Below are 87,829 nucleotides of genomic sequence, written 5' to 3' on the forward strand. Positions count from 1 at the left end.
CCGCTCACCGGCGGCAGGATGGCCACGCGGCCATCCTCCGGCAGCACATCGTGATCGCGCAGCACGCGCTGCTGGTCGGCGAAGGCCGAATAGTCCAGCAGGCCAGCACGGAAACCGGGCCAACGCACCGGCAGCAGCTCGCGCAGCGCCTGGCGCAGGTCGGCCACGGTCGCACCCGACACCTCCAGCGTGATCTCCCGACGCTCATCCAGATCGGAGAACGCACCGAACAACTGCAACGTCACCTGTTTCATTCCCACTCCCTGCCCGTCAGCTGCACCGGGTCGGCGTGGCCCCAGCCCTGTACGCGCACCGCGCTGCCGGCCGGAACCAGATCGCCCTCGTCCTCCAGTACCACCCAGGCGTTGGCCTGCACCATGGACATCAGACGGAACGATTCCTGTCCGGACAGCACCCGCGCACTCAGCTGGCCCTGCTCGTCCAGCTCCACCCGCGCACGGGCGTGGACGCGCAGGCCGGGCGGCTTGCGTACCATCGCCTGCAGGGGAAGCCGCAGCACCGGTTCCTGCGCCAACCCCAGCAGCCGGCGCAGTACAGGCTCGACAAAGAACCGCTGCCCCACTGCCGCCGACACCGGGTTGCCCGGCAGGCCGAAATACAGCGCACCGTCGGGCAGTACCGCAAACAGCAGCGGCTTTCCCGGACGGATCGCCACTTTGTGGAACACGATTCGCGCCCCGCGCGCGCGCAGTGCGTCGGGCACGAAGTCGTAACGGCCCGCAGAGACCGCACCGGTACTGACCAGTACCCGCGCACCGGCCGCCAGTGCCTGGTCCAGCGCTGCATCGAACGCGGCCACATCATCACCGACGGTGCCCTGCCACACCACCTCAGCTCCGGCCGCGTGCAGCCGCCCGACCAGGTAGGGGCGGTTGCTGTCACGGATCTGCCCGGACTCCAGCGCCTGCGTCGCCTCGCTCACCAGCTCCTTGCCGGTGGCAATCACCGCCACCGCCGGTCGCGACATCACCACCACCTCCCCAACGCCAAGGGCGTGCAGCAGGGTCCGTGCGTTGATATCCACCCTCTGTCCCGCCCGCAGCACGCATTCGCCTTCGGCTACGTCCTCGCCCCGCAGGCGTACGTTCTGGCCCGGCCTGACCACGCTCTTCAGCGCGATCCGGGTCGGACGGCCCGCTTCGCTGGCGAGGATCTGCACGTTCTCGATCGGTACCACCGTGTCCAGGCCGCCCGGCATGCGCGCGCCGGTCATGATCTCCCAGGCGCCCTCGCCGCCTTCGGCATCGCCATCACCCGCCGCCTGCCAGCCCTGCACCGTGAATTCGGTACCCGACTCGAACGCCACCCCGTTGGCGCGCAGCGCAAAACCGTCCATTGCCGAATTGTCGAACGGCGGCAATGCCTGCGCGCTGTGGATGTCACTGGCCAGGGTGCGGCCTGCGGCCTCCTGCAGGGGCAGACGCTCGGCGGGAAGCGGCGTGGCCGCCTCCAGCAGGTGCTGCAGTGCTTCACTGTAGAGAATCACGCGTGGTCACCACCGTCGACCATCGCCAGGGCGTGGCCCAGCACCGGCGCCAGGATGTCCAGGCACTGCGCTGCCGCCTTCGGGCTGCCGGGCAGCGCGAACACCAGCATGCTGCCCAGTTGCACCACCTCGGCGCGGCTCAGCCAGGCCATCGGCGTGTGCTGCGCGCTCAGCGCCCGGACCATCTGCGCCAGCCCATGCACCGGCCGCGCGTTCAACGAACGCAGCGCCTCCGGGGTGAGGTCACGCGGGCCCAGACCGGTACCGCCAGTGCACAGGCACAGGCGCACGCCATCGGCGGCCAATGCCTGAAGGCGATCCGCCAACGGCTCGATGCCATCGGGCAGCACGTCGGCAGCCACCACCTCGCCGCCCAGCCTGTTCAGGCCGGCCACCAGGGTCGGGCCAGAAACATCCTCATAAGTACCTGCGCTGGCACGGTCGCTCAGGGTGATCACCGCGCAGGCCGCGCCTTCCAGGCCCTTCGGCGCACGCGGTCTGAAGCGCGCGCGCTCGGCATCATCCATGCCATCAGGATGCAGCCACAGGCCGCGCTTGCCACCTTCCTTGAACAGCAGGCGGATACCTTCGATGCGCAGCGCCGGTTCCACCGGCTTGCTCAGGTCGTACAGGGTCAGCAGCGCCGCGTTGACGCCGGCCAGCGCTTCCATTTCCACACCGGTACGCGCCTCGCTGGCACACTCGCACCAGACCCGGATGGCGTGCCGTTCCGGCACCGGCGCGCAGAACACCTGCACCAGCTCCAGCGGCAGCGGATGGCACAGTGGCATCAGCATCGACGCCATCTTCGCCCCCTGCAGGCCGGCGATCTCGGCCATGACCAGCGCATCGCCCTTCGGCAGGCGACGCTCGACGATCAACGGGTACGCCAGCGGACCAGCATGCAGCTCGCCCACCGCCACCGCCCGCCGGCGACTGATGCGCTTGTTGCGGACATCGGCCATATGGAATGCCGCGTTCAGTTCCCCACTCATCGTGCTGCTCATCCTCCGATGGAAGCCAGGTGCGGGGTCAGCCCGGTCCGGCCCTGGTGCAGGCCATGCCCGGCCGCTTTCAGGCCAAGCTGGGTGGTGATGCGCGCCAGCAGCGCGTCATGGTCGTCATCGTGCTGCAGCAGCGCGCGCAGCGGCACGCCGAAGTCGCCGAACAGGCACAGCCGCAGGTCTCCCCTGGCTGTTACCCGCAACCGGTTGCAGCCCTTGCAGAAATCGCGCGAGTACGGCGCGATGGTGCCGATGCTGCCACGATGGTCCGGATGGCCGAACTCGCGCGCCGGGCCGGCATCGGCCGCCCGTGCACGCTCGCGCCAGCCGGCAGCCAGCAACTGCTCGATCACCCCGTCGGCACGCAGGTGATGCTGCTGGAAATAGGCTTCGTTGTCGCCGGTCCGCATCAGTTCGATGAAGCGCACGCTGAAGGGACGGTCGCGCAGGTACGCCATCCACTGCGGCAGCTCATCGTCGTTGAGGCCGCGCAGCAGCACCGCGTTGAGCTTGATCGACGGCAGCCCCAGCGCCTGCGCCAGGGCCAGGCCCTGCTCGATCTCCGGCAGGCGGTCATGCCCGGTGATCGCGGCAAAACGTTCGCGCCGCAGACTGTCCATGCTCACGTTCAGCGCCGTCAGGCCGGCGCGGTGCCAACCCGGCAGGCGACGCGGCAACTGCGTGCCGTTGGTGGTGATGGCCACTTTGCCGATACCCGTCACCGCCGCCACGGCCGCGATGATGTCATCAAGATCCTTGCGCAGGCTGGGCTCGCCACCGGTCAGCCGGATCTTGCTCATGCCCAGCGCCGCGAAGGCGCGGACCAGGCGTCTGATCTCCTCGACCTGCAGGAAGCGCGGGCGGCCATCGGCCTGATACCCCTCCGGCAGGCAATAGCCACAACGGAAGTTGCAGGCTTCGGTCAACGACAGGCGCAGGTACGGAAAGCTGCGTCCGAAACCGTCGGTGAGTTGGCTCATGGCTGGTCCACCTTCTTGCTCCACCGTCCTGCCTGTCGGCGCATCACAGCATGCGGCCTGCGCTGCCACGGGAGTGTGACTGGGCCCATCATGAACGATTTCCGGCAGCGGATGCACGCTGCCGGGCAACAGGAAGAGCCGCAGCCAGTGTCCGGATGGATGCGCGCCAGGCTGACCGCGCCGCCCACCGGGCCGGCGGTGGAGCGTCTACCTGCGGGCAGATCGTGCGCGCTTGCCGCCGTTGTGCTGCGCAGCCGCGCGGCTCTGTGCGAACTCGGGGAAGGTCTGCTCGATCGGGTCCACGTCCGGCAGGATGTAGAACACCCCGCCCCGCTCGAAGGTGGAACGGATGATGCGTTCGTAGAACTCCGGCGAGACGTTGATGCAGCCGTGGGTGACGCGGTTGTCGTCCGGCGACGGCGATGCCAGGCGCTCGACACGCCTCTCTGATGGAACGCCGGTTGCGGTCGGATGGATGGAGACTGCTGACTCGTAGTCCACCCACAGCACCCGCCCTGCATCGATCGAAGGGCCGTAGCCGCCCACGAAGCGACCTGCAGGCGTGGTGCGGTCCCGTCCCGGAATGGCACGCAGGGCGAGACCCGCAACGCCGGGCGCGGTGTGGTCGCCGGTCGCTGAACCGAACAATGCAGGGGCCGCGCCGCGCAGCCGGCCGTCGCCACCGAACACCAGGATCTGCGCGGCAGCCTTGTCCATGACTGCGAACGGATAGCCCTGGCTGTCCTTGGACGCCACGACCCAGCCCGCCAGTTCGATCACGGTTTCGGAGACATCCTGGCCGGGTGGCAGTTCATCAACGGCGGCCGACGGCGGCGCGACGGCATCTTCCGCATTGACGACACCAACCACCAGGAACGCCAACGCCACTGCCAGGGCAGCGCGATGGGCACGGCGCGCAAGGGAGGAGTGGGTATGGATGGGAGCATTCCTCGAAAGCTGTATTACGGGAGGACACCAGTGGCCGCTGCGGCCACTGGGCCCCTGACTCGGATGTGCAGGCTACAGGTGGTCAGCCGCGCGGGGTGCGGCGAGGTGCCCGTTCAAGCTGCTGGACGCGGCCTTCGATCTGATCCAGACGCTGGTTGGCCTGCTGCGCCGACTGATTGGCCGACTCGGCGCTCTGCGCCGCACCCTGCACCTTCACATCAAGCTGGTCGAGCCGCGAGTTGATCGTTGCGAAATCGTCCTTGTAGGTGGCGCAGGCCCCAAGGCCTACGGTGGCGACAATCGCCACACCGAGCGTACGTGCCATCATCAGGTGCTGCTTGGTAAGAATCATTCCACTCCCTCCTTCGTCTGGGGTGTCTGGAATATAGCGGCGTTTCGGCCCACTCTCCGATTGGCTTTCAGCTGCAGGTGGAAGACGTGGATGCGGTGTGAAGACACCGTCTCAACCACGTCGCCAAGCCAATCCGGTAGCAATCGCCAAGGATGCCGCGATCACCAGCGAGGCCACCACGAAGGCGGTGCGCACCTCCGCGGGCGTTGCCGTGTCAGGCGCGACGGCGAAGAACACACCGCCCACCAACGCCACCGACAGCGCCGCACTGATCTGCAGTGTCGCACTCACGATGCCTGCGGCCAGCCCGGCGTGGCGGGCATCCACATGGTCCACGCTCTGCTTCACCAGCGCCGGAAGCGCAATGCCCTGTCCTGCGCCGATCAGAAACAGCGGAAGCGGCAGCCACGACGGCATGTCCAGCAGCGCGAGCGTTGCGACCGCCAGCAGGCCCGCAACCTCCATCACCATCCCATGCGATGCACCCTGTGCGGCCAGCCGCCGGAACGCCGAACCACACAGCGGCCCGAGAAGGAAACCCAGCCCCAACGGCAGGATCGCCAACCCCGCCGACGCGCTGCTGCGCCCCAGCGCGGACTGCTGATACACCGCGAAGACGAGAAAGAACGCAGCCAGCGCGTAGAAGAAGAATGTCGCTGACAGACTGCGCCTCAACCCGCGTATCTGCAGCAGCGATGGCAATACCAGCGGCATCTGCCCACGCCCCACGCATCGCTGCTCATGCCTCCAGAACAACAGCAGCAGGGGGCCGCTTGCCAGCAGCAGTCCTACGCACCACCACGGCCACTGGCGCTGGCGGCCCTCGATGATCGGTACCACCAGCGCCAGCAACGACGCCGCCAGCGCCACCGCTCCGACAGCGTCCAGCCGTGCTCCCTGGCGGGCGTGCGACTCACGCAGCAGCACGAATGCAGCCGGCACCGCGGCTGCGATGATGGGAAGATTGATGAGGAACACGCTCCTCCACCCTGTCCCCCACAGATCGGCTGTCACAAGCACCCCTCCCAGCAGCTGCCCGCCCACCGATGCGAGGCCGAAGGTGGCGCCATACAGGCCAAGCGCACGGCGCTTCTCGCTGTCCGGAAACAGGGCGTGGATCGATGCCAATGACTGCGGGGCCATCAGCGCGGCCGACATCCCCTGCAGCAGCCGTCCGGCCACCAGCACTTCAGCCGCAGGCGCCAGGCCGCACAGCGCCGATGCCAGGCCAAACCCCAGCATGCCTGCGATGAACACCCGTTTCCTGCCGTAGATGTCGCCCAGCCGGCCTCCCAGGATCAGGGTCACCGCGTAGGCCGTGGCGTAGACCGAGATGACCAGCTGCGAGACATCCGGGGGCGCGTGCAGATCGACACGGATGGCCGGCAACGCGACATTGACGATGAAGAAGTCGAGCGGCGGCAGCAGCGTGCCTGTCAGCAGTACAGCCAATGCCATCCAACGGCGCGGATCGGGCGACATGGGGCCCGCAGCGTCAGCCGGTAGATTCATGTCGTCCCCCCACTCAGCGCATGCCGCCAGAGGCAAGCAGGGTGTCGCCGCTCATCCATCGCGCATCATCGGAGGCGAGAAACGCAACGATCGGCGCCACGTCCAGTACCTGGCCTGTCCGGCCCAGTGGTGTCTGCGCCAGATTCCAGGCCTGGAACCCGGAATCGACGACACCCGCAGCATGTGTGCCCTCGGTCTCGATCAGGCCGGGATTGACCGCATTGACACGGATACCGCGCGGACCAAGCTCCCTGGACAGCACGCCGGTGATGGCGTCCATCGCGCCCTTCGAACCGGTGTAGATGGCGCTGTCCACCGGCAGGATGCGGGTCACGAATGAACTGATGTTGATGATGCTTGCACCGGGCCGCAGATGGGGAACGGTGGCGGCAGTGACCAGCAGCGGGCCCAGCACATTGATGTCGAACTGGTGGCGATAGAGCGCCTCGGTGGTGTCCTCGATCTTCGCGAACCGGTACACGCCCGAGTTGTTCACCACCACATCCAGCCTGCCGAACGCATCCAGGGCCGTGGCCACCATTGCATCGACCTCGCGCGCGTCACGCACGTCGGCGCGCACCGCCAGCGCCCGACCACCGGCGGCTTCGATATCGGCAACGACCTGTTCGGCGCCCTCCCGGCTCGAGGCGTAGTTGACGACGACGCTGGCGCCGTCGGCCGCCAGGCGGCGGGCAACCGCAGCGCCAATGCCCTTCGAAGCGCCGGTGACCAGCGCGACCTTGTCCTTCAGCGTGTTCATATCAAGCGGATCCAGTTCCAGGGGGAGGCGGTCAGTGCGACCGGGGCCCATGCTGAACCTTTCAAACTTGTATGTGGACTGACACTGATGCACATTTGCCGTACATTTTTGAACGAGCACGATCATGGAGTGGGGTGATGTCCGTGTCTTCCTGGCGATCGTGCGGGGCGGATCACTGGGTGAGGCGGCGCGGCGCCTTGGTGTCAGCCATCCCACGGTAGGCCGCCGGTTGAAGGCCCTTGAACAGCACGCCCGGCAGCCCCTGCTGCGGCGGACGCGGGACGGGCTGGTCACGACCGATGCCGGTGATGCAGTGCTGGCCTTGGCCGAAGCCATGGAGAACTCCGCCCTGGCCATGGAGCGCCGCCTGGAAGGCAGCCCGGGCCGGCTGGAAGGCATTCTGCGCATTTCGAGCGCGGACTGGTTTGCCTGCCACGTGCTGACGCCCGTGCTCGCCGAACTGGTACGCCGGCATCCGGCGGTGGTTCCGGAACTGATCGCCAGCTATCGACTGCTTGACCTGTCGCGCCGCGATGCCGACGTCGCGTTCCGCATCGTGCCGTTCAGTGAGCCGGACATCGTCCAGCGCCTCGTGATGACCCTGCCCTACGGCCTGTATGGTTCGGTCTCGACCATCGCCCGGCTGCAGGACGACCCCGATTCGGTCGGACTCGTCCTGATGAACACCGCGCAGTCGCACTTCCCCGACGTGGAATGGTTGCTGCAGCGGTTTCCGCGTTCGCCGCGCGCATTCACCAGTACCAGTCGCAGTGTCCAGGCGCAGATGTGCCTGCACGGTACCGGTATCGCCGTGCTGCCCCGTGCGTTGGGTGACGCGATAGCCGGACTGCAGCGCATCGAATCACACGGGACGCCTCCTTCGCGGGGCATCTGGGTGGGCTATCACCAGGATCTGCGCCACATGGACCGTCTGCGTGCCCTGCTGGACATCCTCGATTCGACGCTGCCGCCAACAGGCGCCGCCCCCTCGGCAGGGAAACGGACAGCATGATTCCGTTCACGGGCGTTGGCCTATGGTCCACCTCACCAGGCCGGCAGGACCGGCCACTGACAGGAGGATGCCATGAGGACCCGACACGTCGTACCTGCTCTGATGGTGGCACTGCTCGCCGTCGCACCGGCCTGGGCGGATCCGCCGCACCACGCCCGCGGAAACGGTCCCCCACCGCACGCAGGCGGGCCGCACAATCGCGACGCACCGCCGCCAGGATGGCAGAAGAAGGCATGGCGGCGCGGCGATCATCTGCCGTGGGCGGAAGTGGATCGTCGCTACTGGGTGGATGACTACGCACGCTACAGGCTGCGTGATCCCGGCCGCGGCCAGCGCTGGGTCCGCCAGAGCGACACCGAGTATCTGCTTGTTGAAATCGCCACCGGCGTGATCGTCGACGCGCTGCGTCGGTGAACGCAGCCCTGGCTGACCCGTCGGGCGCAGACGCGCGATGGGTCAGCCCTTCCTGCGCTGCCTGCCGCTGCTGCGTCCAGCGGTGGGCGCTGAAGGGCTAGTTCGGCAGCGCGCGCGCGTTTCCGTTTGGCCGCAGATGGAGCTGCCCGGTTCTGGTATCCAGCAGGATGTTGAAGTTGCGCAGTGCTTCACTGCCCAGCGTGCCGTCGGCATTGGATCCATCCTCATCGATGGTGAACGACACCTTGGGCTGTTCCAGTCGCAGCCCGCGCACATCGGCCGATGCGATCCGTGCATCGACGGCCCGGATCTTCCTGCCCGCCGAGCCGCTGAACTGTGAGGTACCGATCGTGCGGGTGAACACCTCCTGCAGTCGGTGGCGCGAGCTGTACGCATGGCCCAGATCGATGGCGCCGTTGCTGCCGGTGTCCACGAACAGCCAGGCCGCAAGTGTCGAGCCACCCTCACGCAGAAGCACTTCGATGGCGGGCGTATTGTCGATCCAGCGGACGTTCGCGCGGGTGTATCCGTGCAGATCCGGCAACCGGTCGTGCACGCGCAGCAGCTTGCGGTCGTAGTCGATCTCGATGATGCGCCCCGCGAAGAATGTCCAGCCAAGCACGGCGTCGAACGGACGCTTGCCGTAGTCGATCACGGCCGCCCCCATCGTCCGGCGCATGTCTCCCACGACGACCGTGTTGTGGGTACTGTAGTCCACGAAACTCACGCCATCGGAGCCGGTGTTCTCGGAGCGGTCATCGACCTGCATCGACGCGGCCTTGCGGGTGGCAACCGTGACTGCCAGTCCGTCAGCGCCGGTGTCGACAAGAAAGCGCAGCGGTCCTGACTGGTTGATCCGCCCTTCCACATAGATCCGGTGATCCTTGTCCTGCTCGAAAGGAAGGGTGATCGTCCCGGCCGCGGCGCAGGGCTGCGGAAGAACAAGCAGCCCCGCAACCAGGGCGACGTACCACGAGCGTATGGACTGGCGCATTGATGGCTTCCAGTGGAGGCAACGGCAGATTGCCGCCTGCCTTGGATGCGGCAGGGGTGCAGAAGGTTTAGACGCCCGCCGCGCTGCCCTCGATGATTCCGGACCGAAGCAAACGGGCGCCCGGCGCCTCCGGCCCCGTGTTGCCATCCGGCGCTGACCTCGGCGACCGCAGCATGCACGGGCCGTTGACGTCGCAATGCCAGACTGCTGGAGCGCGCTCCACCGTGGAGCGCCGTTGGTCGTGCGATCTTGGGGGGATCGGCAATGCCCTACTTCACTGATTCGACCGAGGTGGCCGTCGAGGGTATCGGCGCGGCGCGGCGCATCGGTTGGATGCGGTTCGTCGGCAGCAGCCTGGCGGCCCTCCCTCTGGCCTCCATCCTGCTCGAACGCCAGGATGGCGTGTGGCCATGGACGCTGCTGCTGCTCAACGCGCTGGCATGGCCGACGATCGCTCTGGTCCTCACCCGGCGTTCCCCCGAGCCGGCCGCCACCCAGTTCCGCTGCATGGTGCTCGATTCCTTCCTTGGCGGCGCGTGGATCGCGTTCATCGCCCTCAGCATCGTGCCCAGCGCGCTGTTCACCGCTCTGCTGGTGGCCGACAAGATCGCAGCAGGGGGAGTGCGGCTGGCGCTGCGGGCGACGCTGGCGCTGGTGCTGGGTTTTGGACTCGTCTGGTTCGCGCTGGGCTTCCCCTACCAGCCGACCACCTCGCAACGCAGCATCATGCTGAGCATGCCGTTCCTGTTCGTGTACGGCATCGGCCTCAGCATCCTGAGCTGGCAACTCGCGCGCCGGGTCAAATCACAGAACCGGCAGCTGCGGCGGCTGAGCCGGATGGATCCGCTGGTGGAGCTGGCCAACCGGGGCTTCCTGATCCACCGTGCCCAGCAGGCGCTGGACAAATCGCAGCGCCACGGTGGCATGGCGTGCCTGTTGATGCTGGATGTGGATGACTTCAAGCGCATCAACGACTCGCAGGGGCATCGCGCCGGCGATCAGGTCCTGCGGAATATCGCCACGACACTGCGCGAATTCGCCAGCCCGGCCGATACGGCTGCACGGCTCGGGGGGGATGAGTTCGTCGTGCTGCTGCGCGACTGCGCCGCGTCAGACGCCATGCAGATGGCGGCACGCATCCGGCAACGCCTGCACGAGAACGCACGCCGGACAGGACCGGCGAGCGATTTCAGTGTCAGCATGGGAGTCGCTGCGAGCCCGCGACACGGCAGTGTCGAGGACTGGCTGGCACTGGCCGACCGAGCCCTCTACCACGCCAAGCGGCAAGGCAAGGACACCGCCAGTTTCGCCGAGTAATGGCCGCGTAGCAGCGTCATCCCGGTCGGTCGCGGTCCCGATCCGGATCAGTGCGCCAGGGCGAAATCCAGGCCCGCACAGACCGCCGCGACCTGCGCGTCGTTGCACTCCTGCGGGTGGGTACGCGGACTGTCCGGGTAGACCTCCGTGGTGGTGGCAAAACGCGCATCGGTGAATCCGGCGCAGGCCCCGATCGAGCGCGATTCACCCCATACCACGCCCGGTGACTGCAACGGCAGGCCGACCAGGTTGCCTTCGGCATCGGCCGGGGCGATATGGGTGATCGGCGCCACGGCAGCGATCAGCGCCCGCTGGAATGCCGGTTGCGGGTCTTCGCTGTTGCCGATCACGTAGAAGCCATCGGGAATGGTGTCCCGCTCGAAGGGCTTGCCATCACGGGCGCAACGGGCCGGGTCGAACTCGTGCAGGTCGCTGTCGGTGGTTTCGTGCAGGTCCAGGTGCACCCGGATGTCGGCCTTGCGCCCGGCCACCCAGCGCATCAGCGAGGCGGCTTCCTCGATCAGGCCGCCGTCGCGGAAGCTGCGGTTCGGGTCCAGGGCAGCGGGGTTCCAGCGCTGGATGCGCTCATAGCCCCACGGACTCACGCAGGGGGCCACGATCAGGTTCAGACGCCCCAGGTAGCGCTCGGCCTGCTGCTCCAGGAACTGCAGGGCACCGTGTACGCCGCTGGTCTCATAACCATGCACGCCGCCGGTAACCAGCGCCGTCGGCAGTGCCGGGTTCCAGTCGTGGTTGACCACGGCGAACAGGGGATAGTGGTCCGGCGCGTAATCGAGCTGCCCGTACTGGATCACGTCGAAACGCTCGTCCAGGCGTTCCAGCGCCGCCACCACATCGTCATGGTAGCTGCGCTGGCGTTGCTGGCGGGCCCGCCACTGCGCGCGTTCCGGATCGCCCCAGGGCTGTCCGGGGGTGCCGATCGGGTAGAACTGCGCAACAGTCATGGGTGCTCCAGAGGTCGAACGTGGTGAGTGCAGCCGGTCATTCTAAGCCTTGTGGCGCCTGCGGGCCCGCCCACCCGTCCCGCCCTTCATCCAGCCAGGCTCATCTGGCTGTAAAATCAACGGTTTTTGGCCCCTCACCCCTTGATGGCGAACGCAGCGCAGACGGTCCTGGGTGGACCGGATTTCCTTCGCCTGCTCGCCCGTCTCAGCGACGGCGCGATGCCGGCCACCAGTCCCGTCCTGACCGATCGCCTCGGTCAGTGGGTGGACTGGAGCCGTGCTGTCGCGCTGTCGACGGCACTGGGCGGACGCGTGCCTGCAGCGGCGGACGCGGGCGAGGCGATGGACGACCTGCTGGCCGACTGCGAGCAGGCCCATGCCAGCCTGCTGGCGTCGATTCGTGACGATGCCGAAGCCGAGCGCCTGCTCGATCTGGCCGAGGCGGCCGCCACACCCACCTTTGCCTCGTTGCGGCAGCGCTACCGGGTACTGCAGCAGGCCATCCAGACCGCGACCGGGCGCCTGCGCGGACGCCTCCGTGACCAGTTGCTGCGGGCCTCGCCCGATTTGGCGCGGCTGGCCGAGATCGACGCCGTGATGGAGCAGACCCTCAGCCCGCGCGAGCACAGCCTGCTGGCCATCGCCCCGGCAGTGCTGGGCACCCGCTTCGACCGCGTGCATGGCCAGCCTGGCTGGCGCACCGCATTCCGCCATGACATGCGCTCGCTGCTGCTTGCCGAGCTGCAGCTGCGCTTCCACCCGATCGAGGGGCTGCTGGCAGCCCTGCGCTCCCACTGACCCGGAACACCATGTCCAGAACTGCTTTCCCTGTCGTTGTCTTCCTTGTCGGCCTGCTGGCCGTGTGCTGGATCGGCATCGGCTACGTTTCGGTGCACCCGTTGGGTGCAGCGGTCGCGGCGGTCATTGCCGCCTGCTACATCGCCGGTGGTGTGGAGCTGTACCGCTATCGCCAGGCCAGCGCGGGCCTGCGCGATGCCCTGGGCGATCTGTCCGCCGCCGAGGAGCGCCTGGCACCCTGGCTGGAGCGCGTGCCGGCAAGCCTGCGCAATGCCGTGCGCCTGCGCGTGGAAGGTGAGCGCACCGCCCTGCCCGGCCCGGTCCTGACACCGTATCTGGTCGGCCTGCTGGTGCTGCTGGGCATGCTCGGCACCCTGCTGGGCATGATGGACACCCTGCGCGGCACCGGCCTCGCCCTGCAGAGCGCCACCGACATGGCCGCCATCCGCGGCTCGCTGGCATCCCCGGTACAGGGCCTGGCCGTCGCCTTCGGTACGTCGATTGCCGGTGTCGCCAGTTCGGCCATGCTGGGGCTGCTTTCGGCCCTGTTGCGCCGGGATCGCCTGCAGGCCGTGCAGCAGCTCGACCGTGCCATCTCCGGCCCGCTGCACCCGTATTCGCAGGCGTGGCAACGCGCCGAATCCCTGCGACTGCTGCAGGCGCAGTCCGCAGCGCTGCCGGCCCTGGTCGACCGCCTGCAGGCGATGACCGGTGCCTTCGAGCAGCACAGCCTGGCGGCCAACGAACGGCTGCTGGCCGGCCAGGCCGAGTTCCTCAGCCAGAGCCAGGCGCTGCAGGAGCGCCTGGCGGCCTCCCTCCAGCAATCGCTGCGCGAAGGCGCCGAGGCCAGCGCAGCGGCCATCGGCGGTGCCCTGCAGCCGATGGCGGAAACCACGCTGGCTGGCCTGGCCAGCCACGGCCAGGCCCTGCATGCGCGCGTTGAACAGGCGGTGCAGCAGCAGCTGGCCGGGCTGGCGGACGGCTTCGAGCGCAGCCGCGTATCGACTGAAGCCAGCTGGACGCGGGTGATGGCCGAACAGGCCCAGGCACAGCAGGCGCTGGTGTCCGACCTGCGTCAGCATCTGCAGGCCTTCAGCGATGCCCAGGGTGCACACGGCGAAGCAGTGGTGGCACGCATCGGCGAACGGCTGCAGGCGGATGCCGACCGCCAGACCGACGCGTGGCGCACTGCGGCCGACCAGCAGCATGCCCTCAACACCACGCTGGTCGAGCGCCAGCAGCAGGCACTGGAGGCGGTGAGTCAGCATCTGGACGAACGGGCCCAGTCGCTGCTTCACGCGCTTGAAGAACGTCATGCAGCCAGCCAGTCGCTGCTGCAGGACCACGAGCAGCAGCGCCAGGCGCGCTGGGAGGCCGCCAGCACCCATCTGCAACAGGCCCACGCCGCGCTGCAGGCACAACTGCAGGCCGGTGACGAACAGCGCCTGCAACGCTGGAGCGACGCGCTGCACACCCTGTCGAACGATCTGGCCGAACGCCTGCACGCCAATGGAGAACGCCTGGCTGCGCAGCAGCAGCAGATCTGCGACACGCTGGCGGAGACCGCGCAGCAGATCGGCGAGAACGGCCGTGCCCAGGCCAGCGCCACGCTCGCGGAAGTCTCGACCCTGCTGCAGACGGCTGCCGCCGCACCGAAGGCCGCTGCCGACGTCATCAACGAGCTGCGCAGCACGCTCTCCGAGAGTCTGGTGCGCGACAACGCGATGCTGGAGGAGCGCGGCCGCCTGCTGGCGACGGTGCAGACCCTGCTGGATGCGATCAACCATGCCTCGCATGAACAACGCAGCGCGGTCGATGCACTGGTGGGCGGCTCGGCGGAACTGCTGGAGCGCGTCGGCAACCGCTTCACCGACCACATCGCGGCCGAAACCGGCAAGCTCGACGGCATCGCCGCACTGCTCGATGGCAGCGCCACTGAAGTCGGCCACCTTGCCGGCGCCTTCGGCGACGCCGTGGCCCAGTTCGGCGCCGCATCGGCCGAGCTGTCGGGCCGGCTGGAACAGATCGGTGGCGCGCTGGATGCCTCGCTGGCCCGGAGCGACGAGCAGCTGGCCTATTACGTGGCGCAGGCGCGCGAGGTGGTCGACCTGAGCCTGCTGTCGCAGAAGCAGGTGATGGAGGAGCTGCAACAGTTGGCCGCGCGCCGCGGTAAGGCCGGCACCGCATGAGCGACGAGCTGGAGGTCGACGGCGGTTCGCACGCGCCGATCTGGGCGGCATTCGGCGACCTGATGTCGGTGCTGCTCGGCGCGTTCGTGCTGATCCTGGTCGGCGTGGTAGCGGTCCAGCTGGAACTCTCGCAGCGGCTGGAGGATGAAGTCAGGCAGCGCCAGGCCGAAGCCAAGCGCCTGCAGACGCTGGAGCAGGCACTGGCCGGCCCGCTGGCGGCGGGCCGGGTGACGCTGGTCGATGGCCGCATCGGCATCAGCGGCAGTGTGCTGTTCGCCCTCAATTCAGACCAGCTGCAGCCGGAGGGCCAGGAGCTGCTGCGCAGCCTGGCCGCACCGCTGGCTGCCTACCTGGGCAGCCGCGAAGAGATCCTGATGGTCAGCGGCTTCACCGATGATGCGCCGGTGCGCGAAGGCAACCGTCGTTTCGCCGACAACTGGGAACTGTCCGCGCAGCGTTCGCTGACGGTGACCCGTACCCTGATCGCGGATGGCGTACCGGCCGATGCGGTGTTCGCCGCCGCCTTCGGCAGCGAGCAGCCGGTCAGCTCCAATGCCAGCGAAGATGGCCGCGCGCGCAACCGCCGCGTGGAGATCGCGCCGATTCCCAGGCCCAGGGCACCGGATGGCAGATAAGCTGCCAGCGCTGGAGGGGCTGCGTGCACTGGTGCGCGATCTCGATGCGGGGTCGCGCTCGCTGGCGGACTACCCGCAGGTGCCGATGCTGCAGCAGGTGCAGCACGAGTGGTCGGAGCTGCGCAGTGAACTGCAGGTGCGCCGTTCGCTGCGCACCGAGGCCCCTGCCGACGGCGGCCCGCTGAACTCCGCGGTACTGGTGCAGCGCATGCTCGATTCGATGCAGGCCGCCAGCCCCGGCTATCTGCGCCACTTCATCGATTACGTCGATACCCTGTCGTGGTTGCAGGCGCTGCAGGACGGTGCGGCCAGCGGCGGTGATGCGGCGAAACCGAAGCGCGCGCGCAAGCCCCGCAACCCCGGTTGAGGCCCGGCCCTGCATCAGGGGGTCAGCCGCGCAGCGTGGCGCCGCCGTCGACGTACAGGTCACTCATCGCCACATGCCCGGCCTGCTCGGACAGCAGGAACATCACCGACTGGGCAACGTCCTCCGGCGTAGCCAGCTTGCGCAGGGGAATGCCGGCCTTGTAGGTGTCGAGGTTGCCGGCAATCACCCGCTCGGCACCGTACGCGTCTTCCCACATGCCGGTCTGCATGGCGGTCAGCGTCGAACCGGGTGCGACGATGTTGCAGCGGATGCCCAGTGGCGCCAGCTCCAGGCCCAGGCAACGGGTGAACATGGTCGCTGCCGCCTTCGAGGCAGCGTAGGCCGCCATGCCGTGACGCGGCACGCCTGCGGCGTTCGAGCTGACGGTGACGATGGCGCCCTGTCTGCGCGGTGACATCACCCGCGCCAGTGCGCGGCCGAGATGGAACACACCGTCAGCGTTGACCGAGAAAACACGGCGCCAATCGGCATCACAGGTATCCGTCACCGCGCCGGCCTGCAGCACGCCGGCCACACTGGCCGCCAGGGCGATCGGTCCGATCTTCGCCTCTACCTGGTCGATGAGTGCATCGACCGCTGCGCTGTCGCTGACATCCAGCGCACAGGCATGGACGCGCTCGCCCACGATCGCGGGCGACTCGCGGTCGGTGGCCACCACCTGGCAGCCGGCGGCGACCAGCAGCTTCACCAGCGCGGTGCCGATCCCCCCGGCTGCGCCGGTCACCAGCGCCACGCGACCCTCAAAACCGGTCAACTGCATGTTGCGATCTCCTGTTGTTCATCCCGATGCCGCAGTCGCGCCGACAGCCATGGCGCGAGTTGCGCCACCGCATCACGGCCGGTCAGTTCGGCATGCAGGAACGGCAGTTCCAGCGCCTGCACCGTGCGCGCGTGCGCCTTCCACAGCGCCGACTGCAGCTGTGGTCGTGCCTGGTGGTCCCGCCCTGCGCGCACATGCACCAGGGTGCCGTCGAATGGCCGGTGGTGGTGCTCGCGGATCAGGCGGTTGGTTCCGGTGACCGCGCGCACCACGCCGTCCAGCACCACGTCGGGCAGGCTGCCCAGCGCACTGCCACCTCGACGCAGGAAGGCCAGGATGCGCTCGCGGCTGTCCAGCTCCGGGTGAGCGTCGGGATCGTGGCCGGCGATGGCCAGCAACGCCCGCAGTGCGGCGATCGGATCCGGCTCCGGCTCGGCCCGCCAGCATTCACTGGGATAGGCGTCGAGCAGGACCAGCTCGCCGACCTTGCGACCGATCTCGTGCAGGCGCACGGCCATCGCCTGGGCGATGATCCCCCCCACCGACCAGCCGAGCAGGTGCACCGGCCCGCGCGGCTGCAGGGTCACTACACGCTGCACGTACTCGTTGGCCATCGCCTCGATGCTGGCCGGCAGCGGCTGCGCGGCGTCCAGCGCCGGCGACTGCAGCCCGTACACGGCCCGCGCCGGTTGCAGCGCACGCGCCAGCGCGCGGTAATTCCAGGCGATGCCGCCTGCCGGGTGCAGCACGAACAGCGGCGAGGGTTCAGTCCCATCGGTCGTGGCCAACGCGATGACCGGGCCCAAGGCATGATCGGCCAGCATCGGGGGTTCGGCGATACGCCGGGCCAGCGCCGCCACCGTCGGCTCCGCGAACAGAACGCCGAGGCCCAGCTCGCAGCGCCAGCGCTGTTCGATGGCCAGCAGCAGGTGCACGGCCGAAAGCGAGTCGCCCCCAAGGCTGAAGAAGTCCGCATCCACCGCAACTGCCTGCTCACGGCCCAGTGCCTGTGCGAACAAGGCGGCCAGCGCATGTTCCAGTGGCGTGCGCGGTGCGACACCGGTCATCCCGACCTGCGGCGGTTTCGGAAGCGCGCTGCGATCCAGCTTTCCGTTGGTGGTCACCGGCCAGTGATCGACCCCGACGAACGCCGACGGCACCATGTAGTCCGGCACGCGCGCCGCCAGGTGCGCGCGCAGGGCAGCGGCGTCGGCCATTGCCACCGGCACATAGGCGACCAGCCGTGGGTCACCGGGAAGGTCGTGGCGCAGCAGCACTTCCACGCGCTCCATGCCGGGCAGTTCCCGCAGCGCCGCCTCGATCTCCCCCAGCTCGATGCGCAGACCGCGCAGCTTCACCTGATGGTCGCTGCGGCCCAGATACTCGACCGCTCCGTCGCTGCGCCAGCGCGCGACATCCCCGGTGCGGTAGATGCGCTCGCCCGCCAGGAAGGGATCGGCCAGGAAACGCCCGGCGGTGAGATCGTCGCGGCCCAGGTAGCCCCGTGCCAGCTGCACGCCGCCCAGGTAGAGCTCGCCCGGCACGCCCACCGGCAAGGGCCGCATGCGTGCATCGAGCACATACAGGCGGGTGTTCCAGACCGGGAAGCCGATCGGCACCGGCAGTGAGCGATCGCCTGCCGGGGCCGGCCAGTAACTGACGTCCACCGCGGCTTCGGTAGGCCCGTACAGGTTGTGCAGCTGCGCGTCGATGCGGGCATGGAAGCGGTCGCGCAGCGAGGGGTCGAGCGCTTCGCCGCTGGTGAACACCCGGCGCAGCTGCAGGCCCTGCGAGGCCGGCGCCGCGAGGAAGGCGTCCAGCATCGACGGGACGAAGTGGGCGGTGGTGATGCCCTGCGCGCGGATCAGCCGGGCCAGCTCGGTGGGATCACGATGCGCATCCGGACCGGCGAGAACCAGCGTGGCGCCGCACAGCAGCGGCAGGAAGAACTCCCAGACCGACACGTCGAACGTGGCGGGCGTCTTCTGCAGCACGCGGTCGTCGGGGCCGAAGCCGTAGTGCTCGCGCATCCACAGCAGGCGGTTGACGATGGCGCGATGCTCGATGACCACGCCCTTGGGTTCGCCGGTCGAGCCTGAGGTGTAGATCACATAGGCTGCATCATCCGGCGCCGGGTCCGGCCAGGGCGCGGCAGACCCCTGTGCCATCCATTGATCGGGCGGCAGCACCGGCACGCCTGCGGCCCGGTGCGCCATCGTGCTGTCGGCCAGCACGCAGGCCGGACGCGCCGAGCGCAGGATGCGCGCCAGGCGCTCGTCGGGATGTGCAGGATCCAGCGGAAGATAGGCGGCGCCGGCACGCAGCACGGCCACCAGGGCGATGACCAGCTCCATCGAACGCGGCAGCGCGACCGCCACCACACTGCCCGGCCCCACCCCCAGCGCGCGCAGCTGTGCCGCCAGTGCGAAGCTGCGTGCCTCCAGCGCGGCATGCTCAAGCGTGGCGTCGCCGCAGACCAGCGCCGTTGCCTGAGGGTCGCGATCCATGCCCTGCTGCAACAGTTCCACCAGTGTGGTTTCAGGCAATGGATGGGTGGTCGCGTTGAAGCGGTGAACCACCTGCGTGACCTCTGCCGCGGTGGCCAGTGGCACGCTGGCAATGTCGTCGGCATCCAGCGCCGCCGACACGAAATGCAGCAGCCGTTGCGCATGCGCCTGCACGTCGGCGTCGCTGTACAGGGCGGGGTTCGCCTCGATCTCCAGATCCAGCAGCGCCTGGCCATCACCGCGGAAGCCCAGCACCAGATCCTCCACCGGCCCGGTGCACAGCACCTGCAGCGTGGCCTGCACGCCGGGCAGCGCCAGCGGCCTGTAGAACGGCTGTATGTTCACCAGCGGGCCATGCAGGCGCTGCTGCGCACCGACCAGGCCCAGATCGCGCCGCAGCTGTTCGCCGCGATACCGGCCATGCCTGCGGCTCTGGCTCAACTGCCGGCCGATGCCACGGGTGTAGCTTTCGACACTGCCCTCGGCAGCGGCCACGCGCAGCGGCAGCACGTTCATCACCATCGCGGGCACGCGCGCCGACGCGTTTCCCAGGCGCCCCATGTAGGGCACCCCCAGCACCACTTCCTCGGCCGCACTCATCCGCCGCAGGTACTCGGCCGCAAGTGCGGCCAGCACATCCGGCCACGGCTGCAGCCAGCGCACCGATGCCTGCAGCAGCTCTTCACGGAAGGTGGCATCCAGCGGCTGCACCCAGCGCAGCGCGTCATCACTGGCGGCGGCGATGCCGGCCAGACCAGCGGCGGCCGGCGCGTCCCGCAGGTGGTCGCGCCACCAGGCACCGGCCATCTCGCGACGCGGATCGATGCGGTATGCCGCATCGTCGGCCAGTACACCGGCCAGGGGCGGCAGCGCATCGCCGCCGCGCCCGGCGTACAGCGCGCAGACACGATCGCTGAACAGTGCCATGCCATAGCCATCAGCGGCGAGATGATGAACGCGCAGGTACCAGACCCAGCGCTGGCCTCCCAGTGCGTAGAGCACCTGCTGGCTGATCCGGTCGCGGGTGGGATCGACCGGGCTCAGCCGGTCGGCCCGCATCGCGGCGTTGGCGTCGGCCACCGGATCGGCAGCGCTGGAAAGATCATGGACTGCCAGCAGCGGTACATGCGCCGGCTCATGCCATTGCAGCGGCTGGCCATCACTGCCTTCCGTGAATCGCAGTGCGAGCCCCTGCGCCTCTGCCGCCGCCTGGTTGGCGGCGGCCGTGAAGGCCGCCACGTCCAGCGCGCCGTCGATCCATACGGCATGGGCCGTGTTGAATGCAGGGTTGTCGGGAGCCAGGCGCTGGGCATACCACAGCCCCGCCTGGGCCTCGGTCAATGTCACCGGTGAGGCTGGCGCTGCACCGTTCATGCGCCTTGTGCGGCCTGCAGCCGTTGCACCACCTGCCACCACTGGCGCAGCGTGGTGTGCTCGGCCAGCTGCGAGAACTCCAGCGGAAGGCCGGTGTTGCTCCACGCAAGAACGAGGCCGAGCATGCGCATCGAATCCAGGTCGAGATCGATCAGGTTGTCGTCATCGCCGATGTCGGCCGGCTCGCATTCAAGCACGCGCGCCACGTCCGCGCGCATCCGTTCCAGGTCAAGCACATCGCCCGTCCTATCCATCACAGTGTCTCCAGCAGCTGGCCGGTGGTCATCGGTACGCCACAGGTCCGTGCGATCCAGTGCAGCGCCTGCTCATGATCGGCGCGCGAGAAGTCGGCGACCGCATCAGCGGCGATGAATGCCTCGATATCACGCTGGAAGGCTTCGACCACGGTCGCGGTGCAGCCGATATGCGCATACACACCGGTCACCAGCAGCTGGTCGCGCCCGCGCGCGCGCATCAGCGTCTCCAGGTTGCTGCGCTGGAACGCGCTGTAGCGATGCTTGACCAGTACGTGCTCGCCCGGCTGCGGGGCCAGCGCGGTGATGATCGGCTCATGTTCCTCACTCCGGCGCATGCCGGGCCCCCACAGGTCGGCCTGCAGGCCGCGGTCGCGCCGGTCCTGATCGCCATGCTGGGCGGTATAGAACACCGGAATTCCCTGCGCCCGGCAATGCGCCAGCAGGCGCGCGACGTTGTCCACGGCGGGGCGCAGCGGCTCGCTGTCCGCGTCGAACGCTGCCAGGAAGTAGCGTTGCATGTCGTGCACCAGCAACGCGATCCGCTCGCGCTGCGGGTGCCAGGGGCCGCGCGGCTGTGGTAACTCGCTGGCGGTCGGCAGGGAATATGAAGCAATGCGGGGCAGCGCCATCAGCGCGTTCCTCCTGTCTGTTGCAGATGACGCGCACGCAGCTGCGCACGCAGTTCGCGGCGGCTGATCTTGCCGACCGCTGTTGTATCGAAGCTGTCCACGAACACCACCTGGTCCGGCACCTTGAACGCCGCCAGCCCGCGCCCGCGCATCCAGGCCTTCAGTGCCGGCGCCGTGATCGGCTCGCCCTGGCGGATGACGAAGGCACAGCTGCGCTCGCCCAGGTACTCATCGGGAATGGACACCACCGCCGCATCGAACACACCCGGATGGGCCAGCAGATGGTCTTCGATCTCCTCGGCGGAGATCTTCTCGCCGGCACGGTTGATGTGGTCCCCGGCACGCCCCTGCACCACCAGATATCCCCCGGGCAGCTGCTGCACGCGGTCGCCGGTGCGGTAGAAGCCGTCGTCGGTGAACGAGCGCGCGTTGGCCGCGGCATCGTTGTGGTACCCACGGATGGTGTACGGGCCGCGGGTCAACAGATGTCCGATCTCGCCCTCGGCAACCGGCTGGTCGTGGTCGTCGACCACACGGACCTCGTCGTCAGGGCTGATCGGACGTCCCTGGCAGGCCACCACCAGTTCCTCGGGATCGTCGAGGCGGGTGTAGTTCACCAGGCCTTCGGCCATGCCGAACACCTGCTGCAGCGTGCAGCCCAGGCCATCGATGACGCGCCGCGCGGCCTCCGGCACCAGTTTTGCGCCGCCCACCTGCAGCACCCGCAGGCTGGACAGATCGTGCTTCGTCGATGCCGCTGCCTGCGCCCACAGCAGGGCCAGCGGCGGCACCAGCCCACAGCAGGTCACCTTCTCGCGTGCAATCAGCGGGAACGCGACATCCGGGCCCGGCCCCGGACTGAGCACCACGCGGGCACCGGCATACAGCGCACCGAAGAAGCCCGGCGAGCTCATCGGAAAATTATGCGCGGCCGGCAATGCGACCAGATACACGCTGTCGCGGTCGATCCCGCAGATCGCGTTGCTGGCACGGAACGAATAGATGTAGTCGTCGTGCGTGCGCGGAATCAGCTTGGACAGGCCGGTGCTGCCACCTGACAGCTGCAGGAACGCCACCGACTGCGGATCCGGGTCGGCCGGCAGCTGGCTGCGGTCGCCCTGCAGGTTCGCCAGCGCGACGAACTCCTCCGCATCGCCGTCGATCACCACGTGGCGCAGGGCCGGCACCTCCGCCTGCAGTGCCCGTGCCAGCCCGCGATGATCGAAACCCTCGTGCACATCGGCGGTGACAAAGGCACTGGCCTCGGCCTTCGTGGCGAAGTGCACCAGCTCGGTGATGCGGTGCGCGGGCAACGCGTACACCGGTACCAGGCCGGCGCGGAACAGGCCGCAGACGGTGGCGATGAAGCCGGCGCTGTTGCCCAGCTGCACCAGCACCCGTTCACCGGGCTGCAGGCCCAGCGCCAGCAGGCCGCTGCCGATGCGCCCGGCCTCGTGCCACAGCTGCGCATAGCTCAGTCGGACATCACCTGCCACCACCGCGATGTCATCGGCGTAGCGTTCGGCGCGCTCGCGCAGGAAGGCCGGGAAGGTCTCCCCGCGCCAATGCCCCATCCGGCGATAGTGGGCGACCCGGTCTTCGGGCCATACCTGCTGCAATGGCAGGCGGGAAGGAGATGGGCTCATGCGAGGGGCTCGGTCGGGGGCGCGGGCTCACTGACGCCCAACGCGTTCAACAGGGCAGCAAACTTCGCTGCGGTTTCGGCCACTTCGGCCTGCGGCTGCGACCCGGCGACGATGCCGGCGCCCGCATACAGGCGCAGCTGCGTGCCCTGCAGTCGTGCGCAGCGGATGGCGACGTACCAGTCGCCGTCGCCCTGCGCGTCCAGCCACCCCACGGCACCGGCGTAGAAGCCGCGTGGAACCGGCTCCAGTTCGCGGATGCGCTGCAGCGCCGCCTGCTGCGGCGTGCCGCATACGGCGGGCGTGGGATGCAGCTGCGCCAGCAGGGCGGCGGCCGGCACCCGTGGATCCTTCAACGTGGCATGGATGCGGGTTCCCAGGTGCCACATGGTGGCCGTGGCATGCAGCACCGGCCGCGCCTGCGCATCGATATGGCTGCAATAGGGAGAGAGGCCATCAACGATGGCCTCGACCACATGACGGTGCTCGTCGTGATCCTTGGCCGACGCCAGCAGGGTCTGCGCGGCACGCTCGTCCTGCAACGGATCCGCACTGCGCCGGGCTGAGCCGGCCAGCGGGTGCGACAGCACCTGCGCGCCGCGCTTGCGCAGCAGCAGCTCGGGCGTCGCCCCGACCAGCCATGCCGGGGCCTGGCCCAGCTCCACCGGCAGTGGCACCGCGTAGGTCGCCACCGACGGATCGGCTCCCAGTCTCGCCAGCAGCACGTCGGGCGTCAGGGCGTGGCGTGTGTGTGCCAACAGGCTGCGCGCCAGTACCACCTTGTGCAGGTCCTGTCGGGGATCACGCAAGGCCTGCACTGCCCTATCCACCGCTGCGGCGTAGTCGTCCGCCGAAGGTTCGGCCTGCACGACCCCCTCCAGCGCAGGCGCAGCCTGCGGCTGCACCGGCAACGCAGGCAGCACGCGTTCGGGCTGGTACAGCGCATCGTCGGCACGTGGTTCGAACGGAATCGCTCCGACCAGCAGGCCCGGCCCGCCCCGCTGCTGCGCGAAGAACGCAGCCACGCGCCCGGCCAGCGTCACCAGCGGACCGGACGCAAGCGCCGCACGACAGCCACGCGCATGCACATGCTGCCCTGCATGCTGCAGCAGGAACAGCGTGGGGTCATCCGCAGCCGGCAACGGCAACGGCGCCGTCTCCTGCCATGCATCGTCCCTGAGCGAATCGTTCATGTCGCCTCCTTCATCCGGTGCGTTGCCGCCAGCACGCACAGCAACAGCAGCAGCACACCCACCAGCAGATACGGCAGGCTCGGCCCGCCCCGATACAACAGCGTGCCGAGCATCGGCCCGACCACCATGCCCAGCCCCTGTGCCGCAGCGACCGTTCCGGCGGCGGCACCCTGTTCGTGTGCCTGCACCGCATCGGCGGCCAGCGCCTGGAACGACGGGAACACGAAGCCCATGCCGAATGCCGCCAGCGCATAGGCCGCCGGCAGCTGCCAGGACTGCTGCACGGCGGCTACCGAGGCGAAGCCGATACCGGCGATCAATGCACCCAGCACGATCCAGCGCCGCGGTGGCACCTCCAGCTTCATCACCAGTGCCTGCGCCAGGATCAGCCCGACGCCCACAGCGGTCAGTGCGATGCCGGCCATGCGCGCGCCTTCAGCCGCTGCCAGGCCGAGGCGATCGATCGCGAAGAAGCCGACCGTCACCTGCGCGATGGTCACCGACACCATTGCTAGGAACGCGGCCAGCTGGGGCAGCCGAAGGCGCCGGTCCAGACGGCGCAGGGGCGTCCGTCGTGCTGACGATGCCGCCGCTGCCGGCGCTGTCGAAGGCAGACGCCACGCCAGCAGTGCCAGCGCCAGCAGCGGCAACAGCGCGGCCACATACAGCGCCAGCGAAAGATGCGTGTAGGCCAGCCAGCCTGCTGCCGCTGGGCCCAGCACCATCCCCAGTGCATTGGCACTGCCAAGACGGGCGAGAAACTGCGTGCGCTGGCCGGCCGGCGCCTGGTCGGCGATCAAGGCTGCGGCCGTCGGTGGCACCGCGGCATAGAACAGCCCGATCAGCCCGCGCGCGCCCACCAGCACCAGCACCGACACAACCACCGGCGGCGTGACCTGCAGGGCCACATCGATGAACATGGCGAGCGCGAGGTAGACGCCGGTGTACGCGCCCATCGCCAGCAGCAGCACGCGCTTGCGACCGATGCGGTCGCTGAGTTGGCCCCAGCGGCGAGCCGCCAGCATCCACAGCACGCCGGCGGCCGTCACCGACAGGCCCGCGTGCCATTCGGACAGGCCCAGCAGCCGGACCACCGGGCCGATCACGGCGACGAAAGACATCATGGCCATGGTGCCGATCAGGGCCGCCAACACCAGGGCCGGCAAACCGGGAACGACGGGACGTGCGTGCATGGAACACCAGCCGTGACAGGGAAGGACGGCAGAACGCCAGCACGACGCTCCGCCCGATGCCGCCACGTCACGCAGCGGCATCACCCTTAAATGATAACGGCTCGTATTTGCATTTGATACCCATTCAATTGAATGGACCCGCAACAGCCGTGTCAGCGCGTCACACGCGGCGACAGCAGGCCGCGACGGCGGAACCACCACTCCAGCGGCAGCGTGACCAGCGGCGGGACAGCAGCAAGCAGGGCCAGCGCGCTGGCCCACCATGGCCAGCGCAGGCGCACTGCGGAGAACAGGGTCACGGCCACGTACACCAGGAACGCCACGCCATGCAGCGGCCCGAACACCTTGACCAGGGCGACGTTGGCCTGCGGGCCGTACTTCAGCCACATGCCCACCAGCAGGCCGGCCCAGGTGATGGCCTCGATGAAGGCAACCACGGCGAACAGCCGTCCGACGGGGTGCATGGGATTGCCTGGGGTCACATCGGGCTCCTGCAGGGACAGAAGATGCGAATGATACGCAGATGCGAACGTTCAGGACACCGCCCACACGTCGGTAGCGCCGGGCCATGCCCGGCGGGCGCAGCACAGCTACCGGGGGATATGCGGCAGCACCCGCTCCCCGATCTCGCGCAGCACGGCCTCCACCGGCCGGCCGTTGTCGACCAGATTGAACATCACATGCGCCACGCCCTGCGCATGCACGCGCAGCAGATAGTCACGCAGGCCATCGCGGCCGACCTTCAGGCCAAGCGGCAACGGCTCGGCGGGTGCCTGCGGGTCCGCCTGCAGGTCCAGCAGCATCGACTGCACGAACGGTCTGCCCGCCGCGCCCTGTTGCGCCAACGCCTGCTGCCACAGACCGATGCGTCCCTCCTGGGCAGCCTCCTCGCGGTGATAGGTGGCCCATCCTTCAGACTCACGGGCGATCCACTGCAGGCTCTGCCTGGCGGTACCCACCACCAGCATCGGAATGCGCGCGGCCGGCGCAGGCAGCACGTCGAAGCCTCCGGTCACCTGCAGCACGGCGGCCCGCTCGTGTGCCTGCGGCGACAGCGCCGCCCGCAGCAACGACCAGCGCTCACGGAACGTCGCGGCCCTGCCCTCCAGATCCTCGCCGAACGCGGCGAATTCCTCCGGGCGATCACCCGAACCCAGGCCCAGCACGAAACGCCCGCCGCTGATGCGGTCCAGGCTCAAGGCCGACTTCGCCACCTGCAGCGGCTGGCGCAATGGCAGCACGATGGCCGCACTGCCAACCACGATGCGCTCTGTCGCGGCGGCCAGCATGCCCAGCCACAGGAAGGGATCATCCAGCGCGCTCGCGGTCGCCTCCGGTCCCTGCGGCACCATCAAGGGCACGTCGCGCGTCCACAGCGCGGCAAAGCCGAGGTCATCGGCCAACCGGGCGATACGCCGCGCCTCATGCGGATCGGCCAACCCGTGCGCCGCCACCGGCGTCATCAGTCCCAGGCTCAGGCCCTGTTCTGCAAACAGCGCAGCGTAGGCAGAATTGAAATCGCTCATGCTGTCAGCTTAGCGTGGAGCCCTGCCGCAGGTGCGTGCCAAGCCGGTGGGTTCAATGGGGTGCTGTATCGGCAGAGGGTGCGGGCGGCGGACGTCATGCCCTGCAGCGCACCCTTCATGAGCAAACTGAATCAGCAGCCTCTGCCGTCATTCCTACAATGGCCTGTCACCCTGCCCTTCGAGATGCTGCCGATGCGCGTTGCGCTTTCCGTGTTGCTGCTGGCTTCGGCGCTGAGCGCCTGCACCCCGGCCCCGGTTTCCACCGCCAACTCCGCCGAGGCCCCCGCACCGGCGTCCGCCATCGCCTGGCGCCAGGGCGACGTCGACGACGCCTTCGCCGAAGCCGCCGACAGCGGCAAGCCGGTGCTGCTGTACTGGGGTGCGGTCTGGTGCCCACCGTGCAACCAGCTCAAGGCGGGTCTGTTCAAGGACCCGGCCTTCATCGCGCTGACCAGCAAATTCGTTCCCGTCTACCTGGATGGCGACGAGGAAGGTGCGCAGGCCTGGGGCGAGCGCTTCGGCGTGCGCGGCTATCCGACCCTGATCGTGATGGACCCACAACGCAACGAAATCACCCGCGTGGCCGGCGGCAACGATGCCGCCGAACTGACCCGGGCACTGACCGTGGCCGCAGGCCGCCGCAGTGCCGTTGCCGCCACCCTGGCCACCGCATTGACGACGCCGGAGCAACTGGCCGCCGAAGACTGGCAGGTGTTGGGCGACTACGGTTGGGAAGTCGACGCCAACCGCCTGGCCGGCGAACGCAACAGCCAGGACGTGCTGCGCCAGCTGTCCAAGGCCGCACCGGAGGCCGCGCTGCAGCGCCGTTTCGCTCTGCTTGCCTTGGCGACAGCCGAAAAGCCCGATGCCTCGCCCACCGAAGTGCGCGAGCTGCTGCAGGCTGTTCTGGCGCACCCCGCGGAGGTGCGACGCAACCGCGAGCTGCTGGGCTATGCGGGCGTACAGCTGGTCAAGCAGGCCAGTACCGGGCCGGCCACCAGCAACACCCTGGGGCAGCAGCTGCTGGTCGCACTGGAGCGCGCAGACGCCGAGCGTGGCGACCGCGCCGACGACGCGTTGTCGCGTGCGCTGACCGAAGTGTCGCTGGCCCGCCAGCAACAGCCCAAGGGCGCACTGCCCGCTACTCTGGTTGATCGGGTCAAGCAGCGCGTGGCCGCCGCCGATGCCGCCGCCACCGATGCGCATGCACGCCAGGCCACGATCAGCAGCGCGGTCTACGCACTGCGCCAGGTCGGCGACGACGCCGGCGCGGAGTCGCTGCTGCTGGCCGAGCTGAAGCGCAGCGAGCAGCCGTACTACTACATGCCTGAGCTGGCCGAACTGGCCGAGCAGCGCGGCGACACTGCCGGTGCGCTGGAGTGGCTGAAACGGGCCTACGATGGTGCGCAAGGCCCGGCGACCCGCGTGCAGTGGGGTGTGCTGTATGTGGAAGGCCTGCTGAAGCTGGCGCCGGACGATGCACCGCGCATCGAGCAGGCGACCGCCTCGTTGATCGCCGAACTGGAGGCACAGCCGTCGGGCTACCACCAGCGCACCCGCCAGCGCTTCGAACGCCTGGCCGGGCAGCTGAAGGCATGGAGTGGCAAGCACCAGGGCGCGCAGACGCTGGCGCGGCTGCAGCAGCGGATGCAGCAGGCGTGCGGCAATCAGGTGGATGGGGCGTGCAGGGGTTGGCTGGGTTGAGTGGATGAAGGAGCAGGCGGGTTGACCTCAACCATTGTTGAGGTGCGATAACAGTCTCCCCACGGCCAGCCCGCTGGCCATCGCTACGGAGACTGCTTCAATGTCGTACTCGCTTCCCCCGCTCCCCTATGCCTACGATGCCCTCGAACCGCATTTCGATGCGCGGACGATGGAGATCCACCACAGCAGGCACCACCAGACCTACGTCAACAACCTCAATGCCGCGGTCGAGCAGGCCGGCCTCGCCGAACAGCCGGTCGAGGCGCTGATCGCCAGCCTCGATGCCGTGCCGGAGGCCCAGCGCAGCGCAGTCCGGAACAACGGTGGCGGCCACGCCAACCACAGCCTGTTCTGGACCGTGCTCAGCGCACGCGGCGGCACGCCCGATGAGGTGCTGGCGGCGGCCATCGACCGTGACCTCGGCGGCTTCGATGCCTTCAAGGATGCCTTCAGCAAGGCGGCGCTGACCCGCTTCGGCAGCGGCTGGGCCTGGCTGACCAGTGATCGCGATGGCCGCCTGCGGGTTGAAAGCAGCGCCAACCAGGACAGCCCGCTGATGGGCGCGGCGGCCGGCCTGTCCGGCAACACGCCGATCCTCGGCCTGGATGTGTGGGAGCACGCGTACTACCTGCATTACCAGAACCGCCGTCCGGACTACATCGGGGCGTTCTTCAACATCATCGACTGGGCCGAAGTCGGTCGCCGCTACCGCCAGGCGGGCGGCGCATGAGCGCCTGCACTCCCCATTACGCCGGGCCGTGGGCAGGGGTCTTCCCCGCCCCGGCTCCGGTACCCTCGGTCAGTCTGCCGCCGCGTGCATTGCGGCGGCTGCTCGGCCACTTCCCTACCGGCGTGGCCATCGTCTGCACCCGCGACGCACGGGGCACACCGCTGGGCCTGACCATCAATTCCTTCGTGCCGGTGTCGCTGCAGCCGCCGCTGGTACTGTGGAACCTGGCCCTGCACGCACAGAGCCTGCAGGCCTTCCAGCGCGCCACGCGCTTCGCGATCAGCGTGCTGGGCGCGGACCAGGAAGCACTGGCGCGCACGTTCGCCGATCCCCAGGTGCGCAATCGTTTCGACGGCGTACCCCTGCTTCCAGACGAAGACGACGCGCCGCCGCGCATCGCCGGCGCGGTCGCGCACCTGACCTGCACCCGTCATGCGCAATGGCCTGTGGGTGATCACCTGCTGCTGGCCGGCCGCATCATCGAGATCAATGAGACCGGCGGTGCGCCGCTGATGTTCCACCGTGGCCGCTTCCTGCCGGGGCCGCTGGACACCCTGCGGGAGGTACAGACATGACCATCGAGGCACTGGAGGACCTGCTCGCCAACGGCCACGACAGCGCGCTGCTGCGCTTCGGGCTGGGCAAGGGTTGGCTCGACGCCGGCGATCCGGCGCGCGCGGCGACCCATCTGGGCCGCTGCGTGGCACTTGATCCGCATTACTCGGCGGCGTGGAAACTGCTGGGCAAGGCCTGGCTGGCGGGTGGCCAGCCGCAGGCGGCGCGCGAGGCATGGCAACGCGGCCTCAGCGTGGCCAGCCACCAGGGCGATGAGCAGGCTCGGAAGGAAATGCAGGTGTTTCTGCGCCGGCTGCAGCGCGAACAGCCGGCGCCGCAGGAGAGCGCGGGCTGAGCCGGCCGCACAGGCCGGCCGCATCGATCAGCCCGCGTTGGCCGGTGCCGGCGCCGTCATGATGTCCGGCATCGGCAGGCGGCGCGGCTTGCTCGGGAAGGCATGCCGCAGGATGCGCCACACCACCTGGCCGAACTGCCGTGGCAGCGAACCGTTGTTGTAGTGCTGACCGTAGCGAAGGCAGATCTCCTTCACTTCCTTGGCGATGGCCGCATAGCGGTTGGCCGGCAGATCCGGATAGAAGTGGTGTTCGATCTGGTGGCTGAGGTTGCCCGACAGCACGTTGATCAGGAAACCACCGCTGATGTTCGACGAGCCACGCAGCTGGCGCAGGTACCAGTGGCCACGCGATTCGTTGCGCAGGCACTCCTTGGGGAACGTCTCCGATTCAGCGGTGAAGTGGCCGCAGAAGATGATCACGTAGGTCCAGATGTTGCGCAGGCCGTTGGCGACCAGGTTGCCCAGCATCACGGTCAGGAAGAACGGGCCGGCCAGCAGCGGGAACAGCACGTAATCCTTCAGCACCTGGCGCAGCATCTTGCGCGCCACCGGACGGGTCTGCAGCCACATCGCGCGGCTGCTGATGCGGCCCTTCAGCCAGCGCCCCAGGCGCAGGTCCTGGGCGGCCACGCCCCACTGGAACAGCAGCGCGAAGATCGGTGCGATGATCGGCTGCAGCAGATAGAACGGCTTCCAGCGCTGTTCCGGGAAGATGCGCAGCAGGCCGTAGCCGATGTCATCGTCCATGCCACGCACGTTGGTATAGGTGTGGTGGCGGAAATTGTGGGTCTTGCGCCAGTTGTCGGCGGTGGCAACGATGTCCCACTCGTAGGTGTTGCCGTTCAACTTCGGGTCGCCGGTCCAGTCGAACTGGCCGTGCATCACGTTGTGGCCCAGCTCCATGTTCTCCAGGATCTTCGACAGCGCCAGCATGAGCGTGCCGGCGATGGCGGCCGGCCACAGCAGCGGTGCCCACAGCAGCGGCGAGAACGCCGCCAGGAACAGCAGGCTGCGGCCGCCGACGCCGAACCAGCGCACGGCCGCGGCCACGCGCCGGATATAGCGCGTATCGGACGCGCCGAGACTGCCGATCACACGGTCGCGGATCGCGTCGAGCTCCTGGCCGAAGGCGTTCATTTCGGCAGGACTCAGGGCACGGTCGGTAGCGCGGGTCATGGCAACGGTTCCTCAGAGATCCAGGGTCAGGTCGGTGGTCGGCGCACTCACGCAGATCCGCACGGGCTGTGCCGCTTCGGAATGCGTATCGCCGGTGCGCAGATGGCGGGTACCGCCACTGACGCGTTCACAGCTACAGCTGTTGCAGATGCCCATGCGGCAGCCGTGCCGGGGCTTGATGCCCTGCGCTTCCAGGCTCTCCAGCAGGGAGCGGCCGCGCGGCACGCGCAGCTGGCGCCCACTGCGTGCCAGGGTCAGCGACACCTCGCCTTCGCCGTCGGCATCCAGCAGCGGCGCGGGCGGCGTGAAGGCTTCCGCCTGGAAACCGGCCACCTGATGCGCAAGGCGGCGGCGCGCGGCGGCAACGAAGCCGTCCGGGCCACAGGCCAGTACATGGCGCTGTGCCAGCGGCGTGTCATCGCCGGGAATCTGCAGGGCGTGGGTATCGATGCGCGCGGCCGGCACCTCGCCCTCGCGGGTGGTCAGCAGGTGCACGCGCAGGCCCGGCGTCGCTGTCGCCAGCGTATGCAGTTCGTCACGGAACTGGATGGCGGCCGCTGTGCGTTCCCAGTAGAACAGGTCCACCGGCGCGCCCAGCGGTCGCTGGCAGGCCTCGCGCAGCAGGCTGCGCATCGGCGTGATGCCGCTGCCCGCCGCCAGCAGCAACACCGGCGCGGCGGCCGGCATATGGAAGTCACCGAAGGCGGCATCGATGCGGAACAGGTCACCGGGCCGCGCCTGGTTCACCAGGTGCTGGCTGACCCGCCCCCCTTCCACGGCCTTGACGGTAATGGCCAGTTCGCGGCCACTCAGCGGGGTCGGGCTGTAGCTGCGCTGCCATACCCGCCCCTCAAGCTCGACGCCGAGGGTGACGTGCTGGCCGGCGCGCATGCCGGCCCAGTGCCGGTTGCAGCGCAGGACCAGGGTGGCCGCGCCCTCGCCCGCTGGTTCGCGTCGGACCAGGCGTGCCAAGGGCTCGCGCAGCGTCCACAACGGATTGATCTGGCCGGCCCAGAAATCGAACAGCGTGGGCGACAGCCAGCGGTGCAGGGAAAACGGGGACGGACGGACGACAGCGCTCATGGCAGCCACTATACGGGCGCACATACACCTGTGTATACACGTGTATATTGAACCGGATTGGGTATGATTCAGCCTTGCCCCACCGGAGCCCTCATGGCCGCTGCCACCGTCCTGTCGATACCCGAAGATGCGCAGAGCCCGGCCCGCCGTACGGTGAGCCGCGAAGACCTGCTGGCCGCAGCCCTGAAGCTGATCGGCCCGCACCGCAGCCTCTCCACCCTCAGCCTGCGCGAGGTCGCGCGTGAGGCAGGCATCGCGCCGAACAGCTTCTACCGGCAGTTCCGCGACATGGACGAACTGGCCGTGGCCCTCATTGATGTGGCCGGCCGCTCGCTGCGCACCATCATTGGCGAGGCGCGGCAGCGCGCGACCTCCTCCGCCACCAGCGTGGTGCGGGTCTCGGTGGAGACCTTCATGGAGCAGCTGCGCGCGGACGACAAGCTGCTGCACGTCCTGCTGCGCGAAGGCGCGGTCGGCTCGGATGACTTCAAGCACGCCGTCGAGCGCGAGCTGCATTACTTCGAGGAAGAGCTGCAGCACGACCTGGTGCGCCTGGCGGCCCTCGACGGCGCGGTGCTGCATGCACCGGAACTGGTGGCCAAGGCGATCACCCGCCTGGTGTTCGCGATGGGCGCCACCGCGATGGACCTGCCGCCGGAGAAGGATCCGGAACTGGTCGAACAGATCTCCACGATGATCCGCATGATCATCGTCGGTGCCCGCACCCCGGCCGCCTTCCGCCGCGGCTGATCGCTCGGGTGGCCCTGCGCCACCGCGCTGCGATGCTGCGTCGCAGCATGCCTGCCGATGCCGCCGGGGCGATTGCGTGACTCACATCACGATTTAGATCGGTGAAAGTGTTCTCGCATGAGCCTGACGGGCGCTTCATGCCGTTTTCACTTCGCGAGGACTATCCAGCACCCACGAATTCCGCAGCTGAATAGGCCAATGCGGGCTGCAGCTGGATGGAAAACGTTGCAGGTGTTTCAGACGAATTGCATGGCTCTTCGGGCCGTCGCCCCGCAGAGTGCCGCCTCCGGCCTGTGGGGACGGGCCCATCCAACGTTCTGGAGAGAAACCATGTACACGATGAGATCCGCTTCACGCGCCCTGCCCGCGCAGGTCGCTCCGCTTGCGCTGGCCCTGGCGGCCTGCGTCGGCGTGCCGCAGACAGGTCATGCCCAGTCAGTTTCTGTCCCGGCCGGCACCACGCTGACGGTGGATCCCGGAAGCCCCTATGAGGGGCGTGATTTTTCCGTCCAGGGAACATTGAACCTCAATGGCGTCAGTGTGGGTCGCGTGGGTGCCAGCGAGGGGGGCGTCGTCAATGCGACGGACACGACCATTACCAGCAATGCGTCGGGAGCGGGAGCATCGATGACCAACTCGCAGGGCCGCTTCCTCAGGTCGGAGATCGTCAACACGAATGCCAGCGGCTTCGGCTTTTCAACCGGCGCGCTGGTTACCGCCACCCCGCAGCCTCTCAGCCTCGCCCAGTTCATCGACAGCAAGGTGTCGGGTGCCGCCATTGGCGCTCAGGCCAGTGGGGGCGGCACCATCGTTGCCGAGCGCTCGACCTTCTCCGGAGCCATCGGCATGCGCAGCCTGGCCGGCTCGATCGAGCTGCGTGATGGCTCCGCCGCCATCGGCAGCGACATCGGCCTGCTACTGGGAAATTCCAGAGTGAACCAACCCCCCTATGCGGACCCTGCGGACTGGCATGTACTGGTGGATGGATCACGCGTGGAGGGCACCACCGGTCCCGCCGTCAAGGTGAGAATGGAGCTTGGCCGTGCTCCCGATCTGGCACGCCTCACCGTCCAGAACGGCGCAACGCTCATCGGTGGCAACGGCAATCTGGTTGACGTCGATCCCGACATGGCACTGGACTTCACGGCTCGCACGTCCACCCTCAACGGCAACTTCGTCATCGCCGATACCGCCAGCACGACCCTGCGCTTCCTCGATGGGCTGGTGCTGACCGGACAGATCACCGGCCCGGCCGAGGTGATCGTCGACCAGGGCGGACGCTGGACGCTGTCCGGCGACAGCAGCACCGGCAACCTCACCCTCGGCGCGGACAGCCACATCCTGCTCGGCGCGGAGGGTCAGGCGGCGTATCCGCAGTTGACCGTCAATGGCGATTACACCGGCAACGGCGGCACCCTGCATTTCAACACCGTGCTGGCCGGCGACGCCGCCGCCAGTTCGCGCCTGCATGTGACCGGCGCCACCAGCGGCGCCACCAACGTCATTGTCAACAACGTCGCGGGCGCCGGCGCGCAGACGGTCGACGGCATCCTGCTGGTCCAGGTCGATGGCGCCAGCAACGGCAGCTTCGCGCTGCAGGGCCGCGCCATCGGCGGCATGTACGAGTATTTCCTGCACAAAGGCTCGGCCACGACGGCCAACGGCAACTGGTACCTGACCTCGGCCTACACGGGCAATCCGTGCGATATCAATCCTTCCCTGCCGGAGTGCGATCCGGAGGATCCGGTGATTCCTCCTCCCGATCCTGACCCCGATCCCGAACCCGTGCTGCGCCCGGAGCCCGGTGCCTATCTGGCCAACCAGATCGCGGCCGAGCAGATGTTCCAGGTACGTCGTCACGATCGCGGCGAGCCCGGCTTCGACCGCGCGCGCCCGGGAACCTGGGTGCGTGGTGGCCGCGATCAGATCCAGGCCAGCATTGCCGGCCAGGTCGATGCCCGCACGCATCTCAACGTCCTGCAGCTGGGCAGCGATCTGTGGCGCTGGAGCGACGGGCGCGGCCAGGTGGGCGTGATGCTCGGCACCGGCGACGCCACCACCCGCGCAGTCTCCATGCTGTCCGGCTATGGCACCCGCGGCAGGATCAAGGGCAAATCGGCAGGCGTGTACCTGGGCTGGGTGCAGGATGCACAGAGCAGCGGCGGCCTGTACGTGGACGGCTGGGTGCAGGCTGCCCGCTTCGACAATGATGTGCAGGGCGAGGGCATTGCGGCGGAAACCTACGATGCGGACGTCCGCAGCGCGTCGCTGGAGCTCGGCTACGCCTGGGCGATCCGCACCCGCGAGGCCAGCACTCTGTACCTGCAGCCGCAGGCACAGCTGACCTGGACCGACTACGACAGTGACAGCCTGGTTGAGGACAACGGAACGCGGGTCGAGGATGGCCGCAGCATCGGGCTGAACAGCCGGCTGGGTGTGCGTCTGTTTGGACAGAGCACCCTGCGCGGCAATCGCGTACAACCCTTCCTGGCGGTCAACTGGCTGCGCGGCCAGCGAGATCCCTCGATGCGCTTCAACGAAGAGCTGTTGAGCGCGAAGACGCCCGACAGCCGCTACGAAATGCAGGCGGGCGCGCAGCTGCAGCTGGGGCAACGCTGGAGTGCCTGGGGCGACCTGCGCGTGCAGCGCGGCGACAGCGGCTATCGCAACCACGGTGCACAGGTCGGCCTGCGCGCCGCCTGGTAACACCCGGCGTCCCGCCCGGAACCCGCGCCTGAACACCCCTGCCGGATATGACATCCGGCAGGGGTGACGTCGTCTATTGTAATGTTATAACACAGTCGTTCCTGATGAGGCGCCCTGTGCCGTGCCCATGAAAGCAGCGTCGCGCTTGATATAGCAATTGCTATATCTATGAGCATTTGCTTTCATGTGCACCCGCCAGGTCGCCCTCGCCGCTCTCTTCCCCAAGGACGACGCCTCCATGCCCCACGCCGTGCCGCCGTGCCACCTTCCGCTGGCCACCGCCATCTTCTTTGCCCTGTCGACCCCGGTACTAGCCGGCACGCCCTCGCCCACGCAGCTGGACCGGGTGCAGGTCAAGGTCAGTACCGCCACGCGCAGCGAGCGCCTGCTTGCCGATGTGCCGATCCGTACCGAAGTGCTGCGCAGGGAGGACATCGCGCTGCGTGCGGCCACCGATTTCTCCCGTGCGGTCGAACTGATCAATGGCCTGCGCGTGGAAAGCAACTGCCAGAACTGCAACACCAGCGAAGTGCAGCTGCTGGGCCTGCCGGGTGCCTACAACCAGCTGCTGTTCGACGGCATCCCGCTGCTGTCCACGCTGGGCAGCGTCTACGGCCTGGAGCAGATTCCCGCCGGCTTCGTCGATCGCATCGAAGTGGTCAAGGGCGGTGGCTCGGCGCTGTATGGACCCGGCGCGGTGGCCGGCGTGATCAACCTGGTTCCGCCGCTGCCCTCGCGCAGTGGTGGCCATGTGCAGGCCGGCGTGGATGTGCTGCGTGGCACGCCGCAGAAGAATGCAGATGTCCGGCTGGATCTGGTTGCCGCGCAGGTCGATGCCGGGCTGTCGGTGATCGCCCAGCGCAACTGGAACAGGGGCATCGACTACAACGGTGATGACTACACCGAGATCACGCGCAAGGATCTCAAGGTCGGTGGACTGCAGGCGTGGTATGCGCCCACACCGGGAACACGGCTGCGCGTGGACGTGCAGGTCACCGATGAAAGCCGGCGCGGCGGCAACCGCCTTGACCAGCCGGAGTATCTGGCCAACATCGCAGAATCGCTCGACACCACGTACCGGCGTGGCAGCGTGTCCTGGGACCAGGAAGTAAGCCCGGACATCGACTTCCGCCTCGCCTATGCCTTCGCCGACATCGATCGCGACAGCTTCTATGGCGGTCTCGGCGATGTGGTCACCGACCCGTCGGCAGCCGGATACGATCCCTCCGAGCTGGACCCCACCGTGGCCGGCAGCGCCGCCTCGCGCTCCTGGCGGCAATACGGACGCACGCACAATCCGCTGCATTACCTCGACAGCCAGTTGAACTGGCGGCTGGGCGCGCATGCCCTGGCGTTCGGCGTGCAGTACAAGCACGAGCGCCTGCGCGACGACAACCGGACCGGTGACGGCCAGCGCCTGGCCGTGCTGGAGGACGCCAGCTTCCACAACCTGGGCGCCTTCGTGCAGGACGAATGGAGCCTGCGCGAGGACATCGACCTGGTGATCGGCGCGCGCGTGGACAAGAGTTCCGAACTGGACAACGCGGTGCTCTCACCGCGTGTCGCCTTGGCCTGGCAGGCCACGGAGAACGTGAAGTGGCGGGCGGGCATTGCCAGCGGATTCCGCGCACCGGAAATCTTCGTCGAGGATGTGCATGTGGACACGCTCGGTGGCGAGCAGGTGCGCGTGCGCAATGCCGAGGGCCTGAGGGAGGAACGTGCGCTGACCACCCTGCTCGGCTTCGACTGGCGTTCGGATCCGGCCGAGCCGGTGTGGACGTGGGACGCCACCGCCTCCTACGCGCGCATCCGTGACACCTTTGCGCTGGGCGAGATCCTGCGCGGCGCCGACGGCCAGCTCGGCCAGCTGCGCTACAACGCCTCGGGCTCGGACGTACTGGGCATGGAAGCCAATCTGGGCTGGCAACCCTCGCCGCAATGGCGTCTTACCGCGGGCGCATCGTGGTACCGCTCGCGCTTCCGCGAACCCCAGCGCATCTTCGATGACACCGGCGAGGGCGGCGACACCGTGATCAACAGCCGCGACTACCTCAAGACCCCTCGCTGGACCGGGCTGGCCCAGCTCGGCTGGTTGCCTTCGGAACCGTGGGAGACCTTCATCGCGCTGCGCCACACCGGTTCAATGCCGGTGCTGAACAACCGGCTGGGTGAACTGCACCGCACCCGTGCCTTCTGGGTGACCGACCTGGGTGCCCGCTGGCATCGCCACCTGGGGGTGGGCGCCGAACAGGAGGTGTCCGTGGCAGCCGGAGTCAAGAACGTGTTCGATCAGCGGCAGAAGGATCTTGAAGCCGGCGCGCTGCGCGACAGCGACTACGTCTACGGGCCCCGCTTCGCGCGCTCGTGGTATGTCAGCCTGCGCTATGCGTTCTGAAGCACTGCGCGTTCTGCTGTGCGCCGGCAGCGCGCTGCTGGCCGCGCCGGTCGCGGCAGAGAATCTGCACGCGCAGGTCTCGGCGTCGCTGATGCGACCAGAGGCGCGATCGCTGCGCCCGATGCAGTGGTCGCCGCCGCCGCGATTGATCGCGCTGTACTTCGGTGCGGACTGGTGCGCGCCCTGCCATGCCTTCGTGCCGACCCTGCGCAGCGTGCGTGACGCACTGCGCGAGGCCGGTGCGGACACCGAGGTGGTGTACGTCAGCCAGGATGAGAGCGAGGCCGCGCTGCGCCGCTACATGCGCCGCCAGGACATGCCGTGGCCGGTACTGGACCCGCGCAGGGCCGCGCGCATGCCGGTGCTGCAGGCCCTGGCCGGCCCCGCGCCGCCCAATCTGGTGCTGATCGACGCGGAAGGTCGCGTGCTGGCGAAGGGGTGGCATGGGCGGCGCTATGAGGGTCTACAGCCTGTGCTGAAGCTGTGGCAGGCAGGGGCATGCGCACAGGAACAGGCGCGCTGCCCGCCGCTTGAGTGATCTGCGGCTCCTTCCACGGCCGCCGGGCATGGCCCGGCGCTACCCCTCCTTCCCAGCGCATGCAGCCGCCGGGCATGGCCCGGCGCTACCGCCACCCAGATCGCGGGCACCGGCCCTACCCGCCCTCGGCCTTGCGCACGAATGCTTCGAACAGCGCCAGCGTCTGCTCGCTGACATGATGCTCGATGCCTTCGGCATCGCGCCGGGCGGTATCTGCATCCACGCCCAACGCCAACAGGAAGCGCTCCACCGTCTGGTGCCGCTGGCGACTGGCATGGGCCAGCGCCTCGCCCTCGGCGGTCAGGAAGACACCACGATAGGGCCGCTGCACGACCCAGCCGTCGCGGGCCAGCCGCCGCAGCATCTTCGCCACCGTCGGCTGCGCCACCCCCAGGCGGGTGGCGATGTCGACCTGGCGGGCCTCGCCGCCATCGGCCAGCAGGTCCGAGATCAGCTCGACATAGTCCTCCACCAGTTCCATCCGGTGCGCCTCGCGCACCTGCCGGAAGCTCTCGACCTGGCGCTCGGCCTCGATCAAGGGGGGATTCTTTGGCGATGTCGAATCGTCGCTCTTGCTCACGCGTGCGCCTGTCCTGCCGAAGTCGTCCGGGAATGAACCTGAATTCTGGACCAGTGACGCGATAAAGACGATTGTTTCACATTGCTATTGGATATAGCAGTAGCTATATTAAGCGCATGAACACCCTGGCGCCCGATGACCCTTCGGCCCCTGCCCCGGCCAGCCTGGGTGCGCTCAATGCCTCGGTGGCGGTACCCGACAAGGGCCACTGGTGGTTCCGCCTGCTGGCGTTCCTCGGCCCGGGCTACATGATCTCGGTCGGCTACATGGACCCTGGCAACTGGGCCACCGACCTGGCCGGCGGCTCACGCTTCGGCTACCTGCTGCTGTCGGTCATCCTCGTGTCCAATCTGATGGCGGTGATCCTGCAGGCGCTCTCGGCGCGGCTGGGTATCGCCACCGGGCTGGACCTGGCCCAGGCCTGTCGCGCGCGCTACCCGAAGCCGGTCAATCTGGCCCTGTGGGCGCTGTGCGAGGCAGCCATCATCGCCTGCGACCTGGCCGAGGTGATCGGCACCGCCATCGCACTGAAGCTGCTGTTCGACCTGCCGCTGCTGTGGGGCGCAGTGATCACCGCGCTGGACACGCTGCTGGTGCTGCTGCTGATGAACCGCGGCTTCCGCGCGCTGGAGGCCTTCGTCATCGCGCTGCTGATGGTGATCTTCGCCTGCTTCGTGGTCCAGATCGCGATGGCCGCGCCGCCTGTCATGGCGGTGCTTGGCGGCTTCATTCCACGCGCACAGGTGGTCACCGATCCGCACGCCCTGTACATCGCGATCGGCATCATCGGCGCCACGGTCATGCCGCACAACCTGTACCTCCACTCGTCCATCGTGCAGACCCGAGCGTACCCGCGTACCGACGAGGGTCGCCGCAGCGCGCTGCGCTGGGCGGTGACCGACAGCACGCTGGCCCTGACGCTGGCACTGTTCATCAATGCCAGCATCCTGATCCTGGCCGCAGCCGTGTTCCATGCCAACGGTCGCTTCGACGTGGAAGACATCGAGCAGGCGCATCAGCTGCTGGCACCGATGCTGGGCGTGGGCGCCGCGGCGACGCTGTTCGCGGTGGCACTGCTGGCATCGGGCCTGAATTCCACGGTGACCGCGACGCTGGCCGGGCAGATCGTGATGGAGGGCTTCCTGCGCCTTCGCCTGCCGCCCTGGCTGCGGCGGCTGCTGACCCGGGCGCTGGCGATCATTCCGGTGGTGGTGGTGATCGTGCTGTTCGGCGACCAGGGCGCGGTGAAGCTGCTGGTGCTGAGCCAGGTGGTGCTGTCGATGCAGCTGCCGTTCGCGATCATTCCCCTGGTGCGGATCGTGACCGACAAGGTGACCATGGGCGCACTGGTGGCACCGCGGTGGCTGGGTACGATCGCCTGGTTGATCGCGCTGGTGATCGTGGCACTGAATGTGAAGCTGCTGGTCGACACCTTCGCCGTCGCCTGACGGCCGAGGGCCGCCACCGGGCCATGCTCGACGCAAGCGTGCAGCGCTGTCCAGCGTGGCCCCGCTCTACAGATGCAGGGCGATGGCGGCTTCGATCTGCTGTGGCGACTGGAATCCGGCCAGGCGGATGCGTTCGTTGCCGTCACGGAACAGCGCAAGCGTTGGTGTCTGGCGCAGCCCCAGCTCCCTGAAGAAGGTTTCACCCAGCACTTCCAGCTGCACCCGCAGCAGGGTCATGCCCTGCCCCGCGCCGCTGCTGGCGACACGCTGCAGGGACATCTCCAGCATCCGGCAGCCCGGGCACTGGTCCTTGTGGAAATCCACCAGGACCCGGGGATGTTCGGCCAACAGCTGCTGGAGCTGCTCAGGCGTGGTGGCGTCGATGATCTGCATCGGTGGTACTCCGGTAATGGGCCAGGACTGCGTCGGTCCAGGCGTCGATGGCGGCGGCGTGGCGCTCGCCGTGCGGCATCTGTTCAATCTCCAGCGGCGGGTAGCCGCTGTGGAAGTAGCGGATCAGGCGGTGCACGGCGCCGCAGTAGTACTCCTGGCCCCACTGTGTCTCGCCGGTGCCGAACACCGCCACCTGTCGCGGCCACTGACCCTGCCCGGCAATGCCGGCCACCCACTCCTTCATCTCCGCCGGTGTGCGCCCGGCGTTGTCGGTCCAGCTGCCCAGCAGCACGAGGTCGGCTTCATCGGCCGCCAGCGGAGCCGGCTGGCGCAGGTCGTCGGCCTCCTGCCAATGCACCGCGTGACCCGCCGCGCGACACCGCTCGGCGATCTGCCGTCCCAGCTCCCGGGTATTGCCACTGAGCGAGGCGACCACGATCAGGATGCCCAGCGCCGGCCCCCGCTCAGAGATCGTCGAAGCCGTTGTCGACGTTGGTCTTCTTGTAACTTGCATTGCGCATCTCGAAGAAGTCGGTCTTGGTTTCGGTGAAGTTGTCGGCGTAGGCCTTGATCCACGGCATCACATTGTCGGTCGTATCGCTGTACAGCCGCTCGATACCCAGCATGCCGGCCATCTTGTTGGCGCGGTACTTCACGTAGCGCACCATCTCGTCCACATCGATGCCGTCGATACCATCCAGCACTTCCGACGACCATTGCGTCTCCAGCGTGATGGCATGCTCGAAGGCGCTGTGTACGTAAGCCGTCAGCTCGTTGGTCTGCAGTTCCGGATTCTCGCCGACGATGGCCCGGATCACCTCGCTGATGAACTTGGTATGGGCCAGCTCGTCGCGGTTGATGAAGCTGATGATCTTGCCGGTGCCGGTCATGCGGTTCTGCCGCACCAGGTTGTAGAAGTAGGCGAAGCCGGAATAGAAGTTGATGCCCTCCAGGATCGACGACTGGATCAGCGACTTCAGCAGCGTCTCGGCGGTCTTGTCGCGCATGAAGTCGTCGTACGCCTGCATGATCGGCGCGTTGCGGCTGATGATGGTCGGATGCGTGCGGGCCAGTTCGAACACCCGGTTCTGGTTGGGCAGATCGGTGATCGACGCGAGCACATAGCTGTAGCTTTCGTTATGTATCACTTCCTGCTGGCCGATGATCGCCGCATTGGCATGCGCGGCCGGATCGGTGATGTACTCGGCGACGTTGTAGATGAACCGGGTCTGCGGCGAATCGAGCGTGGCCAGCAGGCCGATGATCGAGTCGTAGGCGTTCTTCTCGCGTCCGGACAGTTCACCGTACTGGCGTGCGTCCAGCTTCATGTCCACTTCGTCGGGGATCCAGAAGTTGGTCGACAGTTCCTTGTACGCCCGATAGAACGAGGGGTACGGAATGTCGTTCCAGTTCAGTATGCCGCTGGTGCGGCCGTTGATGATGCCGGTGCTGCGATTGGGATGGCGTGGTTCAAGGATCTTGATGCGGTCAAGCGGCGTTGCCATGGTGTTACCTGCTGAGGATGGCGCCGGGCCGTGCCCGGCGGAATGTACGGTGGCCGCGCGGTGCGCTCGCCGGGCATGGCCCGGCGCTACCGCGGCTGGGGCGCAGCGATCAGCTCGAGCACCACTCGCATTCGCTGATGTCGATGTCGTTGGAGCGCACGTAGTAGGTGGTCTTCAGTCCCGCGCGCCATGCGCTCAGGTGCAGCTCCAGCAACGTGCTCGCACGGATGGTGCTGGGCACATACAGGTTGAAGCTGATCGACTGGTCCACATGGCGCTGGCGCCGGGCGTTCTGCCGGACGCTGGCGAACTGGTCCACCTTGTAGGCGCCCTTCTCGTAGTACGGCCAGGTCTCCAGCGACAGCCCGGGGGCCGCGACCGGCCGTCGGAAGTCCTTCTTCTCCTCGTAGTAGAACGCGCTGTAGATGGGATCGATCGAGGCAGTGGAACCGGCGATCTGGGCGGTGCTCATGTTCGGCGCGACCGCCAGCAGCCAGCCATTGCGCAGGCCATGGCGGGCCACCTCACGCGCCAGGCCCTGCCAGGCCGCATCACGGTAATCGCGGTCGCTGAAGTAGCGGCCGGTGTGCCAGTCGCTGCCGGCGAACATCGGATAGTGGCCCTTCTCTTTCGCCAGTTCGGCACTGGCCTGGATGGTCAGGAAGTTGATGCGTTCGTACAGGCGGTCGGCCAGCGCCTCCGCCTCCGGCGATTCCCACGGGATCGCCTGCTGCGCCAGCAGGTGATGCCAGCCGAACGTGCCCAGGCCGATGGCCCGGTACTTGCGGTTGGTGATCGTGGCCTGCGGCACCGGCAAGGCATTGAGATCGATCACGTTGTCCAGCATGCGCACCTGGATCGGGATCAACCGTTCCAGCACGTCCTTCGCCAGCAGATCGTCCGGCGCGGTGACCGCCCGTCCGAGATTGATCGAGGACAGGTTGCACACCACGAAATCGCCGGCGCGGCGGGTGGTGACGATCTGGTCGCCGCTGACGATCTCCTGGATCATCCGCGTCGGGCTCATGTTCTGCAGGATCTCCGTGCACAGGTTGCTGGAATAGACCATGCCCGCATGCTTGTTCGGGTTCCTGCGATTGACTTCATCGCGGTAGAACAGGAATGGATTGCCGGTCTCCAGCTGGCTGAGCATGATGCGCTTGAACAGATCGATCGCGCGCACGGTGCGCCGGCTGATGCGCTCGTCGGCCACCAGCTCCGCGTAGCGGTCGCGGAAGCTGCCCGCACCGCGCGTCTCATCGTAGAAGTCCTGCAGGTACCAGCCCTTGGCCTGCTTTACCTCATGCGGGTCGAACAGGTACCAGTCGGCCCGACGCTCGACCGCCTCCATGAACAGATCGGGGACGCAGACCGACGTGAACACATCATGCGCGCGCAGGCGCTGGTCGCCGTTGTTCAGGCGCAGATCGAGGAAGGCCTCGATGTCGCGGTGCCAGATGTCCAGGTATACCGCTACCGCGCCTTTGCGCTGGCCGAGCTGGTCGACCGATACCGCGGTGTTGTTGAGCTGCTTGATCCAGGGCACTACGCCGCCGGACGAGTTGGGCACACCACGGATCGGTGCACCGCTGCTGCGCACGTAGCCCAGGTAGGCGCCGACACCCCCGCCGTGCTTGGACACGCGGGCAATGTCCGTATTGGAGTCATAGATGCCCTGCAGGCTGTCGTCCACTGTATCGATGAAGCAGCTGGACAGCTGTCCACCGACCTTGCCGGCGTTGGCCAGCGTCGGCGTGGCCACCGTCATGTACAGGTTCGACAGCGCCCAGTAGGCCTCGCCGACCAGCTGCATCCGCCGCTCACGCGGCTTCTCCTCCTGCATCAGGTACAGGGCGATGGTCAGCCAGCGCTCCTGCGGCAACTCGTACACCTCGCGGCTGCGGTCGCTGGCCAGGTAGCGCGTCGCCAGCAGGTACAGGCCGTTGTACGCGAACAGGCGGTCGCGGTCGGGATCGATCATCTCTCCGGCCTGCTGCAGCTCCTCCTTCGAGTAGCAGCGCAGGATGTCATTGCTGTAGACGCCACGGTCGGCCAGGCTCTCCTGCAGGCCTACGTACGAGCCGTACTTCAGGCTGACATCGTAGAAGCGGTTGCGGCTGGCGCGCTTGTACAGGCGGCGCAGGTAGATGCGGGCGGCGAACCGCTCCCAGTCCGGCGCGACCAGGTCCACACGGGATTCCGCCTCGCGGATCAGCAGGTCCACCAGGTCGTCAGCACTGATGCTGGGCTTGCGCTCAACCATCGCCTGCACCACGCGGCGGTAGTCGGCTACGTCCAGCTGCGGGAACTCGGCATGGATGGCGTCGATGCTGCGCTGCAGGCGCCCGGCGTCGAACGGCAGGCGTCGGTTGCCAGCCTCCTTGGTGATCCAGGTCGGCACGCGCTCGCCACCGGCGCGCAGGGCGTCGCCGGCGCCGGCCGGATCGGCCGCGCGGTAGGTGTATTCAGTCATGGTCCTGCGTCTCCAGGCTCGCACGCACGATTGCGCCGATGCCATGGCGGCCCTGCACGCGATACCGGCGCACGGGGCGATCGGGTGGGATGCCAAAGCGCGGGAACACCAGATCGTCGGCAAGTGCCTGCGCCTGCGGCCGGTATCCGGGCCGTGGGGGCGACCTGAGTCCGCACGAGGGCGGCCGCGTCGACACGGCAAGCCTTCAGGGGCGGGCCGCGGGACGTGTCTTGCATCGTCCGGCGGCGGCGGCTGACCGGGAGTGACGGCCCCAACATAGTGGGGATGATGGATATCGTCAACACAAGATGCAGTAAATAGCGCCCTCCGCGACGAACCGTCGCAGGATGCCGTGTTGCGTCTGCGCCGCCTTGTCGACGCCGCACGCATCCCCACTTCGATACAACCTCCACTTTCCGCGGAACATCCCCCATGCGCGCTGCCCAGTACTCCTCCTTCGGCGACCCGTCCGACGTCCTTGCCGTCGCCGAGGCCGCCCTGCCTGAACCTGGTCCTGGCGAGGTGCGCATCCGTACCGTGCTCGCCTCCATCCACAACCACGATCTGCTGACCGTGCGCGGCCTGTATGGCTACAAGCCGACGCTGCCGGCAATCGGTGGCAGCGAGGCACTGGGCGTGGTCGACGCGGTTGGCGACGGCGTCGACGGCCTTCGGGTCGGTCAGCGTGTCGCTGCCGCCTCGGTGCACGGCACCTGGGCCGAAGCATTCATCGCGCCGGCACGGATGGTGATTCCGATGCCGGAATCGATCCCCGATGAGACCGCTGCGCAGCTGATTGCCATGCCGCTCAGTGCGCTGATGCTGCTGGAATTCCTGCATGTCGAGCCAGGCCAATGGATCGTGCAGAACACCGCCAATGGCGCGGTCGGCAAGTCGCTGGCGATGCTGGCGCGGGCGCGGGGTGTCCATGTGGCCAACCTGGTGCGCAACGCCGATGCGGTCGCGCAGCTGCAGGCGCTCGGCATCGATCATGTATTCGATACCTCGGTGGACGGCTGGAAGGACCGCGTGCGTGCAGTGACCGGTGAAGCGCAGGCGGCGGCCGCCGTGGATTCCATCGGCGGCGACGCCAGCGGTGACCTGGTCGACCTGCTCGGCCACCACGGCACGCTGGTGTCCTTCGGCGTGATGAGCGGCGAGCCCATGCGCATCCCCGCCGGAGGCCTGATCTACAAGGAAGCCACCGTGAAAGGCTTCTGGGGCAGCAAGGTCAGCCAGGCGATGGCGGTGGACGACAAGCGACGGCTGGTGGGCGAACTGCTGCAGCGTGCAGCCGGCGGCGAACTGACGCTGCCGGTGGAACAGGTGTTCGCACTCGACGATATCGCTGCGGCGGTCAAAGCCGGCGCAGGTTCCGGCCGCAACGGCAAGGTGCTCTTGCGGCCTTGACGGTCGGCCAACCGGGGTCAGATCCCTTTCTGTTGGGTCGGCCGACCGGGGTCAGATCCCTTTCCGTTGGAAAGGGATCTGACCCCTGAGAGGAATGCGCAGCACCGGTCGATAACAGGGCCAGTCACTCGTTAAGAACCTGTGATGTATAACTGAATGCGCTTTCGTCATTGGAAGGCGCAGGCGAGCGCATGCGGTACTGGCGGCTCCTCTTCTGTCCGGCGTTGTCGCTTCCATGTACCGCACCACCCTGAACCTGCTTGCCGGCGCCATCGCGCTGGGACTTACCGCCGGCGCTGCCGGCGCTGCTGAAACCACCGATACCGGCAAGGACAGCAGCACGGTCGGCACCGTGCTGGTGACCGGATCCAACATCAAGCGCAGCGACACCGCCGGCCCCAACCCGGTGCAGATCGTCAGCCGTGAACAGATCGAACAGACCGGTCGCAGCACGTTGACCGATGTGCTGCGCAACCTGTCGGCCAATGCCGGCAACAGCTTCGACGAGCAGTACACCGGCAGCTTCGCGGCGGGCTCGGCGTCGATCGGCCTGCGCGGGCTGTCGCCGAAGAACACCCTGGTGCTGGTCAACGGCTATCGGGTGGCCAACTTCGGTTTCGCCCTCAATACCCAGGACACCTTCGTCGATCTCAATGCGCTGCCGATCAGCGCGGTCGAACGCATTGAAGTACTGAAGGACGGCGCCTCGGCGGTGTATGGCTCCGATGCCATCGCCGGTGTCATCAACATCATCCTGCGCAGGAACTTCCAGGGCGTGGAAGTGGGCGGCGGCTTCGGTACGGCCACCCAGGGCGGCCTCGACGAACGCAAGGCCAATCTGCTGGCCGGTTTCGGTGACCTCGAACAGCAGGGCTGGAACGTGCTGTTCGGGCTGGACGTGCTCAAGCGCGATCGGCTCGACGCCGACCAGCGCGCCTATACCCGCAGCGGCGATTTCCGCGACAAGCCCGGTGGTCGCCTGGCCGGCTGGTCCACTGCCGGTGGCAACTGGCTGGCGAACCCGCGCGCGCCGCAGCCATTCTCGCCCTGCCCCGAGGGCAGCCAGCTGCGGCCCTACAGCGACTTCGGCAGCAGCCTGCCCGGCCAGGCCTGCGCGTTCAATGCGCAGCCATTCAAGACCCTGCAGCCCGGTGCCGAACGCCTGCAGGCCTCGCTGAGCGCGACCTACCGCTTCAGTGACAACGTCGAAGCCTTCGCCGACGTGCTCTACAGCCACAACACGGCCGACCAGATCTTCAGCGCGCCACTGACCGTCGGCCCTGGCCTGCGCGCCTACAACCCCGCCACCGGCACCCTGCTCGACATTCCGGCAGTGCTGCCGGTCGGGCATCCGAACAACCCGGGCAGCGCTCCCCTGCCCTTCGAGTACACGTTCTTCGATCTCGGCCCGCGCCTGAAGGACAACACGCAGGTGTTCTACCGTGCATTGGCCGGCGTGCGTGGCCAGGGCGAGCGCTGGGACTGGGAGGTCGCCGCGCTGACCTCGCAGAGCGAGCAGCGCGAGTACGTGGACAACTTCATCAACCGCTACGCGTTCGAGCAGATCCTGCGCGATGGCAGCTACAACTTCCTCGACCCGGCCAGCACGCCGGCCGCGCTTGACGCGCTGCGCCTGCAGACCAAGCGCCCGGGCTGGTACCAGCTGCACTCTCTGAACCTCAAGGCATCGACGTCGCTGTGGGAGCTGCCGGCCGGCGCGGTCGGCTTCGCCTGGGGCGCGGAGTTCCGCAAGGAATCGCTGGATGCACGGACCAGTGCGCAGGTGCTGTCCGGAACGGAGCTGCGGCCGGCGATCAACGTGGTCGATGGCGAGCGGCAGGTCAGCGCCGCCTACGCCGAGTTCAGCGTACCGTTGCATCGCACATTGGAACTGCAGGTCGCCGGACGCGGCGACCGCTACGACGACTTCGGCAAGGCGTTCTCGCCGAAGTTCGCGCTGCGCTGGCAGCCGCTGGACAGCCTGCTGCTGCGCGGTTCGTTCTCGCGCGGTTTCCGCGCCCCCTCGCTGCCGGAAATCGCACCCGGACAGACGGTCAGCTACGGATCGGTGATCGACCCGCTCGACCCGTTGCAGCCCGGTGGCAGCCGCGGTGTCACCAACATCCGCACCGGCAATCCCGACCTGAAGGCCGAGCGCTCGCGCAATCTCAACGTTGGCGCGGTGTGGTCGCCGGACGCTGACAGCAGCATCGGCCTGGACTGGTACCGCATCGAGCAGGACAACCTGGTCAAGCCCGACAGCGCACAGTTCATCGTCGACAATCCCGCCCTGTTCCCGGGCCGGGTCCAGCGCGATGCGCAGGGCCGCATCCAGTTCATCACCAACCAGTATGCCAACCAGGGGGAGCTGACCACGTCCGGTCTCGACCTGGAGGCCAGCCGCACCTTCCGCACCGACGGCTGGGGCAACCTCACCCTCGCCGGCAGCTGGACCCATCTGCTCAGCTTCAAGCAGCCCCTGGTAGCCGGTCAGGCGCCCTATGACGGCGCGGGCAACAACCGCCACGGCGCGCTGCCGCGCACCCGCGGCACCACGTCACTGAACTGGGCGGTGGGCGACTGGAACAGCACGCTGAGCCTGCAATATGTCAGCGGCTACGACCAGCGGGTAGCGACGGCCACCAGCAACCCGGGCCTGCGCGATCGCGTCAAGCCCTATCACCAGCTGGACCTGTACGTGGCGTACGAAGGCATTCCCAACACCACGCTGTCGCTGTCGGTGCTGAACCTGACCGACAAGGACCCGCCATTCGACCCGGCGGGCGGCTCCAACGGCTTCGACATCAGCCAGTACAACCTGCGCGGCCAGTTCGTCACGGTGGGGGCACGCTACCGGTTCTGATGCGGAAACTGCACATGCAGCGCCGAGCCCATGCCCGGCTGCTTTACCGGCTTGATGGAGCCGAGCGTGGGCTCGGCTCCACGGAGTGCGCGGACCAACGGTCCGCACCCATCGCAGCGGTCGTGCATCACCGGCTCAGGTGCAGGAACTGCAGGTGCCGCTCGTACTGGCTGATGATGTCGTTGATGATCTGCTTGCGGCTGTATCCGACCAGGTCGTAATCCTGGCTGCCTTCGAACAGATGCACTTCGGCGCGGTAGTAGCGCTGGTTGCGCAGCTGCTGGGCGGCGAACGACGGCGTCAGGTAGCCGCGGAGGATCACCCGATACAGGAAGTCCTGCTGCTCGCCATGGTTGACCGAAAGTTCCATGTCGCCGGCTTCGATGCGGGTATGTACGTCCCAGCCCTGTTCGCGCAGCTGCTCGGCCACGGCTTCCATCGCCGGTTTCACCGTGTCATCCATGAAGCGGTAGACCTGGTCGCGCACCGGGAAGTGCATGGCCTGCGCAAGCCGCTGGCGCCAGCCCTGGTGGTGGCGATCGTCGCCGATCAGCGGCGATGGCCGGTACTGCAGCGCGCGCTTGCGGTGCGACTCATCGCTGAACGCCCGGGTGAGGCCCCACATCATCAGCAGCAGCACCGCCGAGAATGGCAGTGACGCCAGCACCACCGCCGACTTCAACGCATCGATGCTGCCCGCCAGCAGCAGGCCTGCGGTGAGCACGGCGATCACCGTGCCCCAGAACACGCGCAGCCAGCGCGGGCCATCGTCTTCCGGAGCGCCGCCGTGCGACGACAGCGTGGACAGCACCACCGCGCCCGAATCGGCCGATGTCACGAAAAAGATGAAGCTGACCAGCACGGTCACCGCGATCACCGTGCGGCTCCACGGATAACCATCAAGCAATGCGTACAGCACGGTCGGTGGGTCATCCACGGCCAGCTGTGCCAGCTGCTGCTGGCCATGGTGCAGCACCTGGTCCAGCGCGCTGTTGCCGAAGATCGACAACCAGGCCAGGGTGAAGCCGAGCGGAATCAGCAGCACGCCGAACACGAATTCGCGAATGGTACGTCCGCGCGAGATGCGGGCGATGAACAGGCCGACGAACGGCGCCCAGCCGATCCACCAGGCCCAGTAGAACACCGTCCAGCCGCCCAACCATGCCGGCCGTCCACCATAGGCGTACACGTCAAAGCTCTTGCCGACCACGCTGCCCAGATAGTCGCCCAGGTTCTGCATCAACGTGCCGAACAGGTATTGGGTGGGCCCGGCGAACAGCATGAACAGCACCAGCGCGATCGCCAGCAGCATGTTGATGTTGGCCATCCAGCGGACCCCCTTCTCCACGCCGGACACTGCCACGGCCACCGCCGCCCCCATCATGCTGGCGACCAGGGCGATCTGCACGAAGTTCGAGTGCGGGATGTCGAACAGGTGCGACAGCCCCGCGTTGAGGTGCAGAACACCGAAGCCCATGTCAGCGCCGATGCCGAACACGGTGGCGACGATGCCCAGCGCATCCACGGTGTAGCCGATCGGGCCGTTGATGCGCTTGCCGATCAGCGGATACAGCGCCGAGCGCAGCGCCAACGGCAGGTTGTGGCGATAGGCGAAGTAGGCCATGGCCATCGCCGCCAGCGCGAACACGCCCCAACCATGCAGGCCCCAGTGCAGGAACAGCAGCTGCATGGCCTGGCGCGCGCCGGCCTCACCGGCGGCGGGATCGCCCTGCGGCGGCTGCAGGTAATGGGTCAGCGGCTCGGAGACACAAAAGAAGAACAGGGTGATGCTGATACCCGCGGCGAACAGCATGCCCGCCCAGGAGAGATAGCTGAACTCCGGCTCGTCATGGTCGGCACCGAGCTTGATGCCACCATACTTGGACAGCGCCACGCCGACCACGAACACCAGATAGAGGGTCATCGCCAGCAGGTAGTACCAGCCAACGTTGAGTGCCGCCCAGTCCTGTGCGCTGAGCAGCAGGCGACCGGCACCGATCGGATAGAGGCTGACGAACAGCGCGAACGCCACGACGATGATCGCCGCGAAGGCGAATACAGGCCGCAGGGTGCGCACCGGGGATTGTTGCGGCTCCAGGGCTTCCACGGGGCGGCGTTCTCCGGTCGATCAAAGAGTGAGCCGGCGGATTCTGGCTGAACGGCGGTGGACGCAGGATGAAGTGCTGTCGCGCGATGACAGCACAGGGACAGCACGCGCGTGGTATGACGCGCGCGCCGCGAAGTTCAGCGCATTACGTGCACGGCGCACAACTTGTTGCCGTCGGGATCGCGCAGGTAGGCCAGGTACAGCTGCCGCCCGGCCTTGTGGCGTACGCCCGGTGGATCTTCGATGGCGCTGCCGCCGTGGGCGATGCCTGCGTCCTGCCAGGCGTGCACCGCCTGCGGAGTCTCCAGCGCGAAACCAATGGTGCCGCCATTGGCGTGGCACGCCGGCTGGCCATCGATGGGCGGGGTCACGATGAACATCCGCCCGTCCTTGATGTAGACCAGTTTTCCATCTTCATCGGTCATGCCCGGTCGGCCGCCGATGGCTGCGAACAGTGCGTCGTAGAAGCGGCGCGAGACCGCAAGATCATTGGAACCGACGGTGATGTGGCTGAACATGGCGGCACTCCGTTGCGGAAAAACCGCAGTGTCGGACAGCGCGCTCCGGTCTGCAATCGTCGCCGCTCATGCGGTACTGAGCAGAAGCACCGCCCCCGTCACCAGTGCAATGCCGATCCAGCCGATGGGCCGCAGGCGATTGCCGAACAGCAGGCGCCCGCAGGCAGCGGTGCCGATTACGCCGATGGCACCCCACAGCGCATAGGCCGTGGCCAGGTCCAGGTGGCGTACTGCCTGGCCCAGCAGCGCGAAGGCGATCCAGACCATGACGACGGCGGCGACACCCCAATGCCAGCGGCGGAAGCCTTCGGACTTGGCCACCATCATGTTTGCCGCGACGTCGATCAGTGCGGAACAGATCACGAAGAACAGTGCCGTTGTGTTCATCAGTGCGCCTCCCCAAGGGTGACGCAGACAATGCCGGCCACCGCCAGCAGCAGGCCGGCCAACTGCTGCATCGACAGGCTCTCGCCGAACACCGCAATGCCGACCAGGGTCAGCAGGGTCAGCCCCAGCCCCTCCCACACCGCGTACGCAACGCCGACCGCGATGCGCCGTACCGACAGCGCCAGGAAGTAATAGGACAACGCCAGCGCCCCGGCCATCACCAGGTAGCCGGTCCAGCCACCGGCGCGGGCGGCATGGGCCATGAATGACGTGCCGACCACTTCGGCGACGATCGCCACGGTCAGGCAGGCCCAGGCAATCAGGGGGCCTGGGGCGGGAACACGACGGGTCATGGGAAAACTCCAGCAGGATTCACAGCGCCCGCTGACAGGGGCGATGGCGTCCAGTATCATCGCCCTTTACGATGGATCAAAAATGGAATCCATCGATATGAGCGATGGATCGATGCCCTACTCTCCTGAATCCCTGCAGGCGTTCGTCGAGGCTGCCGCACTGGGCTCCTTCTCGGCTGCCGCGCGGCGCCTGCGCAAGACGCAATCGACGGTCAGCACCGCCATCGCCCATCTGGAAGCCGATCTGGGCGTATCGCTGTTCGACCGCAGCGGGCGCTATCCGCAGCTTACCGACCCGGGGCGGCAGGTGCTGGGCCATGCCCAGGAAATCCTGGCTGCCGATGCGCGCCTGCGGCAGCTGAGCGTGCGCCTGGCTGCACCTGTCGAACCCCGGCTGACGGTGGTGTTCTCCGATGTTTACCAGCTGGACCCGACGCAACAGGTGCTGCAGCGCTTCGCTGAAGCCTTTCCCGAAATCGAACTGGAGTGGCTCGACGCTGAAGGGCACGATGTGCTGGAACTGGTCGGCAGCGGCCGCGCCGGACTGGGCCTGCTGCCTCGCCAGGAGCGCTATCCGGATGCAGTGATCGCACAGCCCCTGGCCCATCACAGCGAGCTGGCGGTGTACGTCGCGCACGGACACGCACTGGCCGCGGCCGGTGCGCGCGCCGCACCGCAGCTTGCCCGCCATCGACAGATTCGCTTGAGCGCACAGGTCGATCACGCGCGTGCCGTCGCCGGCCCGGCCTGGACCGCATCGGACTACCTGATGGTGATGGAAATGGCCGAGGAAGGCATCGGCTGGGCCGAACTCCCGAGAGCGCTGGTGCAGCGCTACGACCGCGGACACCTGGTGGAACTGGCCCTGCCCGGTTGGCCGCGGCGCATCCACAGCGACCTGGTGTGGCGACGCGACACGCCACCCGGGCCGGCCGCACTGTGGTGGGCCGACGCACTGCGGTAGCGCCGGGCCGTATCGGCCCGGGATGTATCAAGGTTGTTGCAACCGCAGCCGCGCATGGGCTCGGCACTCCCCCTCAGCGATGCGCCAGTGCGTAGTCCAGCGCGGAGCAGACCGCGGCCACCTGCGCGTCGTTGCACTGCTGCGGCGTGGCGCGCGGGCTGTCCGGGTAGACTTCGGTGGTGGTGGTGTACGGCGCACCGGTGATGCCGGCACAGAGGGCCAATTCCACCAGCGGGTACTCGATCACGCCATGGGCCACCACCGGAGAGCCGATGATCTCGCCCTTGTCGTCGGCCGGTGCAATGTGGGTCACCTTTTCCACCGCCGCGATCACGGCCTGCTGGAACGCCGGCTGCGGATTGGCGCTGTCGTCCACCAGGTAGAAGCCATCAGGAATCAGGCCCGGTTCGAACGGCTTGCCGTCGCGCGCCGCCAGCGCAGGGCGGAACTCGCTTTCATCGCTGTCGGTGGTCTCATGCAGATCGATGTGCAGCGCGAACTGGCCCTTGAGGGGTTCGATCAGCTCGATCAGCGCGGTTGATTCGCGAGCCGGACCACCGGCACGGAAGTTGCGGTTCGGATCGATCGCGTCGAAGTTCCAGCGGTTGATGCGCTCGAAGCCCCACGGGTTGACGCACGGTGCCACCAGCAGGTTGGCCTTGCCCACGTAATTGGCCGCGTGCTTTTCAAGGAACTCCAGGGCACCCATCACGCCACTGGTTTCGTAGCCGTGCACGCCGCCGGTGACCAGCGCCGCCGGCAGCGCCGGGTTCCAGTCGCGGCTGCGCAGGGCGAACAGGGTATAGGTCTCTCCCGCGTAGTCGAGCTGGCCGTAGGCCACCTTGTCGAAGCGCGCTGCCAGTGCCTCGATGCGCGGCAGTACTTCCTCGTCGTAGCGGCGCAGGCGCTGCTGGCGCGCACGCCACTGCTCCCGTTCCGCCGCTCCCCACGGCTGGCCAGGGGTTCCGACGGGATAGAAGACAGCTGCAGGCATGACGGATCTCGGTGAGTCAGGAGGCAATCATTCAGTTTACCACCCGACCCCGGAGGCCATCGGCCCTCGATTCCATTCACGAATGGAATCAGCAATAATTCTCATTTACCACCTTCCCTGCGCCGTCCAGATGCCCCTCCGCACCCCGAAACCGGCCCAGCTGCCCTTGGTGGCAGCCCTCGCCCTGTGCCTGATGCCCCTTGCTTCGGCCCTCGCCGAGGACGCCCCGACCACGCTCGACAGCATCCAGGTCTCCGGCAGTTGGCTGGGCACCGGCCTGCATGACAGCGTCAAGAGCTTCGCCGGGGCACGTACGGTGGTCGATCGCCAGCGCATCGAGGCCAGTGGCGCGACCAGCATCGGCGACGCCATGCGCCGCATCCCCGGCGTGCAGGTCACCGACAACTCCGGCACCGCCGGCAGTTCGGTGTCGCTGAACATCGGCGTGCGCGGCCTCACCGGCCGCTACTCACCCCGCTCGACGGTGCTGCTGGATGGCGTGCCGCTGGCCGTCGCACCCTACGGCCAGCCCCAGCTGTCGTTCGCGCCGGCCAGCCTGTCCAACATCGAATCGATCGACGTCGTGCGCGGCGGCGGAGCCGTGCGTTACGGGCCGCAGAACGTGGGCGGCATCATCAACTTCAGCACCCGCGCCATCCCGCAGCAGAGCGGCCTGCACGGCGAGGTCGGGATCCGCTACAACGCCCATGACCATGGCGGCGGCGACAGCACCCAGTACAACACCTTCCTCGGCGGCACCAGCGACAACGGCCTGGGCGTCGCCCTGCTCTATTCCGGCCAGGACGGTCGCGGCTGGCGCGAAGGCAGCGACGACCGTTTCAACGATCTGGCACTGAAGTTCGCCTACGCCATCGACGACCAGCAGACGCTGCGTGCCAAGCTGTCCTACTACGACGTCCGCTCGCTGACGCCAGGCGGCCTGACCCGCGCGCAGTACGAGGCGGATCCGTTCCAGAACACGCGTCCCGATGACTTCTGGAAGGGCCACCGCACGGGCATCGATCTGGGCTACACCCACACGTTGTCCGACACCAGCGAGTTCGAGGTACTGGCCTATTACAACGAAAGCACCCGTGCCAGCTCGCTGATCAACGCTGCCAACACCCACGTGAGCGTGCAGCCGCGCGACTACCGCGTGCTCGGCATCGAACCGCGCTACACCCAGCGCCTGCACTGGGGGGAAAGCGTGCACGACGTCACCGCCGGCTACCGCTTCCTGCGCGAGCGCGGCAACGACCGCAGCTACACGGTGACCCGCCGCACCGGCGCCACAAGCGCCATCAACCGCTTCGACAATGCGACCGACGCCCACGCCTTCCATCTCGACGACCGCATCGCCATCGGCCAGTGGCGGATCACGCCGGGGGTGCGCATGGAATGGATCGACATGGACCGCCGCCAGGCCGATGGCGGCACCACCTTCAGCAGCCGCAACGACAAAGCCCTGCCCTCGCTCAACGTCGCCTACCTGTTGACCCCGCAGCTGACCGTGTTCGGCAACTACACCACCTCGTTCGGGCCCGTGCAGAACATCCAGCTGAACTCGCAGACCGCCAGCAATCCGCTGAATCCGGAGGTGGCCAGGACCACCGAGCTGGGCGCCCGCTGGCAGGACGGCGCACTGCGCGCGGACGTCACGGTGTTCAGGATGCGCTTCGACAACCAGATCCTGCAGGTGCCGGGGATTACCCCGCCCACCTTCCAGAACATCGGTGCGACCGACCACAAGGGTGTGGAAAGCGCGCTCGAATACCGCTTCGCCGAAGACAGCGTGCTGGCCGGACTGGAACTGTACGCCAACTACACCTGGACCAAGGCGATCCAGCAGTCCGGTGACAACCGCGGCCGGGACGTGCCCTTCTACTCGCGCGACACCGACAGCATCGGCGCCCGCTATGCGCTGTCGGCCTGGACCTTCAATGTCTCCAGCACGCACCAGAGCGGCCAGTTCTCCGACGCTGCCAACACCTGGCAGGAAAGCGCCGATGCACGTGTGGGCCGCGTGCCGGGGGTGCGGCTGTGGAATGCGCAGGTGGCCTGGCGGGTTCCGGGGCTGGGCGACAGCGAGATCACGGCCGGCGTGAACAACCTGGCCGACAAGCGCTGGTACACCCGCAATGTCGACGGCAATGCCGGGCGCATGGTGGCCGCGCCACGCACCTTCTACCTGCAGGGACGCTACCGCTTCTGATGCGGTAAATGCCCGATGCGGTGACGGTGGCGATCACGATGGCGGCGTATCATGCCGCCACCATGGCCTCCACGGTTCCACCATCGCGCCTGCATCTGGCCTTCCAGGGCCTGCGACTGCGCCTGCGTGGCAGCGACCTGTGGTTCATCGCACTGGCGTTGCTGGTCGGCCTGATCGCCGGTGGCCTGACGCTGCTGCAGTCGGACATCGCGCGCGGGCTGCAGAGTGCGCTGTACGGGCTGGAACCCGGCATGCGCCTCAGCTCCCTGCCCGCGCTCAGCTGGACCGCCCTGCTGGTGCTGCCGCTGGGCGGCCTGCTGGTCGGGCTGGTCAGCCTGGCGGCCGCGCGGCGCAAGCGCCCGCTGCTCGACGCGGTCGAGGCCAATGCCCTGCATGGCGGTCGCATGTCGATGCGCGACAATCTGATCGTGCTCACCCAGACCCTGCTGTCGAACGGCTGCGGTGCGTCCGTCGGCCTTGAGGCTTCGTATACCCAGATGGGTGCGGGCAGCGGCTCGCAGCTGGGCCGTGTCATGCGCCTGCGCCGCAATGATGTGCGCATCCTGGTCGGTGCCGGTGCCGCCGGCGCCATCGCCGCGGCCTTCGGGGCTCCGCTGGCCGGCGCGTTCTACGCGTTCGAGATCGTCATCGGCGCCTACACGCCCGCCGCTCTCGCGCCTGTGGCCCTGGCCGCACTGGCGGGTGCATTCGTCGCCGACCAGGCTGGCATCGAGGCGTACCTGCTGCCCGCAGCCTCGACCATCGATGTGCGCGCCGCCGACTACGCGATCTACGGCCTGCTCGGTTGCTGCTGCGCCATGGTGGGGATCGGCGTGATGCGACTGATCGCCTCCATCGAAGGCGTGGTCAAGCGCAGTCCACTGCCCCTGTGGGGGCGCCCGATGGTCGGCGGCCTCCTGCTGATTCCACTGGCCATGGCCAGCCCGCAGGTGCTTTCCTCCGGTCACGGTGCGCTGCACCTGGACCTGACCACGCAGCTGCCACTGATCTGGATCGGCGGCCTGCTCGCCCTGAAGCTTCTGGCCTCGGGCATTTCGCTGGGCTTCGGCTTCCGCGGTGGCCTGTTCTTTGCGTCGCTGTTCATGGGCACCCTGGTCGGCACCCTGTTTGCCGGCCTGCTGGCGATGGCCACCGGCGTGCCCGTGGTCGACGCCACGTCCGCGGCGCTTGCGGGCATGGCCGCGTTGGCCGCTGCAGTGGTCGGCGCGCCGATGACCATGGCCATGCTGGTGCTGGAAGGCACCCACGACTTCCTGCTGACCAGCGTGGTGATGAGCGCGGTACTGGTCTCCAGCACACTGGTCCGCCAGTGGTTCGGTTACTCGTTCTCGACATGGCGCATGCATCTGCGCGGCGAAACCATCCGCAGCGCACGCGACGTCGGCTGGATCCACACCCTCAACGCCGGGCGGATGATGCGCAAGGGCGTTGCCACCACTCCGGCCGGGCTGGATGCCGCTGCGTTCCGCCAGCGTTTCCCGCTGGGCTCCGGCAGTCGCGTGGTCCTGATCGACAGCGAAGGCCACTACGCCGGGATCGTGCAGATTCCGCGCGTCTACGCCGACGGCGTGAAGCCGGAGACACCCGTTGGCGATCTGGCCGAGAACCGCGAGGTGTCACTGTTGCCGGGCGCGGATGTGGTCAGCGTGATGCAGTGCTTCGACCGGACGCAGGCCGACGAACTGGCCGTGGTTGCCGCCGATGGCCAGCTGCTGGGCATTGTTTCCGAGGCCTTCGTGCGCAGGCGCTACGCCGAGGAGCTGGACAAGCGCCAGCGCGAACTGATGGGCGAGCGCGTCGAAGACGCCGATTGATCGCCCGCCCCGCTGCTACAGCGCTTCGCCGGCATCGGCCAGCCGCGACTCGATCAACGCGTACCATTGCTCCAGCATGTCGATCAGCATGTCCAGCTCTGTATCGGCACGCTGCGCCCGGCCACTGCGCAGGCAGGCCTGGGTTTCCTGCAGCTGGGCCAGGAACCCGGCCACGGTATCGGCCTGCAGGATCAGGCCCGGCAGGCGCCGCCCGGGGATGCGCACGACCGCATGATTGCCGAGCTGGCCATACACGCTGAGGGTGGTTTCCGTCTTCATGGACAGAGGCAGGAATTGGGCGTTCATCGCGTGCACCGTATGAAAACCTGAGCCACCGGCAGGGGTGGACGACGGGGGAGACGTGGCCACGTCCTGCCGGTGGTCAGGGGGGACTCGGGATGCCGGGGCATGGCCACGGCGCGGGAGACTTCAGCGCGGGTGCGCGATCCCGACGATCTGCACCCGGCGATTCGGCGCAAGGCACGCGATCAGTTCGCGACGGTTGCGCTGTGCGCACTGCACGATCGGTTCAGCCGCGCCGCGCCCTTCGGCACTGATGCTGCCCGGCGGCACTCCGCCCTGCACCAGGGCCGTGCGCACCGCTTCGGCCCGCTTCTGCGAGAGTTGCTGGTTGTAGCTGGCCGCACCGATACGGTCGGTGTAGCCGACGACCTGGATCGACTGCACCTTGCTGGCCTCACGGACCTGCGCCAGGATGCCCTGCACCGCCTGCTGGCCTTCGGCGCTGAGTACCGCGCTGTCGAAACCGAACAGTGCATCGGCGGCCAGGCGCAGCGGCTGTTCGGGCAGTGGCGCGGGTGCCGGCGGCGGCGGTGGTGGCCGCGGCGGGTCGAGCACGGCGGCGCAGGATTCGGGCTTCCAGTAGCCGGCCTGGGCGATGCCCTTGTTGTCGAAGCGCACCTGGAACTGGCAGGTGAAGTACTCGGCGCCCTGTGCGGTGCGGAAGTTGAACAGATAGTTCCACTCGCGCACGCCCCACATGCCTTCGTTGAAGTGGGGCGTACCCAGCAGGCTGTACAGCTGCCGCTTGCTCATCCCGGGCGCGAAGCGGCGCAGGTCGGCGATGTCGGGATAGGTACCCTCCTTCAGCGACGCCTTGGAGACTTCCGGGAAGGCCACTGCAGTGGCCTCCGCCGGACCCTCACCGGCGGGCGCGTGGCTGCGGCAGGCGGCCAGCAGGCCGGCGGCGAGGATCAGGCCCAGCGACGCGGCGATGCGGCCAGCGCGGGCGATGCGATGCTGATTCATGTCATTCCCCCTGTAGACGTTTGCGCGGCAACCGGGCCGCGATTGCGGCCCGGCTACGGCGGTTACCACTGGATGCCGGCACCGACGGCCACACCGGCCTCGCCACGGCTGTTGGTGGAGCCGCTGAACTTGTAGATCCAGCGGCCTCCTTCCGAGACACCGGACAGGCCCACCGCCACGCCCGATTCGCCGTTGTAGCTGCCGGCTGCGAACGAGGCCATGCTGCGACCCGCTTCGCTCGGCTGCGGCAGCGAGGCCGTGGCCATGGCCGAAGCGATGCCGGCCGAAGCGCGGTTGTCGGTCCTGCGCAGGTCGCGCTCGAAGCCGCCCATGCGCTCGTCGGTATAGGCCTTCGACCAGTCCAGAGTCTGCGCCATGCCGGACTTCAGCTGGTCGACATTGACCGCGTCGGTGCCTGCCGTACCGGCGGCAACGTTGCGGACCGTCGTCGGGCCGCTGGTGCTGCTGCCGAGAGTGACACTGTTGAAGTTGGTGGCTCCGTTGACGGTGGTGTCGTAGCGGATGGTGCCCTGCTGCGAGGCCTGCAGCTGCCGCACGTTGACCGCATCGGTGGCCTGGGTGCCGTCTGCCACATTGACCACCTGCCGTTCGGCGCCGCTGGCCCCCACCGAAACCGTGTTGGCACGGTTGGCCACCGACCCTGCGCCCAGGGCCACCGAGTTGTCGGCCTGTGCCTGCGAGCCGTTGCCCAGGGCCGTCGAGTTGGCACCGGCAGCCGTCGATCCTGCACCACCGGCTGCGGAATTGGCGCCCGTCGCGGCCGGATCGGCCAGGTTGTTGCTGTTGTTGGCGCGGAAGCTGCCGGCGACGTTGGTGATGTTCTGGATCTTCTGGTCGGTGTAGGCCTTGGACTGATCGATGGCATAGTTCACGCCATTCTTCAGCTGGCCGACATTCGTCGCGTCGTGATCGTCCGAGCCGTCGGCAACGTGGGTGATCTTGCGTTCACTGCCGCTGCTGCCGACCGACACTTCGCCTGCCGAATTGCTGGCACCCGTCTGACCATAGGCACCGGTATAGCCGCTCTGCGCGCCGACGCTGGCCACCGAGCCGGCACCCAGTGCCACGCTGTTGTCCGCGCTGGCGTTGGCACCGTTGCCGACTGCCACGGCCGAAGCACCTGCCGCACTGGCCTGCGGACCCACCGCCAGCGCCTCCGCACCCGCCGCAGCGGCCGCCGCGGCGCTGGAGTTCACTGCCAGGTACGGGCTGCCGCCACCGTTGGTGATGCGCTGGTTGAGCACCCTCAGCGAACCGTCCACCGCGGAGAACGCCGCGGTGACGTTGCTGTAGTCGTTGGCGGTCAGGGTGCCGTCGGTGGCGATGCTGGAGATGCTGAACGACGGCGCGGTCCACAGATTGGTGGTGCCGTCGAAGGCCGTGCTGCCGCCGAAGTAGCTGGCGATGGTCGAGTTCGTGCTGAACAGCTGGTCGCCGGTGATGGCGTCGCTGCTGCCTGCAAGGATGCTGCCGGCCGCCACGTTGGTCACCTTCACCGCACCCGTGCCGGTACCACTCAGGGTGACCGTGTTCACGACGTTGCCACTGCCATCGACATCGTACTTCACCGCGCGCTTGTCGATATCGTCGGTCTGGTCGGCGACATTGGCCAGCGAATTGCTGACCGCGTCGAAGGCGGTGCCGACGTCGTTGTAGCTGCCCTGGCTGATGGTGCCATTGGCGGCGATGTTGTTGATCGTGTAGGTCGGCGCGGTCAGCACGCCGGCCGCATTGACCGCCGCGCCGCCGCCGAGGTGGGTGGCAACGGCCTGGTTGGCAGCGAACAGCTGGGCACCATTGATGGCTTCGGTGCTCGTGGCGCTCACCTGGCCCGGGCCGAGGTTGCGCAGCGTGGTCGCCGTGCCGCCCTGACCCAGCGTGGCGCTGGCGTAGTTGACGCTGCCATCGCCATTGAGGTCGTAGCGCAGCGCGCCTTCCTCCGAGGCCTGCAGCTGGCCCAGGTTCACCGCATCGGTGGCAGCCGTACCGGCGGCCAGATTCGTCACCTGGCGTTCGGCACCCGCGGCACCGATCGACACGCTGTTCGCACGATCAGCCAGGCTGCCGGCACCGACCGCGATCGCGTTGGCCGCCGTGGCGCGGGCGTTGGTACCGACCGCGATGGAGTCGGCACCGGTGGCCACTGCCTCCACGCCCGTGGAGTTCACCCGCAGGTACTTGGTGCCGCCGTTGCGGATATCGTTGATCTGCGTGTTGAGATTGACCAGCGAGCCGTCGACGGCGTCGAAGGCATCGGTCGCATTGTTGTACAGGCCCTGCGCGATGGCGCCGTCGGTGGAGATCGTGCTGATCTCGAACAGCGGCGCGGTGAAGGCGCCACTGACCGGATCGAAGGCGGTGATGCCACCGAAGAAGCCGGCGATGGCGGCGTTGGTGGTGGCCAGCTGGCCGCCGTTGACGGCTTCCAGGCTGCCGGCGGTCACCGCACCCGCGGCGAGGTTGCCGATGGTGGTGGTACCCGTGCCGTTGCCGAGCGTGACGCGGCGATAGTCTGGATTGCCTGCGCCATCGACGTCGTACATCACCGCGCCGGCCGAAACATCATCGATCAGGCTGATCGCGCCCTTCAACTGGGCGACGTTGACCGCATCGGTATTGGCGCTACCCGCAGCCAGGTTGGTGATCTGGCGCTCGCCACCGTTGGCGGTACCCACCGAAACTTCACCGGCAGAGACCTGGGCGGCGGTCAGGCCATAGGCGCTGTAGCTGGCCTGTGCGCCGCGCAGCGCAGCAGAACGGTAGCCCAGTGCCACCGAATTGGCCTGGTTCGAGGTCGCCTCCGCACCCATCAGGGTCTGGCCGTTGGCAGTACCCACCGCGCTGTCGCCGACAATCACCGAGTGGCCCATGCGCGCGGCGTAGTCCGCAGTCGGCACGCCGGTTGGATTGGTGGGATCGTTGGGACCGGCACCCGGGAACGCCACGTTGGCATCCACCTTCGGCAGCTCATGGCGGGCATTGGCGCCGATCACCACTTCCTTGGAGCCGTTGGCGAAGGCACCGTCACCCATCAGCACCTGGTAATCCTGTGCGGCGTTGACCGCCCAGCAGGAGATGTCGGCCAACGCGATATCCAGGCACTTGGCGGCCCATGCCGGCGAATCGGTCGGCAGCAGCAGGCCCAGCAGGCCACCGGGGTTGCCGTTGTTGATGTTGTAGATGTAACTGTCGGAGGTGACGCCACCGATCAGGGTCAGGTGCGAGCTGCCACCGGTCACCGCGCCGCCCAGGCCATTGAGGGTGCTGCCGACCGGTGACAGGTTCACGACCGGCAGGCCGAGCACGTTGACCGTGGAGTAGGCCTGCATCACGTTCGCGTTGCTGAGCTTGAGATTGCCGTTGTGCAGATAGCCGTCACCGCCGAACAGGCTGCTGGTCGTCGGGCCGATCAGCTGGCCGACGTTGCCGACCAGGCCACCGGTACCGATGATGAGTCCCGCATTCGGATCAGCCGGAGCGGGTGCCTTCGGGCTGTCCGGCGGAATCGCCGAGGGCTGGGTCAGGCCCAGGCCACCCAGCGTGCCGCCCACCAGCCCGCCGACTGCGCCGCCGAGATTGTTGACGGTACCGTTGAGGTTGCCCTCCAGCAGGTTGCCCACCGCACCGCCGACGTTGCCGAGCGTGCCGGTGAGTACGCCGTCCAGCCCGCTGCCTGGCGTGGTGCTTCCACCCCCGAGCAGGCCACCGACAACGCTGCCGACCGAGCCGACCGTATTGTTGAGTGCACCGCCCACGGCACCTCCGATGGTGCCGACGGTGCCGTTGAGCACACCACCCACCGCACCACCGACTGCGCCGACCGTGCCGTTGAGCACGCCTCCGACTGCACCGCCGACTGCGCCCACGGTGCCGTTCAAAGCACCGCCTACGGCGCTGCCGACTGTGCCAACGGTGCCGTTCAGCGCACCGCCGACTGCACCGCCGACCGCGCCGACAGTTCCATCCAGGACGCCACCGACCGCACCTACGGTGCCGTTCAGAGCGCCACCCACGGCACTGCCAACCGTGCCGACGGTGCCGTTGAGCGCACCGCCGACCGTGCCGACAGTTCCATCCAGGACACCGCCGACTGCACCTACGGTGCCGTTCAACGCGCCGCCCACAGCACTGCCAACCGTGCCAACCGTGCCGTTGAGCGCACCGCCAACGGTGCCGACGGTTCCATCGAGGACACCGCCGACTGCACCTACGGTGCCGTTCAGAGCGCTGCCTACGGCGCTGCCGACCGTGCCGACCGTGCCGTTGAGCGCGCCACCCACCGCACCACCGACGGTGCCGACGGTTCCATCGAGGACGCCGCCGACTGCACCCACCGTGCCATTCAAAGCGCCGCCTACGGCGCTACCGACCGTGCCGACGGTTCCATCGAGGACGCCGCCAACCGCACCCACGGTGCCGTTCAACGCGCCGCCTACGGCGCTGCCGATCGTGCCGACTGTGCCGTTGAGCGCGCCACCCACCGCACCACCGACGGTGCCGACGGTTCCATCGAGGACACCGCCAACCGCACCCACGGTGCCGTTCAAAGCGCCGCCTACGGCGCTGCCGACCGTGCCGACCGTGCCGTTGAGCGCGCCACCCACCGCACCACCGACGGTGCCGACGGTTTCATCGAGGACGCCACCTACAGCACCTACGGTGTTGTTCAACGTGTCGCCCAGAGAACCACCGACGTTGCCAACGGTGCCGTTCAATACACCGCCCACCGCACTGCCGACCGTACCGACAGCACCGTGGAGCGTGCCGCCTACTGCGCCCACGGTGTTGTGCAGCGTGCCGCCCACTGCGCCACCCACGGTGCCGACAGTGCCGTTCAGTACACCGCTCACCACACCGCCGAGGGCGCCGACGGTTTCGTGTAGCGTTCCGCCTGCTGCGCTGCCCACCGTGCCGACCACGTCGTGCACTACGCCACCCACCGCACCGCCGACCGTGCCGGCAGCTCCGTGGAGCGTGCCACCTACTGCGCCCACGGTGTTGTGCAGCGTGCCGCCCACTGCGCTACCTACGGTGCCGACGGTTTCGTGCAGCGTCTCGCCTGCTGCGCTGCCCACCGTGCCGACTACGCCGTGCACTACGCCACCCACCGCACCGCCAAGATCGCCCAGGGCGCCGTGATGCAGGCCTCCGAGACCGAGCGTGCTGGCCTGCGCACTCACGACGGTCCGGCCCGCGAGCTTCAGGTTGCGATCGGCCACCACGTCCTGGCCACCCGGGCCCTGCACGCGCACCTTGCCGGCGACGCCTGCATCGAACGCCGCCGTGATCGCGCGATCATCGGTCTCGCCCGGCAGTTCTTCCTTGGCGGGCAAGCTCACCGCTGCGGTTGCGGAGGCCTTGCCCTGGCCCTCGATTCGATGTCCGGCGATGGCCAGATGCGAGTCGGCGTTGCCGTCGATGCCGGCCTTCAACCCGGACAATCCCTGCGAGGATGTCGTGATACCCGCTGCCGCCTTGGCGCCGGCACCCACCGATGCCACCGGGGCACCCGCGATGCCGACCCTGGCCTTTGCCTTCGCATCGGCCGTCAGCCCCAGCGGCGAAGCGGAGCCGGAGGAAACGTTCGCTGCCAGTGAGGTATCCACCTGGGTACCTGCTCCGATGCCGAGCTGGGCCCGCACATCAGCGGCCAGCGCTGGCGTGGGCACATGCTGCGGCGATGCGGTCGCCCCCAGCTTCACCTGCACGGCGGCCGGCAGGACCTCGTGCACCAGCGGCAGCGAGGCCGTGCTCAGCTGCAGGCCCACACGCGTATCGGCACTGATCGCAGGCGTCGCCTGCGCCTGTCGCGCGGCTGCGGCCAGGGCGACTTCGGCATCGACTTTCACCGGCAAGGTCTGGGTGTACTTGGCCGCCAGCGCCTGCAGATCGCGCAGCGACTGATTGGATTCGGTTGCGGATGCCGGCCCGTTGGCCAGCACGCACAGCAGTGCAAGCGCAAGGGCGCTGGGCGTCAGCAGGGAGGTGCGCGGATCGCGTGATGCGGTGCCGCCGCTATCGCCGGTGGCCAGTTCCGAGGCCACAACCAGAGCATTGAGCTGGCGGTTCCATACACGCCGGTAGATGCGGTTCATGAGCATTTCCCCCGTAGGCGAACAACTTGAATGACAGTGGACTTGCCGCTAGGCAGGTGACTGACATTTCAACGGTTCGCGGAGGCGTGGCGCACTTCAATCCGGCAGGGCAATCGCGCAATCCGGCAAATCCACGGCCGGATTCGGCAGCCGGATATGCAAAACCGGCAGCAATGCCGTGAAAGCCCCTGTGGGGCAAGACTCAGGCCGGTTGGCCCAACTGCGCAGGTGCGCGCATCAGGGTATCCCGCGGAAGTTCACCGAACACCTTCCGGTAATTGTCGGCAAAGCGCGAGAGATCCCACAGGCCACAGCTCAGCGCGATCGCCTTGACCGAACGCCTGCTGGAGTCGGCCATCGACAGGCTGCGGCAGGCTGCACAGAGGCGCAGCATGGACAGATAACGGTTGGGCGACGTACCGAACAGATCTTCGAATGCATAGCGCAGGCCACGCTCGCTGACACCGGCGGCGTCGCAGATTTCATTCATGTATATATTGCGACGCAGGTTGAGCCGCATGAAATTCTCGGCGCGCTGGGCGATCAGGTAATGCGTACGCCGTGCGCGGCTGCACCCCGGGCGATCCACGGCACCGGCACCCAGCAGGGCCTGGATGTGCTCATGCAGCAGCCGCTCGGTTTCCTCCGGCTGCAGGCTGGCACCCTGCCCCAGCTGCTGGTGCAGCTGCTGGTAATGCAGCGCCAGCGGGGCATCATCACCGGACAGATTGAACAGCGAGAGCGCCTGTCCGGCCGGCGGTGTGCTGCGCAGGCTCAGTTCGGTCAGCTTGCGCTGCACTCGCGATACCGGCACCAGCATCAGGGTCAAGCGGGTACCGGGGCTGAGGGTGAATTCACTGATGCCTTCGGGAAGCACGGTCAACGCCATCCCGGCCGCCAGCGGTACGCCATGGCACCAGCTCACCGCCTCGTCGGTGGCCTGCAGATACCCCAGCATCGCCCAGTCCGGCGGCAGCATGAAGCGGCCACGGCAATGGAATCCGCAGCTGATGCTGCAGAACAGGGCTTCCTCATGCACGCGCGAAGCGAACGCCGCGCGCGGACCATTGCCGTCGAGCAGCAACAGTTCCACATCGCATACGCGAAGCACACCGCTCAGCGTGGCCAGGTCGATCGACCGGAGCTCGCCGTCGTCGCTGTCAACCACCCCACCATCAACCATGACAGTGTCGTCCCCCGTTGGTCAGCTGCCCGCCGCAACCCCCACTGCCCTACAGGTGCGCGCGGTTTCCAAGAGCATCATCCGTTGCCGTGATGGATGCGGCCACTGGCCGGCTCCACCTTGAAAGTACCAAACCTTGAATACGAGTATGCCCGATAATCCGCGCAGGTAAACAGGTCGCGCGGGAATACAGCAACCCGCGCCCGGCGTGAAGGAAATGTGGGCGCCAGTGGCACGATTCTCGCATGCGTTAACCCGGGTCACATTATTAACATCACGATGAATCGTTACGCCTGGGAACGGCGCTTCATCACAGAATAAGCAACCGATTATCAGGAATAAGAGATTCCTGCCGAATTTGCATATAGGTTCCGGTTGCACCCGGCCGCCATTCAGGCAAAGTCGGTATCACGGTGATCGAACCGCTCCGATGCGGTCACACCCAGGGGACAGCATGACGATGCACGCGCTGCTCGATGACGTTGCGACCACCGGCCTGGTGCCGCGCGGTCGCACATGCGCGGTCGCTGCACTCCCTGGCGGAGATCACCCTGCTTTAGCGATGCGGGACAGTCCCGCATTGCCACCTCCGCCAGGATGGCAGAGGTCCATGGACGATCCCGACGGAGTCGGGCAACCGGCCGATGCAGGTGTCTTGTTGCCATTGACAGGTAGAGGGAGACAACCGTCATGAACGCTTCCATCCGCAAGTTCCTGAAAGAAGAAGATGGCGTGACCGCACTCGAGTACGGGCTGCTGGCCGCTGTGATCGCCGGCATCCTGATTGCCGTGGGCCGCACCCAGATCACGGAATTCTTCACCACGCTGTTCACCCGCCTTTCGGCAATCGCCACCGAAGCAACCACCTGAGCGACCTGCGGACGCACCACCGCTGGTCGCGCCATCCGCGACCACGGTGGCCGCAGGCCGGGATGCGGTTGCAGACGGTCCAGTGACGGACGAAGGGGAGTGCGATGACACTGCTGGGACTATTGGCCATCGGTGTGTGCCTGCGGATCGCGATCAGCGATCTGTATGCCCGCCGGGTGCCCAATGCCTGGCTGCTGGCGGCGTGCGCACTCGCAATACCTCTGCTCGTCGCCGGGCAATTTGGTGAGCCACGACTGCCATGGCCGGCGCACCTGCTCGGTGCCGTTGCCGGCTTGCTCGCGCTCCTGCCCTTCTACGCACTACGCTGGATGGGCGCAGGCGACGTGAAATTCTTTGCCGTGCTCGGCCTGCTGCTGGGATGGCATGCCTTGCTGCCGATATGGGTAGTGGCCAGCCTTGCCGCCGGCGCCCACGCAGTGGCGATCCTGCTCGGGCGTCAGCTGGGCATGCACCTGCCGATGCGCGTGCAGCTGCAGGTATCGCGCGCCAGCGAGCAATGGCAGACACACCCCGCATTGCGCGGAATGGAGGCTGCCCGCCAGGGGCGCCGCGGCATTCCCTATGCGGCCTACCTCGCATTGGCGGCGATCGGCTGGCTCCTGGCCACGACCTACGGAGGTCTCGCATGAACACCCTCGGTCCGCGGCGCCAGCGTGGCGTGGTTGCCGTCGAATACGCGCTGATGATGATCCTCGGCCTGGTGCCGCTGCTGCTGTTCACTTTTTCCGGCGTGCTGATCATGGCTGCCCAGCAGACGCTTGCAACGGCCGCTGCCGAAGGCGCGCGCGCATCGCTGCGCTTCGGAACCGCCAACGAACGACGCGCCGCCGCGTGCGTCGCAGCACGCCAGTCGATGCAATGGCTGCTGCAGTTCTCCAGGCAGAACCCCGACTGCAGCGCCGGCGGCACCGGTCCGATCCAGGTCTCGGCGCAGGCACCCTGCGCGGGCATGGCAACCGCGCAGTGCATGACGGTGACCGTCCGCTACGACTATGCCGCCCACCCCTTCTTCCCCGGCACCGCCACGCTTTACGGCTGGGTGATGCGGGCCCCCATCCGCAGCGTCGCGGTCGCCCAGCTCGACCTCGGCTCCGGCAACTGACGGTACAGGAGACGGTTCCATGCTCAAGTTGACCCGCATCGCCGCCATCGCTCTGATCGCACTCGCGGTGCTGCTGGCGCTGATCGCATTCGTGATCGGCCGCAGACCCGCCCCTTCGACGGAAAGCGCGGCTCCGGTCGTTCACGCCGACGCACAGGCCATTACGGTGGTCGAGGCCATCGCCCGGCTGCCGGCCGGTGAACCGATCACTGCCAATGGCGTGCGCCTGGCGCGTCGAAGCGCGGCCGTGCCGGGCGCCGCCGCAGACCTGGCCGCCGTGGTCGGCAAGGTGCCGGTGCAGGACATCGCCGAAGGCAGCACCATCAGCGACGCGGTGCTGGCCCAGGGCTTCTCGCTGCAGCTGCGGCCCGGCGAGCGTGCACTGGCGGTGCCGGTGGATGAACTGGTCGGTGCCGGCAACCGCATCCTGCCGGGCGATTTCGTCGACGTGTTCCTCAACCTGCGCAGCGAACCTGCCAGCTACAACGCGGCACCCGACGCCGCACAGACCCGCCTTCTGCTCTCGCGCCTGCGCGTGCTCAGTTATGGCCAGCAGGACATCGCCCCGAACACGGGCAGCACGAATGCCAGCGCCGATACCAGCAACCGTGCGGACCCGCGCGCGGCCGATATCACCAGCAACGCCAGCAGCGGTGGCGGCAGTAGCGGTGACGCGGCCCAGCCGGCCCGCAGCGCCGTGCTGGCGGTGCCGGTGGCCGATGCCAACCGGCTGCTGCTGGGCGCGCAGCAGGGCAAGCTCTACCTCGCGCTGCGCAATCCCGCCGACGCCGGCCAGCCCGATCTGGCCCTGTTCCCGCAGGCGCGGGGCGTGATCGATCCGCTGCGTGGCCTGGACGCAGAACAGCAGCTGGCGTTGCAGCGCCCCGAGAACCACGCCTTCGCCGGCATCGATGGCGATGCCCTGGCCGGCCGCAGCAACGCACGCGCACGCACGGTGAACGACGCCCCGGCACAGCCCCCCGCCGCCCGCCGCAGCGCACCGCGCGCATCCGGAATCGAGATCATCCGCGGCGACGGTTCTGCGCCCCGCGGCTCCCTCTGACCTGCACCGAGAGCTTCCATGACCGAACGTCGCCAGAGTCCACGCCCCTCCTCCCGCCAGCGCTGGCTCGCTCTACTGCTGGTGCTGCTGGCGCCTGCGACCAGCGTGGCTGCCGACGACCTGGTGCTGCAGGCCCGCGAACAGCGGCCGTGGACACTGCCCGCGGACCTGGAACGGGTGGCCATCGCCGATCCGGGCGTCGCCGATATCGTGATGCTGCGTGGCCAGCGCCAGGCGCTGCTGGTCGGCAAGGCCCCCGGCACCACCACCCTGCTGCTGTGGCACCGTAAACAGCCGGAGCCACAGCGCGTGCAGGTCCGCGTGCAGAGCGCGGTGCAGGGGGCGGCCGATGCGGGTTCCAGCGGCCTGGTGTTCACCCAGCAGGACCAGCAGGGCCTGCTGCAGGGAAGCACCGACAGCGCGCTCTCGCACATGCAGGAACAGAAGGCGGCCGCGATGGCGTTGGGCAAGGATGGCCAGCTGGCCGATGCCTCCACCATCGCCAGCGGCGGTGTGGTCCAGGTCGAGGTGAAGGTGGTCGAGTTCAACAAGACCGCGCTGAAACAGGTCGGCATCAGCTTCCAGAACCGCAACGGCGGTTTTGCCTATGGCTTCGCTCGTCCGGGCGGCATCCTGCCGGGCAACACCGGCGTGCTGCCCGGCATGCAGGAGGGCAATTCCAGCAACGAATCGGACTCGCCCATCTCGTCGGCCTTCCGCCTGGTGTTCGGCTCGACGAAGGGCCTCTGGAATGCGGACCTCGATCTGCTGCAGTCCAATGGCATGGCCCGGGTGCTGGCCGAGCCGACCCTGGTCGCGCTGTCCGGCCAGAGCGCCAGCTTCCTCGCCGGTGGTGAACTGCCGATCCTCGAACCCCAGGGCCTGGGGACCACCACCATCACCTACAAGCCGTTCGGCATCGGCCTGACCGTCACCCCGACCGTGCTCGCGCCCAACCGCATCGCCCTGAAGGTGGCGCCGGAAGCCAGCGACCTCGACTACACCAACGCCATTTCCCTCAACGGTGTGCAGATTCCGTCGATCAGCACCCGCCGTGCCGATACCACGGTGGAACTGGGCGATGGCGAGAGCTTCGTGATCGGCGGTCTCGTCAGCTCGACGGTCGCCTCCACGGTGAACAAGATCCCGCTGCTGGGCGACCTGCCGATCATCGGCTCGTTCTTCCGCGATTTCGACTACAAGCGCCAGGACAAGGAACTGGTGATCATCGTCACGCCACGGCTGGTGCAGCCCCTCGCCCGCAATGCCGAGCTGGCACTGCCAGGCGAGCGCGAGGCCCGGCCCAACCTGCCTGAGTGGGGTTCCTGGCTGCTGGGTCCGGTCAGCCAAGACCCGGTGCCCGGTTTCTCACGTTGAATCCATGATGCCTGCGATACCACGCCCATGCCCTACGCCACTGCCCAGCCGCTGCATCCGCAAGGACCGCCGATGAACCTGGTCCTGTACGGGATGGATCGCGAACTGCTGCCGCGGCTGGCGGCCAAGCTGCCGCCTGCCACCACCCTGCACTGGCAGGACAGCGGTGAGCCGACATCCGCGCAGGACCTGCAACGCGGTCCGCAGAATCTGGTACTGCTCGACTTCCGCCCCGAGCACGCCGCCGCCTCGACCGTGCTGGCGCAGCAGCTGCAGCAGACCCAGCCGGACCTTGCGCTGGTCGCCGTTGGCGCCACCAGTGCCGGGCAGGTCGAAGGCGTGGTGATGGCGCTGCGCGCCGGCCTGCGCGATGTGCTCGACCTGGACAGCGACAACACCGGCATCGAGGCCGCGCTGCGCCGCGCGCTCTCGCCCCGGCCCGCCGCTGCCGCACACCAGCCGCACAAGGCGCGGTTGATCCTGCTGCTGGGCGTACGTGCCGGGGTCGGCACCAGCACACTGGCCGCGCATCTGGCCGTGCTTGCACAACAGACCCATGCATTGGCGCAGGGCGAGGCCAGCACCCAGGACGGTCTGCTGCTGGAACTGGCGCAGCCGGCAGGCGACCTGGCGCTCTACCTCAATCTGGACAGCCGCTTCCACTACGAAGACGCACTGCGCAATGCCAGCCGCATCGACGCCACCCTGGCGCGCACTGCGATGGCGCGCCATGACAGCGGACTGGTCCTGCTCGACCGCGCCAGCGGCAGCGATGCGCTGCCACCGTCCGATCCGGGGGCCCTGCTGCAGCGCCTGCGCGGCGTGTTCGCCAGCGTGCTGTGCGACGCCGGCGGCTGCCCGCTGCGTCAACTGCCACCGCTGCTGCTGGACCAGGCCGACGAGATCTGGCTGGTCGCGGACGCTTCGATTGCCACTCTGGTCTCGCTTGACCATGCGCTCAAGCATCTGTCCGGCCAGCGCGAACGGGAGAAGCGCCTGCAACTGGTGATCAACCGCCATGACGACAGCAGCGGCATGAGCCCGGAGCAGATCGCCCGACGGTTCGAGCTTCCACTGCTGGCCACGCTCCCCGAACGACCACGCGTACGTGCCTCCGCCAGCCACGGCCACCTGCTGCTGCAGGACGCGCCGCGTGATCCGTACCTGCGTGCCCTCGCCCCGCTCGTCCAACGCCTGGATCCGGCTGCATGCCCGGTCCAGACGCACGGCCTGCGGGAAAGACTTGCCCTTGCCCTGGGTGGATCGCAATGGAAGACAAAGTAACCCCGTTTCCGCACGCCGTCGCCCGCCACACCGTTCCTGACCACGTTGCGGGCAATCTGCCGTTCGCAGAGACCGAGCAGTACCAGAAGGTGCTGTCCGCGGCGCATGAGCACCTGCTCAACAGCATCGAGGACGAGCGCATCGATATCGATTCCTGGGCTCCGGACACGATCGCGCGCTGGGTGCAGGTGCAGACCGTGGGTTTCATCCAGGAATGGCGCATCCCGATCAATGAAGAGGAGATGCAGGTGGTGGCCGAGGGCCTGGTCAAGGAGCTGACCGGCTTCGGCCCGCTGGACGACCTGCTGCATGATCCCACCATCGAAGACATCCTGATCAATGGCTTCAAGGATGTGCACGTCTCGCAGGGCGGACAGCTCAAGCGCGCAACCCAGCGCTTCACCGACGACACCCATCTGCTGCGCATCCTGCGCCGCATCCTCGCACCACTTGGCCGGCGCCTGGATGACTCCAACCCGATGGTGGATGCGCGCCTGCCCAACGGCGGCCGCCTCAATGCGATCATCTCGCCGCTGGCGGTGGACGGCCCGATGGTCTCCATCCGCAAGTTCCGCAAGGACCCGTTCACGCCCGATGAACTGCTGGCCAAGGGCACCTTCGATGCGCCGATGCAGGCGCTGCTGAAGGCGATGGTGCTGGGTCGCTGCAACATCCTCGTCTCCGGCGGCACCAGCTCGGGCAAGACCTCGCTGCTGAACGCCCTGGCCAGCTACGTGCCACCCACCGAGCGCGTGATCACCGTCGAGGACACCGCCGAGCTCTCGCTCAACCATCCGCACGTGGTGCGCCTGGAGAGCCGCATCGGTGGTGCGGAGGGACAGGGCGCCGTCAGCATCCGTGACCTGGTGCGCAACAGCCTGCGCATGCGCCCCGACCGCATCGTGGTCGGCGAGGTGCGCGGCGCGGAAGTGCTGGAGATGCTGCAGGCGATGAACACCGGCCACGACGGCTCGATGGCCACCATCCATGCCAACTCGCCGCGCGACTGTCTCTATCGCATCGAGATGCTGGCCGGCTTCGCCGGGTTCCAGGGCAGCGAAGACAGCCTGCGCCGGCAGATCGCCAGCGCGATCGATTTCATCGTGCAGATCTCGCGCCTCGGCAGTGGCCGGCGCGTGCTGGTGTCGATCACCGAGATCACCGGCGTCAGCGACAACCTGATCACCACCCAGGAGATGTTCCGCCACGAAGTGCAGATCGACGGCAGTGGCAAGGAGACCGACCGCTGGATCGGGCTGGGCTTCCAGCCGCACTCGCACAAGCTCGAGCCATTCCGCCAACTGTTGCGCGAATCCCTCTACGGAGACTACTGAACATGGGGACCGGCCTGCTGCTGGGCGTATTGAGCATCGTGTCGGTGCTGCTGGCGCTGGCGGTATTGCTGTGGGGCACCGCCAACAGCCGCGAACAGCGGCAGGCATCCCTGCAGCATGCCGAACAGCAGCTGGCACGTGGCAGCGCGGGCCCGGGCAGCAACGCGGCTGCGGCCAACGATGGATCGCGGCCGCTGCCGGCAGCAGCTGGCCGTCGCGCGCTGCCCTGGAATGGCCTGCTGCAACGCGCGGGCCTCGCCACCGGCTGGAAGGTGCCGCTGATGCTGCTGGTGCCCGGCCTGGCCCTCTCGCTGTTCGCGATGCTGCGGCTGGGAACGGCATGGATGCTGCCGCTGACGCTGCTGCTGTACCTGCTGGGCTGCTGGTTGTGGATCATGCGCCGCACCGCCAAGTTGCAGGCCAAGCTGCTGCATCAGCTGCCGGACTTCCTCGACAACCTGGTCCGCCTGACCGCGCTCGGCAACAGCCTGCAGTCGGCCTTCCAGGTCGCGTCGCAGCAGGCGACGCCGCCGCTGCGTGAGCTGCTGGACACCACGGTGCGATACGCGCGGGGCGGCATGGACCTGGACCGCGCACTGAACCTCGCCGCGCAGCCCTATCGGATGGAGGTGCTGAAGGTGCTGGCCGTGGTGATGGGCGTCAGCGTCCGCATCGGCGGCCGCGCCGATCAGATCCTGCAGCGCATGGGCGATTTCATGCGCGACCTGGAGCAGGCCCAGCAGGAGCTGTCAGCCACCACGTCCGAGACCCGCATGTCGGCCTGGGTGCTGGGACTGCTTCCGCCCGCCAGCGCCGTACTGATGGCGATCTCCAGCCCCGAGTTCTTCCAGCCCGTCCTGCACGATCCGCTCGGTCACAAGATCCTGCTGATCGCCCTGGGCCTGGAACTGCTCGGTGGTTTCCTGCTGTATCGCCTGGCCAAGTCGCTATGAGCATCCGCAGCGGAGGTTCCCGATGAGCGCAACTGCTTGGTTCGCACTTGCCCTGCTGGTCCTGGCCGCCGGCGTCGCCCTGCTCGGTGTGGGCGGCTGGGTCCGCAGCCATCGCGAGGACCGCAGTGCGGCAACGCTGAAGACCGCATTGCAGCCACGTGATCCGATCGCCGACGAGGACGCGGCCCGCAGGGATTCACTGGGCTGGCTGGAGCGCTTCGGCCGGACGCTCAGCGGCGGGCGCCTGGAAGCCGCACTGCTGGCAGGCGAGGATCGCCTGCTGCTTGATCTGGCCGGCTGGAACACCCGTCGCGGCACGGCGATCTATCTGGGCCTGCGCCTGCTGCTGGCAGTACTGGTGCTGGCGCTGACCCTGGCCGTGAGCGATGCCACCGGCCTGGCCCGGATCATGGTGATCGTCGGCGCGCTCGCCGCCGGCCTGCTGCTACCCAAGTTCGTGCTGGCCGCGTGGGTCAAGCGGCGGCGGCGCGCCGTCAACAACGAGTTGCCGCTGTTGATCGACCTGCTGCGCCTGCTGCAGGGGGTTGGCTTCAGCATGGATCAAAGCCTGCAGACCCTGGGCGACAAGCTGCGCGACGCACTGCCGGTGCTCGGTGGCGAGATCCAGGAGGCGAACGTCGCCTACACCCATGGACGCACTCGCGCCCAGTCGCTGCGCCGGCTCAGCGATGTCTACGGCGATGACGACCTGTCCAGCCTGGTGCAGTTGATCCTGCAGGTGCACGCCCACGGCGGCGCGGTGCAGGAGCCGCTGCGCCAGTTCAGCATCCGGCTGCGCGAACAGCGCCGCAATGCTCTGAAAGAGAAGGTCGGCAAGCTCTCGGTGAAGATGACCGTGGTGATGATGCTGACCCTGCTGCCTGCACTGATGCTGGTGCTGGCCGGGCCTGCGCTAGTCGCGCTGGCCAAAACCCTGTCGAACATGGGATGACCGTCATGCCTGCTCTGCGCCACGCCTGTCTGTTGTTTGCTCTTGCCACTGCCGTCGCGGGATGCGCCTCGTCCACCCCGAAGTACCTGCGCGCGCCTACCCTGGCCGAGCCCGGGCCCGCGCCGCAGGACAGCCGCAATGCCTACCTTGAGCTGATCGAGCGCATGCAGCTGCAAGGGGCCTGGTACGCCTCGCTGGCGCATGTGGATGCATTCCGCCAGCGCTACGGCGATCCTCCGGCGCTGCGCCTGCTGCAGGCCAATGCACTGCGCGAGACCGGCCAGACCGACGCCGCGGCCGCGCTGTACCGCGAACTCAGCAGCGGGCCGCAGGCCGCCGCCGCGGCACATGGCCTGGGCCTGATCGCCGCGCATCGCGATGACGAGGCCGGCAGCGAACTGTCGCTGGCCCGCGCCACCCAGCTGCAGCCGTTGAATACCGATTATCTGGGTGACCTGGGGTATGCGCGTCTGCGTGCCGGCCGCTTCGATCAGGCCCGCGAGCCGCTGGCCAAAGCACTGGAACTGTCACCGGGCAACGCCAAGGCGACCGCCAACCTGGCGCTGTGGGCGGTCCTGCGCGGCGACAACGCCACGGCTGAACGCCTGGCTGCGCAGGCCAACCTCAACGAAGACACCCGGCGCAGCATCCAGCAGCAGGCCCAGCAGATCCGCAGCCGGCTGCAGCAGCGCCAAGCCCAAGCATCGGCGGCCAGCAGCACGGCACGGATCGCCACTGTGCCATCCCGCGCCCCCGCCCCGGCCGGCAGCCGGCTGGCGGCCGAAACACGCCGTGACGCCCGCGATCGCGATCCCTCCCGTCTGCCGCCGTCGATGCTGGAGCGCTTCGGCACGTCCGACCACCCGACCGAGAACACGCCATGACCGCGATGACCCTGATCCGACGCCTGCTGCCTGCGGTCACCTGCTGCCTGCTTGCCACGGGAGGCCACGCACAGGCGCCACAGGCGCCGCTGACCGGCCAGATGCTGGGAGGCAGCCCGGCAGCGGCCCCTGCCATCGCGCCGCAGCAGGCCGAAGCACTGGCAACCGTCGACCTCGCGGCGCCTGCGCCGCCCCCCGCGATGCCGCCCGCGCCTCCTGCCCGGGTGGCCGCTGCACCGGCTGCGCCGCGGCGCAGCGAGGTCGGTGATGCCACGCGCCAGCTGTTCCAGCTGCAGGCGTCCGGGCAACAGGCCGGCCCGCGGCTGCCGATCCTCGGTGATCAGGCCACCGCCAGCTACGCGCGCTACCTGAAGAGTTTCGAGCAGGACATCCCCGCCTTCTTCGACACGGATGTCGGCAGTTCCAAGAGCACCTCCAACTCCGGACGCTGAGGCATGCCATGAACCGCTCTCGCCAGCCCCGTTTCCACCGCCCGCGCGGCGGCATGTCCGTCACCATGATGCTGGTGATGCTGGCACTGGTGGCCATGCTGGGTCTGATCGAGGTCGGCTTCCTGTTCTGGGCCAAGCGCGATGCGCAGAAGGTCGTGGACCTGGCGGCGCTGGCAGGTGCACAGCGACTTGAGCTGTGTACATCGAACAACGGCGACAACAGCGCCGCGCGGCAGAGCGCACTCACGCAGAACCAGTTCCCGGGCACGGTGCAGGTCCGCTGCGGCAACTGGAGCGCCGCACGCGGAGGCAACCGCTTCAGCGAGACGGTCGACGCCAGCAATCCGCGCAATGCGGTGCGGGTGGTTGCGACCCGCAGCGTGCTGCCGTTCTTCGGCCAGAACGAGAGCCTGCCGACCATCACCGTACAGGCCGTGGCGCGCCGCTCGGAACCGACGGCGGTGTTCGCGGTGGGTTCGCAGCTGCTGCGCACGAACGGCAACTCGCCCTTGATGGGCACCCTGCGCCTGGTGGGGCTGGACGTCACCAACGCCACGGTGCTGTCGTACGACGGACTGGCGCAGGCCAACATCACACCGTCAGGCCTGCTCAATGCGCTCGGCATTCCGGTCACCGCCAATCTCAGCGTGGCCGACTTCAATCGCCTGCTGTCGTTGAACCAGGTTTCACTGGCACGGCTGGTGGACGCCACCGCCACGGTGGTCGGCCGCAGCACCACCGCGGGCGTGCAGCTGCGTGCGCTGTCCGACCTGGTGGCCACCCGCCTTGACATCAATCGGGTCAATATCGCGCTGGGCAGCCAGAACGGCGGCGGCGGACTTTTCGCCGAGGTGATCTCTCCCGACGGCACGGTGGGCAGTGCGCTGCAGTCGCAGATCAACGTGCTTGACCTGGTCAATGCAGCCATCTCCATCGCCAATGATGGCAATGGCGTAGCGGTGCCGAACCTCAACCTGCTCGGCATGGATATCAAGGCAGGTGTTGTCGAACCGCCGTCGATCGCCATCGGCGGTGTCGGTTCGCGGGCCTACAACGCGCAGGTCCGGCTGATGGTCGACGTCGACAGCGACCGCCTGTTCGGGGTGGGGCCACTGCTCAACCTGCTGGGCACGCGTCTGCACCTGCCATTGCATGTGGACGTGGCCAACGCGATGGGAACACTGACCAGCATCCAATGCAGCGCGGCACCGCCCACCGCCACCATCCAGGTGGACTCCTCGGTACTGCGCGCGTGCGTCGGCAAGGTCAATGCCGCCGACCGTTTCTCCAAGAGTAATGTCTGCGACGCCACCTTGCAGAACGAACAACTGCTGACACTGCTGGGACGGCCGCTGATCAACGACAAGATCACCCTGCCGGCGCTGACCGGCACGCAGAGCCTGACCCTGGCCGCCGGCCAGACCGGCACCACCCGGATCAATCCCCTGGCCGTCGGTGACGCGGTCTCGCACCTGGTCAACGAGCTGCTGCGTGTCCTGTCGGGCATGCTGAGCTCGCCGGCACAGGGCATGAATGCCAACGACACGGCCAAGGCACTGGCCGACCGCTACCTGCAGGCAGCGTTCCCCTCGGGCGGCCGCTACAACGTCGACCAGCTCATTCCCCTGCTGCGCGACGGCGACCCGTCGCGCAACCTGGCACCGCTGGGCAACTGGACGGTCAAGAAGGGCGTGCCAAAACCCTGCCTGATCGGGCTGGGCACCTGCTGGGAAGATGGCTCGGTCTGGGCAGGCTACCGCGCCACCGTGACGGGACAGGGCCTGGGTCTGCTCGACGGGCTGCTCGGCTCACTGGTCGGCGGGCTGCTCATCAACCGCTGCGACAGCCTGCTGGGCAATCTGATCGACTACAACGGCTGCGTCCGCACCAATCTGGCCTCGTACATCCAGACCGCCCCGGACGGCTTCCTCGACGCGGCGGCCGGCGGCGGTGTAACCGCGCCCGGCAACAACGTGTCCTGCAGCGGTGTGCTATGCACCGTGCTGAACCCGGTGCTGGCCGCGCTCAAGCCGGTACTCAACACCGTCGGCTCCCTGCTGAGCACGACCCTGGCCAGCCTGCTGGGGCTGGAGCTGGGCCGCACCGATGTCAACGTCCAGTCCATCCAGTGCAATGGCGCACAGCTTGTGTTCTGAGCCGGGCCGGCGCCCTTGGCGCCGCCGCCGCGCATGCTAGACTCCCGGGCGGGGAACACTTCCATCTCAACCCACACTCATCCGTGGATGGTCCAGACATGCGAGAAACTTCAGGGGGCACCGTCTTCGCCCGCCACGCGCGCGGCGCGGCACTGCTGGCCGTGGCCATGCTGCTGGCGGCACCGTCCGCACTGGCGGCGCGCAGCAGCCGCGAAGCCGCAGCCGAACCGGTACGCAGCAGCGCACCCGTGGTACGCAACACGGTGGACGAGCTCAAGCAGTTGATGGACGCACGCCAGCTGACCGAACTGCGTACCACGTACAACGGCAACTACGGCGCCAGCCTGCTTTTCAATGCCAGTACCCTGACCTACTACGTCGCCCTGTTCCAGGAAAAGAACTTCTGGCGCGTCATCAAGACCGATGCCGTCGACAACGCCGAGCGGGTCTATCGTACGTTCGTGCAGCAGACCGAACAGCTCGCGCAGGTCTACATCGATACCACCCGCCTGGAAGCCGGCAAGCGCTATACCGAGCGCCTGGTGGCGTACAACGAAGAGCGCCTGCGTACCCTGCAGCAGGAAATGGAGCAGCAGCAGGCGCAGTCGGCCCAGGTCAGCGCGTCACTGCAGCAGGCCCAGCAGCAGGCCGTCAGCCTGAGCACCGATGTGCAGAGCACCAACAGCCAGCTGGACGCCCTGCAGCGCCGCATCCAGATTCTGCAGGCCGAACAGGGCAACCCCGAATTGAGCCTGCCGAAGCCGGACAGCACAGCCGCGCCGGCGGCGGCCAGCGACGTTCGCTGAATCCCCCGACAGAACCCGACAGCGGCGCCGAACGGCGCCGTTGTCGTTTTTGGCCTGATTGCGACCCGTTTCAGCGGCAGGCCTCGAACACGGCATCGTCCCACTGCCGGCGCTGGACGAAATCCGCCCGGCGCGTTCTCGCCAGCGCCTCCGTGCGCACCCTGCGCGCCCGTGCACAGGCCGCAGCATCCGCACTGATCGGAATCAACGCCCCCTGTGCACGGCCCGATCGCCGCACCGGCCTGCGTCCACCGTTACCCGTGGGGGTCACCTCGGCGGTGGGCGGCGCACTGCCGCGCGGCAGCGACTGCTCGGCGGGCACTTCCCAGCGCCACTCCGCCTGCCCCTGGCAAGGCGTCTGCTGGTACAGCGCACGCCCGCCGTCCGTGCACTTGTAGACCTGGGTCTGCGCCGCTGCGGATGTCGCCAGCAGCATGGCCAGCAGCCCCCATCCCGGCAGAGTCCTCATCTTCACCCCCTCCCACGACCAGCACTCATGGTCGGTACGACGAGCGCCGCGCGCCAGAGCGATCCGCGTCACATCCGTGCTCATCCAGCACAGCCGTGCAAGCCACTGCATCGCCTCTGCGCTGTACTGCCACAGGCGACGGCCACCTTCGCCGCCGCCGTCCTTCCCTTCCGCCAAGGAAACCGCAATGAGCAACTACATCACCGTCAACGACGGCGCCCGCATCTTCTACAAGGACTGGGGCACCGGGCAACCGGTCGTGTTCGCGCACGGCTGGCCACTGTCCTCAGACGCCTGGGACCCGCAGATGCTGTTCATGGGCCAGAACGGCTTCCGCGTGATCGCCCACGACCGGCGCAGCCACGGTCGTTCCAGCCAGACCTGGGACGGCAACGACATGGACACCTACGCCGACGACCTGGCCACGGTGATCGACGCATTGGACCTGAAGGACGCCATCCTGGTCGGCCACTCCACCGGTGGTGGCGAGGTGGCCCACTACATCGGCCGCCATGGCAGCGCGCGCGTGGCGAAGGTGGTGCTGGTCGGTGCGGTACCGCCACTGATGCTGAAGACCGCGGGCAACCCGGCCGGAACGCCACTGGAGGTCTTCGACGGCATCCGCAAGGGCACCGGCGGTGATCGTTCGCAGTTCTTCCAGGACCTGGCCACGCCCTTCTTCGGCGCCAACCGTGACGGCAACACGGTCACCCAGGGCATGCGCGATTCGTTCTGGCTGCAGGGCATGCTGGGCGGTGTGAAGGGCCAGTACGACTGCATCCATGAATTCTCGGAAGTCGACTACACCGCAGATCTGCAGAAGATCGACGTGCCGGCATGGGTCGTGCACGGTGACGACGACCAGATCGTCCCCTTCGATGCGTCGGCCAAGCTGTCCTCGCAGATCATCAAGGACGCCGAACTGACGGTCTACCCCGGCGCGCCGCACGGCCTGACCGTCACCCATGCCGATCGCTTCAACGCCGACCTGCTGGCGTTCGCCCGCAAATGATGTCCCGCGGCGGCGCCCCACTGCGCCGCCGCTCCTGCGGGGTAGCGACAGGTATTGCCCGGCGAACGTATCCAGCATCCGCCGGGCATGGCCCGGCGCTACCGATCAGCGCAGGGCGCTGGCCGGTACGTCGATGGCCATGGCCAGCGCCAGATGGTCCGAGAAGGCCGCCGGTACGGCTTCGACCGCGCGGGTCTGCAGGCTGCTGCTAACCAGGATGTGGTCGATGGCGCGGTCCGGGCGCCAGCTGGGGAACGTCGGCACGATGCAGCCTGGAGGCTGCAGCCGGGTCTTCTGGTACAGCACCTGCATTTCCGGTCGTTCGGCCAGGCAGTTGAAGTCACCCATCAGCACGGCATTGGGGTGGTCGGACAGCAGCTCGGCAATGAAACCGAGCTGTGCCATCCGCGAACCGGCACCCAGCGAGAGGTGGGCCACGGCCACGGCCAGGCCGTCCCTGCCATCACCGAACCTGGCCAGCAGCACGCCACGCCCGCCGATACGGCCGGGCAGGGCGTGGTCCTGCACCTCCACCGGCTCCAGTTTGCTCAGCAGGCCGTTGGCACTGGATGCCACCCCGCCCATGCGCCGGTTCGGCTGGTGGCTCCAGTAGTTGAAGCCGGCACGCTGGGCCAGGTAGTGGGTCTGGTTGGTGAAGCCCGAACGCAGGCTGCCTGGATCGGCTTCCTGCAGGCCAACGATGTCGTGCCCACGCGCCAGTGTGGCAATCGCATCAAGACTGCTGCGCTTGCGACCCGCCGGCAGCGCATGTGACCAGCTGCGGGTCACATAGTCGCTGTAGCGGCGGGTACTGGAGCCGGCCTGGATGTTGGCCGTCAGCAGACGCAGGGTCCGTGTAGAGGGGGAATTCACGGCCGGGGACAGCTTCTCTTGGATCAGTGAGCCTGGGCCGCACCGCGCTCGCGGGCGATCAGGTGGTCGGCGATGCGCAGCATGTCCGGGAAGCTCTTGCCCTTCACCAGGTACTTGCCGTTGACGATGATCGACGGGGTGCCGCTGATCTGGCTGCGCTGCGCGAACTGCTTGGCCGAGTTGGTCTTGGCATTCACCGCGAAGCTGCCCATGGTGGCGGCGAACTGCTTCGGATCGACGCCGTAGCCGGCGTAGAACTTGGCGATGTCCTCGACCGAATCACGGCCGCGTTCGCCCTTCAGGGTCTTCTGCGAGTGGATGGCGGCGTACAGCGCCTCGTGGGTCTTCTCCTGCACGCCCAGCGTCTGCGCGGCATAGAAGGCACGGGCGTAGTCGTCCCAGGTGCCGCCGAACATGGCGGGCACGTAGACGAAGTTCACGTCGCCCGGCAGACCGGCTTTCCACGGGCCGACCAGCGGCTGGAAGGCGGCGCAGGCCGGGCAGACGTAGCCGAAGATCTCGACCACTTCGACCTTGCCGGCAACCGGCTGGAAGGGCTGGCCGTTCGGAATTTCCTGGTAGTCCTCACCGGCCACCGGCGCCGGACCGGTCAGTGCGGTGGTGGTCGGGGCCGGAGCGGCCGCAGGAGCGGCTTCGGCGGCCTTCTCGCCTTCGGCTGCCGGGGCCGCGCCTGCGTTGTCAGTGGCCGGTGCCGCAGCGGGGTCGGTGCTGGCCGGGGTGGTGGTCGGCTCGGCCGGGGCGGCGGAGGTGTTGGCGGTGCCGTCGTCGGCCTTGCAGGCCGCCAGGATCGGCAGCAGCGCTGCGAGTGCGAGGGCGTAGCGGATCTTCATGGAAGCGTCTCCAGCATCTGGAATGGTGGGGCCGGCGGCGGGCGCCGGCCAGGGGGAAATGATGACACGCGGCGGCGACAGCGCCGTGTCGGGAGTGGGCGTTGGTTCAGCGGCCGCGGTTGGCGCGGACCTGGGCGATCAGCGCCGAGGCAATGCGCAACTGGTCGTCGAAGCTGTTGCCGCGGACCAGATACTGGCCGTTGATGATCAGCGCCGGGGTGCCGGGGATGCGGGTGCGCTGGGCAAATGCCCGCGCCGCGTCGACCTTCTTCTGCACGGCGTCGCCCCGCAGGGCCTGGGTGTAACGCTCGGGCGCCACGCCGTACGCCTTGTAGAAGGTGGCGAGCTCATCGGCCGAGACATTCTGCATCGGCAGGGTGCCCTGCTCGTGCAGAGCCTTGAACACGGCCGCATGGCTGCGCTTGGCGACGCCGACTTCTTCGGCGGCGTAGTAGGCCAGCGCCCAGGCATCCCAGGCGCCCCCGAACGCCGCCGGCACCGGAGTGAAGCGAACATCCGCCGGCAGCTTGGCCGCCCAGGCTTCCAGCTGCGGTTCGAAACGCGCGCAGTGCGGGCAGGTGTAGCCGAACACCTCGACCACTTCGATCTTGCCGGCGAGCGGCTGGAACGGACCGGCCTGGGCGATGCGCTCGTAGTCGCGACCTTCGACCAGCGGGGCTGCGGCAGGGGCGGCACTGGCGGCCATCGGCAGCAGCACCAGCAGGGACAACAGCAGGCGGGGAATCAACCTCATCGACACGCATCTCCGTTGAAAAAGCAACGCCGGCGCAGTCGCCGGCGTGAAGGAAACATACCGCAGGCGCGGGCCGTGGTGGCGGCCCGGGCCGACCAGTGGCGGTCAGGGGGCGGCGGCCGGTCGTGCCGGCGTGGCTTCGGTGGCCACGTCGTCGGCCCGGTTGTGCAGGCCCTGCAGGTAGCTGGACAGCGCCTGCACTTCCTGTTCGGTCAGCTTCTGTGCCACCGCGGCCATGATCTGGAAGTGTGCCTTGTCGGTCTCGTTGGTCTGCCCGGCCTGGTACTCCTGCAGGCGGCGCGCGACATAGCTGGCGTGCTGGCCACCGATATGCGGGTAGGCCGGGCCCGGGTTGCCGGCGCCGCTGGGGCCGTGACAGGCCATGCAGGCCGGCAGCCCGCGCGACGCGTCGCCGCCGCGGTACAGCTGCTGGCCGATCTGGTAGAACTTCATGCCCTTGTAGGGGCCTTCGGTCACCGCGGTGTCGTCGGCGATGCCGGCGGTGGCCTTCTGCGTGGCGAAGAACGCGCCGATGTCGCGCATGTCCTGCGGGGTGAGGTTCTGCACGAAGGGCACCATCGCCACTGCCGCACCGGAGCTGCGCTGGCCGTTGGCGATCAGGGCCATCTGCTGGGCGACATAGCGCTCGCTCTGGCCGGCGATGGACGGATACATCTCGACCGTGGAATTGCCGTCGGCACCATGGCAGGCCGCGCAGGCCGCAGCCTTGCCCTGGCCAGCCTTGGCATCGCCCCAGGTCGTCTTGCTGAAATCCACCTCCAGCGAGGCGGTGTTGATCGGCCCGTTATCGGGCAGCGGGGTCAACGTGGTCTGCGCGAAAGCAGCGGCGGCAACTACGACAGCAGTGGCAAGGGCGGATACGGCAAGAACGCGAGCGTGGCGCATGCTAAAGCTCCGTATGGACCGGGCCGGGCGGTGGCCGCCGGCATCGCCCGGATTATCAACGGCGTTTCCACGCACGGTCAACGAAGCAGTGCAGCAAAATCCCCGCTGGGGCCGTCGGCACGGGCGCGCGGCGCCGCAACATGCGATCCTATGCGCATGTCATTGCTCCTTGAACGCGCCCGTTACCACCTCTCGGCCCACAACGCGCGGCAGCTGCCGCCCGACGAAGGGGCCGAAGTGGCCTTCGCCGGCCGCTCCAACGCCGGCAAGTCCAGCGCCCTCAATGCGTTGACCCGGCAGAATGCCCTGGCCCGCGTCTCCAAGACCCCCGGCCGCACGCAGCAGCTGGTGTTCTTCCAGATCACCCCGGAAGCAAGCCTGGTCGACCTTCCCGGCTACGGCTACGCCAAGGTGCCGCTGGAGCTGCAGGCGCACTGGCAGGCCTTCATCGACAGGTACTTCCGTACCCGGGAGGCACTGAAGGGGCTGGTGGTGGTGATGGACATCCGCCACCCGCTGAAGGACTACGACCGCCAGATGCTGTCTTACGCCGTACAGCGCGGCCTGCCGGCGCATGCGCTGCTGACCAAGGCCGACAAGCTGGGCCGCGGCCAGCAGATGCAGACGCTGCAGAAGGTGCGCAAGGAACTGCAGTCGGCCTACGGCGACAGCGTCAGCGTGCAGGTGTTTTCCGGTGAGGACCGCACCGGCGTGGACGAAGCCCGTGCCGTGATCGGTGGCTGGCTGGGCCTGGAATAACCTCTCGCCCGCCGGGCATGGCCCGGCGCTACCGGATCGGTGGGTGCCGACCTTGGTCGGCACACCCTCACAATGGCGAATACTCCGCCGGCACCCAGGCATAGGCCTGGCCTTCCCTGCGCACGTGGCCCAGGCCCGGGAAAGGCAGATGCGCACCCGCCACCCACCACGCCCCGGCGGTGGCCTGCTGCAACAGACTGCGGCGGCTGGCCGTGGCCGCCTTGCGGTCCGAATCGGCCTCGAACGCGGCTTCCGGGTGGGCGAACTGCACCGCGTGGAAGTGCAGCACGTCGCCCCACACCAGCAGTGACTGGCCCTGGCTGTCGAACCGGTAAGAGACGTGGCCGGGGGTGTGGCCATGGGTATCCATCGCCAGGGCACCGCCGGGGAGGGCATCGCCTGGCTGGAAGGTACGCAGGTGGCCGCTGGCCTGATAAGGCGCCACGGCGGTTCGGGCGAGCGGGAAGGCAAAGCGCACGCCCTCCGGTGCGGTGGTTTCGCTGGCCGGGTTGAGCCAGTAGTCCGCGTCGGCCCTGGACAGCCACACCGTCGCGTTCGGATAGGCCGGCTTGCCCTGCGCGTCGAGCACGCCGCACAGATGGTCGGGGTGGGCGTGGGTCAGCAGGATGTCGTCCACCTCGGCGGGATCCACGCCTGCGGCACGCAGGTTGCCCAGTACCTGGCCCAGGCCGGGACCGAAGCACTGTGCGGTGCCCGTGTCGACCAGAGTGAGGTGATTGCCCTGGCGGATCAGGTAAGCATTGACCGCGGTCTGCAGGCCCTTGCTGTCTTCGGGGACATAGCGGCCTTCCAGCAGGCGGGTGACCAGCGTCGGCGGCACGTCGACCACTTCCTGCCGGCCGAGTGCGACCACGCCATCGAACAGGGCGGTGACCTGCAGGGTGCCGATGCGGTGGTGATAGACGCCGGGCATCTGCCGGGTGGGTGCGGGTGAGGTGGCTTCGGCGAGTGCGGTCAGCGGCAGCGCAGCCAGGGCCAGCAGCAGGGCGCCGCGCAGCGGCAGGTGATGCAGGGTCATGAGGGTTCTCGATGGAGGACGGGCGGTTCCGTTGTGGCTAGCGTGCCGCGACCTGTGTGCGCGCGGCGCTCAAACCGCTGCGCGGAATGCTCAGGGAAGGGAAGGGGACTGGCAGGGCTGCGCCCTGCACCGCAGAGGCAGCGGCTGAAGCAACAGCAACAGCGGGCTGTCCGTGGGATGGCGGGGTGGGTCCGGCTGCGGGGGACGCCGTAAATACGTCCCTGTAGGCTCGGTCGCGCCATCCATGGCGCTCACGCCCCCGCAACCGGACCCACCCCGCCTTCGACAGTTTTCCACGATCTGTCGGAAATGCTCTTGGGGTCAGATCCGTTTTCCGCAGGAAAACGGATCTGACGCCGGAACTTCATTCGATCAGCCGCCGGAATCTGTCGAAGGCGGCGCAGAGTGCCTCGCTTTCCCACGGAATGCCCGCTGTTGCTTCGGCCGTTGCCT

The 87,829-nt window shown here is 67.9% G+C and carries 77 protein-coding genes (1 of these 77 cut by a window edge); 36 read left to right on the plus strand and 41 right to left on the minus strand.

Annotated elements, in window-relative coordinates; translation table 11 throughout:
- The 8 genes from N5J29_RS02040 to N5J29_RS02075 form a co-directional block, all read right to left on the minus strand.
- Positions 1 to 254: the 5' portion of a MoaD/ThiS family protein gene (locus N5J29_RS02040; protein WP_164152877.1), read on the minus strand. Its footprint begins 7 nt before the window's first position; only the first 254 of its 261 coding nucleotides appear in the window; the start codon lies at positions 252 to 254; its stop codon lies off the left edge, out of view.
- Entirely contained in the window at positions 251 to 1,507 is a 1,257-nt protein-coding gene (glp, locus tag N5J29_RS02045) for a gephyrin-like molybdotransferase Glp (RefSeq protein WP_128988281.1), read from the minus strand. The genes N5J29_RS02040 and glp overlap by 4 nt, the downstream gene beginning before the upstream one ends.
- Positions 1,504 to 2,502, minus strand: coding sequence for a bifunctional molybdenum cofactor biosynthesis protein MoaC/MoaB (gene moaCB, locus N5J29_RS02050; RefSeq protein ID WP_065176136.1), 999 nt, complete (start codon positions 2,500 to 2,502; stop codon positions 1,504 to 1,506). The genes glp and moaCB overlap by 4 nt, the downstream gene beginning before the upstream one ends.
- A gap of 8 nt (positions 2,503 to 2,510) precedes the next feature.
- Positions 2,511 to 3,491 carry a GTP 3',8-cyclase MoaA gene (gene moaA / locus N5J29_RS02055; protein WP_164152878.1) on the minus strand — a complete coding sequence of 327 codons (981 nt, stop codon included), beginning with the start codon at positions 3,489 to 3,491 and terminating at the stop codon, positions 2,511 to 2,513.
- A 207-nt stretch (positions 3,492 to 3,698) separates the two neighbouring features.
- Positions 3,699 to 4,379, minus strand: coding sequence for a L,D-transpeptidase (locus N5J29_RS02060; protein ID WP_164152879.1), 681 nt, complete (start codon positions 4,377 to 4,379; stop codon positions 3,699 to 3,701).
- Positions 4,380 to 4,521: 142 nt separating this feature from the next.
- Positions 4,522 to 4,791, minus strand: a complete 270-nt coding sequence (locus tag N5J29_RS02065) for a hypothetical protein (RefSeq protein WP_053519770.1) — start codon at positions 4,789 to 4,791, stop codon at positions 4,522 to 4,524.
- Between the two features lie 111 nt (positions 4,792 to 4,902).
- A complete protein-coding gene (locus tag N5J29_RS02070; RefSeq protein WP_279924089.1) occupies positions 4,903 to 6,273 on the minus strand; it encodes an MFS transporter in 1,371 nt (456 codons plus the stop codon).
- A 43-nt stretch (positions 6,274 to 6,316) separates the two neighbouring features.
- A complete protein-coding gene (locus N5J29_RS02075; RefSeq protein WP_164152885.1) occupies positions 6,317 to 7,063 on the minus strand; it encodes a glucose 1-dehydrogenase in 747 nt (248 codons plus the stop codon).
- A 124-nt stretch (positions 7,064 to 7,187) separates the two neighbouring features.
- Here N5J29_RS02075 and N5J29_RS02080 point away from each other — a divergent pair, with 124 nt between their 5' ends.
- The gene (locus N5J29_RS02080; protein WP_164152881.1) at positions 7,188 to 8,075 is read left to right on the plus strand and encodes a LysR family transcriptional regulator; all 888 of its coding nucleotides are present in this window, start codon (positions 7,188 to 7,190) and stop codon (positions 8,073 to 8,075) included.
- A 72-nt stretch (positions 8,076 to 8,147) separates the two neighbouring features.
- Positions 8,148 to 8,489 (plus strand): RcnB family protein, encoded by a 342-nt coding sequence (locus tag N5J29_RS02085; RefSeq protein WP_053519774.1) that lies wholly within the window; start codon positions 8,148 to 8,150, stop codon positions 8,487 to 8,489.
- A 97-nt stretch (positions 8,490 to 8,586) separates the two neighbouring features.
- On the opposite strand, the gene N5J29_RS02090 is transcribed toward N5J29_RS02085, so the two are convergent.
- Complete coding sequence (locus N5J29_RS02090; RefSeq protein ID WP_164152882.1) at positions 8,587 to 9,483, minus strand: retropepsin-like aspartic protease; 897 nt, start codon at positions 9,481 to 9,483, stop codon at positions 8,587 to 8,589.
- 264 nt (positions 9,484 to 9,747) lie between these two features.
- On the opposite strand from N5J29_RS02090, the gene N5J29_RS02095 reads away from it, so the two are divergent.
- Entirely contained in the window at positions 9,748 to 10,800 is a 1,053-nt protein-coding gene (locus tag N5J29_RS02095; protein ID WP_111186834.1) for a sensor domain-containing diguanylate cyclase, read from the plus strand.
- Positions 10,801 to 10,847: 47 nt separating this feature from the next.
- Here the strand turns inward: N5J29_RS02095 and N5J29_RS02100 are convergent, their stop codons facing one another.
- A complete protein-coding gene (locus tag N5J29_RS02100; RefSeq protein ID WP_065176143.1) occupies positions 10,848 to 11,765 on the minus strand; it encodes a M14 family metallocarboxypeptidase in 918 nt (305 codons plus the stop codon).
- A 144-nt stretch (positions 11,766 to 11,909) separates the two neighbouring features.
- Here N5J29_RS02100 and N5J29_RS02105 point away from each other — a divergent pair, with 144 nt between their 5' ends.
- From N5J29_RS02105 to N5J29_RS02120, 4 genes are read left to right on the plus strand one after another with little or no spacing between them, the layout of a single operon-like run.
- Complete coding sequence (locus N5J29_RS02105; protein WP_065175212.1) at positions 11,910 to 12,563, plus strand: DUF3348 family protein; 654 nt, start codon at positions 11,910 to 11,912, stop codon at positions 12,561 to 12,563.
- 11 nt (positions 12,564 to 12,574) lie between these two features.
- Entirely contained in the window at positions 12,575 to 14,752 is a 2,178-nt protein-coding gene (locus N5J29_RS02110; protein ID WP_164152578.1) for a DUF802 domain-containing protein, read from the plus strand.
- Positions 14,749 to 15,387: an OmpA family protein gene (locus N5J29_RS02115; protein WP_053517790.1), complete on the plus strand. Its 639-nt coding sequence runs from the start codon at positions 14,749 to 14,751 to the stop codon at positions 15,385 to 15,387. The genes N5J29_RS02110 and N5J29_RS02115 overlap by 4 nt, the downstream gene beginning before the upstream one ends.
- Entirely contained in the window at positions 15,377 to 15,754 is a 378-nt protein-coding gene (locus N5J29_RS02120) for a DUF2894 domain-containing protein (protein WP_065182919.1), read from the plus strand. Before N5J29_RS02115 ends, N5J29_RS02120 begins: the two co-directional genes overlap by 11 nt.
- Before the next feature lie 22 nt (positions 15,755 to 15,776).
- On the opposite strand, the gene N5J29_RS02125 is transcribed toward N5J29_RS02120, so the two are convergent.
- From N5J29_RS02125 to N5J29_RS02165, 9 genes are all read right to left on the minus strand, one after another.
- A complete protein-coding gene (locus N5J29_RS02125; protein WP_164152576.1) occupies positions 15,777 to 16,535 on the minus strand; it encodes a 2,3-dihydro-2,3-dihydroxybenzoate dehydrogenase in 759 nt (252 codons plus the stop codon).
- Positions 16,526 to 20,416: a non-ribosomal peptide synthetase gene (locus N5J29_RS02130; protein ID WP_164152574.1), complete on the minus strand. Its 3,891-nt coding sequence runs from the start codon at positions 20,414 to 20,416 to the stop codon at positions 16,526 to 16,528. The genes N5J29_RS02125 and N5J29_RS02130 overlap by 10 nt, the downstream gene beginning before the upstream one ends.
- Entirely contained in the window at positions 20,413 to 20,670 is a 258-nt protein-coding gene (locus N5J29_RS02135; protein WP_053517795.1) for a phosphopantetheine-binding protein, read from the minus strand. Before N5J29_RS02135 ends, N5J29_RS02130 begins: the two co-directional genes overlap by 4 nt.
- Positions 20,670 to 21,302, minus strand: coding sequence for an isochorismatase family protein (locus N5J29_RS02140; protein WP_053517796.1), 633 nt, complete (start codon positions 21,300 to 21,302; stop codon positions 20,670 to 20,672). Before N5J29_RS02140 ends, N5J29_RS02135 begins: the two co-directional genes overlap by 1 nt.
- A complete protein-coding gene (locus N5J29_RS02145; RefSeq protein WP_065182923.1) occupies positions 21,302 to 22,948 on the minus strand; it encodes an AMP-binding protein in 1,647 nt (548 codons plus the stop codon). The genes N5J29_RS02140 and N5J29_RS02145 overlap by 1 nt, the downstream gene beginning before the upstream one ends.
- Complete coding sequence (locus N5J29_RS02150; RefSeq protein ID WP_164152572.1) at positions 22,945 to 24,138, minus strand: isochorismate synthase; 1,194 nt, start codon at positions 24,136 to 24,138, stop codon at positions 22,945 to 22,947. Before N5J29_RS02150 ends, N5J29_RS02145 begins: the two co-directional genes overlap by 4 nt.
- Positions 24,135 to 25,331, minus strand: coding sequence for an MFS transporter (locus N5J29_RS02155; protein ID WP_164152569.1), 1,197 nt, complete (start codon positions 25,329 to 25,331; stop codon positions 24,135 to 24,137). Before N5J29_RS02155 ends, N5J29_RS02150 begins: the two co-directional genes overlap by 4 nt.
- 152 nt (positions 25,332 to 25,483) lie before the next feature.
- A complete protein-coding gene (locus N5J29_RS02160; RefSeq protein WP_164152567.1) occupies positions 25,484 to 25,795 on the minus strand; it encodes a DUF3817 domain-containing protein in 312 nt (103 codons plus the stop codon).
- A 126-nt stretch (positions 25,796 to 25,921) separates the two neighbouring features.
- Complete coding sequence (locus tag N5J29_RS02165) at positions 25,922 to 26,857, minus strand: TIGR03571 family LLM class oxidoreductase (RefSeq protein WP_164152566.1); 936 nt, start codon at positions 26,855 to 26,857, stop codon at positions 25,922 to 25,924.
- A gap of 183 nt (positions 26,858 to 27,040) precedes the next feature.
- Between N5J29_RS02165 and N5J29_RS02170 the strand changes: the two genes are divergently transcribed.
- From N5J29_RS02170 to N5J29_RS02185, 4 genes are all read left to right on the plus strand, one after another.
- Entirely contained in the window at positions 27,041 to 28,561 is a 1,521-nt protein-coding gene (locus N5J29_RS02170; RefSeq protein ID WP_164152591.1) for a thioredoxin family protein, read from the plus strand.
- Between the two features lie 100 nt (positions 28,562 to 28,661).
- Positions 28,662 to 29,291 (plus strand): superoxide dismutase, encoded by a 630-nt coding sequence (locus N5J29_RS02175; RefSeq protein ID WP_164152564.1) that lies wholly within the window; start codon positions 28,662 to 28,664, stop codon positions 29,289 to 29,291.
- Positions 29,288 to 29,866, plus strand: a complete 579-nt coding sequence (locus tag N5J29_RS02180; RefSeq protein ID WP_164152563.1) for a flavin reductase family protein — start codon at positions 29,288 to 29,290, stop codon at positions 29,864 to 29,866. The genes N5J29_RS02175 and N5J29_RS02180 overlap by 4 nt, the downstream gene beginning before the upstream one ends.
- Positions 29,863 to 30,201, plus strand: a complete 339-nt coding sequence (locus N5J29_RS02185; protein ID WP_053517807.1) for a tetratricopeptide repeat protein — start codon at positions 29,863 to 29,865, stop codon at positions 30,199 to 30,201. The genes N5J29_RS02180 and N5J29_RS02185 overlap by 4 nt, the downstream gene beginning before the upstream one ends.
- Positions 30,202 to 30,228: 27 nt before the next feature.
- On the opposite strand, the gene N5J29_RS02190 is transcribed toward N5J29_RS02185, so the two are convergent.
- Positions 30,229 to 31,377, minus strand: a complete 1,149-nt coding sequence (locus N5J29_RS02190) for an acyl-CoA desaturase (RefSeq protein WP_053517809.1) — start codon at positions 31,375 to 31,377, stop codon at positions 30,229 to 30,231.
- A gap of 12 nt (positions 31,378 to 31,389) precedes the next feature.
- Positions 31,390 to 32,460 carry a ferredoxin reductase gene (locus tag N5J29_RS02195; RefSeq protein ID WP_164152561.1) on the minus strand — a complete coding sequence of 357 codons (1,071 nt, stop codon included), beginning with the start codon at positions 32,458 to 32,460 and terminating at the stop codon, positions 31,390 to 31,392.
- 93 nt (positions 32,461 to 32,553) lie between these two features.
- Between N5J29_RS02195 and fabR the strand changes: the two genes are divergently transcribed.
- The 4 genes from fabR to N5J29_RS02215 all read left to right on the plus strand — a co-directional run bounded on the left by fabR (position 32,554) and on the right by N5J29_RS02215 (position 38,849).
- On the plus strand, positions 32,554 to 33,210 hold the full coding sequence (gene fabR / locus N5J29_RS02200) for an HTH-type transcriptional repressor FabR (RefSeq protein WP_053517811.1): 657 nt from the start codon (positions 32,554 to 32,556) through the stop codon (positions 33,208 to 33,210).
- 330 nt (positions 33,211 to 33,540) lie between these two features.
- Complete coding sequence (locus N5J29_RS02205) at positions 33,541 to 35,916, plus strand: autotransporter outer membrane beta-barrel domain-containing protein (RefSeq protein ID WP_279924090.1); 2,376 nt, start codon at positions 33,541 to 33,543, stop codon at positions 35,914 to 35,916.
- 238 nt (positions 35,917 to 36,154) lie between these two features.
- Positions 36,155 to 38,311, plus strand: coding sequence for a TonB-dependent receptor (locus N5J29_RS02210; protein WP_164152557.1), 2,157 nt, complete (start codon positions 36,155 to 36,157; stop codon positions 38,309 to 38,311).
- A complete protein-coding gene (locus N5J29_RS02215) occupies positions 38,301 to 38,849 on the plus strand; it encodes a thioredoxin-like domain-containing protein (RefSeq protein ID WP_164152555.1) in 549 nt (182 codons plus the stop codon). Before N5J29_RS02210 ends, N5J29_RS02215 begins: the two co-directional genes overlap by 11 nt.
- A gap of 115 nt (positions 38,850 to 38,964) precedes the next feature.
- Here the strand turns inward: N5J29_RS02215 and mntR are convergent, their stop codons facing one another.
- A complete protein-coding gene (gene mntR / locus N5J29_RS02220; RefSeq protein ID WP_111185914.1) occupies positions 38,965 to 39,429 on the minus strand; it encodes a manganese-binding transcriptional regulator MntR in 465 nt (154 codons plus the stop codon).
- A 116-nt stretch (positions 39,430 to 39,545) separates the two neighbouring features.
- Here mntR and N5J29_RS02225 point away from each other — a divergent pair, with 116 nt between their 5' ends.
- A complete protein-coding gene (locus N5J29_RS02225) occupies positions 39,546 to 40,877 on the plus strand; it encodes an Nramp family divalent metal transporter (protein WP_164152553.1) in 1,332 nt (443 codons plus the stop codon).
- Between the two features lie 66 nt (positions 40,878 to 40,943).
- On the opposite strand, the gene N5J29_RS02230 is transcribed toward N5J29_RS02225, so the two are convergent.
- The 4 genes from N5J29_RS02230 to N5J29_RS02245 form a co-directional block, all read right to left on the minus strand.
- On the minus strand, positions 40,944 to 41,270 hold the full coding sequence (locus tag N5J29_RS02230; protein WP_053517820.1) for a thioredoxin family protein: 327 nt from the start codon (positions 41,268 to 41,270) through the stop codon (positions 40,944 to 40,946).
- A complete protein-coding gene (locus N5J29_RS02235; RefSeq protein WP_197622903.1) occupies positions 41,242 to 41,721 on the minus strand; it encodes a flavodoxin in 480 nt (159 codons plus the stop codon). The genes N5J29_RS02230 and N5J29_RS02235 overlap by 29 nt, the downstream gene beginning before the upstream one ends.
- A gap of 13 nt (positions 41,722 to 41,734) precedes the next feature.
- Complete coding sequence (locus N5J29_RS02240; RefSeq protein ID WP_053517822.1) at positions 41,735 to 42,775, minus strand: ribonucleotide-diphosphate reductase subunit beta; 1,041 nt, start codon at positions 42,773 to 42,775, stop codon at positions 41,735 to 41,737.
- Between the two features lie 109 nt (positions 42,776 to 42,884).
- Positions 42,885 to 45,248 carry a ribonucleoside-diphosphate reductase subunit alpha gene (locus N5J29_RS02245; protein WP_193395897.1) on the minus strand — a complete coding sequence of 788 codons (2,364 nt, stop codon included), beginning with the start codon at positions 45,246 to 45,248 and terminating at the stop codon, positions 42,885 to 42,887.
- A 432-nt stretch (positions 45,249 to 45,680) separates the two neighbouring features.
- On the opposite strand from N5J29_RS02245, the gene N5J29_RS02250 reads away from it, so the two are divergent.
- Positions 45,681 to 46,658: a zinc-binding dehydrogenase gene (locus tag N5J29_RS02250; protein WP_065175232.1), complete on the plus strand. Its 978-nt coding sequence runs from the start codon at positions 45,681 to 45,683 to the stop codon at positions 46,656 to 46,658.
- A gap of 235 nt (positions 46,659 to 46,893) precedes the next feature.
- The gene (locus N5J29_RS02255) at positions 46,894 to 49,521 is read left to right on the plus strand and encodes a TonB-dependent receptor (RefSeq protein ID WP_164152549.1); all 2,628 of its coding nucleotides are present in this window, start codon (positions 46,894 to 46,896) and stop codon (positions 49,519 to 49,521) included.
- Positions 49,522 to 49,648: 127 nt separating this feature from the next.
- On the opposite strand, the gene betT is transcribed toward N5J29_RS02255, so the two are convergent.
- The 4 genes from betT to N5J29_RS02275 form a co-directional block, all read right to left on the minus strand.
- Positions 49,649 to 51,628, minus strand: a complete 1,980-nt coding sequence (betT, locus tag N5J29_RS02260; protein WP_065182937.1) for a choline BCCT transporter BetT — start codon at positions 51,626 to 51,628, stop codon at positions 49,649 to 49,651.
- 137 nt (positions 51,629 to 51,765) lie between these two features.
- On the minus strand, positions 51,766 to 52,146 hold the full coding sequence (locus N5J29_RS02265; protein WP_053517829.1) for a VOC family protein: 381 nt from the start codon (positions 52,144 to 52,146) through the stop codon (positions 51,766 to 51,768).
- Between the two features lie 66 nt (positions 52,147 to 52,212).
- Positions 52,213 to 52,533, minus strand: coding sequence for a multidrug efflux SMR transporter (locus N5J29_RS02270; protein WP_053517830.1), 321 nt, complete (start codon positions 52,531 to 52,533; stop codon positions 52,213 to 52,215).
- Positions 52,533 to 52,886, minus strand: a complete 354-nt coding sequence (locus N5J29_RS02275) for an SMR family transporter (RefSeq protein ID WP_053517832.1) — start codon at positions 52,884 to 52,886, stop codon at positions 52,533 to 52,535. The genes N5J29_RS02270 and N5J29_RS02275 overlap by 1 nt, the downstream gene beginning before the upstream one ends.
- A gap of 112 nt (positions 52,887 to 52,998) precedes the next feature.
- Here N5J29_RS02275 and N5J29_RS02280 point away from each other — a divergent pair, with 112 nt between their 5' ends.
- Entirely contained in the window at positions 52,999 to 53,850 is an 852-nt protein-coding gene (locus N5J29_RS02280; RefSeq protein ID WP_164152586.1) for a LysR family transcriptional regulator, read from the plus strand.
- A 73-nt stretch (positions 53,851 to 53,923) separates the two neighbouring features.
- Here the strand turns inward: N5J29_RS02280 and N5J29_RS02285 are convergent, their stop codons facing one another.
- Entirely contained in the window at positions 53,924 to 54,844 is a 921-nt protein-coding gene (locus N5J29_RS02285) for a M14 family metallocarboxypeptidase (protein ID WP_164152547.1), read from the minus strand.
- 130 nt (positions 54,845 to 54,974) lie between these two features.
- On the opposite strand from N5J29_RS02285, the gene N5J29_RS02290 reads away from it, so the two are divergent.
- Positions 54,975 to 57,056, plus strand: a complete 2,082-nt coding sequence (locus N5J29_RS02290; RefSeq protein WP_164152545.1) for a TonB-dependent siderophore receptor — start codon at positions 54,975 to 54,977, stop codon at positions 57,054 to 57,056.
- Positions 57,057 to 57,118: 62 nt separating this feature from the next.
- On the plus strand, positions 57,119 to 58,891 hold the full coding sequence (locus N5J29_RS02295; protein ID WP_204313637.1) for a chloride channel protein: 1,773 nt from the start codon (positions 57,119 to 57,121) through the stop codon (positions 58,889 to 58,891).
- A 15-nt stretch (positions 58,892 to 58,906) separates the two neighbouring features.
- Here N5J29_RS02295 and N5J29_RS02300 read toward each other — a convergent pair whose 3' ends face one another.
- From N5J29_RS02300 to N5J29_RS02315, 4 genes are all read right to left on the minus strand, one after another.
- Positions 58,907 to 59,197 (minus strand): hypothetical protein, encoded by a 291-nt coding sequence (locus tag N5J29_RS02300; protein WP_164152543.1) that lies wholly within the window; start codon positions 59,195 to 59,197, stop codon positions 58,907 to 58,909.
- A gap of 123 nt (positions 59,198 to 59,320) precedes the next feature.
- A complete protein-coding gene (locus N5J29_RS02305) occupies positions 59,321 to 60,160 on the minus strand; it encodes an OmpA family protein (RefSeq protein WP_053517837.1) in 840 nt (279 codons plus the stop codon).
- Between the two features lie 62 nt (positions 60,161 to 60,222).
- Entirely contained in the window at positions 60,223 to 66,276 is a 6,054-nt protein-coding gene (locus N5J29_RS02310) for an ESPR-type extended signal peptide-containing protein (RefSeq protein ID WP_279924091.1), read from the minus strand.
- 202 nt (positions 66,277 to 66,478) lie between these two features.
- Complete coding sequence (locus N5J29_RS02315) at positions 66,479 to 67,459, minus strand: helix-turn-helix domain-containing protein (RefSeq protein WP_065175242.1); 981 nt, start codon at positions 67,457 to 67,459, stop codon at positions 66,479 to 66,481.
- Positions 67,460 to 68,149: 690 nt separating this feature from the next.
- Here N5J29_RS02315 and N5J29_RS02320 point away from each other — a divergent pair.
- The 13 genes from N5J29_RS02320 to N5J29_RS02380 all read left to right on the plus strand — a co-directional run bounded on the left by N5J29_RS02320 (position 68,150) and on the right by N5J29_RS02380 (position 80,713).
- On the plus strand, positions 68,150 to 68,329 hold the full coding sequence (locus N5J29_RS02320) for a Flp family type IVb pilin (protein WP_065175243.1): 180 nt from the start codon (positions 68,150 to 68,152) through the stop codon (positions 68,327 to 68,329).
- 104 nt (positions 68,330 to 68,433) lie between these two features.
- Positions 68,434 to 68,979, plus strand: a complete 546-nt coding sequence (locus N5J29_RS02325; RefSeq protein ID WP_065182942.1) for a prepilin peptidase — start codon at positions 68,434 to 68,436, stop codon at positions 68,977 to 68,979.
- Positions 68,976 to 69,452, plus strand: a complete 477-nt coding sequence (locus tag N5J29_RS02330) for a TadE/TadG family type IV pilus assembly protein (protein ID WP_164152539.1) — start codon at positions 68,976 to 68,978, stop codon at positions 69,450 to 69,452. Before N5J29_RS02325 ends, N5J29_RS02330 begins: the two co-directional genes overlap by 4 nt.
- A 19-nt stretch (positions 69,453 to 69,471) precedes the next feature.
- Entirely contained in the window at positions 69,472 to 70,515 is a 1,044-nt protein-coding gene (gene cpaB, locus N5J29_RS02335) for a Flp pilus assembly protein CpaB (protein ID WP_164152538.1), read from the plus strand.
- Positions 70,516 to 70,533: 18 nt separating this feature from the next.
- Positions 70,534 to 71,892: a type II and III secretion system protein family protein gene (locus tag N5J29_RS02340; RefSeq protein ID WP_164152536.1), complete on the plus strand. Its 1,359-nt coding sequence runs from the start codon at positions 70,534 to 70,536 to the stop codon at positions 71,890 to 71,892.
- Positions 71,893 to 71,919: 27 nt separating this feature from the next.
- Positions 71,920 to 73,176: a fimbrial protein gene (locus N5J29_RS02345; RefSeq protein ID WP_065175248.1), complete on the plus strand. Its 1,257-nt coding sequence runs from the start codon at positions 71,920 to 71,922 to the stop codon at positions 73,174 to 73,176.
- Entirely contained in the window at positions 73,161 to 74,510 is a 1,350-nt protein-coding gene (locus tag N5J29_RS02350) for a CpaF family protein (RefSeq protein ID WP_065182946.1), read from the plus strand. Before N5J29_RS02345 ends, N5J29_RS02350 begins: the two co-directional genes overlap by 16 nt.
- A 2-nt stretch (positions 74,511 to 74,512) precedes the next feature.
- Positions 74,513 to 75,463 carry a type II secretion system F family protein gene (locus tag N5J29_RS02355; RefSeq protein WP_164152534.1) on the plus strand — a complete coding sequence of 317 codons (951 nt, stop codon included), beginning with the start codon at positions 74,513 to 74,515 and terminating at the stop codon, positions 75,461 to 75,463.
- A 22-nt stretch (positions 75,464 to 75,485) separates the two neighbouring features.
- Positions 75,486 to 76,415 carry a type II secretion system F family protein gene (locus N5J29_RS02360; protein WP_065182948.1) on the plus strand — a complete coding sequence of 310 codons (930 nt, stop codon included), beginning with the start codon at positions 75,486 to 75,488 and terminating at the stop codon, positions 76,413 to 76,415.
- A gap of 5 nt (positions 76,416 to 76,420) precedes the next feature.
- The gene (locus N5J29_RS02365) at positions 76,421 to 77,299 is read left to right on the plus strand and encodes a Flp pilus assembly protein TadD (RefSeq protein ID WP_065175332.1); all 879 of its coding nucleotides are present in this window, start codon (positions 76,421 to 76,423) and stop codon (positions 77,297 to 77,299) included.
- Complete coding sequence (locus N5J29_RS02370; protein ID WP_164152533.1) at positions 77,296 to 77,751, plus strand: DUF3613 domain-containing protein; 456 nt, start codon at positions 77,296 to 77,298, stop codon at positions 77,749 to 77,751. Before N5J29_RS02365 ends, N5J29_RS02370 begins: the two co-directional genes overlap by 4 nt.
- A gap of 8 nt (positions 77,752 to 77,759) precedes the next feature.
- Complete coding sequence (locus N5J29_RS02375) at positions 77,760 to 79,907, plus strand: TadG family pilus assembly protein (protein WP_164152531.1); 2,148 nt, start codon at positions 77,760 to 77,762, stop codon at positions 79,905 to 79,907.
- Between the two features lie 98 nt (positions 79,908 to 80,005).
- Complete coding sequence (locus N5J29_RS02380) at positions 80,006 to 80,713, plus strand: DUF2968 domain-containing protein (RefSeq protein WP_164152529.1); 708 nt, start codon at positions 80,006 to 80,008, stop codon at positions 80,711 to 80,713.
- A 70-nt stretch (positions 80,714 to 80,783) separates the two neighbouring features.
- Here the strand turns inward: N5J29_RS02380 and N5J29_RS02385 are convergent, their stop codons facing one another.
- Positions 80,784 to 81,377 carry a DUF4124 domain-containing protein gene (locus N5J29_RS02385; protein WP_343168614.1) on the minus strand — a complete coding sequence of 198 codons (594 nt, stop codon included), beginning with the start codon at positions 81,375 to 81,377 and terminating at the stop codon, positions 80,784 to 80,786.
- On the opposite strand from N5J29_RS02385, the gene N5J29_RS02390 reads away from it, so the two are divergent.
- Entirely contained in the window at positions 81,370 to 82,194 is an 825-nt protein-coding gene (locus N5J29_RS02390) for an alpha/beta hydrolase (protein ID WP_164152527.1), read from the plus strand. The genes N5J29_RS02385 and N5J29_RS02390 overlap by 8 nt on opposite strands.
- 105 nt (positions 82,195 to 82,299) lie before the next feature.
- On the opposite strand, the gene N5J29_RS02395 is transcribed toward N5J29_RS02390, so the two are convergent.
- From N5J29_RS02395 to N5J29_RS02410, 4 genes are all read right to left on the minus strand, one after another.
- The gene (locus tag N5J29_RS02395) at positions 82,300 to 83,067 is read right to left on the minus strand and encodes an endonuclease/exonuclease/phosphatase family protein (RefSeq protein ID WP_053519867.1); all 768 of its coding nucleotides are present in this window, start codon (positions 83,065 to 83,067) and stop codon (positions 82,300 to 82,302) included.
- Positions 83,068 to 83,090: 23 nt separating this feature from the next.
- Complete coding sequence (locus N5J29_RS02400; protein ID WP_053519866.1) at positions 83,091 to 83,918, minus strand: thiol:disulfide interchange protein DsbA/DsbL; 828 nt, start codon at positions 83,916 to 83,918, stop codon at positions 83,091 to 83,093.
- A 106-nt stretch (positions 83,919 to 84,024) separates the two neighbouring features.
- Positions 84,025 to 84,672, minus strand: a complete 648-nt coding sequence (locus tag N5J29_RS02405; RefSeq protein WP_053519865.1) for a thiol:disulfide interchange protein DsbA/DsbL — start codon at positions 84,670 to 84,672, stop codon at positions 84,025 to 84,027.
- A 105-nt stretch (positions 84,673 to 84,777) separates the two neighbouring features.
- The gene (locus tag N5J29_RS02410; protein ID WP_065175142.1) at positions 84,778 to 85,578 is read right to left on the minus strand and encodes a c-type cytochrome; all 801 of its coding nucleotides are present in this window, start codon (positions 85,576 to 85,578) and stop codon (positions 84,778 to 84,780) included.
- Positions 85,579 to 85,734: 156 nt separating this feature from the next.
- Here N5J29_RS02410 and yihA point away from each other — a divergent pair, with 156 nt between their 5' ends.
- A complete protein-coding gene (gene yihA / locus N5J29_RS02415) occupies positions 85,735 to 86,337 on the plus strand; it encodes a ribosome biogenesis GTP-binding protein YihA/YsxC (RefSeq protein ID WP_053519877.1) in 603 nt (200 codons plus the stop codon).
- A 67-nt stretch (positions 86,338 to 86,404) separates the two neighbouring features.
- Here the strand turns inward: yihA and N5J29_RS02420 are convergent, their stop codons facing one another.
- Positions 86,405 to 87,376 (minus strand): MBL fold metallo-hydrolase, encoded by a 972-nt coding sequence (locus N5J29_RS02420; protein ID WP_128990477.1) that lies wholly within the window; start codon positions 87,374 to 87,376, stop codon positions 86,405 to 86,407.
- Positions 87,377 to 87,829: the final 453 nt, after the last annotated feature.

This window comes from Stenotrophomonas sp. GD03680 (assembly GCF_029844625.1).
In the GTDB taxonomy this organism is placed as follows: domain Bacteria; phylum Pseudomonadota; class Gammaproteobacteria; order Xanthomonadales; family Xanthomonadaceae; genus Stenotrophomonas; species Stenotrophomonas maltophilia_P.

Coding starts and splice junctions, on each gene's coding strand:
- N5J29_RS02330 (WP_164152539.1), top strand. CDS start 68,976: ATGAACACCCTCGGTCCGCGGCGCCAGCGTGGCGTGGTTGCCGTCGAA.
- N5J29_RS02265 (WP_053517829.1), bottom strand. CDS start 52,146: ATGTTCAGCCACATCACCGTCGGTTCCAATGATCTTGCGGTCTCGCGC.
- N5J29_RS02100 (WP_065176143.1), bottom strand. CDS start 11,765: ATGACTGTTGCGCAGTTCTACCCGATCGGCACCCCCGGACAGCCCTGG.
- N5J29_RS02095 (WP_111186834.1), top strand. CDS start 9,748: ATGCCCTACTTCACTGATTCGACCGAGGTGGCCGTCGAGGGTATCGGC.
- cpaB (WP_164152538.1), top strand. CDS start 69,472: ATGCTCAAGTTGACCCGCATCGCCGCCATCGCTCTGATCGCACTCGCG.
- N5J29_RS02290 (WP_164152545.1), top strand. CDS start 54,975: ATGCCCCTCCGCACCCCGAAACCGGCCCAGCTGCCCTTGGTGGCAGCC.
- N5J29_RS02160 (WP_164152567.1), bottom strand. CDS start 25,795: ATGCACCCCGTCGGACGGCTGTTCGCCGTGGTTGCCTTCATCGAGGCC.
- N5J29_RS02185 (WP_053517807.1), top strand. CDS start 29,863: ATGACCATCGAGGCACTGGAGGACCTGCTCGCCAACGGCCACGACAGC.
- N5J29_RS02215 (WP_164152555.1), top strand. CDS start 38,301: ATGCGTTCTGAAGCACTGCGCGTTCTGCTGTGCGCCGGCAGCGCGCTG.
- N5J29_RS02355 (WP_164152534.1), top strand. CDS start 74,513: ATGGGGACCGGCCTGCTGCTGGGCGTATTGAGCATCGTGTCGGTGCTG.
- N5J29_RS02240 (WP_053517822.1), bottom strand. CDS start 42,775: ATGGCAACGCCGCTTGACCGCATCAAGATCCTTGAACCACGCCATCCC.
- N5J29_RS02410 (WP_065175142.1), bottom strand. CDS start 85,578: ATGCGCCACGCTCGCGTTCTTGCCGTATCCGCCCTTGCCACTGCTGTC.
- N5J29_RS02135 (WP_053517795.1), bottom strand. CDS start 20,670: ATGGATAGGACGGGCGATGTGCTTGACCTGGAACGGATGCGCGCGGAC.
- N5J29_RS02180 (WP_164152563.1), top strand. CDS start 29,288: ATGAGCGCCTGCACTCCCCATTACGCCGGGCCGTGGGCAGGGGTCTTC.
- N5J29_RS02145 (WP_065182923.1), bottom strand. CDS start 22,948: ATGAGCCCATCTCCTTCCCGCCTGCCATTGCAGCAGGTATGGCCCGAA.
- N5J29_RS02320 (WP_065175243.1), top strand. CDS start 68,150: ATGAACGCTTCCATCCGCAAGTTCCTGAAAGAAGAAGATGGCGTGACC.
- N5J29_RS02120 (WP_065182919.1), top strand. CDS start 15,377: ATGGCAGATAAGCTGCCAGCGCTGGAGGGGCTGCGTGCACTGGTGCGC.
- N5J29_RS02080 (WP_164152881.1), top strand. CDS start 7,188: ATGGAGTGGGGTGATGTCCGTGTCTTCCTGGCGATCGTGCGGGGCGGA.
- N5J29_RS02315 (WP_065175242.1), bottom strand. CDS start 67,459: ATGGTTGATGGTGGGGTGGTTGACAGCGACGACGGCGAGCTCCGGTCG.
- N5J29_RS02400 (WP_053519866.1), bottom strand. CDS start 83,918: ATGAAGATCCGCTACGCCCTCGCACTCGCAGCGCTGCTGCCGATCCTG.
- N5J29_RS02340 (WP_164152536.1), top strand. CDS start 70,534: ATGACCGAACGTCGCCAGAGTCCACGCCCCTCCTCCCGCCAGCGCTGG.
- N5J29_RS02365 (WP_065175332.1), top strand. CDS start 76,421: ATGCCTGCTCTGCGCCACGCCTGTCTGTTGTTTGCTCTTGCCACTGCC.
- fabR (WP_053517811.1), top strand. CDS start 32,554: ATGGCCGCTGCCACCGTCCTGTCGATACCCGAAGATGCGCAGAGCCCG.
- moaA (WP_164152878.1), bottom strand. CDS start 3,491: ATGAGCCAACTCACCGACGGTTTCGGACGCAGCTTTCCGTACCTGCGC.
- N5J29_RS02345 (WP_065175248.1), top strand. CDS start 71,920: ATGCCCTACGCCACTGCCCAGCCGCTGCATCCGCAAGGACCGCCGATG.
- N5J29_RS02310 (WP_279924091.1), bottom strand. CDS start 66,276: ATGAACCGCATCTACCGGCGTGTATGGAACCGCCAGCTCAATGCTCTG.
- N5J29_RS02325 (WP_065182942.1), top strand. CDS start 68,434: ATGACACTGCTGGGACTATTGGCCATCGGTGTGTGCCTGCGGATCGCG.
- N5J29_RS02210 (WP_164152557.1), top strand. CDS start 36,155: ATGCCCCACGCCGTGCCGCCGTGCCACCTTCCGCTGGCCACCGCCATC.
- N5J29_RS02190 (WP_053517809.1), bottom strand. CDS start 31,377: ATGACCCGCGCTACCGACCGTGCCCTGAGTCCTGCCGAAATGAACGCC.
- N5J29_RS02245 (WP_193395897.1), bottom strand. CDS start 45,248: ATGACTGAATACACCTACCGCGCGGCCGATCCGGCCGGCGCCGGCGAC.
- N5J29_RS02405 (WP_053519865.1), bottom strand. CDS start 84,672: ATGAGGTTGATTCCCCGCCTGCTGTTGTCCCTGCTGGTGCTGCTGCCG.
- N5J29_RS02140 (WP_053517796.1), bottom strand. CDS start 21,302: ATGGCGCTGCCCCGCATTGCTTCATATTCCCTGCCGACCGCCAGCGAG.
- yihA (WP_053519877.1), top strand. CDS start 85,735: ATGTCATTGCTCCTTGAACGCGCCCGTTACCACCTCTCGGCCCACAAC.
- N5J29_RS02280 (WP_164152586.1), top strand. CDS start 52,999: ATGCCCTACTCTCCTGAATCCCTGCAGGCGTTCGTCGAGGCTGCCGCA.
- N5J29_RS02230 (WP_053517820.1), bottom strand. CDS start 41,270: ATGCAGATCATCGACGCCACCACGCCTGAGCAGCTCCAGCAGCTGTTG.
- moaCB (WP_065176136.1), bottom strand. CDS start 2,502: ATGAGTGGGGAACTGAACGCGGCATTCCATATGGCCGATGTCCGCAAC.
- N5J29_RS02300 (WP_164152543.1), bottom strand. CDS start 59,197: ATGAACGCCCAATTCCTGCCTCTGTCCATGAAGACGGAAACCACCCTC.
- N5J29_RS02390 (WP_164152527.1), top strand. CDS start 81,370: ATGAGCAACTACATCACCGTCAACGACGGCGCCCGCATCTTCTACAAG.
- N5J29_RS02165 (WP_164152566.1), bottom strand. CDS start 26,857: ATGAGCGATTTCAATTCTGCCTACGCTGCGCTGTTTGCAGAACAGGGC.
- N5J29_RS02155 (WP_164152569.1), bottom strand. CDS start 25,331: ATGCACGCACGTCCCGTCGTTCCCGGTTTGCCGGCCCTGGTGTTGGCG.
- N5J29_RS02380 (WP_164152529.1), top strand. CDS start 80,006: ATGCGAGAAACTTCAGGGGGCACCGTCTTCGCCCGCCACGCGCGCGGC.
- N5J29_RS02285 (WP_164152547.1), bottom strand. CDS start 54,844: ATGCCTGCAGCTGTCTTCTATCCCGTCGGAACCCCTGGCCAGCCGTGG.
- N5J29_RS02175 (WP_164152564.1), top strand. CDS start 28,662: ATGTCGTACTCGCTTCCCCCGCTCCCCTATGCCTACGATGCCCTCGAA.
- N5J29_RS02205 (WP_279924090.1), top strand. CDS start 33,541: ATGTACACGATGAGATCCGCTTCACGCGCCCTGCCCGCGCAGGTCGCT.
- N5J29_RS02125 (WP_164152576.1), bottom strand. CDS start 16,535: ATGCAGTTGACCGGTTTTGAGGGTCGCGTGGCGCTGGTGACCGGCGCA.
- N5J29_RS02085 (WP_053519774.1), top strand. CDS start 8,148: ATGAGGACCCGACACGTCGTACCTGCTCTGATGGTGGCACTGCTCGCC.
- N5J29_RS02070 (WP_279924089.1), bottom strand. CDS start 6,273: ATGTCGCCCGATCCGCGCCGTTGGATGGCATTGGCTGTACTGCTGACA.
- N5J29_RS02250 (WP_065175232.1), top strand. CDS start 45,681: ATGCGCGCTGCCCAGTACTCCTCCTTCGGCGACCCGTCCGACGTCCTT.
- N5J29_RS02105 (WP_065175212.1), top strand. CDS start 11,910: ATGGCGAACGCAGCGCAGACGGTCCTGGGTGGACCGGATTTCCTTCGC.
- N5J29_RS02275 (WP_053517832.1), bottom strand. CDS start 52,886: ATGACCCGTCGTGTTCCCGCCCCAGGCCCCCTGATTGCCTGGGCCTGC.
- N5J29_RS02130 (WP_164152574.1), bottom strand. CDS start 20,416: ATGAACGGTGCAGCGCCAGCCTCACCGGTGACATTGACCGAGGCCCAG.
- N5J29_RS02270 (WP_053517830.1), bottom strand. CDS start 52,533: ATGAACACAACGGCACTGTTCTTCGTGATCTGTTCCGCACTGATCGAC.
- N5J29_RS02110 (WP_164152578.1), top strand. CDS start 12,575: ATGTCCAGAACTGCTTTCCCTGTCGTTGTCTTCCTTGTCGGCCTGCTG.
- N5J29_RS02255 (WP_164152549.1), top strand. CDS start 46,894: ATGTACCGCACCACCCTGAACCTGCTTGCCGGCGCCATCGCGCTGGGA.
- N5J29_RS02170 (WP_164152591.1), top strand. CDS start 27,041: ATGCTGCCGATGCGCGTTGCGCTTTCCGTGTTGCTGCTGGCTTCGGCG.
- N5J29_RS02075 (WP_164152885.1), bottom strand. CDS start 7,063: ATGAACACGCTGAAGGACAAGGTCGCGCTGGTCACCGGCGCTTCGAAG.
- N5J29_RS02375 (WP_164152531.1), top strand. CDS start 77,760: ATGAACCGCTCTCGCCAGCCCCGTTTCCACCGCCCGCGCGGCGGCATG.
- N5J29_RS02370 (WP_164152533.1), top strand. CDS start 77,296: ATGACCGCGATGACCCTGATCCGACGCCTGCTGCCTGCGGTCACCTGC.
- N5J29_RS02115 (WP_053517790.1), top strand. CDS start 14,749: ATGAGCGACGAGCTGGAGGTCGACGGCGGTTCGCACGCGCCGATCTGG.
- N5J29_RS02090 (WP_164152882.1), bottom strand. CDS start 9,483: ATGCGCCAGTCCATACGCTCGTGGTACGTCGCCCTGGTTGCGGGGCTG.
- N5J29_RS02420 (WP_128990477.1), bottom strand. CDS start 87,376: ATGACCCTGCATCACCTGCCGCTGCGCGGCGCCCTGCTGCTGGCCCTG.
- N5J29_RS02065 (WP_053519770.1), bottom strand. CDS start 4,791: ATGATTCTTACCAAGCAGCACCTGATGATGGCACGTACGCTCGGTGTG.
- N5J29_RS02350 (WP_065182946.1), top strand. CDS start 73,161: ATGGAAGACAAAGTAACCCCGTTTCCGCACGCCGTCGCCCGCCACACC.
- N5J29_RS02295 (WP_204313637.1), top strand. CDS start 57,119: ATGGCCTCCACGGTTCCACCATCGCGCCTGCATCTGGCCTTCCAGGGC.
- N5J29_RS02195 (WP_164152561.1), bottom strand. CDS start 32,460: ATGAGCGCTGTCGTCCGTCCGTCCCCGTTTTCCCTGCACCGCTGGCTG.
- N5J29_RS02360 (WP_065182948.1), top strand. CDS start 75,486: ATGAGCGCAACTGCTTGGTTCGCACTTGCCCTGCTGGTCCTGGCCGCC.
- N5J29_RS02150 (WP_164152572.1), bottom strand. CDS start 24,138: ATGAACGATTCGCTCAGGGACGATGCATGGCAGGAGACGGCGCCGTTG.
- N5J29_RS02225 (WP_164152553.1), top strand. CDS start 39,546: ATGAACACCCTGGCGCCCGATGACCCTTCGGCCCCTGCCCCGGCCAGC.
- N5J29_RS02305 (WP_053517837.1), bottom strand. CDS start 60,160: ATGAATCAGCATCGCATCGCCCGCGCTGGCCGCATCGCCGCGTCGCTG.